Origin of the sequence: Pseudoalteromonas sp. DY56-GL22, from assembly GCF_041414715.1 — a bacterium.
GTDB lineage: Bacteria > Pseudomonadota > Gammaproteobacteria > Enterobacterales > Alteromonadaceae > Pseudoalteromonas > Pseudoalteromonas simplex.
The window spans coordinates 173,015-264,392 of the sequence record NZ_JANHZR010000007.1 but is presented as its reverse complement, the minus strand read 5'-3'; the positions used below and the strand labels follow the sequence as shown (position 1 = coordinate 264,392).

Genomic DNA, 91,378 nt, shown 5'->3' with positions numbered 1-91,378 from the left:
CTCGACTTGCATGTGTTAGGCCTGCCGCCAGCGTTCAATCTGAGCCATGATCAAACTCTTCAATTAAAAGTTTTTTGTTTGAAGTAAACTTCAAACCATGCTCAATGAATTCTGTATAAATTGACTATATAGTCACTCATAAGAAATTGAGACTCTAAATTTGTTTGCTCCACTTAGTAAACTAAGCTTCGCTGTTAGAACTCAATCTGTACGAGTGCCCACACAGATGATTGCTTTATATTGTTAAAGAACGTTGCGACGTTGTCGCTAGGGATGCGTATAATACATCCTTAAATTTTCGAGTCAACACTTAATTTTAAACTTTCTTTTTAGACCGTTTTAAACCGAAGTTTTACTTAACTCTCTGTCACTTTGTTCAGCGCTTTTCATTGCTGCCCGCCGTGTCAGTGGATGCGCATTATAGGGAGATGGATTTTTAACGCAAGCACTTTTTGTAGAAAACTAATAAAAACTTACCTTTCGCGCAAAAAACAAGCTAAAGGCAGTAAAAAACACAGTTTACTGTACGAAATACAGCCAACTTTTCTCGAGAGGATCTTAAGTATTATCGATAATAGGTAATACGCAAGTTTTTAAATAAAAAAAGCGCCACTATTTTTAATGGCGCTTTTATCAATCAACTCTTAATTAGTACAAGATACTATATAACTTACGACGGTACTTAGATGCCAAGGCATCGCCATCAGGTAAAGAAGCGATAATTTCTAGATAGGTTGGTTTTGCATCTGCGTAGTTAAGATCTTTTTTAAGTACATTAAATAACATCTCTAGTGCTTCTTCTTTACGACCCGCGCTATTAAGAGCATTACTTAGTTCTACTTTTATCTCTAAATCATTTGGGTATTTTTCAACTTTATCCTGCAGTGCTTTTATCTCTGGCGAATCAGTGGCAGCTAATGCTTGTTCACATTTTGCTTGAATATTTGTGAAATACGCATCACGTTCGTTTTCTGCAACCGAATCTAATAATGCTTGTGCATCTTCTAATTTATGAATTTGAATACAGATATCAGCTAAAACTAACTTTACACGTGTGTGATTTGGATCAAGTTCATAAGCCTGCTTTGCATAGTTAAAGGCATTATTTAGATCTTGATTAATTAACGCTTGCTTAGCTTGCTCTAATAATAACTCGTGTTGAGCTGGTAAATGTTTAGCTAGCGCATCGCGAATTTGCTGTTCTGTTTGAGCACCCGGTAACATATCGACAGGTGCTGAATCTTTTAACATCACAAGCGTTGGTAATGCTTGTAAACCAATTTGCTGCGCAAGTTGCCCTGCAAGAGCTTGCTCAACATCGCAATCTAATGTCGCTACTAATAAATGCTCACCATACTCATTTGCTATTTTCTCTAAAATTGCAGCTTGCTGATGGCACTCTGGGTTTTGTGCAGAGTAAAAAGTAAGTAGCACTAGCTTTTCAGCTGACGTTTCACCCAATGCTTGCTGCAAATTTTGTGGGGTAAGGTTTATCATATTATTCATTTGATTGATTGCACTATATAAGTATTTAGGTTTTTATATAGTGGCAAACATAACAATTACAAGCCCAACGGGTCGAGGTCATTATGAAATTATCTGCTATTTCTGCAGCTTTATTACTTCTTAGTCCATTCGCACAAGCAACAACGCTCGATTTAAACCTTCAAAAGACTATGCCTGAAATTGAAAAGCTCTATTTAGACTTACATCAATCTCCTGAGCTGTCTTACCATGAAAAAGAAACGGGCCAAAAGCTTGCAAAGCAATTAAAACAACTGGGCTTTACTGTTACAGATAATGTAGGTGGTTATGGCGTTGTTGGTATTTATGAAAACGGTGATGGCCCTACAGTAATGATCCGCACTGATACTGATGGACTACCAATTGTTGAGCAAACTGGAAAACCTTACGCTTCTAAAGTGACTGTAACAAATGATGCTGGTGCAACCGTTGGCGTAATGCATGGTTGTGGTCATGATATTCACATGAGCTCATTTATTGGCACAGCACAACAGTTAATGACACATAAAGATCAGTGGCAAGGTACGTTAATGATGGTCGCACAACCTGCAGAGGAAGTTGGCGGTGGTGCAAAAGCAATGCTTAAAGAAGGGCTTTTCACTAAGTACCCTACTCCAGATCATGTTATTGGTTTGCATGTAAGTGCAAGCGTTCCTGCTGGTAAAGTTAGCATGAAAACTGAATATACAATGGCAAGTGTTGACTCTGTTGATATTACAGTAAAGGGCAAAGGCGGTCACGGTGCCTATCCACACACAACGATAGACCCAGTTGTGATTGCTTCACGTATTGTATTGGCACTGCAAACTATTACTAGTCGCGAATTGTCACCACTCGAGCCGTCAGTGATCACCGTTGGCTCAATTCATGGAGGCTCTAAACACAATGTCATTTCAGATGAAGTAAAACTACAACTTACATTGCGTAGCTATAACCCTGAAGTTCGTTTACAACAAATCGCGGCAATTAAACGAATTACTAAAGGCATCGCATTAAGTGCTGGGCTTGACGAAAGCTTAGCACCAGAAGTCTATGTGCATGAAGATGAGTCAATTCCTTCAACTTATAACAATCCTGCACAAACCAATGTAGTGCGTTCAGCAATTGCTAACGCTATTGGTGAAGACAATGTACTTGAAACTGAAGCTGTAATGGCCGGTGAAGACTTTGGCCTTTATGGCCGTACAGAACAAAATGTGCCGATTACTTTGTTTTGGTTAGGCGGTGTTGAACCGAGTCAATATGACTCAGCAATGCAATCTGGCACAACATTACCTTCTTTACACTCAAGTAAGTTTGCACCTGATTACAAAAAAGCACTTCCTACTGGAATTACAGCAATGAGTAACGCCGCGGTTGCCCTATTCAACAAAAAGTAGTTTAGGCTGACTTAGCTCTGGACTTAGCCTTCCTTTTAAAACGTCGCTTTTGCGGCGTTTTTGGTAACTGGGCAAAGACTTGGCTATCGCATTGCTTGGCTTGCTCAACTAAAGCATTTAACTCTTCCAACAATGGTGTTAAAAATTGCTGATAACTCATATGCTGTTCAGCGATATTACCTAACGATGCTTCCCACTTAGCTGTTAAGTCAGGGCTAGCAAGCTGTTCTGGTAATGTACTTATGAGTGCTTTACCTGTTGCGGTAGCCAGAATGTTTTTACCCTGACGTTCTAAAAAACGGCGTTTAAATAAAAGCTCAAGAATACCGGCTCGCGTAGCTTCAGTACCAAGACCATCTGTTTCTTTAAGGATCTTTTTAATTTCTGGGTCTTTCACATACCGACTGATGCCTGTCATGGCACTTAATAAGGTCGCATCAGTAAAATGCGCTGGCGGTGTCGTCATTTTGTCTACTACTTCACCTTGATTGCAATGCAGCTGTTGACCTTTTTCAAGTGGCGGTAAGGTTTGCTCATCTTTTAACTCTGTTTTGCCCATTAATATTTTAAAGCCTAAGCTAACATCTTGCTTAGCTGCTGCTTTAAAAAGCCCACCCGCAATTTCGACCATTACTTTAGTTTCGTTAAAAACATAGTCTGGATAAAATTGGATTAAATAATGACGACAGATCAAGCGATAAATTTTTTGTTCATCACTATTTAATGACGCTGAGCGAAGTTGTTTTTCGGTAGGAACAATAGCGTGGTGAGCTGCCACTTTGCTGTCATTAAAACATTTACTCCGCTTACTGCTATCAGCTTGCTTACAAGCTTCAATTGCTTGACCTTCATTATTAGCGATGGCGGCAATGATACTCGCGGCATCTTTATGATGATCTTTTGGTAAATAGCGATTATCTGAACGAGGGTACGTAATTAACTTATGACGCTCATACAAGTTTTGGCAGGTATCTAGCACTTTTTGTGCAGGCATTGAAAACGCCTTTGCCGCATCAATCTGTAAAGCGGATAAATTATAAGGTAGCGGTGCCTGTTGTTTTTTTTGCTTTTGCTCAAGCTCAACCACTTTAGCTGGTTGATTAGTTATACGTGACACAACATTTTCAGCAAGCCCCCTATGCAATACTCGCCCTTCTTCATCTTGATAAGGTTCACATGCTTTACTTGGTTGCCACTTTGCAGCAAATGTTTGCTGCTGCTGAGTTTCAAGGTGAGCTAATACTTCATAAAAAGGTTTCGCTACAAAGTGAGTGATTTCATTATCACGATTAACGACTAAACCTAAAATAGGCGTTTGAACACGCCCAACAGATAGCACATTGCCAAATCCAGCTTTTTGCCCAGCAAGCGTATAGGCTCGAGTTAAATTCATGCCAAATAACCAATCGGCACGTGATCGAGCTAAGGCAGACACACTCAAAGGAATAAAATCGCGGTTCGATTTCAAATTATTTAGTGCTTTTTTAACTGCACTTAAGTTTAAGTCGCTGATCAAGAGTCGTTGAATTTGCTGTTTTTTGGCTTGGCTAAGTTTAACCTGTTCGATCACTTCATCAACCAATAGCTGGCCTTCCCTATCAGGGTCGCCAGCATGAATTATTGTACTTGCCTGCTTAATGAGCTTTTTTAGTACAGTAAGTTGTTTGCGTGTTTTTGCTTTAGGTTTTAATTGCCATTGTTCTGGCACGATAGGTAAATGCTCAAATCGCCATTTTTTAAAACTTGCATCGTAATCATCGGGCTCTGCTTGCTCAAGTAAATGACCAATACACCAAGAGACACAATCTCCATTACCAAGCTCTATATAACCATCATGTTTTTTTTGTGGTTTTGGTAGAGCATCTGCAATGGCTCGTGCCAAGGATGGTTTTTCGGCAATGTAAAGTTTCATAACGCAACACTAAATACTGTTTTTATAAACAGTAGTCTAGCACAGGATTTTTAACGAAGAAACGCCTTAAGCTTGCTGGCTTCGTCGAGTAAAAAGATAGATAAGTGGTAGGTAACATACGACCACAGTACCAATATTGATTAGCGGTAGCAGGGTCTTATACATGTAAGTGCTGTAAGACAAATCCCAAAGGTGGCGGTCAACTAAACGGAACAGTTGCAAAATAGGCGCCATTATCACAACCAACTGCCCTAAAACACTTTGCCATAAGTAGACTTTATCTTTAATACCTAAGTAAGCAATGATTGCCATCCAAGCAATATCATTAAAAGCCCAAACGACATAGCGCCAAATATAAATGTCATCAAATTCACGTAAGCCGCTATGAATTAAGGTACCGTATAAAAAGAAACATGCTGTTATTACGGTAAAGTGGAATGCCTGCCAATCTTTGCGGAGGTAGAAAACGAAAATAGCAGGGCTCAGAATGAACACCCAGCTATTATTCAAAATTGAGATGGTATATACAAACCAATCAGGCAAAATTAACTAACCTTAATCTGTTTTACCATCATCGTCGCCACTACCATTACCAGGCATGTAGCTATATTTATCAACTTTTTTCATTTTTATTCTCTATTACATTTGTTAATGAGGCTTAACTTTAATTGATTTACTGCCTTACATCAATAGGTTCAGATTCGTGTGCTTTACCTTGCATAATAGAGATTTCAACACGGCGATTTCGCTTGCGATCTTCGTCGGTTACATTCGGTACTAAAGGCCTCGTTTCTGCGTGGCCGACTACCATCATACGGGACTTATCAAACCCTGGCGCTTTTTCCATTTCACTGGCAACTGCCACCGCACGCTTTGATGATAAATCCCAATTATTGGTATAAAGCTCATTCGATACTTGGAAGTCATCAGTGTGCCCTGACACAGTTATTTCACCTGGCACATCTTTTAACAGCGTAGCAATATCACGAATGATAGGTTTAAACTTTGGCTGTAAAAAAGCACTACCTGATGGGAATGAACCATTCTCACGAATGCGAATAATAATTTGCTGGCCTAATGACTCAAGCTCAATTGCCCCATCCATAATTTGCTGTTCTAGTTGCTGGGCAATTTTCTTCACAAGCTCATTGGTTTGTTCTTGATCAGCTGCAGAAATTGACTGCTCCAAGGCTTGTTGCTGAGCCGTACTTTGCGATTCTCCACCACGCTTATTACCGCGCTGTTCTTGACGACCACCGGCGGAGCTTTCGTCGCCAGCCTGAAACTCAAGCATTTGTTGCGTCATTTCTACGGTTTGTTGCTGAATCGTTTCAATAGGTGTTGGCTCAGGTTTGCCTGGAGTGAACTCCATGGCAATGACCGAGGTTCCCTTTGGAATATCTTTTACTTCAATTTTATTTTGTACACCAAAAGCAAACTTCATAGAGCCAGCAATTTGCTTAAACTTCAGTACGTCCATTTCTGAGAAAGCAAGCAAGAGTACAAAGAAGCACATTAATAATGACATTAAATCCGCGAAGGTACCCATCCATGCAGGCAAGCCTGGTGGAGGACATTTGCACTCTTCATCTGACATGCTCTACTCCTCGGTATCAACTTTACGTTTTGATTCGGCTAAGTAGTTTTTCAAAATACCTTCAATTACTTTCGGGTTCTGACCGTCTTGAATACCTAGCACCGCGTCAAGAATTAAGCGTTGATTAAGGGCTTCTTCGTCTTTACGCAGTTCTAGTTTTACCTGAATTGGAATAGCGACAACGTTTGCTAAGAAAGCACCATAAAGAGTTGTTAAAAGGGCAACTGCCATTGCTGGGCCGATTGCCTTTGGGTCATCCATGTTTGATAACATAGCAACCAGACCGATTAGCGTACCGATCATACCCATTGCAGGCGCAATATCGGCAAGTGATTTGAATAAACCAGCACCGAGTTCATGACGGTTAGCAGTAAGAGAAATATCTTTTTGCAGCGTGGCGCGAACGACATCAGCATCATGACCATCCACTAACATATCGACCCCTTTACGCATAAAACCGTTGGGGATTTCAGCTTCTTCTAATGCTAAGAAGCCACCTTTACGTGCAGAATCAGCTAATTCTACTGCTTTTTCAATTAATTCTTCCGGAGATTCGATTTTGAACATAAAAGCTTTTGCTGCCACTTTACCTATGCCCAAAAATTGCCCCATGGTGAAATTTGATAATACAATAAAAATCGAACCACCAAATACAATGACCACCGAAGGCGTGTTGTAAAACATTGCAACTTGGCCATCACTACTTAACACCATCGACATAGCAATTAAGCCTATGGCACCAAGAATACCTATTATGGTTGCTAAATCCACATACCCCTCCAGAGGAACAATTACACGATACACTCAAGTATCAAATTTTTATTATTAACTGCTTATCGGCAAGCAGTTGAAATACTTAAATCATTAAATGAATTAATTTTATTTTAATGTAAGATTTTTAAGCTACAAGTTTAAGCTGTATTTAAAATCGTAAAAATAGCATACTAAAAATGAATTATGCGTAAAAAAACACATCATTCTTTGACCTAGTTTAGCATTCCCCCTAAAATTGGCCTCACTTTCTAACAGCTACCGAGGCCACAATGGCAACAAAGAAACCAGAAAACTTAAGCTTTGAAGAAGCACTGGATGAATTATCTCAAATTGTTGCACAAATGGAGCAAGGTGAATTGTCACTGGAACAATCACTAAAACAATTTGAACGCGGCATTGCGCTAGCAAACGCTTCGTCTGGTAAGTTACAACAAGCCGAACAAAAAGTTGCCATTTTAATGGGTAACGATAGCCAAGCGCCTCTTAGCAATTTTGATTCAAACTTGGACTAATTAAGTGCAATTAAAAGAACAATTACAACGCGCTCGTGAAGACGTAGAAGCACACTTAAATCGCTATTTTGAACAGCCACTTAATACCGAAAAAAACATCAAAGAAGCCACCCACTACGGTGTTCTAAATGGTGGTAAACGCTTACGTCCTTACCTTGTATATGCAACGGGCCGGATGATGGGCGCGGACAAGGCCGATCTTGATATTCTTGCCGCCGCTATTGAGTGTATTCATAGCTATTCTTTAGTTCATGATGACTTACCAGCAATGGATGATGATGACTTAAGACGTGGCCGCCCTACCTGTCATATTGTCTATGGCGAAGCACAAGCCATACTCGCAGGTGATGCCTTACAAACACTGGCATTTGATTTAATTGCCAATCATCAATTTGCTGTTTCTGCGAGCCAGCAAGTAAAAATGATTGCCTCATTAAGCAAAGCCTCAGGTATTGAAGGTATGGTAGGTGGGCAAGCACTGGATATTGAAGCGACCGATAAAGAAATTACAGTTGCTCAGCTAGAGCGCATTCATCAGCTAAAAACGGGTGCCTTGCTTAATTGTGCAATTACACTCGGTGCATTGAGTGCAAAAAGCTGTGATGAACATACACTCGCGCAATTAAACCGATTCGGTCAAGCAATTGGGCTGGCCTTTCAGGTACAAGACGATATCCTTGATGTAGAAGCTGATACTGAAACATTAGGTAAGCCACAGGGTTCCGATGTTGCTGCAAACAAAGCAACCTACCCTGCTTTATTAGGGATGGCAGGCGCAAAGCACAAAGCACAAGATTTGCTGGCTCAAGCTCATCAAGCTCTTGAGGCTATTGATTACGACACCAGCGAATTGGCGAGTCTTGCAAGCTATATTGTTGAACGCAATTATTAATACCTAAAAAGAAAGACAAAATAACTAAAAAATCGGAGCGGCAATGGGCTATAATGCACTCTGGTTAGCGAAGGATGTATAAAAAATCATGACACTTGATAGTAGCAAGTATCCATTATTAAGTTTGGTTGACGAACCAGCACAACTGCGTGATTTAGCGCAAGACAAGTTACCTGCGTTTAGTAAAGAGTTACGCGAATACCTACTTAACTCAGTTTCGCAAAGTAGTGGTCATCTAGCATCAGGTTTAGGCACTGTTGAGTTAACAGTTGCACTGCATTATGTTTATAACACTCCTGAAGATCGTTTAGTTTGGGATGTGGGTCATCAAGCATACCCGCATAAAATCTTAACGGGTCGTCGTGACCAAATGCATACTATTCGTCAAAAAGACGGTTTGCACCCTTTCCCATTCCGTGAAGAAAGCCCTTACGATACATTTAGTGTTGGTCATTCGAGCACCTCAATTTCAGCAGCCTTAGGTATGGCCATTGCTGCAGAAAAAGAAGGTAAAGATCGTAAAACTGTTGCTGTTATTGGCGATGGTGCGATCACTGCTGGTATGGCATTTGAAGCAATGAATCACATGGGTGATGTTAACCCTAACGTGTTAATTATCTTAAACGACAATGAAATGTCGATTTCAGAAAACGTAGGTGCACTCAATAACCACTTTGCCCGAATTTTATCTGGCAGCTTCTACACCAATATTCGTGAAGGCAGTAAAAAGCTCCTTTCTGGTTTACCGCCTGTGAAAGAACTTGCTAGCCGCATGGAAGAGCACCTAAAAGGGATGGTCATTCCGGGCACGTTCTTTGAAGAGTTAGGCCTAAATTACATCGGCCCAATCGATGGTCATGATGTAAATATGTTGGTTGATACCTTACGTAATATGCGTAACCTTAAAGGCCCACAGTTACTACATATTAAAACGCAAAAAGGTAAAGGTTATAAGCCTGCTGAAGCGGATCCAATTGGCTACCACGGCGTACCAAAATTTGATCCGAGCATGTCGAAATTACCAAAATCAAAACCGGGTGCTGCCACATTCTCAAATGTGTTTGGTGACTGGTTATGCGATATGGCAGCCCAAGACGACAAGCTAATGGCAATTACCCCTGCGATGCGTGAAGGTTCAGGCATGGTGCGTTTTTCAAAAGAGTATCCTGCGCAATACTTTGATGTGGCGATTGCTGAACAACATGCTGTAACGCTTGCAGCAGGCCTTGCTTGTGAAGGGTTGAAGCCTGTTGTTGCTATTTATTCAAGCTTTTTACAACGCGCTTACGATCAACTTATCCACGATGTAGCATTACAAAACTTACCTGTTTTATTCGCTATTGACCGTGCAGGTATTGTTGGTGCTGATGGTGAAACTCACCAAGGCGCCTATGACTTAAGTTTTATGCGCTGTATTCCTAATATGATTATTATGGCGCCAAGCGACACTAACGAGTGCCGCCAAATGCTTTACACTGGCTACCAATGCAATCAACCTGTCGCTGTTCGTTACCCACGTGGTAGTGCCGGCAATTGTGATGTTGAATCAACAATGAGTGCGATTGAAATCGGTAAAGCGCGTAGTATCAAACAAGGTAGTAAAGTGGCCATCTTGTCGTTTGGTACGCTGTTAGAGAGCGCCAAAGTAGCCGCAGATGAGCTAAATGCAACAGTGATTGATATGCGCTTTATCAAACCACTTGATACTGAAGCTATTAATGAGTTACTTAGCAGCCATGATGTCATTGTTACTTTAGAAGACAATGCCATTGCAGGCGGTGCTGGTTCTGCTGTGAATGAATATTTGGCTGCAATCAAAGCCGATGTGACTATCTTAAATTTAGGTATTCCAGATGAGTTCATTAAGCATGGCACACAAGATGAAATGCACGCTGAGATGGGCCTAGATGCCAATGGCATCTTAACTCGCATTAAAGAGTTCATGGCTTAAAAACTATACGCAATTCATTAAAAAGGAGCCTCATGGCTCCTTTTTTATTATTTAAAACCATACACATAAAAAATAACTTACCTATTTTCTATTTTCTTGCATCCAATATCTTTAGCTAGCCGTTTATTCATTGAGGTTAACTCGTGAGCACGTATTTTGTCGTTAAACAATACAGGTTGTTTGTTCACATTTGATGGAATATTTAAAAGGTATAGACAAATGAATACGATTAAAAGTAAAGCTATTAAAGATCAACAACTCGCTAATTCAAAACTATCTAAGGTCATGTTTTCTGCCATTGCTCTTGCTGTGATGCTGGGTATTACAGGGTGTGATGGAGATGATGGTAAAGATGGTGCTATGGGAGCTCAAGGTGCAGCAGGGCTAGATGGTACTAATGGTGTCGATGGCCAAAATGGCGCTGATGGTCAAAATGGCGCTGATGGTATGAATGGCAACGATGGCGCTCCTGGCTTTGCATCAGCAACATTTATATTAGCGAACAATGGCTCAGATAATGCGGGCACTATCAACCTCATTGATCAAAATGCCGCTAAACTCACAACATTTAATACTGGTGCTAATGAAGGTGTTGTTTTCGATAGCTTAGGTAATTTAGTGCAAGCTGCTGATTCTGGAAATGGAGCACTGAGTACCGTATGCCAAGTGTTAAACCGTGCAGATGGCATGTACACCAATAATATTGATCGTACATTAACTGGCACAAACACCACACTTGTAAATCCGAAGGGCATACATATTTCTAATAAATATGGTCTTGTTTTTATTGCTGATTTCAATGCTATGCAAGTAACTGTATTTGGTAAAGAAGCTGCAGGCGATGTAGCACCATTAGCAACAACGGTAACTGATGCAACACCATGGGATCTTACGTACGATGAAAATAATGATCGTCTTTACGTCGCACTAACTAATGGTGATGTTGCTGTTTACGACAGTTATGTAATGGGTGGTTTTGCTGCAACACCAACTCGAACCATTACACCAAGTGATGAAACTGGTACAAAAATCTCAGTCAATATTCATGGTATTGCTTTAGATATGACTAGTAACAAGCTTGTGCTGTCTGATGTAGGTAGTGCATCTGATGCAACAGATGGTGCACTCTTTGTCATTTCAAATGCTGCTCAAGCAGATGGTATGGTAGCGGTTGACCGTCATATAGCAGGCCCAATGTCTATGCTCGGTAACCCTGTGGATATAAGTCTTACTGGCAGCGACTTGCGTGTGGCTGAAAAATCAAATGATGCAGTTTTAGTATTTAGTAATATATTTGCAGGCGAAAGTGGTGATGTATCACCAGATCTCATCACGCCAACAACAAAACCTGAATCAATAACAGAAACCGTTATGCATAATAATATGCAAGATAGCTCTGATAGTATTATGGTTAACATGCCCCTGCTCGGTGTAGCTGTAAGTAGTAACCCAGGAACAGTAGGTCCAACAACAGGTCAAATTAGTCGTTTAAACGCACCTTTAACAGCCGAACTGGCAACGTATAATGCAAGTCAAACAATTGAAAGTGTGGCTTTTGATAAGTCTGGCACTAGCTACGCAACATTTGATGATGCAGTTACATCGATGGGTGGTATCGTTATTTCAAACAAGGTTGCAACACAGCGTAACGGCGAAAGTTACGCAACCAACCAAGATAGAACAATCATGGGAGCAAGTACTGGTATTATCTCACCAAAAGGTATTGATATAGCTTCAGATACAGGCATGATTTTTGTTGCTGAATTTAATGCAACAACGCCTGGTGTTCTCATTTTCTCTAGCTGCGCAACAGGTGATGTAAGCCCATTAATGACCCTAACACCCAGTGCTAGTGCACGCCCTTGGGATGTAGACTATGATCCATCAACTGACAGGGCATTTGTTGCACTTACCAATGGCACAATTGCTGTTTTTGATGAAGTGAAAAGCAAGTGGATGTCAGGTATGACAACCATTACAGGTGAAGATCGTTTAATTACCCCTGCATCGGGCGGCACTGCATTTGCTGCACCAACCAATATTCATGGTATTGATTACGACCCATTAAGTGACTCACTAATAGTTTCTGATGTTGGCTCTGCAGCCGATGCCACCGACGGGAAAATTTATGTGATTAATAGTGCCGCTATGGCCAGTGGTTTAACCAATGTAAGTGTAAATATCGCAGGTCCTGCAAGCCAATTAGGTAACCCTGTCGATATTATGTATACGGGTAATGATTTATATGTTGCCGAAAAATCAAATGGCCTAGTTATGCGCTTTGATAATATTTTAAATAGCCCTAGCGGTGACATTGCAGCAACGGTGAGCTACTCCTTTACCGCCCCAGAGTCTGTGGCTGTTTTACCAGCTTGGCTTAAACACTAACCATCAAAAGGTGTTTAGGTAACGAACGCCTCTGTTGGCCTCCAATGCCTTATCTAGCCCTAGGTAAGGCATTTTTCTAATTACACATTGATCTAGGAACACGGAATACTATTGATTGACCAGTTCCATGTTGCTCAAAAAAGATCGTGCAAGTTTCACCACCACCACCACTACCGTTGATAATAGTGTTAGTAGCTCCAGATGAACCATTGAATCCTACAACACCTCCGTTCGAATTGGTAAACGCCCCTGTTTCATTCAATTCTGCTAACTTATCAAGAGTGCATTCATTATCAATGAGTGCAGGTCCTGTATCACTACCTTTTAGAGCAGACAAGGTCATTCCGGCAACTCTTGATGCTTCATCAATTACAGTGTAACGAGTACGTGGAGCACCATTAGAGTCATAAAGGTAGATTTCATAGTCAAAAACTAAACCATCTTTGAATGAGCTTTCTTTTTCACTTTGTTCAAACTCCCAAATCAAAACAGGCTTTTTCGTTTCTTCAGTGTATTTCACATTGTAACTGACACCATTTAAGTTGACTCCAACACTTGAAGGGCTAACTCGCCCTGAGTTGTTAATGCGGTTTACTACCTCTCCGGTCGGAGCACCTTCTAAGTTGAACATTAGAGATAAATTCATTAACTCTTTAAGATGATTCATTTTATTTGGATCAACTAACATCGATAGAGCTGTATTATCAGGGCAAGTATCTGATGATGAAGTCATTGGCACTGAATTAAAAACCATTGTATTTTGAATATTATTCGCCTCATAATTCTGAATATTACTTATCGCATAACTAAGAGCTTCATTATAATCAACAACAGCTTGATAGCCTTCAATTTGATCCTGAGTTAGTGTCCTATCTAATGCTTGAGCAGAAAATGTTGGAGCAACTTTGCTATGCCCTAATAAAAAGCTATAAACTGTTTTTGTGACAGGATTTACTAAAACTACATTTTTCTGAACAGAGCCACATATCATATTATCAATGCTCATTGGGCGATTAGGATCTTCTGGATAACATTTCTTAGGGTTAATGTACTCATTTTTGGCAATTGTCCTAGCAACCTCTTTACTAGTACATTGTTTGCAAAAAAAAGCCTCCGATTGAATATCAGCTACACCGTTTGATGAATAAAAACCCAATATGCTAATGAACATTACAATTATTTTTTTCATATCCTTCCCTTTTTATAAAAAACTTAATCACCAAAAAATTAACACCCCCCGAAACATCATGTCAACAACACTATATTTAACGCATCCAAATTTTAATATCGGCTAAACCATTGGCTTGCAGTGCGCTGAGTTGCTGATCAACATTGTTGCTTTGCTCGAACTCAAAGGCATCTAATTGCTCATCAAAGGTAATGTTTGCTACACCATCGCCACCGCGCTTTTTAACTTGATGCAGTGCGATATCGGCAAGGTTAACTGAGGTTTCCCAACCAATAACTTGGCCACCCAGTAAAGGTAACGGATAAAAAGACCAACCAATCGACGCAGTGATAGTGGTCGACTGCCCATTCGGTAATCTAAATGGGTTTGCTGCAATTGCTTCACATAAATCGGCCACATAATTGTCTATTGCTGTGCGTTTGAAATCACGTAGTAAGAGTAAAAACTCGTCACCACTCCAACGCGCAACATAGTCAGAACCTTGAGTACGGCTATTCAACAAAGTCGCCATTTGCTGTAAACAGCTATCGCCTGCAAGTGGGCCATACGCATCATTAATGCGGCTGAAGTTATCAAAGTTTATTATTAATAGCACTAGCGACTTACCCTGCGCTTGCAATGACTGTGAGTTACGCTGGAAGTGTTCGATATCTTTAGGGAGCTGATCAAACAAGAAGCGACGGCTACGTAAGCCTGTAAGCTCATCTGAGTGACTAACTAGCTTAAGCTGTGAGTTCACTTGGTTAAGCTTATCGTTAGCTTCTCGAAGCTCTACGGTACGTTCTGTTACTAAGCTTTCAAGGGCTAATTGCTTACGTTTCTCTTGAGCTCTAAATACCCAAAACACGAGGTAGAACAGTAAAATAAAGCTGCTGGTGATCAAGAGTCTAAAATAAATAGTCTCATCAAAACGACGCGGCACTACAAAGCTGTACTCGGTACGACGTGCTTTTTGCCAATCTTCACCACGACGCTTTGCTTCAAGTTGGAACAAAAACGACCCCGGCGGTAAGTTGGTATAGATTGCCTCACGACGAGTATTGGCATAACGCCAGTCACTGTCTAAGCCACTTAAACGGTAACGGAACTCGATACTTGAAGGGGCATAATAATCAATCGCGGTATATTTTAACGTTACATCGCGTTCATCAATTTGTAGCTCAGGCTTATTACCTAAAGTTGCAGTACTTAAATGACGAAGCGGCGTGATCAAGCTTTCAATGCGAGGCTTAAGTGCTTGTACACCAAACAGCTCAACGCTCTTTGGTATTTCTACCACACCTTGCAGACTTGGGTACCAAATAGAGTTGCCTGTGTCTGCTACAGCATCATGGCCAAGGCCAGCACAACATTGACTGGCTTTACCATCAAGTTGACGGTCAAACGATGAGATCACTTGTTCTACTTTTAAACTTTCGATATCAGTACCAAACTGCTCTACAGGCATACGGTATACGCCTTTCATAGTACTGACCCAAATACGTTTTAATTGCTTGTCGTAAACTAGACTGAAAATAGAGCCATACGGTAGACCATCGGTGGCATCTAACTGACGCCACTGCCCTTTGGTACTGCGATAAAATAAGCCATCGTTAAGTGAACCAATTAATATTCCCACTCCTTCGATATTCAAAATACTGGTGACGTAAGCACTTTCTAAACTAGTTTGGTCGCCAATTTTTTCAATCCCGCGGTCGGTAAAGTAATAAGCCCCTTTACTGGTACCTATTAAGCCAAAATTCTGCTCATCATGAACATAAGTAATAAATTTGCTGCTTAAGAAGGCATTGTATGCAAAAGGTGTTAAACCACCATAACTTAAGCGGTACATACCGCGGCCAGTACCGAGCCAAAATCCACCTTTGCTAGAACGGCTAATTGCAAATACTGGGTTATCGCGCAGCGCTCGCCCAGGCACCGTATACAGGTTTTGGTTTTCGTAATAAAACACACCGCGGCCTGTTGCGATGTACAAACGATCACCATCAAATTGTAAGTCGTGCACTGCTGCTCGACCAAACTGATTACTCGGAATTTGATTTACAAAATTCTTGTTGTAGTCGAAGTAGCCAACACCGCTACGGTTAGCCACCCATAATTTGCCATCAGGTGCTTGGCTAATCGCCATCACCGCTTCGGTCATATTTGAGATAGCTGAGTGACGTTCAATACGCCCTTCGTGAGCAAGCCATAAGCCTTCACTGAAGCTTGCCAGCCAAATGTTATTTTGATTGTCACGGAAAATATCGGCAAACCAAATGCTTTGATCGAGCTGGCTAGGTTCAACCCATTGCCAATCTCCTGAATTATTACGAAATAATAAGCGTCCATAAGTAGAGATCCATAGCGCGCCATCGGAGTCGCTCATAAACTTATAAACGGCAGAGTTACTGGCATTTGGCAGTGGGAATGGACGCAGCTCGTCATCTAAATCAAGAAAGTAGGCACCAAGCTCTGAGGCAAGATACAAGTTACCTTCAAGCCACGCCATGTCATGAATAATGGTTTGCGCTAATCGTTCAGGTAGTGAAACCTTGGCAGTCAGCTCTAATCGTAATTTCGCAAAATCAGAAGAGGTATTAGTTAAACGCAATAAGTGACGCTCATTAACCAGCCAAATGCCTTCTGGCGACAATGCCATTTGACTCACCGAACCAACAATTTGCGTAATAGCAGTGGCATTCGAGACCGGTACAATTAACGCGGAGTTTTGATTGAGTGTGACTTGATTTCGAGCAACATAATAAAGGCCATTCGCTGCAATCCAAATACTGCCTTTGGAATCTTCGAGAATATCGCGCACCGGACCTTTAACGTTAAAGGTTTGCGACATCATGGTTTTAGGATCAAGTGTTACTAAACCATTCTTGGTACCAACCCAAAGTAACCCTGTGCTATCGACTAGTAATTTATTGATACCATTACTTGGCAGGAAGTCGCTGTTTTGCGTATTGAAGTTAGTGAACGTATTACCATCAAAGCGGCTTAAGCCAAACTGAGTACCCAGCCACATATAGCCTTGCTCATCTTGAGCAATACTTTTTAATGATTGCGATGGCAAGCCATTTTGGATGTTCCACTGTTTGACGACATAGTCAGTAATAGATGCAAACGCAGGCATGCAGCAAAGCATCAACAAACAGACAACTAGAAATCGCATCATATACTTGCCACCAAGTAACACTTAACTCATCGTTTAAAAAGGCAAATAGCCTGCTTTAAACAAGGCTTGAACACAAATTAATGAAAAAATACCTGCTAAAATATCATCAGCCATGATGCCCAAGCCCCCGTGTAAACGTCTATCTAAAATTCTGATAGGACCTGGTTTAGCGATATCAAAAAAGCGGAACAATAAAAAACCAACCAACAGTGACTGCCAACTCAGTGCAGCACCAATCATGGTGATATAATAACCAGCAACTTCATCCCAAACAATGGCTGGATGATCATGCACCCCTAAGTCATCTGCTGTTTTACCACATGCCCAAATACCAAACACGCTGATCACGACAGCAAATACAATTTGTAACCAAAGCGGAAAATACATTGTGGTGAAAATAAATGGCAAGGCAGCAAAGGTACCAAAGGTGCCTGGCGCTTTAGGGGCAAGGCCTAAGCCAAAACCCAGACCAAAAAATTGGTGTGGGCGTTTTAAATTGAATAAACGGTTACTGCTCAAACCGGCTCCTTTGTAAAGTGCTGAAAGCCTTTTCCTTGGTAGTTAAACTTTTCGCCGTCAAGCAATAGCTCAATCTCACCTTCGCCACTTTTAATTTGACCTACACAGCTTGCTTCTACACCATATTGGCGCAGTTTCATATCAACCATGCTTTTATTGCTTTCTGGCACAGTAAACAGCAACTCATAGTCGTCACCGTAATTTAAGATATAGTCAAATTGCTCAGCACGTGGAATCGACGAATTTAATGCATCAGAAACAGGCACTTTATCAACATTGATCACCGCACTAACTTGCGATAGCGCTAAAATATGGCCTAAATCAGCTAATAAGCCATCGGAGATATCAATTGCTGAAGAGGCTGCGCCTCGCAAAACTTGCCCCGCTGCTACACGTGGCGTCGGATAATCAAAACGATTATTTAAATAGCTTAAGTGTTCAGGGGCGATATCGAGGCCTTGTTTACGGGCTTCAATGGCTACACCAGCATCTCCTAATGGACCTGTTACATAAATCCAATCGCCCACTTTAGCACCGCTACGGCGCAGTGCTTTGCCTTCAGGCACGATGCCTTTAGCACAAATCGTAATAGTTAAAGGACCTTGAGTGGTATCACCACCAATGATTTGCACATTGAAGTACTCTGCAATTTCATGCATGCCTTCAGTGAACTCTTCAAGCCACTCTATATTTGCTTCAGGCAAAGTTAGGCCTACCGAAATCCACGTAGGTTCAGCGCCCATTGCCGCAAGATCACTTAAGTTAACAGCTAAAGCTCGATGCCCAAGAGCACGGGCAGAGATGTCATCAAAAAAGTGTACGCCCGCAACTAAAGTATCTGTTGTTACCGCCAATTGACAGTTTTCAGGCACAGTTACTAAGGCACAATCGTCACCAATACCTAGGTTCACATCACGGCGAATAATGCCACGGCCCTTAAAATAACGATTGATTAATTCAAATTCCTTCATACACAAAAAAGCCGGCCCAAGCCGGCTCTCCTTTACGGGGTTACTTACTTACGCAGTTCTTTCACTGCTTTATCAAGTACACCGTTGACAAATTTATGGCTGTCTTCAGCACCAAACATCTTAGCAAGCTCAATGCCTTCATTGATTGCCACTTTGTAAGGTACGTCTTCACGGAATTTCAGCTCATAGCCAGACAGACGTAAAATTGCTTTTTCGACCATGTCTAACTCATCAGCTGGGCGTGCTAAATGTGGTGCAACGATTTCATCTAATTGCTTACAGTTAACAACAACACCGCGTGCTAGGTCTTTGAAATATTCGACGTCGATCTTAGTCACATCATTTTCAATTAACATTTGCTGTTCAATATCAGCAATTGGGTTGCCGCTTAACTGCCAAGAGTATACGGCTTGAAGTGCTAAGATACGTGCTTTACGTCTTGCTGCTGGTTTCACAGAGATTCCTTAAACTTAAATTTTGTCTAACACATTAACCATTTCAAGCGCACCTAAAGCAGCTTCGCCGCCTTTATTACCCATTTTGGTACCTGCGCGCTCAATTGCTTGCTCAATGCTTTCAGTGGTTAATACGCCAAATGCAACCGGGATATCGTACTCAAGAGATACTTGTGCAAGACCTTTGTTTGATTCGCCAGCGACTAAATCAAAGTGTGGCGTACCACCTCTGATCACGACACCTAGAGCGATGATTGCATCGTGTTCTTTCTTTGCTGCAACGCGTTTCGCTGCTAAAGGTAATTCAACGGCACCTGGTACGTAAACAACAGTAATGTCGTCTTCAGAAACACCACCTGTGCGCTTAAGCTCATCAACAGCACCTGCTAATAGGCTGCTACCAATAAAGTCATTAAAGCGAGAAATGACAATGGCAAATTTTTTGCCCGGTGCGTATTTGTTACCTTCAATAATTTTCATTTAATAACCCTAAAAAATAAGTTTAAGCGGTTGCGATTGCGCAAAAATTACGGCGCATAATACCACAAAAATATAAAAGTAGCCTAGTAAATCTATTTTCCCAAATTAAGAGCGAGGCTCAACATAGTCAACCACTTCTAAGTGGAAACCAGATAGCGCGTGGTACTTCTTAGGACGGCTCATTAAGCGCATCTTTTCAATACCTAAATCAGCCAAAATTTGCGAACCAACACCCACAGTACGCGAGGTACCTTGGAATTTACGATGACTGACATTTTCGCCCGCATCTTCAGCGGCAAAGGCTTTAACGGTTGCTTCTAGATCTTCTGTTGACTCTTGTTTACCTAAAATAACCAGCACGCCGTTATGCTCAGCGATATAAGCCATAGCATCTGATAAGCCCCAGCTACGATCAGCACTTCTATCTGATAATAGAATATCGTTAAAGGTGCTTTGTAAGTGAACTCGTACTAACGTTGGCTCATCTTTCGATACTTCACCTTTTTGTAAAACATAGTGAAGCTGACCATCAATTGTGTCTTTGTAGGTCACTAAATCAAACTCACCATGATCCGTTGGTAGTTTACATTTAGCAACACGCTCAATGGTGGTTTCGTTTAGGTTTCGGTATTCAATTAAATCTGCAATAGTGCCAATCTTTAAGTCATGCTCTTTAGCAAATACTTCAAGATCTGGGCGACGGGCCATAGTGCCATCTGCATTTAGAATTTCAACAATCACAGATGAAGGTTCAAGACCTGCTAAACGTGCTAAATCACAACCCGCTTCAGTATGACCAGCACGTGTTAACACGCCACCAGGCTGCGCCATAATTGGGAAAATATGCCCTGGCTGTACGATATCGCTCGGTACGGCACCTTTAGCGATTGCGGCTTGTACAGTACGTGCGCGGTCGGCTGCTGAAATACCTGTAGTTACGCCTTTCGCCGCTTCAATCGACATAGTGAAGTTAGTTGAAAAAGCTGCACCGTTATTTTTAACCATCAGTGGTAATTCTAACTGCTGACAACGCTCTTGTGTCATTGTTAAACAAATTAAACCACGGCCGTGTGTTGCCATAAAGTTGATGGCATCAGCACTGATATGTTCTGCCGCGATAATTAAATCGCCTTCATTTTCTCGGTCTTCATCGTCCATTAAAATAACCATTTTACCGGCTTTAATGTCATCGATAATTTCTTGCGCGCTGTGTAAATTCATAATGTGCCCATGAGAGTATGATTAATAGTGACGTATCTTTGCTTATTTAATAAAGCCAGCTTGTGCGAGCAAGCTCATTGATATGTCTGAACGGGAAGGTTGTTCAGCCCCTTTAATTAGGCGCTCTAAATAGCGAGCAATCTGGTCAACTTCTAAGTTCACCTGAGTACCCACCTGAAATTCTGCAATCGTTGTTTGCTCAGCAGTATGTGGAACAATCGTTAGCTTAAAGCGATTTTGCTCAACCTCGTTGACGGTTAGGCTAATGCCATCAATACACACCGAGCCTTTGTACGGAATGTACTTCATTAAATCATTGTCAGTACTTAACCAATACTCAGTTGCACGAGCATTAGGACTAATACTTTCGACAGTAGCAATACCATCAACATGGCCTGACACTAAGTGCCCACCTAGGCGAGAAACCGGTTGCATAGCTTTTTCGAGGTTAACTGTTTGCCCTTTTTTATAATGTGCAAACCCAGTTAAGCTAATTGTTTCGTTTGATAAGTCAGCACTAAAACCATCGCTATGTTTAGCGACAACCGTTAAACACACACCATTGGTGGCAATACTGTCACCGAGCTTGACGTCTTCCATATCCAAATTAGCGCTTTGAATACGAATAGCTAGATCGCCTTGCTTTTGTGTTAGTTCAACAATTTTACCTGTTGCTTCAATAATTCCAGTAAACATAGTGCTACTCTTTATTTTCAATTTTTGAGGCTTGCTTTGCTTTTGTCGCTGTTAAGCGAATATCGTCGCCAATCATCACTGTGTCAGTAAAGGTCAGCTCAGTGATATCACTCATCATGGTGACTTCTGCAAAGTTTAGTAAGCTTTTGCCCATATCACCTACTAACTTAGGGGCAATATAAACAATATATTCGTCAATTAAATCTTGCTCGGCAAACACCCCAGCAAGGGTTGCCCCCGCTTCGAGCCAAATATGATTAAATTGCAGTTCAGCAAGACGCTTTAAAACCGCCGATAAATCAACTTTATTGTTAACTGCTGGCACCACTTCGTGTTTAACAAAGTGAGGCCACTTGGTGTGATTATCAAGCGAAGTGGTAAAAATTATTACCGGGCTCTCGATGCTGAATAACGCAAGCTCAGGCGTTAACCTGTTTTGTGAGTCAATAATGATTCGGGTTGGTTGGCGCAAAGGCAACGAGGTTGGCATGGGAAATGGCAACTCATCAACACGGACATTAAGTTTTGCATTATCAGTAATAACGGTGTCTGCACCGGTTAAGATAGCGCAGCTTTGCGCACGAAATGCTTGCACATCTTGGCGCGCTTGAGGGCCTGTTATCCATTTACTTTGACCGTTATTTAGCGCAGTTTTACCATCTAAACTACACGCCATTTTACAGGTTACATATGGCAACCCAGTTTCCATACGCTTTAAAAAGCCTTTGTTTAAGTCGCGCGCTTGTTGCTCAAGTAAGCCAGATGCCACACTAATACCAGCGTCAGCTAATATCTGCAGGCCGCGACCACTTACCGCAGGGTTTGGGTCAACCATAGCAGCAATCACCTTGCTTACACCCGCAGCTTTTAAACCTTCGGCACAAGGCGGAGTGCGTCCATAATGACTACAAGGCTCTAAAGTGACATAGGCAGTGGCGCCCTTTGCTTTATCGCCAGCTACAGCCAACGCATTCACTTCAGCATGGCCCTGCCCTGCGATTTGATGAAACCCTTCGCCGACTATTTCGTCATCTTTAACCAGTACACAGCCAACATTCGGGTTTGGCGTGGTAGTAAAACGGCCGTGTTTAGCAAGCTCAATGGCACGCGCCATGTAAACAGTATCAAGTTCTGTAAACGACATGATTAATCACCTAAACGAGCGATTTCTTCTCCAAACTCGCGAATGTCTTCAAATGAACGATAAACCGATGCAAAGCGCACATAGGCTACTTTGTCGAGTTTTTTCAGCGACTCCATGATGCATTCGCCAATTAAATGGCTAGAGATTTCACGCTCACCGGTAGCACGAAGTTGAGATTTAATGATGTTAACGACTTCGTCGACCTGCTCAGTGCTCACTGGGCGTTTCTCTAAAGCGCGATGCAAGCCATTCAGTAACTTGTCTTCGTTAAATGGTTCGCGGCTACCGTCTTGCTTGATGACTCTTGGCATCACAAGTTCAGCGCCTTCAAAGGTGGTAAAGCGCTCATGGCATTCGTTACATTCACGTCGACGTCTCACTTGGTGACCACCGCCAACAAGTCGAGAATCAATTACTTTAGTATCTTTTGCGGTGCAAAAAGGGCAATGCATAGGGTTCTAGTTCCGTTTATAAAAAACAAAAAGGCCGCTTAGTAAGCGGCCTTTATGATAGCAAAAAACAACGCTATTGTTATCTTAATTACGGTTTAACCAGTAATTAAGCGTAAACTGGTAATTTTTTACAGATAGCTTTAACTTTCTCTTTTACTTCTGCTTGAACAGACTCATCGTTGATGTTGTCTAGTACGTCACAGATCCAGCCAGCAAGCTCTTTTGACTCAGCTTCTTTGAAACCACGGCGAGTAATAGCCGGAGAACCAATACGAAGACCAGACGTTACAAACGGTGAACGTGGGTCGTTTGGTACTGAGTTTTTATTTACAGTGATGTTAGCGTTACCCAGAGCAGCGTCAGCATCTTTACCTGTGATATCTTTATCGATTAGGTCTAGAAGGAATAAGTGGTTGTCTGTTTTACCAGAAACAACTTTGTAGCCACGCTCTTGCAGTACTTCAACCATAGCTTGAGCGTTCTTAACAACTTGTGCTTGGTACGCTTTGAATTCTGGTTGTAAAGCTTCTTTGAAAGCAACCGCTTTAGCAGCGATGATGTGGCATAAAGGACCACCTTGACCGCCAGGGAATACAGCGCTGTTTAGTTTTTTGTAGATCTCTTCATCACCACATGCAGAAACGATTAGACCGCCACGAGGACCCGCTAATGTTTTGTGAGTTGTTGTTGTAACAACGTGTGCGTGAGGGATTGGACTTGGGTATACACCCGCTGCGATAAGACCAGCAACGTGAGCCATATCTACGAATAAGTATGCGCCAACTTTATCAGCGATTTCACGGAATTTAGCCCAGTCAACAACGCCTGAGTATGCAGAGAAGCCAGCGATGATCATTTTTGGCTTGTGCTCTAATGCAAGAGCTTCAACTTGAGCATAATCAATTTCGCCTGTTTCGTCGTTTAGGCCGTATTGAATTGCATTGTACGTTTTACCAGAAAAGTTAACGTGTGAACCGTGAGTTAAGTGACCGCCATGAGCTAAGCTCATACCTAGTACTGTATCGTGCGGCTGAAGAAGTGCTTGGAAAACAGCTGCGTTTGCTTGTGAGCCCGCATGCGGTTGAACGTTAGCGTAATCTGTGCCGAATAATTCGTTTGCACGGTCAATTGCTAATTGCTCAACAACATCAACATGCTCACAACCGCCATAGTAACGTTTGCCTGGATAACCTTCAGCGTATTTGTTGGTAAGCTGAGAACCCTGCGCTTCAAGTACGCGTGGGCTACAATAGTTTTCAGACGCGATCAGTTCGATATGCTCTTCTTGACGAGCCGTCTCTTTAGTGATGGCTGCAAATAACTCTGGATCGAAATCCGAAATATTCATGCTACGTTCTAACATGGGGTCTCCTAAGGCAACGTGTATGGTGTTTTTTGAAGGCTGTATTGTACGCTTAAAACGCACTTTTGCCTATCTTGTAAAGATGAACATATTTAAACAGGGATTGAATTTATTTCACAGTGTTTTAATAATGATATTTTTTTATTGATACATAATAAAAATTTATAGATTTAAAATATTTCATAGATATTTAAAATGTTATTTCAACGAAAAACCGCCCGATTAAATTGCGTTTTTATAGGGACAAACTAAGCTTATAGGACTAGTCAATATCAAGGATGGTATAAGTACATGTTAGCTAAACCAATATACGAATTAGTCCCCTACGGATATTTTTTTCTTGGCATAAGCTGTATCGCATTGGCAAATAATTATGTGCCAACTCTCATCGGTGTAATCTTATTTTTATTAGGTGCTAATATTTGGCGGATGCGTTCAGAAGCCAGAAGAACCGATCATTCAAGCCAGCGTGTTAAACAAAAAAAACGTCGCTATTACTATGAATTTAAACCCTTTATCATTTTTATTTCGGCATTCACCTTGATGCAATGGACGCACAGTGAACTCGTCTCGATGATCAGTATTTTGCTGTGTATTTCGGCCGGGGTCATTCTTATCATGCGGGTTTTAAACCGACATAGTCATTCGTTACTTCATTAAAGGCTTCATTAAAAGACTGCATTAAAAAGAGCGGCTTAGCCGCTCTTTATACCTTTATTAAGCACTAAGCTAATTTATTAAACAGCTCAGTGCGAAGCAATTGATAATCAAACTTAATATCTTCAGCTAAACACTGTTTTGCTAATGCATCTGCTAGTGGTTTCGGCATAGGCAATTCGATGTCTAAAATTTGCTCTACGCTGTCTTTGAATTTAGCTGGGTGTGCAGTCGCTAAAAAGATACCTGCACTGCCATCAGCTAGATTTTCTTTCAAGCCCTGATAAGCAATTGCAGTATGAGGCTCTGCGATGTAACCGGTTTGATGAATTTTTTTCATCACTTCTTTTGTTTCTTCTTCACCAACACAGCTTGAATAAAAGTCATTATAACTAAACCATTCGTTATCCAACATAAACTGAACACGCGGCCAGTTATTCGGTTTACTTACATCCATCGCGTTCGATAGTGACTCAAGCGTATCATTCGGTGCCCACTCTTTATTTTGTAAGAAACGTGGCACCGTGTCGTTTTGGTTAGTTGTAGCGCTTAATTTCGCTACTGGCATACCAAGCACAGCACCGATCATCGCGGCACACACATTACCAAAGTTACCACTTGGAACTGAGATATGCGCTTTACTACGCTGCTCTTTTGGTAATTGAGCAATCGCTTCAAAGTAATAGCAAACCTGTGCAACTAAACGGCTGATATTAATTGAATTTGCTGAATTCAGACCAAGCTTTTGTTTCACTTCATCATCTAAAAACGCCTGTTTTACCATGCTTTGACAATCATCAAAGCTACCATCAACCGCATAGCAGTGAATGTTGTTGCCTAACGTTGTGAATAGCTTTTGCTGCGCTAATGAAATTTTACCTTTCGGGTATAAGATCACGACATCGATATTTGGCTTATTATAAAATGCATGGGCAACTGCAGCCCCTGTATCGCCTGATGTAGCCGTTAAAATCGTGACTTTTTCACCCTGATTAAATTGCGCAAGACACTCAGCCATAAAACGGCCACCAAAGTCTTTAAACGCAAGCGTTGGGCCATGAAATAATTCAAGGCAATAAATATCTTTTTCTACTTCAACTAACTTCACATCAAAGTTAAACGCATTTTGCACCATCTGTGCAACGGTATCGGCAGGAAGCTCGTCACCAATCAGGTGCGATAAAATCTTACTGCTACGGCTCACAAAGTCTAAATCAAGTAACTTATCAATGTCTTGAATTGGTGTAAGGCTATTAGGGAAGAATACACCTTGATTACGCCCTAAACCCGTTTTTACCGCTTCAACAAACGACACCTGTTGTGTTTCATCTTTTAAATTATGTAATTGCATGTTTATTCCTTAAATTCTTTAAAGCTGTCGTGTGCCAAGCTGATCAAGTTGGCAGATGTGGCAGAAGCCCTGCTCATTGATGTAATTATCATTCAGCCAAGCCGCACACTGCTTAGCAGCTTCCAGGCTCTTACACACGGTAAATAATGTTGGGCCCGCACCAGAAATGCTGACAATCTCTGCACCAAGCTCTGGCAAGGCACTCTTTGCTTCGGCAAAGCCTTGAATGAGCGGTGCGCGATGTGGCTCAGCGATTTCATCACTCATAATGGAAAGCGCTGCGTCAAAGCGACCTGTAAGCAATAAGCTGCTAAATGCAGAAAGTCGCTGTGCGAACTCAACACTGTCGTGCATTGATAATTGCGTTGGCAAGACCGAACGCGCTTTTGCGGTATTCAGTGAAAATCCCGGAAAAGCCGCTACGTAATACCATTGATTATCAACAGGTAACGAAATTGACTTGTTGGGAATGAGTTCACCAGTTAATTGCAAGCCACCTAAATAACAGGGTGTGATGTTATCGTAATGACGACCGCCACTAACAATGGCTTCAAAATCAGCCATCAACTCGATAAGTTGCTCTTGAGATAAGTTGGTTTCAGCGAACTTATCAAGGGCTGCAAACGCAGCCACCACAGAACAGGCACTCGAACCTAAACCTGAACCAATTGGTAGGTTCTTTTTAAGCTCAAGTTTTACCGCTGGCATAGTCGGTGCAACGTGTTCTTTAAAATGAATTAAGCATTGATAAGCCAAGTTTTCTTCAGCATTAGCAGGCAGTTTATGGGCATAGTCGCCAGAGCAGACAAAAGTATCTTGCTCAGCGGCACTCACCTCTACAACATCGCCTAATAAGGTGCCATCGATTGGTGCTAGCGCAGCACCTAACGCATCAAAGCCTACAGCAAAATTCCCGATTGAAGCGGGTGCATATACACGGATCATGACCAGCTCCTAACGTGTTAACGTTTTTAAAATGTCGGCAAATACACCTGCAGCCGTTACTTCAGCACCTGCGCCATAACCACGGATAACAAACGGACGAGGTTGATAATATTGACTTAAGATGGCCAGTGCATTTTCACCGTCACGGATATCATAAAGAGCATGGTTACTATCTACGGCTTCAATGCCTACTTTACATTGACCGTTTTCAATAGTACCCACATAACGAAGTACTTTACCTTCGCTTGCAGCACTTTGTATACGGTCGTTAAACTGTGCATCAAGTGATGGTAGTTTTGCCATGAAATCTGCTACAGAATCACCTTCTGCAAACCCTTTTGGTAAAACAGATTCAACTTCGATATCGCTTAGTTCTAACTCAAGACCCGATTCACGAGCAATGATCAGTAGTTTTCGAGCAACATCAGTGCCTGATAAATCATCACGCGGATCTGGTTCTGTAAAACCACTTTCTTTTGCTTTTAACGTGGCTTCGCTAAGTGATAAACCATCTTGTAGCGCACCAAACATATACGATAATGAACCCGACAAGATACCGCTGAACTTAATAAGTTCATCACCGGCACCAAAGAGTGATTTCAGGTTATCAAGTACTGGTAAGCCTGCACCTACGTTTGTTTCGTATAAAAACTTACGATTATTCTTCTGTGTCGCTGCAACTAAATCTTGGTAGTAAGCATACGAGCTAGTATTGGCCTTTTTGTTTGCCGCAACAACGTGGAAACCGGCATTCAAGAAATCAACATATTGCCCAGCAAGCTTATCGGCTGAGCTACAATCTACGATCACAGGGTTAATTAAATGGTTTTGTTTAACAAATTGCTCGACCAAATTTAAATCAAATGCCTGCTCTGACACGGCTAATTTGTCTTGCCAACCATCAAAAGCAATGCCTTCGCTATCTAGATAAAGCTGCCTTGAATTAGCAACACCGTACAAGTTCAGTTTAATATTACGTTTTTCAAGCCATGCTTGTTGACGCTTTAACTGCTGGATAAGTTCTTGACCTACTAAGCCACAGCCAAGTAAAAACACATCGATTGAAGGAATGTGAGTAAAGAAGTTCTCATGGCACACTTTCACTGCGTCGTTGCATAGTTCACCATCGATAACCGCTGAAATAGCACTCTCAGTCGAGTCTTGTGCAATAGCAACAATGTTAACCTGCGCTTGAGCTAATGAAGCAAAGAACTTAGCTGCTAAGCCTTTGTGCGCACGCATGTTATCACCAACTAGGGTTACAATCGCAAGGTTACGCTGTACTTGAACTGGTTCGATTAAACCGGCTTGTGATTCTAATTCGAAAGCAGTTTGTAATGCTTCTAGAGCAAGTGATAGGTCGCTCTCATGCACACAGAAACTGATACTAAATTCACACGAAGATTGTGTGATTAGTACAATTGACACATTGTCATGCGCCAATGCATTAAATACTTTTGATGCCATACCCACTTTGCCTTTCATACCTGGGCCAGACACCGTTAACATAGCGAGGTTTTGTAAACTTGATAGCGCTTTAACAGGCTCGTTCGACACACTGTCGTTACTAATCACTGAACCTTCTGCACGTGGGTTATGAGTATTTTTGATCTCGCACGGCACGCCTGCTTTAGCACAAGGTAAAATCGTTTTCGGGTGTAATACTTTCGCACCAAAGTAAGACAGCTCCATTGCTTCTTTATAAGATAACGAATCAACCTTAGATGCTTTTTTGATATAACGCGGGTCAGCATTGTAAACACCGTCAACATCAGTCCAGATCTGGCATACATCAGCTTCTAGGCATGCTGCCGCAATAGCTGCTGAGTAATCTGAACCATTGCGACCAAGTGTTGTTAGTTCCCCCTGCTCATTGGCAGCAGTGAAACCCGGCATGATATAAATTGTGCTCGGTGCCGCTTTTAATGCAGCTTGAAAACGTAACTTACTTGCGGTCAAGTCAGCTTCAGCATCAATGTAGCCACCCACTGAAGCTATACAGTCTGTTGCTTCTAAATAACGAGCATTACTTTCGTTAAGCATACACTCCATCAAGGCAACACTAACGCGCTCACCAAAACTAATTGCATAAGCACGTACTTGGTCTGGGCAACACTTCAAAAGTGCAACACCATCCAGTTTATTCTTAAGTTCGTTTAAATCAGGCCAATTCACTACCTGACCAAAGTCAGCTTCAACAGCAGCTTTTAATTGTTCACAGCGCGCAACCAATGCTTGCCATAACTCACTAAAATCTTGCCCCTGCTCTGCAGCGCTTGCTAATGCTACTAATGAATCTGTCATGCCACCTGGTGCTGACAGCACTAACAGCATTTCATCGCGTAATTCTTCTTTGACTAACTGAGCTACCTGTTGCAAACATGCGTAGTCGGCCAAGGACGACCCACCAAATTTTAATACTCGCATTATTTATGTTTCCTCATTCCATAAACGAAAAAGGCCTGTGTTCTAGTGAACACAGGCCTATAAATTTGTTGCACCGACCTATGCCACTATCCCGTAAGGATGATGGTTGTAATAATAATGGTCGTTGCGTGATTAAATGTTTTCATAGCCTTTAGACTGCCTTAAATGTAGCCAAGCTGTCAACCCTTAAAGAAAAGATAAATTATGCACTTTTGTTATACAAAAGATTAATGAATACCAAATTTATGCAAAGTTGCTTTCAGTCGAACAATATCTATTGGCTTATCGATGAAATCAATGGCTCCCAAACTAACTACTTTTTGCTTCATTTGCGCTTGAATATCAGCTGAAATCACTATAACAAAGCACTCTATTTTCTCTGCTTTGATCGTTTCAAGTACAGCAACACCATCTAGCTCTGGCATAGTTAAATCCAAACACAATAGATCAAAGTTTTGCTCGCGTAGTAAAGCAAGTGCTTCTCGACCATTGGTTGCTTGTTGAATATCAGCGCTTAAACAGTTACCTAAGCACCGAACTACTTGTTTGCGAGCTATACTTGAATCATCACAAACCAGTATTGAAAAATTAGGGTTATTCATGAATATAAAAATCTTCGCTGTAGCAAATACAACATCTAAAAAGGCTAAAGTAAAAGACGAGCGAAATTTATAACACACTTTTATTGGTGCAGTAAGGTTAAGTTTTTTTAAAAAATAGTAACAATTTATAAATACTCCAGTAAAAAAGGATTTATTTATTTATTTTTAACCGTTTATTAGCTAACTTTAGAACTAATTGAATGTATTACAAATGTAACCAAGGAGCTATGGGTATTCTATGTTACAGAAAAGCCTATCAAAAGAATTGTTAACAAATGTGCTCTCGGTCTACTTCTTACTCACTTTTGTAGTGACCTGTGGGCAGGTTATTGCTGAATATGTAAACACTAAAGATTACATTCGTGACGAATTAACCACTTTACAAAAAACATTTAGCCGTAGTTTAACCCGTGCAATTTGGGAACTTAACGATAAACAAACCATCACAACAGCTGAAGGCTTACTCGCAATCCCTATGATCGAAGGCATTATTGTGCGCGATGATAGTGGCGAGGTACTCTCACAATTAGGTCGCTCATTAGATATTCACGAGCTATATAGCCAGCAGTTAGTGCAAGAAGAAGCGATAATTGAAGATACACCATCCGGTTTATTCGGCTATACATTTCCGCTTATTTTTGAGTTTTCGGGTAAAACAACTCAAGTAGGCGATGTAACCTTATTCTCAAGCCGAGAAGTGGTATTTAGCCGCATCATGATCTCTATTTATTTTCTAATCGGTAACGCAATGATCAAAACCACCTTTTTGATCATACTTTTCTTATTAGCATTTAGAAAACGCTTAACTGAACCACTTGCGCAATTTACAGAACAAATTGAAGATCTTGAACTAAACGATTTAGAAGGCCGCCATATCGAGATCCACACAACTGAACACAACGAATTAAAAGTAATGGAAGAATCTTTTAACCGTTTAATAGATAAAGTTGTTCTCTACCGAGAAGAACTGGAACATACTCAGAAAGAGCTTGTACTTAGTAATGAAAAACTCGACCAACATAATTTACAGTTAGAGCAAGAAGTCGCGCGCAAAACATCTAACCTTAGCCAAGCGATGATGGATTTGCAGCAACAGAAATATGAATTAGAAAAACAAAAGCTAACACTGACTGAAGAGATAGACCTTCGTAAACAAACTGAACAAGAACTCATAACCAAGCAAACTGAGTTACAGCGCTATGTTGATGAGTTGAACTTAGCACAGGAGCGCCTAGTCGGCTCCGAGAAAATGGCTGCTTTAGGCGGCTTAGTTGCAGGTATTACCCATGATGTAAATACACCAATCGGGATTGGTGTGACTGCGACTTCATTTTTACAAGAACGTTTAGATCAGATTGAAGCGGCATACAAAGAAAAAACCCTATCACCAAAAGCGCTTGAAGAGTTTATTAATGACGCCAAGCAAAGCACTAGCTTACTTACTAGTAATTTAGACCGTGCATCAGAGTTGGTTGCAAGCTTCAAACAAATTGCAGTCGATCAAGCCAGTGAAGCGGTACGTACTATTAATTTCAAAGAGTATTTAGGTGAAGTGATCCGCTCTTTACATCCAAAACTAAAGAAAACATCTCATCATATCAATTTAGATTGCCCTGAAGATTTAACGCTCAACCTGCCTGCAGGCGCTATTAGCCAAATTTTTACAAACTTGATCATGAACGCGCTTATTCATGGCTTTGAAGGCATTGAAAGTGGCATCATAGATATCATAATTAAAGACGAAGAAGATGAAGTCGTTATCGACTTTAAAGATAATGGTAATGGTGTATCCGAACATCAGCTAGAAAAACTGTTTGACCCGTTCTTCACAACCAAGCGTGATCAGGGTGGCAGTGGGTTAGGTACTCATATCACTTTAAACTTAGTGAAGCAAACCCTTGGCGGTGATATAGAAGTAACAAGCGAAGTTGGAAAAGGCTTGCATTACCATATTAGTTTCCCAAAAAACATGCCTAAACCGCTCTCAATGTTTAACTCATAAGCATTTCGTACTGATGGCGAAATGATTCATTTCGGCATCAGTTTTTTATTGTTATGATTGGGCAAATTTATTGAAAGGATTAGCCTAATTATGTGGTTTAGTAACCTTATCTGCTACCGTTTTAAACAAGACGTTTCATACTCTCAAGAAGACTTCGACAAAGCCCTAGAACAAGATCTGTTCCGCTCATGTACAGGCCAAGAGCTTTCAACATTTGGTTGGACAAAAGCCTTTGGTAAGCATGGTCAAACTCTATCTCACTTCTCTCAAGACAGCATTTTAGTATGCGCTAAGCGTGAAGAAAAAGTACTGCCTGCGGCCGTTATCAACGAATTGGTTGCAGAGAAAGTTGAGCAAATCGAAGCGGAAGAAAACCGTCCGGTAAAGAAAAAAGAAAAAGACGAACTAAAAGAAAATATTCTGCACACTTTACTGCCTCAAGCATTTAAAAAGTCGAGCCTACAGTTTGCGTTTATTGACCAAAAAAATGGCTGGGTTGTCGTTAACAGCGCAAGCTTTAATAAAGCAGAAGAGCTTTTAGCCCTACTTCGTAAATCACTTGGCACGCTACCTGTCGTACCTGCATTTGCTAATTATGATTTAGATGTATTTTTAACAGATTGGTTAACTAATTTCAGCACTCCTGAAGGCTTCTCTATCGGTAACGATGCAGAGCTTGAAGAAGCCGATGACAGTGGTGCTCAGGTTAAATTGAAAGGCCATGACTTATCATGTGACGAAGTAAAGTCACACCTAGAAAATGGTAAGCGCGTAACTAAACTGGCTCTTGATTGGCAAGAACGCGTTAAGTTCATGCTACAAAACGATGGTTCGATTAAGCGTCTAAGCTATTCAGAAACATTAAAAGAAGAAAACGCCGACATTCCAAAAGAAGATATGGCGGTAAAACTTGATGCTGACTTCATCTTAGCGTCAGAAGAAATTAAACAGTTGCTAGAAGAGCTGACCCAAGGCTTAGGCGACGCTGAAGATTTATAAAATTAACCTAAATGTTAATTAACACAAAGCGCGACTTGGTCGCGCTTTGTGTTTTTAGCTATTCAGTAAAAATGGCTTTGACCTCATCAAGCATATCGTGATATTCATCTTCATTAAATAACTCAAGCGATTCTATTACGCCTTTATCTACGTATGTTTGCAATGCTGCCGATTTGTCAGAAACCTGCAAGATGCCTTCTAAAATCGCGCCAATACGAATAAAGTCAACATAGCATATATGCTCTGGACGATAGTTTGGATTTGCCCAGCTTTCAGCAACTTCGACGAACTCATCAGTAAAGCCCCAAGCACGCATAATTGCGCCACCTACTTTGCCTCCTAACTTTTGGATAGCGTGTGCCAAAAAACTTGGATTTGCAAAAACTTCAGGGTGCTTTTCAGCCTCAGTCAAAATTGGCAACACGCCTATGTTATAGACTAATGAAGCTAGCGTAATGGTATCTCGGTTCAGTGATGTTTGCTTATTTCGACGTAAGAAAAAGTCCATTAGAGTAATTGAGTGACATGCAACTTTAAGGGTTTTTTGCCATGCTTTATCCATATACCCTTTTATCAGCTCATTATGCGATACAAACAATTGTTCCATCGCCATTGCGGTGGCAATATTTTTGATTTGACGTAGACCAATTCGTGTGACGGCTTGATGAAGATTGGTGACTTTAACTGAGCGCCCCATAAATGCACTGTTGGCCACTTTAATCATTCGTGCCGATAACGCTGGATCATGGGAGATAACATCTGCCATATCCATCAAGTTTACTTCTGGGTTATCTGCTGCTTGCCTCACTTTTACTGCAACTTCAGGTAATGTCGGTAACACTAAAGTGTCATTATTTATTCTGTCGACCAATATGGTCAGTAATGCATTCTCTGTTGACATATGCGTGCCATCCTCTTGGGTTAGTTTGCCAAAATAAAGACAAACTAATGACTGACATTATTAGATTAGTTCTTGTTTTAGTATTGTCTAACTTAACGCTAAAGTTAAGAAAATCACAGAAATTATCTCTTTTTATGCTTTTTAATCATGTAACTGATAAATAAATATCGCTTCTAGCGCTGTATACTTGCCATGTATATGGCAGGTTTGCTTTAATGCATACACTTTTTGTTTTAATAACAATGACTCTCACTAAAATCGGGAACGGGCAAAATGACATTAAATAAAATTAGCCAAGCACTTATCTTATCAGGTGCTGTTTTTCTTGGTGCATGTTCTGATCAGCAAGCAACCACTTCTCAAGCTCAGCCTGCTGCAGAGCAAACAAAGCAAAGTATTGAACAGAACAACCCACAACTTATCAATGCAGATGAAAACCGTTTAGACATTTACACAGACTTCACACTTACTTCTGATCTTAGCCACCTGAGTGATAACCAAAAGCAAATGGTTGGTAAGTTGATCGATGCCTCAAAAATTATGGATGAGCTATTCTGGCGCCAAGCATTTGGTGAGAACAAAGACGCTTTCTTAGCAAAAATCAATGATGAAAAAGTTCAGAAGTTTGCAGATATCAACTACGGCCCTTGGGATCGCTTAAACGGCGACCAAGTTTTCTTATCAGGTTATGAAGAAAAGCCTCTAGGCGCTGAATTTTACCCAAGCGATATCACTAAAGAAGAATTAAACAACGCAATCGTTGATGACAAAACAGGTCTTTACTCAGTGATCAAACGTGACGAGAAAGGCCTTCTTTACAGTGTGGCTTACTCTGTTGAGTACGCACAAGAGTTAGAAAAAGCAGCTAATTTATTACGTGAAGCAAGCAAGCTAGCTGATGATAAAGAATTCGCTAACTACTTAAGCATGCGCGCAGACGCACTAGTAAGTGATGACTTCCAACCATCTGATTTTGCGTGGATGGATATGAAAAATAACCCAATTGACGTGGTTATTGGCCCTATCGAAACCTATGAAGATCAATTATTTGGTTACCGTGCGGCGTATGAATCTTATGTACTAATCAAAGACTTGGCATGGAGCGAGCGTTTAGCTAAATTCGCTGCTTTCTTACCTGAGCTACAAAAAGGTTTACCTGTAGACGAAAAATATAAGCAAGAAGTCCCAGGTTCAGACGCTGACCTAAATGCTTATGATGTCGTTTATTACGCAGGCCACTCAAATGCGGGTAGTAAAACAATTGCTATCAACTTGCCAAATGATGAGCAAGTACAGCTAGAAAAAGGCACACGTCGTTTACAGCTTAAAAACGCCATGCGTGCTAAGTTCGATAAAATCTTAGTGCCTATTTCAGAACAGCTAATTGTTCCTGAGCAACGTAAACACATTACCTTTGACGCTTTCTTCGCAAACACGATGTTCCACGAAGTAGCGCACGGTTTAGGCATTAAAAACACCATTACGGGTAAGGGTACTGTTCGCCAATCATTGCAAGAGCATGCAAGTGCCCTTGAAGAAGGTAAAGCGGATATCTTAGGTCTTTACATGGTTGAGCAATTACTTAAGAAAGGCGAGATCACTGACGGTACATTAGAAGATTACTACATCACCTTTATGGCTGGTATCTTCCGTTCAGTGCGTTTTGGTGCTTCAAGCGCACATGGTAAAGCGAATATGATCCGCTTTAACTTCTTCGCTGAAGAAGGCGCATTTTCTAAAAATGCTGACGGCTTATACAGCGTTAACATGGAGAAAATGAGCCAAGCAATGGAAAAACTATCGCGCTTAATCTTAACGATTCAAGGTGACGGTGATTACCAAAAAGTTGATCAGCTAATCGCAACTCATGGTGAGATCAAAGCAGAGCTAGCGAAAGATTTAGAAAAATTAAGCCAAGCTAATATCCCAGTTGATGTTACTTTCAAACAAGGCAAAGAAGTATTAGGCCTTTAATACCAGCCTTGTCTGATATAAAAAACGCTGCAATTGCAGCGTTTTTTATTATTCTCGTGCGACAAAACTTAATCCATATTTGCTATTCAGCTGGACTATATCACCACTAATCAACATCTTATTAAACTCTGAATTAAAATCATCTATAAACTCATTAAGCTCCCGTTGCTTAGTGAAACCATAATAGCCTTGATTCACCGTAATGATTGGCGACAGCATGATAACCTTACTAGAAATTGATAAATCATCAATAATCGGAAGAGCAGCTCGCGGGTGAGTCATCACTAAATCAACTCGATTGTGCATTAACTGTAAAAAACTAGCTTTAACACTCGCCACTTCTGACAAAGTTAGACTTGATTTATTGCGTTTAAATTCTGAACCATAATTCCAACCCCGAGTAATACCAATCACGTCTTTACGTAAGCTTGCGAAATTACCAGCCCAAGTTACATCGCTATTTTCTTTGGTAAAAAAGACAATAGGATCTTCATAAAATGGTAAGGCACTAAATTGCATATATTGTTGACGTTGAAGAGACTTATAAGGACCGATAATGGCATCTGCATGGCCTTGCTCAACCATTTTTAAAGCACGCTTTAGTGGCATGATATCGATGACGAGTTCATGCCCAAGGCGTCGACAAATTTCATGAGCAATATCAGCACCTAAACCAATCACTGTACCTTGTTGATCTTGTTCTAAGATTGCGGGGAAATGGCTCCCAACAAAGTAATAACTTTTTGCTGTTACGGAAAATGAACATAGAAAAGCCAATACGGCTATTACTGTGCTTTTCACTTTTATTAGTCTCTTATTTTTCGCATCTACTTAGCTTAGCGCAATTTAATATGATTGATTAAAAATGTGCTCTTAGTTGCTCTATTTGTTCATCGCTATATGGAACTGCCGGTAATTTACCCCAAATAGGCGCTGGCCAAGCCGGATCGGTAGTGAAGCGTGCAATATGATGAACATGTAATTGCGGCACCATATTACCCAATGCTGCTATATTGAGTTTGTCTGGGCTGAATACCTGTTGTAACAACTTACTCAGTTTGCCCGACTCTTGTAATAAGGTAATTTGTAGCTCTTCAGACAGATCGATAATCTCTTTAACGTCTGCAACTCTTGGCACTAAGATAAACCAAGGGTATTGGCTATCATTCATCAGCAATACTTTACACAGTGGCCAATCCGCAAGTTCAATGCAGTCGCGTTGTAGTTCTGGGGCCAGAGAAAACGACGTATCAGTATTTTTCATCAATAAATCCTTTGATATTGGGTAATCAAATCCTACTTTATAGCATTTTGTTGCAGTTGCCTAAGCTTACCATTAACATCATGGCAGTTTTTATTCGAGCGAAGGTACTCCTGTGCTAAAAAAAATTAAATCTCTCTCACTTGCTCTGCCAGTGGTGGCCACTGCATTTAGTGTGACTGCTGAACCACTCACACTTGAGCGTATTTTTGACGATCCAAGCTTAGCAGGCAAAGCGCCTGTACAACTTAAATTCTCTCCAGACGGCAGTCGTGTCACTTACCTGCAAGGTAAAACCGATGATTACAACCGCTACGATCTATGGGAATACAACTTAAAAGATAACAAAAACCGCTTATTAGTTGACTCTGCTGCGCTATTTTCTGGTCCAGAAAACTTATCTGATGAAGAAAAAGCACGCCGTGAGCGCCAACGTATTTTTGGTAAAGGGATCTTAGAATATAAATGGTCTAAAGATGGTAAAGCGCTTTTATTCCCACTTAATGGCGACCTTTACTATTACGAGCTTGCCTCAGCTAAAAGCCGCAAATTAACCGAGACAGACGCATTTGAAACCGATGCACGCTTCTCACCTAAAGGGCACTTCGTATCGTTTATTCGTGAGCAAAACCTATACGCACTTAACTTAAAAACGGGTCAAGAAATCCAATTAAGTAAAGATGGTGGCGGTGTTATTAAAAACGGTATGGCCGAGTTTGTTGCGCAAGAAGAAATGGGCCGTATGACTGGCTACTGGTGGTCTGGTGATGAGTCTAAAATCGCTTATACCCGTGTTGATGAAAGCCCAGTAAAAGAAGCGATCCGTAATGAAATTTACGCCGATGAAGTAAAGCTTTTTAACCAACGCTACCCGTTTACAGGTACCGACAACGTTAAAATTCAGTTAGGTGTTGTAAGCATCAACAATCAAAAAACTGACTGGGTTGATTTAGGCGACGATCAAGATATCTATATCGCTCGCGCAAAATGGTTAAAAGATAACAAAACGCTTTCTTATCAGTGGCAAGACCGCTCGCAACATAACTTAGAGTTACGTTTTTATAATAGCGACACTAAAAAACAAACGGTTGCCCTAACAGAAACCAGTGATACTTGGATTAACCTACACTTTGATTTGCAATTCTTAAACGATAAAAAGCATTTCGTTTGGGCATCTGAGCGCGACGGTTTTAAACACCTTTATTTATACCGCACAAACGGTGAAATGATCCGTCAAATCACCCAAGGTGAATGGGTTGTTGATAGCTTAAAAGGTATCGATGAGAAAAAAGGCATCGTGTATTTTGCAGGTCGTAAAGATACAGCACTTGAGAGCCACCTTTACAGCGTACCGCTATTCAAAAAAGGCGAAATTAAGCGCGTAACTGAGCTAGGTGCTTACCATAATGTGGTAATTGCTAAAGATAACAAAACCTTTATCGATAACAGCTCATCAGTGAATAAGCCTGGCTCTGCGGCATTACGTAAAATTAATGGCGAATTTATCACTTGGCTTGAAGAAAACAAGTTAGATAAGTCACACCCATTAACTCCTTACCTAGCTGATTTGATCACCCCAGAATACGGCACACTAACGGCTGAAGACGGGCAAATCATGCATTACCGTTTATTCAAGCCAACTAATTACCAAGACGGTAAAAAGCACCCAGTTATTGTTAACGTGTATGGCGGCCCTCATGCTCAGCGTGTAACGAACAGCTGGCGTAGTAAAAACTTATACTTCCAGTACATGGCACAACAAGGCTATGTTATTTTCCAACTTGATAACCGTGGTTCATACAACCGTGGTAAAAAATTTGAAGACGTGATTTATAAGCACTTAGGTGTGGCTGAAGTGGCAGACCAAATCAAAGGTGTCGAGTTCTTACGCACCCTTGATTACGTTGATCCTGAGCGTATTGGTATTTATGGCCACAGCTATGGTGGTTATATGGCGCTTATGACTATGTTTAAAGCGGGCGACTACTTCAAAGCCGGTGTTTCTGGTGCGCCAGTTACTGATTGGGCACTTTACGACACTCACTACACTGAGCGTTATGTAGGTCACCCTGCAACTAACGCGAAAGGTTACGAAGCAAGTGCAGTTTTCCCGTATGCTGAAGGCTTAAAAGGCCCGCTGATGATTTATCACGGTATGGCTGATGATAACGTGTTATTCACTCACGCCACTAAGTTATTCAAACAACTGCAAGATCAAGAAAAACAGTTCGAAATGATGACTTACCCGGGCTCAAAACACAGTTTACGTGGCAAGAGCGTACAAACGCACTTACACCAAACCATCACAAGTTTCTTCAACCGACACTTTAACGTTGAGTAATAACGTTTAATTTCGGTAACTTAGACTAAAGGCTGATTGTTAAATCAGCCTTTTTTTTGTCTCAATGTATTCTACTATTTAACTAGATTTTCGACCTATTTTGGCTACGCTTAATACATTGCTCTTATGAGCATGACGAAGGAACACACATGAATTACTTACGCCGTTTTACAATTTTTCAGCGCCTCGCCATGTTAGTGAGTGTGGTCGTGATAGGGCTGATATTTTTGAGCGTCTCGAGTTTAACGCAGCAATACAGCTCGCTAAAGCAAGAGCAATACATAAAAACCCAAAACCTTGTTGAGTCAGCCTACTCTATTATCGAGCATAACTATGCGTTGTTTGAGCAAGGTAAGCTGAGTGAGCAACAAGCCAAGCAAGCAGCCCTCGAAACAATTTCTGCACTACGTTATGACAATAACAATTACTTTTGGATCAACGATTATGAACCCGTTATGGTCATGCACCCGTTTAAGCCAGAATTAAATGGTAAATCGCTAGCGGGCAGTAAAGATCCAGATGGTGTGTTGTTATTTGTCGATATGGTTAATATCGTCAAAAAACAAGGAGAGGGTTTTATTCCCTATAAGTGGCCAAAGCCAGGTAAAGATCAGCCCGTTGATAAAATCGCCTACGTAAAAGGGTTTGCAAAGTGGCAATGGATTGTTGGCTCTGGTGTCTACATTGATACCATTGAAGAGGCGTTCTCGTCACTTCGTACCCATGTCATTATCACCGCGGTAGTGATTATTGCCTTACTGGTTGCGCTTAGCTACCTAATTGCCAATAGCATTCTTCGTCCGACACAACTTGCCGCAAATATGATGAAAGATATCTCACAAGGTGAAGGTGATTTAACTCAAAAGCTTGATGAAAACGGCAATGATGAAGTGTCTCGTTTGTCGCGCTACTTTAATTTGTACACGGCCAAAATGCGTGAGTCACTAAAACATGTTGCCGACAACGCAGAGCAAGTGAATCAGTTTGCCCACAGCGTTGATGATGCCAGCAAAACCAACCATTCATTTATAGAACTGCAAAACGATAGCTCAACTCAAGTGGCCACAGCGATGGAACAAATGACCCATCAAATTCATGATGTTAGTCAGAATGCTGAACAAGCTGAGCATGCCGCTAACGAAGCTGCACAAAATGCAGAAACGGGTAAGCAAGTTCTTAATAAGACAATAACAGCCATTGAAACCTTGTCGCGTAACATTGAACAAGTGAGTAAGGTTACTGCCGACCTTGCTGCAGAGAGTAACAACATAGGCTCAGTACTTGATGTTATCCGCAGCATTGCAGAGCAAACCAACTTACTGGCACTCAATGCAGCCATTGAAGCAGCACGTGCTGGTGAGCAAGGCCGAGGCTTTGCCGTTGTAGCTGACGAAGTACGTACATTAGCAAGTCGCACAGGTAAAAGTACTGACGAAATTCAAGCCATGATCAGTAAACTACAAACCGGCGCACAAGCTGCTGTTGATGCAGTTTCAGCAAGCCAACAGTTATCAAGTGAAACGGTTTCACAGGCAGGTGAAGCAAATAGCTCCCTTAGTGAAATTGAACGACTAGTCACCATTATCAAAGATATGAACAGCCAAATTGCCCGCGCTACCGAGCAACAAACCAGCGCCGCAGATGAAGTTAACTTGCGGATTAATGAGCTTTCACAATCAACCGAGCAATCACTGTCGAATACCCAAGGACTTTCCAACGCCAGTGATAATTTAAAGCATAGCTCACAAGCATTGAGCGATGTAGTTAACCGTTTCAAACTCGATTGATCACAGCAATTCAAAAGCCCTGCAATGGTTTGCGGGGTTTTTCTATAACCTTTCTTTTTTATCCCCTAGTAATTTTTGAAGCCACCAAAAACACAACCCACTGATTTAATTAGACCTTTATTAAATAGATAAAAAAAAGATGATAAATAGATATTAACGAGATTTACATAAATAAATTAAAAAGGAACTAATGGGGTGTGCTGAATTAAATTGCCATTGGCATTTAATCACTATTACAAAAATAATAAGGAGCGATACCAAAGTGCCTTCAAGAAACATACACCCCAAAAAGAACACACACTTAAAGCGTACTATGTTAGCTGCAATTTGCACTTACTCGCTACTCGGAGTAACTAATCAAGCGCTGGCAGATACAACTCAAACAAAACAAATTCCATTACACTTTATAGTTGCAGCAACCGATAAAGATGGCGCTAATGCCAAAGTTGACCAAGCCACTATTGAGCAATCAATTGAAAACTTAAATTCACATTATCAAGGTACAGGTTACTCATATCACTATAAATCTACTGACTTCGTAACCAACGAAGAGATGCCTGGTTTTTATGACGACGATTACTCACCAGACAATAGAGTGTTATTTATTGAGCCTTATTTTGATAAATCAGCTTTAAATGTCATGGTCGCAGACTTTGATGGCGTCAATGGTAATGCGTTTTTTCCTTACTTTGGCGTAGATGGTGTGTTAATTGATACAGAAGATCTTGTTACAACGACACTCGCACATGAAATCGGCCATAACCTCAGTTTATTGCATACCTTTGCCGATGGTGATGATGAACCTATTTCAGTGCAAATCGGTGAACGTGGCTACTTGTACGGTGACCAGATAATCGACACCCCTCCTTCTTTTGATGACTTAGATGATGATATTGAAAATTGCGAATACACAGGCTCTGCCGAAGATGAAGAAGGTACTCCCTACGCCCCTGATGCCAAAAACATAATGAGCCAAGGAAAAAATACTTGCCGTACGCACTTTTCTGCACAACAAATAGACCGTATGCAGTACGTTTTGCAAAGAGATAAATACCATCTTTTTAATCAATTTGGTGAAGGTAGAACCGTACCAAACTGCGAAAACTCAATTATAGTTACTCAATTCCCACATATAGATGGCTTTAATTTTAATCAAGAAATAGCGCAGCCATGGGTTCAAGATGTAGCTAATAACGGCTTCTTTTTTAGAACCTCACCTGATTCAAATTCGAGCAGAACAGGTGCTGATGAACCCTTTGAGGGGCACAGCTATTTACAAATTGATAGTAGCAAACGGGATGACACTGATTTTGATGACATTGTATATGCCAAAAAAGGTGACAAATTAAACTACTTAAGCCCTTGCTATGACTTGAGCTTCATCGAAAAACCGACATTGGAGTTTTACTTCAATATGCACGGCAAAGATATGGGAACTAGTATTATCGAGGTATCCGCCGATAATGCGCAAACGTGGGCTGAGTTATGGCGAAAAGAAGGCCAACAACACTCCGACGGCGACATTTGGGAAAAAGTGACGGTTGATCTATCTAACTACAGAACAACTCCCGCACAGCTGAGACTAAGTCATATCATAGAAGGTGAAAAAGGTGATGCGTCATTTGATCTTTTCACTGTTTCGGGCACTCAACCTCAGCAAGATTATGAATTTAATAGTAATACTCTCAATATAGCCGAAGACGAAAATGAAGTAACATTCAAGGTCATTAAAAACTCAGGCTTAGATAGTAGTTCGAAAATACGAATTTACACCGAAGACGTGGATGCTATTGCTGGAGAAGATTATACAGCACTTGATGAGACCCTTACTTTTTCGAGCCAAGAAACTGAAAAAGAACTAGCTATAAATATATTTGATAATAATGAAGTTGATGGTTCTCGCTCTTTTAATATCAAACTAGCATCTGATGAAAGTGACATAATCTTCAATGAATCAATTGTAACGATTGAAGACAACGATGTTGATTTCAGCTATGAATTAGACATTTCAGACACACAAATATCAGAAAATAGCGGCCAACTATTAGTTGGTATAATCAAATCTGATCCAACCGATTTTGAAACAAAAGTTCGTATAAAAACGACGGATGATAGCGCGGTCGGCGGCACTGATTTTACAGCTCTTGATGAAGTACTTACCTTTGCTCAAGGCGAAACACAAAAAGACATTACGATCGACATTATTGATAATTCAGAGGTAGATGGCTCAAGACGCTTCACTCTCGTATTAGAGTCTGAATCATTCAATGAAAAATACGCTGATGAAGTAATCACAATCACCAATGAAGATGGTATTCCAGAGCATGCAACCCCAGATGATAAAGCAAGCGGCAGTGTATCAGGTTACTTTACACTAATGCTCGGCGCACTGTGCTTTATTCGTAGAAACCGAAAGAAGAACATAAAAGACTAAACCTGACCAAGCATAGGCTTTAGAGCACAGGGTTGTGTCTAAAGCTTATGCTTTTTAAACTTACAACTTACAAACAATAACGAGCGAATAAGCTGCTTACTGTTGCGGCGGTAGGCTTGCCATGTTGCCAATCACCACCTTCTACACCACTGCCTGCGATATCCATATGAACATACGGTAATGGCTGCGCTGATTCAGTACCATGTTTATCTAAACCACCAACAATCGCTAAGAATGCCATCGGGAACTGATGACCACGTGCAGTTACAGCAGAAGCTGCATTGTTACTTGATAGTACGTCATCAGCTAATGTGCGAGGGCGAATGAAGTCATAATCTTCACGGCGGCTACGAGATACTTCTGCGGCATCTGCCCACAAATCGCCTAAGTCAGCAATTTGGCGCGAAATTTTCGCCGCGCGAGCTGGACCATTTTCAACATACGCACTGTAAGGACCCATAGCACGTGCTGCGTGGCCTGTTAGTGTTGCAACAGTGAATAGCTCTGGATTCACTTCGTTTAAAGCCCGATCTTTCATTTCGCTTAGTAAGTCGCCCATAGCTAAACGGCCTTCAGCATCTGTGTTACCGATACGAACACGTACACCTTCGCGGCTAGTAATGATTTCATCAGGAACAAAACAATCAGAACCAATTGAGTTACGAACTACGGCTAAGTAAGCAATCACTTTTACGCCTTTTGGTGCAAAGTCAGCCACTGATTTCATAAAGCCAGCAACCGAAGCAGCACCGCCTTTATCACGGCTCATACCTGCCATAAAGCCACCCACTTTAAGGTCTGCACCACCGGTATCGTAAACTAAACCTTTACCAACAAACATTAAGGTACGCTCAACATCGCCTTCAGGCACGTATTCTAGTTTTACAACACGTGGGTGATGACGCTCAACAGCATAAGATGCGCGCGCTACGGTGCTCATCATTGGGTAATCTTTATCGATAGTGTTGATATCTGAAATCACTTCAACAGACACCTTACTACCAGCAAATAACTCAACGCAGTAGTCTGCAAAACGAGGTGGTGCCATACGCTCAGGCTCTGTACCACATAAATCACGTGCAGCGTATTGACCTGCAGCAATAGCATTAAGCGCTTTGCTCATTGCCTCGTCTGCACCCACTAGGCTAATTTGGCTAACTGGTTCAATCGCTTGGCCGTGGAACTCACGTGCCTCAAGTGGTTGCCAAAGCGCTTGGCAAGCACCTAAATAAGCCACTTCAAGGGCATGCTTGTAACGGCTATCTTGATTTACGTTAGCAAGTAAAATTGCAGGCTGAGTGCTACCCGATGCTTTCGCTTCTAGTACACCTTGCTTTGCTGCATCAAAGTAACGACGTACATCATCATAATCACGGTTCAGAGGGCCTGTAGGCGCTAAAATAACGCGTTTAGAGTCAATTACAAGTAATGTCACTTGTTTGCCAATACGTGCGTCTACAGCTTGTTGAGCGCTAATAGCTTGACTTAAGCTTGCGTCTGCTAAAGAAGAAAAATCATCACCGATAATAATCAATGCATCGTGATTTGCATCCGCTAGTTGAGGGGCTGCAACTGCATGAGGGTATGCCATAAAAAAGGTCCTGCTGTTAAAAACATAGGACCTTATTATCATTGATTTAGGGCGCTATTGCCAGCCAAGTAAGATAGCTAACTATAAGGCTGGCAAGCTAAGTTTACTGCTCTGTAATGTGTGCTGAGTCTTTACGATGCTTAACAATCACAGACCAAGCTTCAAGCATAACCAGAACACTTACGACCAGTACTAATAAATCAAGCGTCACCAGTAACCAGTTACCTTGTTGGTAGTACTCGCCCAGTTTAATAACCCCAGCAAAGAACGCCATAACTAATACAAAACTCATTGGTATAAGCGTGTATTTAGCTGGGCGATTCGCTTTAATTAACATTACCGAAATCACCAGTAAGGTTAAGCTTGCTAAGATTTGGTTAGTCGAACCGAATAACGGCCAAATGATCATACCGCCGCTACCGTCAGCGCCACCAGCACCAAAAGCAAGCAGTAAACAACTTAGAACTGCAATGAGTGTAGCTACAATACCATTACGAATGATGCTGATATTATAAATATCACCCCACTCTTGAATGATATAACGCTGCAAGCGCACGCCAGAGTCCATGGTAGTCCCCGCAAACAAGACCACCATTACGGCAAGTAAGGTTGATGCTACCTCTTGCGAGATACCCCAACCACTTTCAATTAAGTTTGCGCCACCATTAATAAAGGCACTGACACTACCGGCGCCTAAGTGACTGTAAATTTCGTGCCATTCTTCAGGTGATACTGCAAGTGCAACACCACTTACTGCAACGAGTGTAATAAGCGCAAGCATACCTTCACCTACCGCACCTAAGTAACCCACAAAGCGACCATCGGTTTCTTTGTTCAGCTGCTTAGAGCTGGTACCTGAAGACACAATACCGTGGAAACCCGATACCGCACCACAAGCTATGGTCACAAATAGCAATGGAATAATACTTGGTGTATCTACCGCCGTTTGTGTATTAAACGCAGGCGCTGTGATATCTGGCATTGACACAAACACCGCACCGTAAAGAAGCACTAAGCCAACCAATAACTGCATACCGTTGATAAAGTCACGAGGCTGTAACAGCATCCATACTGGCAATAACGAAGCAATGGCTGCATAGATAAATAAGATAATGATCCAGTTCGCATTCGCACTTAGACCAAACATTTCATCAGGTAATGAAATTGGCATACCACTACCAAGGTAAATGGTGTAATAAAGAATTCCCACACCAACTAAACAAAGCGGAATTAACGACACTTTACGGCGTAGTAACTGGCCAATAACTAAGGCCACTACAATCGCTGACCAAGCGGGGAATACCGCGTTAGGTTGCGATACAAATGACTTGGCAATAACCACACCAAAAACGGCATTCACCATCAGCAGCACTAAGAACACCACAATCATAAATAGCGCACGGGTACGCTTACCAATTACGCTTTCAGATAAAGCGCCCATTGATTTGCCTTTGTTACGCGCGCTGGCCCAAAGAGCCCCCATGTCGTGAACACCAGCAAAAAAGATAGTACCAAATACCACCCAAAGTACCGCAGGCACCCAGCCCCAATATACGGCAATAGCAGGGCCAACAATTGGCGCAGCACCTGCAACAGAGGTGAAATGGTGGCCCCATAACACAACTTTGTTAGTTGGCACATAATCCACACCATCCTCAAGTTCATGAGCGGGTGTGACAAAATTATCATCCATTTTAAATATTTTTTCGGCGATGAATTTCGAATAAAAGAACCATCCGAACAACATACCGACTATTCCGAGCAGCACGATTACGACCGATTGCATAGTCATCTCTCTTATTAAGTTATAATGTTGTCTAAGGTGTTGAACTAGGCAGGCCTAGCACCCCAACTAGACACTAACAAACTTTCAAGCACCAAGGTGTTAACCTTTAGTCTAATATACTCAGCTGAAAATGCTCGTGAGCCTGACTCTTTATTCCGACACCTATCCCTAACAGGCGTACTGGCTGGTTATTACCTCGCTCATAGGCTTTGCTCATTAACTCAGCAAAAATGCGTTCGTCTAATTGATGGTGGCTTTGATCGGCACTGGTCACGACAAAATTGGCAAACTTGACCTTCACCGATAATTTATTGATGCGGTTGTTTAATTGTTGTTTACCAAGACGGCGGGTTAATTCATCCATCAAGCGGGGTAACTGGCTTAAACACTCGTCTAAATTATTTTTGTTGTATTCATAGGTGTGCTCAACACTGAGTGACTTTCGTACTCGCTCAGTTGACACTTTGCCAACGTACTCGCCTGCACACTTTTGATATAAAGAGACGCCAAAATTACCAATGTGCTGCTGCATCCAATTAACCCCTTTCGCACGCACATCAGCCCCTGTGTAAAGCCCTTTAAGTTGCAGCTTTTCTAAGGTCACCTTGCCAACGCCGGGAATTTTGCCAAGCGGTAAACTCGCCAAAAAGTCATCAACTTGATCGGGTAATACCACAAACTGACCATTAGGCTTATTTTCATCGCTGGCTATTTTGGCAATAAACTTTATTGGCGCAACGCCCGCTGAGGCTGTCAGCCCAGTGGTGTCATAGATTTCTTGGCGGATTTGCTGTGCCATGAGTGTTGCACTGCCTTTGCATGCGGTACTGTCGGTTACATCAAGGTAGGCTTCATCTAACGATAACGGCTCAATAAGGTCAGTGTACTTTGCAAAAATGGCGCGAATTTGCGTGGAGATTTCTTTATAAACCTGCATTCGTCCGGGCACGATAACCAGATCGGGGCACAGTTGTTTGGCATGATAGTTAGACATGGCCGAGCGCACACCATATTTACGGGCAATATAATTGGCTGTTGAAAGCACCCCGCGACGACTATTACCACCTATAGCCAGAGGCACATTGGCAAGCGCGGGGTTATCACGCATCTCTACAGCTGCATAAAAGCAGTCCATATCGATGTGAATGAATTTTTTCATCAGGAACACAACAACTGTTTATATATACAGTTATTATATTTAAACTTCCTGAGAGTGCAAGCTAAGAGGTTTGGCTTGTTTGTTGGTTTGGTTTTTTGCGACTGATAAGCCGTGCGCCAAATAACCAAAACGCGGCTTCGAATAACAAGCCCACGACAATTAAAGCGATAAATCCTGACATTGTGCCCATGCTATAACAGAGCAAAGCTAGAGCAAGTAAGATGAAAAGTGCAATCCACTTTATCACCCTCAAGGTTAGTTGCTGCATAATTAAGGTCCTTTAATGTGTGTTCATTTTACTCACACTTTACGTAAGCGTGAACTTATAAATCTAGCACGATTTACTGAGATTTCTAATTTCCTTGAGCTAAAAGCATCATATTGCTAACCTAAGTTTTCTCACAATCAATGAAGATTTACTATGCAATCGTTTATAGAACAACACCCTATCAGAACCAAAATAAATGTCGCATGGGGTGAAATGGATGCCCTACAACACGTTAATAATGTGGTGTACTTTCGCTATTTCGAAACAGCTCGTATCGATTTTTTCACTCAACTAGGCTTTCTTAAAGATTTACAAGTAACAGGTGTGGGTCCGGTGATCAGCGAAAACAATGCCCGCTATAAACGCCCTGTGACATTTCCTGATACTGTGCATGTTGGTGTAAAGATTAGTGACATTGAACACGATCGTTTTATGATGCATTACACTGTATTTAGTGAAAGCCAAGACGCAGTAACAACCATTGGCTCATCACAAGTGGTTATGTTTAATTTTAAAACGGGTAAAAAAGCTCAGTTAAATGATGAGTTATTAACTGCACTTAAAGCCCATTCTAGCGATTAACAAGGATCTATTATGCTTTATAGCCCACTTGGTCGAAGTGGTATTGATGTATCTCGTGTCTGCTTAGGTAGCATGACATGGGGTATGCAAAACAACCAAGCCGATGCCGATGAACAAATCGCCTATGCGTTAGATAAAGGCGTTAACTTTATTGATACCGCCGAAATGTATGCCGTTCCACCTTCTCCTGACACCTACGGTAAAACAGAAGAGATCATCGGTAATTGGTTAGCGCGAAATAAAGACAAACGCGATGATCTTGTCATTGCCACTAAAATTGCGGGTAACGGCTTACCTTGGGTCCGCGATGCAGGCGATATTACTCGCCAAGCAGTGGTTGAAGCCGTTGATGCATCTCTTAAACGCTTGCAAACTGAGGTTATCGATTTATACCAATTACATTGGCCTAACCGTACATCACCGCACTTTGGTAAACAGTGGCCAGGTAAAGTGTGCTTCTCAGAAGCTGACACTGATCAAAATATCGCGGGTATGTTAGATATTCTTGAAGGTCTAAATGACTGTATCAAGGCTGGTAAAATTAAGCACTGTGGTTTATCAGACGACACTCCTTGGGGCATTAGCCAGTACTTGCGTTTAAGTGAGCAGCATAACCTTCCGCGTATGGTTTCTATTCAAAACGAATTTAGTCTCCTGCACGCCAAAGATTGGCCGTATTTAATTGAACAATGTATTCATGAAGATATTGCTTACCTACCTTGGTCACCGCTAGGTGGCGGCATGTTAAGCGGTAAGTACTTAAATGGTGCTCGCCCTGAAGGTAGTCGTTGGACGCTAGTGCAACGTAATGGTTTATTTAGAGACACAGTACAATCTCGCGCTGCGATTGCTGAATATGTTGAAATTGCTAACGCCTTTAATTTAACCCCTTCACAACTTGCATTGGCTTGGTGTAATCAAGTGGATGGCGTAAGCTCAACAATCATAGGCGCTACATCTATGGCGCAGTTAAAAGAAAATATCGATGCTTTTTCTGTGCAATTAAGCGATGAAGCTAACGATAAAATCGCTGACGTATTTAACCGTTATCCAATGCCTTTTTGAGCATCTCCCTGCAATATTAATAAGTCTATTAAATGATAGGCTTATTAATACTTATTCATCATTTTTACCTTTCTCCTACAACTTCACCAATACTTTAGTGTATGGTAATTCACAGCATTTAACTTTTTTGGTTGTTAATGAGTAAATACGTAAAACATATATTATGCATGATAATGGTGATAGTGCTTGTTCCTATAACCTATGCTTCAGAGCGGCTTTCTATAACTTGGCTCGAAACAGATAACAAACCTTTCTTTGTTGATAAATCTGAGCAATATCCTTTAGGTGGCTTGTGCAACAACATAACCGACTTACTGATTGAAGCAATGCCAAATTTTAAGCATCAAAAGTCACTATTGCCACCTAAGCGATTAAGCAAATATCTCGATGATGGCCACTTAGCGTGTTACGCGTGCATGATCCATCGAGATAAAAAAACTAACCGTGCCACTTACTCTATTCCAACTGCAGTTTATCCATCCTTTAGCGTGTTAAGTACTGAAGAAAGAGCGCTAAAGATTAAGCAAAAACACGGTAATCCAGTGTCATTAATTTCATTATTGACTGATGCCAATTTTATTTATGGCCAAAATGATGCGCGAAAATTTGGCAGTAAACTGGACGCAATAGCTAAAAATACTAAGCTTTATGAGAGTGCTGCATTAAGTGGCACCGGCAGCCATGCAAACCAAGCGCTACTATCGCAGTTAGAGCATGGCTACATTGATTACACAATTGATTACCCATTTGTTGCTGATTATTACAATCAACAAAACCAACAGAATATTCAAAAGCTCAGCATTGCTAATCCAACTCAAAATGTGGTTTTTGGTGCCATTGGTTGCTCAACAAATGCGCCTAATAATTATGCCGAAAAAGTACTTGCAGAAATCAATGAGGCGCTGAAAAACAAAGTACTGCCGAGTGAAAAATACCAGCAAAGCCAACGAATTTGGCTCGAACAAAGCTTTCCTGAGTTTTCAACTTATTATCAGCGCTCTATTTTAGACCCGCTTAAAGAGCCTGCCACTGATGAGATAACAGCTCCTGTTGATCATCCATAAGTGTTACAGCAAAGCTCGAATTTGCGACAACCTTCCCTACCCCTTCAGGCGTGCCAGTCATAATGATGTCGCCATCTTCTAGGTCCATAAAATCACTAATTTCAGCTAAGATTTGCTCTGCGTTATGCAGCATTAACCTTGTATCGCCTAGTTGAGTGTCTATTCCATCAATCTTTAGACTAAATCGATAATGACAACTGGCATTAACCGCAACAAATTCAGTAAAAAGCGCTGAACCATTAAATGCTTTTGCGCGCTCCCAAGGCAGGCCTTTTTCTTTAAGTGTGCTTTGTAAGCCTCGTTTGGTTAAATCAAGCCCAAGCGCAACCGCTGCCAGCTGTTTATCTTTAACTAAAAAGCAAAGCTCAGTTTCGTAATGTAGAGCCTCACCTAAGTGTTCGCTATTAAGAGAATCAGTGATGGCGCTATTTGGTTTTGCAAACAGCACCATATTTGTTGGTGTTTCATTGTTAAGCTCTGCAATATGCGCAGCATAATTACGACCTACGCAAATAATTTTGCTTGGGGTGAATACTTCTTTATTCCATTTCACTGATTGCACGCAAATACCTCTCATTTTAACAAATGTAAAAGACTCAATTTTTTATTTTTAGCATTAACATGCCAACTTCGTACCTAAAACAAGTAAATTCATTGGTAGAATAATTCTCATAATAACATAAACATAGATATTACCTTTCACTATAAGCGTTATTTATGTTGACGATTGTTTTACTTTCTAATAACTTAATGTAAGCGGTTACATTTTAAAAATCGGGTTCGGCGATTTTTTTTGGAAAGAAAATGTAAGCGCTTACAAAAATAGACAACAACATAAAATAAAACCAAATCTGGAGATTTGCATGAACCACACACTTTTCAAGAAAAAGCAGCTTGCTATTAGCCTGTCTATGGCAATGGGTTTAAGCGCGCTAGTTCCTCACTCAGCTGTCGCCGAAGAACAGCCCGACAAAGCAAGTGATATTGAAGTAATACAAGTATCAGGTATTCGCGGAAGCCTAGTAAAATCAATGGATATCAAGCGTCAATCTGCGGGGGTTGTTGATGCAATTACCTCTGAAGACATTGGTAAATTCCCTGATACCAACCTAGCTGAATCTTTGCAACGTATTACCGGTGTGTCTATTGACCGTAGTAATGGTGAAGGTAGCAAAATTACGGTTCGTGGTTTTGGCCCTGAATTTAACTTAGTAACCCTTAACAATCGCCAAATGCCAACAACTGGCGGTCGTTCATTTGATTTTGGTGACATCGCAACAGAAAGTGTGAGCGGTGTTGAAGTATATAAAACAGCACGTTCTGATATCCCTAGCGGGGGTATTGGTGCAACAGTTAATATCACTACAGCTAAACCACTTTCTAATCCTGGTTTGCACGCTTCGATTGGTGCAAAAGCAGTTCACGACACATCAAACGAAACAGGTGATGATGTAACGCCTGAGCTTTCAGGTATCTACAGCAACACATTCAACGATGACAAATTCGGGATTTTAATTTCAGGCTCAGTTCAAGAACGTGATAACCGCGAACAGTCAATGGCAGTTGATAACTGGATCCCAGATGTTGATATTTCATCGTCTCCTGATTTAGCACTGACAGATAACAACCAGCGCGCAGATGGCGCAACCTGGTATCCGCAAAATGCAGGTTACGCGTTTTCAGACAATTCACGCAAACGTACCAATGGTCAACTTGTGCTGCAATACGCACCGAATGACCGCATTACTGCAACCGTTGATTACACTTACTCAAAACTCGAGTTTGAAAAAGATGGCCGTAGCTTTGGTGTATGGTTCAATAATGGTGGTAACGTCAGCGCAGCAACTATCAATGAAAAAGGTACTTACACGCAGGTAACTGAAATTGGTGGTGACTACTCTACAAACTTAAACCGTGGTGCAACAACCAACGAAAATAAATCGCTTGGTTTAAACATTGATTGGCAAGTAACAGACAATTTAAACATTGAGTTTGATGCGCATAACTCATCGGCTGAAAGTGCCGGTGTAGGTATTGGCCACGATGCGTTTATGATCATTGGTAACACATCATGTTCATGGTGTGAAAACCCAACGGTTAATATCGACGAAAAAATGGCTGACTTTAGCCAAGGCGAAATTCCGCTTATTGATATGACCTTAACCAATGGCCAAGCAGAAATTTTACCGAGCGATATGGGAACCCTTTTCGCCGGTGTAAACAAAGATACCAACACTAACGATCTTGACCAATACCAGTTAAAAGGTACGTGGTATAACGAAGACAGCGGTGCTCTATCGAGCATTAACTTTGGTGTATCACACACTAAAATCGATTTCCGTACGACAACTGCCTACTCAGGTCAGCTTGCTGCTGGTTGGTGGTTGAACTCTGCCGATTGGTACGATGACAGCATGTTCACTCGTGTCGACAGCTCAGGTTTACTTGATGGCTTCTCTGGTGGTGGTAGCGATAAGTTATTAAATTACTACTACGATGCTGATTTTGATGAGATTGTCGCGATTGCCGAAAGCATTGACTGTGATCACCCTGATGGCGGTATTGGCGCATGTAGCTGGCCTGCTGATGTAAACGGCATGGTGCAAGCGGGTCCAATCGATGACGACCACCGTGTAAGCGAAGAAACAACGGCGGTATACGCACAAGCTAACTTCGAAACAGAATTTAACGGTATGCCAGTGAACATCACTGCGGGTTTACGTTACGAATCAACAGATGTTACAGCAAACAGCTTAGAGCGCCCTGCTGTTGCAATGGAATGGGTTAACGGTAACGAATGGTCTTACATTTACGCTGATGAACGCTCATTCTCAAACGGTGAAGGTAGTAGCAAAGAGTTTCTACCTAGCATCGATATGAATATCGAAGTAGTTGAAGACGTTATTGCACGTTTCTCTTACAGCCGCAGCCTTGCTCGTCCTCCTGTAGGCGCGCTTCGCTCAACAACGTCATTCTTAGGTAACCCGAAAGTGGGTCAACGTAAAGTGGCTGTGGGTAACCCGAACTTAAAACCTTATACTTCAGATAATATCGACCTATCACTTGAATACTACTACGGTGAAGGCAGCTATATGTCTGCAGGTTACTATCGTAAGCAAGTTGATAACTTCCTTGTAAATATCACAACCGAAGAGACGATTGACGGTATTACAGACCCATTCATCGGTGATCGTGCTGAGCAAGCGCGTGACGATTTAGCGGCAGCGGGTGAGCAACCATCTGATCAAGCAATTCACGATAAGATCAACGAAAACCAAGGCACAGAAGAAGGCACACCTATCGTTGGTAACGATACAGATCCTCTAGCAAACTTCTTCGTATCGCGTGATAACAACGTTGAAACAGCAAATCTATGGGGCTGGGAACTAGCAGCGCAACATATGTTTGGTGATTCTGGCTTTGGTATTGCCGCTAACGCGACTTTCGTATTTGGTGATGTTGAAGCAGACCGAGATGCTATCGGCTATCAATTTGCCCTACCGGGTTTAAGTGATTCAGCTAACTTCTCTGCGATTTATGATTTAAATGGTTTATCGGCTCGTATTTCTTATAACTGGCGTGATGAGTTCTTAACAGGCTTTGACCAACATGCTTCACCTATCTTTACTGAGTCTTATGGCCAGTGGGATATCAACGTGAACTATTCAGTTAACGAGAACCTAACTGTGTTTGTTGAAGGCCTTAACCTGACAGATGAAACGCAACGTACTTACGTTCGTTACTCTGAGCAGCTGTTACGTGCAAACCAATACGGTGCGCGCTACAACATCGGCTTCCGCTACTCGTTCTAGCATTTTGTTGTCAAAAAAGCCGCTCAACAGCGGCTTTTTTTTTCATAATTATGCTAGTTTGTCTACATAGCATTTGAGATGGCCTTAAACATGCAAAAGAATGAAGTAAAAAAAGTCGTCATTTTAGGTGGTGGTACAGCAGGTTGGTTATCTGCAGGTTTAATTGCTGCCCAGCCTCATTTAACTCACAACGCACAAATTACCCTGATTGAGTCGCCCGATATTGCCACCATTGGTGTCGGTGAAGGTACTTGGCCGACCATGCGACAAACCTTAAAAACCATCGGCATCAGCGAAAGTGAATTTATTCAACGTTGTGATGCGGCTTTTAAACAAGGCTCACGTTTTGATGGCTGGTGCGACGATGAAGGCGATGCTCATTATTATCACCCATTCAGCTTACCTGTAGCGTATCAGCAATTAAATATTGCACCTTACTGGTTTGCCAACAAAGATGCCGTGAGTTTCAGCCACGCGGTGGCAAGCCAAACCTACTTATGCGATCACCATAAAGCACCGAAAAACCACTTACATAGTGCCTATCAAGGTGAAGCAAACTATGGCTATCATTTAGATGCTGGTAAGTTTGCCATGCTGCTACAACAACACTGCACTACCAAGCTAAACGTTGAGCATATCGTCAGTCATGTTGAATGCATCAATAGTGATGAAGATGGCTATATTAGTTCATTGCAAACTCGCGATCATGGCACTATTGCGGGTGATTTATTTATTGATTGCTCTGGCACCCACGCAAAGCTGTTACATCAACATTACGGGATAGAGCTAATCGAGCAACACGATGTGTTATTTAACGATAGAGCCGTTGCCGTACAGGTGCCCTATTCAAACCCGCAGCAAGAGATCCTTTCTTATACCAAAGCCACTGCGCAAGATGCTGGTTGGATTTGGGATATCGGCTTACAAAGCCGCCGTGGTCTAGGTATGGTGTACTCAAGTCGTTTTGCCAGCAGCGAAGATGCGAAACAGGCGCTTAGCCAGTACATTGCAAAAACCCAGCCTGGTACCGCGCAAAATGAACTGACATTTCGTGAAATCAGTTTTACGCCCGGCTATAGACGCCGTTTTTGGTATAAAAACTGTTTAGCTATTGGTATGTCTGCAGGCTTTATTGAGCCACTTGAAGCCTCAGCGTTAGTCATGGTGGAGCTTGGCCTTAATAACTTACTTGCTAATTTCCCAACACATCGTGCTGCAATGCCGACACTGGCAAAACGTTTTGATGAGCAGTGCCATTATCGCTGGCAACGTATCATTGAGTTTTTAAAGCTGCATTATGTGTTGTCAAAGCGCACAAGCCTTTATTGGCAAGCTCATAAAGAGGCAAACTCAATTCCTCTGCAACTTCAAGAAAACTTAGCACTTTGGCAATATCAAAGTCCGTGGTTAAACGACTTTGACCGTGCTCAAGAGGTCTTCTCTGCAGCCAGTTACCAGTATGTACTTTATGGCATGAAGCAATTGCCACAATTTCCTGTACTTGCAATGCCAACGGCTATTATTGAGCATTTTAGTGCTAACCAACAACAAGCCAAACGCGGATTGCAACAACTACCCACTAACCGCGAGCTGTTAAATCATATTCAGCAATTTGGTATACAACCTATTTAATCTCAGTATTAGGAGGCCCAATGGCCAATCATGTCTTACTTGATAACATCAGCCATAAAGACCTAAAAGTGATCACCACACGCGGTGCTAACTGGGGCGACAATATTAGCTGCACTACCGTGTTTCCTAGTGAGTTTGCTAAAGTTCAAGCAAATCAACCTATCGTATTTCGTAAGCACCCGCAAACAGGTCAATTCGAAGCCCTCGCTTTATTTGGTTTTGAAAATGGTGAGAACTTGCTGCTAAACGAGCAAGGCGAATTGCAACTGAGTTACTTACCGCTAAGTATGCAGCGCCAGCCATTTTTAATTGGTCAACAAACTCAGTATAACAATGGTATTCCTGAGCAATCACTGGTGGTACATATCGACTTAGACAGCCCACGCATAAGCACACGTGATGGCGAAGCCATTTTCCTTGAACATGGTGGAAATAGCGAATACTTAAATCATATAGCTCAAGTACTTAACGCGTTACATCAAGAACACCAAACGATTAATCAGTTTTTTGAGCGTTTGCTTAGCGTTAATTTACTCGAAGCTTTCAGTATTGAATATGCAGATAAAAATGGCGAAAAAGTCACAGTGAGCGGCTTTTATACTATTAACCAACAGGTACTCAATGGCTTAACCGCTGAACAGCTTAAGCAGTTACAACATCAAGGTGACCTACAAGCCGTTTATATGGTGCTGGCATCAATGGAGCACATTCCTCATTTGCTTAATAAAAAATGGGCTCAGTAGTAATGTTTGCGGCTGCGCCAATAAAAGAATGCCAGGCTTCAAGCATTGCTGATCTAAAAGTGTTTTTAGCTGAGCAAACTGAACCACTGGTCATCAGAGGTCTCTGCGTTGATTGGCCCCAAGTCATGGCAGCTAAACAAAGTTCTAAAAACGCCTTAGACTACCTTTTAGGGCTTGCCAATAACGCCCCTGTACGTAGCTTTAGTAGCCAAGCAATTCATCAGGGGCGCTATTTTTATAACGCTGATTTCTCAGGGCTTAATTTCTCACAGCACGCCGATAACTTAGTTTCTGTACTGCAAAAATTAGCACGTTCACTCACACAAACCGACAGTGATTCACTGTATATGGGCTCTACTGCTGTGGAGTATTGCGCTCCGGGCTTTAGTGTTGAAAACCCATTAACAGTAACCGATTATAACTGCCTAACCAGCCTCTGGGTGGGAAATCATAGTCAGATTGCGGCTCACTATGACAACGCCGATAACCTAGCTTGTGTTGCTGCGGGTAAGCGTACGTTTACTCTGTTGCCAACGGAACAGGTCAATAACCTTTACGTGGGTCCACTCGAATTTACACCCGCAGGGCAAGCGATTAGCTTGGTTGATTTTAATAACCCCGATTTCAGCCGCTTTCCACGTTTTAAAGAGGCTGTAGCAAAGGCGCAATCGGCAACTCTTGGCCCTGGCGATGCTATTTATATTCCAGCACTTTGGTGGCATCAGGTTAGCGCAACCAGTCCGTTTAATGTGTTGGTGAACTATTGGTGGCGACAAGCCCCAGAGTATTTAGCAAACCCATTTGATGCCATGCTGCACAGTATGCTGGCAATTAAAGACTTGCCAAACGAGCATAAACAAAAATGGCAGCAACTCTTTAATCATTATGTGTTTGCTAATGATGTGGATTTAGCAAGCCACGTTGCTGAGCCTGCGCAAGGGATATTAGCCGATATCGACGAACTAACGGCCAGAAAAATAAGACAACTATTACTACAAAAACTCAACCGATAGAATGAACCAAAAGCCAGCGGATGCAACGAGTTCGGCGAAGCATCTGCAGGCTCTTGGTTCATAATTCACTGACACCAATCCGCTTAATTAAGTACTATTGCGGATTGGTCTTACCCTTTATTTGTAATGCTGATGGCTGCTTTGTTGCACAGCCTATACCTGTTTCACTATTTTTACTACATTGAAAAACACGTACGTAATCCACCAGCATTTGCTTAGGATAACCGGCAAAATCAACACTTTGTCATCTTGCCAAACTAACTGCCAGCCTTCTCCTAGGCTGACTTTGAAGGCGCTGAGGTTTGCTGACAGGCACTAAGCGCACCTGTTAGCAAAATAACAGCATACAGTTTTACTGACATGAGACTGTTGCGTCCTCGGTGTGCGCGCTCGTTACTGATAGTTTAGCAATTGATACGTGCCATGCACCTTCAGTGGCTAATTGCCAAGGCGAGAATACTTGCCCAAGCTGCACACCTTGCTCTGCAAAGCAGCTCAAATCTACGGTTAGCGTTTGCCAATCATTTGCTGCTTTAAGCTGTTTGCTAATATCAAATTGGCCGTCACAGTTTTCACCACATTGCATACCCAGCATTAGCGGCGCATCAGCAGCTTGGTCTACCTTAATTTGCATTTGCAGTTGACCCGCTTTTTCAACGTATGAACGTAAATCCGATGGGAAAGCCGCCATTAAACGAACCGAAGCCGCTTCTTTACCATTAAAGCTGATTGAGCGCGCATCTTCTTGTACGTCTTTATCAAAGGTTTTTACGCTAACAGCGTTAAGGGCTGCACGGCTACTGGTCATGGCTTGTTGCTCAGAACCACTTTGTAGTTGCAGTGACCACGGTGCTTTTACGGCACGTTCAAATAATACTAAGTCTTCTAATTTAGCGGCAACTTGTGATTTTTCGCTAAGGTCATCTGCTAATGTGTTTTTATCTTGGTAAGTTAAACCAAAGCCATATGGCAGTAGTGGCGAGTAGTCTTTATCACCACGGTTTTGGTTACCTACCGGGTTATTTGGCCACGAGAACGATAACTTACCTTTAAAGTCATGATTGATAGAACCATCTTGCTTTTTAAAGATAACATCGCTGATTGCATCACCTTCACTCCCTGGTAACCATGTTGCGACAAACGCATCACTGGCATTCAGCTCTGCATTCACCCACATTGGGCGGCCACTAATAAATAGCGACACCACAGGAATATCGGCATCTTTTAGCTTTTTAAGCAGGGCTAAATCAGTTTTATTACCGCGTTGGTATTCAAGGTTATCTAAATCACCATTACCTTCTGCATATGGCTGCTCACCGAATACAACAATCGCGACATCTGGCTTAGATTCAAATTCGCCATTCACATTGTATTGAACCTGACCTCCTGCTTGCTCAACTGTATTTTTGATGCCATCAAAAATTGAAGAACCACCCGGGAAGTCACTATTTTCGTTACCTGTACCCTGCCATGTGATTGTCCAACCACCTGACTGCATACCAATGTTATCTGCGCCCTGGCCGGCAACTAATACATTTGCATTTGCTGATAGCGGTAACAACTGTTGTTTATTTTTCAGTAGTACTAGTGATTCACGGACTGCTTGTTTTGCAACTGCGCAATGTTCTGCACTACCAATGATCTCTGTTTTACCTGAAAGCGGACGCTTGGCAGGGCTTGGCTTATCAAACAAACCTGCGCGCATTTTTACACGTAAGATACGTGTTACTGCATCATCGATACGGCTTTGTGCAATTTCGCCACTTTTAACTTGCTTAATAAGGTTTTCGTAAAGTGGTTTCCATGCATCTGTCGGTACCATGTACACATCAAGACCGGCATTTGCTGCTTGCGCACAGTTGCCATTAGTACAACCCGGAATTTGACCGTGGCCGTTCCAGTCACCAACAACAAAACCATCAAAACCCATTTTATCTTTTAGCACGTCGGTAAGTAGGTATTTACTGCCATGAATTTTTTCACCATTCCAGCTGTTGAATGACGCCATTACGGTTTGCGCCCCCGCACCTAAGCCGCCTACATAACCTTGCGCATGAATATCAAATAACTCTTGCTCAGATGCCGTGTTATTACCTTGGTCATCACCGCCTTCTGTGCCGCCATCACCTAAAAAGTGTTTAACCGTACTGATCACACGTTTATCAGATAAAAAGTCGTCATCAACCGCACCTTGCAACCCCTTAACAATGGCTGCTGAATACGCTTTTACAATTTCAGGGTCTTCAGAATAGCCTTCATAAGTTCGGCCCCAACGGTCGTCACGAACAACAGCCACAGTTGGTGCAAATACCCAGTCGATACCAGTTACCATCACTTCTTGCGCGGTAGCGGCGGCAATTTTTTCGATTAACTCAGGGTTGTTTGTTGCACCTAAACCAATGTTGTGTGGAAATAATGTCGCACCAATTACGTTATTGTGACCATGCACGGCATCGGTACCCCACATAGTCGGAATTGAGCTGCCATCGAGCGAGTCATCAATTGAGGCTTGATACATTTTTTCAGCAAGATCAATCCAATCTGCAGCGCTGGCATGTTTATCATTATTAGGGAATGCGCCACCGCCATTGAGGTAAGAACCAAAGCCGTATTTACGCATATCTTCAACGGTTATATCGCGAATTTCTGGCTGGATCATTTGCGCAATTTTTTGCTCAAGGGTCATATTTGCCAACATTTTCGCAATTTGTGCTTCCATTTCTGGATTTGCTGCAATGCCCGTTTCGATATTTGGCCAAATTTCTTGCTCAGTGCTCACGTTGGTCACCTTATCTTGTCCAGTACAACCTAGCATGCTGACGCTTGCCATCATTAACGAACAGAGAGTGAATGTTTTTTTCAATTTCATTTTTTGCACCTATGAAGTCTGAGTTGATACTTTTGAGCCAACCAGCGCAAAGTAAGTAATATATAAGTAACAGGCGATTGGTAAGAATAACGCCATTTGCACGCCAATAGAATCTGCTAATACGCCTTGTAGTAATGGAATAATCGCCCCCCCTACAATCGCTAAACATAAAATGCCTGATCCTTTTGAGGTGTATTTTCCAAGGCCGTGTAAAGCAAGGCTAAAAATGGTTGGGAACATAATCGAGTTACATAATCCCACAAGCAAAATTGCCCACATAGCAAGGCTGCCCTCACCCGTCATAGCAATCAATACTAACAATACCGCCAACAAGCCATGGCATGCCAACACCTTGCCTGCATTAAATTTCTGCATTACAACTGCACCAATAAAACGGCCAACCATGGCTCCTGCAAAGTAGTAGCTAATATAATGCGCAGCTTCATTTTCTGGTAAACCAGCAATGTTATCTAGGGTCAAAAAGCCCACCAAAAAGCTACCAATCGCCACTTCTGCGCCCACATACACAAAAATACCTACAGCACCTAAAATGAGGTGGCGGTAACGCCAAACACTGCCTAAATCAACAAAATCTTCTAAATCTTGATGTGCCGCTTCGCTATCACTTTCTTTACCTAGTTTTGGCAGTTTTAAAAATGCAAAGATAACCGCAAGTACCAACAAGCTTAACGACAACATTAAATAAGGGAGTTTCACTTCTTCTGCGGTGGCTTGACTAACCTCAGATAGAATTAACCAACCACCAAAAATTGGTGCAACCGTGGTTCCTAACGAGTTAAATGCTTGTGTCATAGTCAAACGCGAAGATGCTGTTTTTTGCGGACCAAGTACACTTACATAAGGATTGGCAGATACTTGTAAAATCGTGATGCCCGAGGCAAGGACAAACAAGGCTAGTAAAAATAATTCGTACACATGGGCAACCGCAGCTGGGTAAAACAGCGCACACCCCACGGCTGCGACCACTAAGCCAACCACGATACCAAACTGGTAGCCAATACGACTGACCAACTTTCCAGCAGGGATCGACATCACAAAATACGCACCAAAGAAGCAAAATTGAATGAGCATAGCCTGCGTATAGTTAAGTGAAAACATACCTTTTAAATAAGGGATTAAAATGTCATTCAGACAGGTTATGAATCCCCACATAAAAAATAATGTGGTCAATGATGCCAGCGCAAAGTGCTGCTTAGGCATATCTGCTTGGCTTGCAGCAGCCGACACAGGGGTTGAAACATGAGCCATAATTTTCTTCTCTAGTTAATTATATTTATCAGTTTGTTACAGCAAGGTTTAATACTTAATCACTAACAGCAAATAGCGAAATATGTTGCAACATTAAATGTAAGCGCTTACATTTATAACATATAAATCATATTTAGCAATTTATTTGCAGAAAAATTGTAAGCGCTTACAACTGAGTCTAAGCTCTAATTTACCAAGCCTTACACTTAACCCGAAGGACGAGTATCTACTGTGTATAAATCAATTTCACTGTTACCAGATTCATCTTTACTCAAGCCCGAGTTCACGTTCGGTGTGGCAACAGCTTCATTCCAGATTGAAGGGGCACGCGATAAGCGCCTTGATTGTATCTGGGATACATTTTGCGAAAAGCCTGGCGCTATTGCTGACCAAAGCCATGGCGATGTAGCTTGTGACCATGTTGCACGTTGGCAGCAAGATGTCGAGATGATTGCAGATTTGGCTGTCGATGCTTACCGCTTATCTATTTCGTGGCCAAGGGTCATGCAGCAAGATGGCTCGGTTAACGAGCAAGGTATGGCGTTTTATGTTCAGTTATTAACGGCTTTAAAAGCGCGTAACATTAAAACCTATGTCACCTTATATCACTGGGATTTACCTCAATACCTTGAAGATAATGGCGGCTGGTTAAATCGCGAAACAGCCTATAAATTTAAAGACTATGCCGAACTTGTTACTCAACATTTAGGCCATTTGGTTGATTCATTCGCCACCTTGAACGAACCATTTTGTAGCGCTTATTTAGGCTATGAAGTGGGTGTACATGCACCTGGCATAAAATCACAACAAGCTGGCCGACAAGCAGCGCACCACTTACTACTCGCCCACGGCCTTGCTATGCAAGTATTACGTAAAAACTGCCCAAGCACAGAAGCAGGTATCGTATTAAACTTCAGCCCAACGTATCCTTTAACCGAAGATGATAAAAAAGCCGCAGAACTTGCCGATCAATATCATAATCAATGGTATATCAAAGCGGTTTTAGAGGGTGCTTACCCTTCTTTACTGAATGATTTAGCAGATGAAGTTAAACCAACTATTATTGCTGGCGATATGGCGATTATTAGTCAAGCCGTCGACTTTATTGGCGTTAACTATTATACCCGCATACACTACAAAAATACCGCTGATGGCTGGTTTGAAGAAGCAAGCCTTACGGATGTTCGTGTTACCGATATGGGCTGGGAAGTTTATCCACAAGGCTTAACTGAGCTTTTAGTATCATTGCATCAGCAATATGATTTACCAAAAATGTACATTACCGAAAATGGCGCAGCCATGGCCGATACATTAGAAAATGGTGAAGTGAACGACATAGAACGCGTAGATTATTATCACACTCATTTAAATGCAGTGTGTGATGCAATTCGCCAAGGCGTCGATATTCAAGGCTACTTTGCGTGGAGCTTAATGGACAACTTTGAGTGGGCCTATGGCTACGAAAAGCGCTTTGGGTTAGTTTATATTGACTACCAAAGCCAACAACGCATTTTAAAAGAAAGCGCAAAACAATATCGCGCGCTACTCAAACAGCGATAAAAATAACAACAATCGAGAACACACATGCTGACAAAAAGAGAAAAAATAGCCTACGGATTAGGCGACACAGCAAGTAATATCATCTTTCAAACGGTGATGTTATTTTTAACTTTTTTCTATACTGATATATTTGGTATTTCACCCGCGATTGTTGGCACCTTGTTTTTGGTGGTGAGAGTCGTTGATGCCATCACCGACCCATTAATGGGAGCCTTAACCGATTCAACTCGCACTAGGTGGGGAAGCTATCGCCCCTACTTACTTTGGCTCGCTTTACCATTTGGGGTGATCAGCATGATCACCTTCACCACACCAGATCTACCTGAGTCAGGCAAAGTCATTTACGCCTTTGTCACTTACACTTTGCTGATGCTGGTGTACACCGCGATTAACATTCCTTACTCAGCGTTAGGTGGGGTATTAAGTGGCGACCCTAAAGAGCGAGTATCCATTCAATCTTATCGCTTTGTGTTTGGTATGCTGGGCGGCTTAATTGTCAGTGCCTGTACCTTGCCTTTGGTAAACTGGCTTGGCAAAGGTGATAACGCCACGGGCTACCAACTCACTATGGCCCTGATGAGCGGCTTAGGTGTGATCTTATTCTTAATTTGTTTTCGCTTTACCAAAGAGCGCGTAGCAGCGCATAACAGCTCATCGTTGAGCTGGAAAACCCGCATGAATACGCTATGGCAAAATGGCCCATTTAAAGTATTGTGCTTTGCCGCATTTATGCTGTTAACCAGTATGGTACTGCGCACCACCCTTGCCATTTACTATGTAAAATATGTGCTTGGTGAAGCCGAGCTGGTCACCTACTTTGTTACCATTGGCATGATAGGTAATATTCTGGGCTGTGCCTGTGCAAACCCTCTTAGTAAACGCGTTGATAAGAAAACCGCCTATATTCGTTTGCAATACATCTCTGCGGCAATTAGTTGCGTGGCATTTTGGTTGCCAGGCGAACAACTTGCACTTGCCTTTGCGGTGTACTTTTTGTGGTGTTTTTTCACGCAAATGGCAACTCCGTTACTGTGGGCAAAAATGGCCGACACCATAGATTATGGGCAATGGAAAACCGGTGAAAGGCTAACAGGCCTAGTCTACGCAAGCGTGGTCTTTTTTATTAAGCTTGGCCTTGCTCTTGGCGGTGCCATTGCAGGTTGGTTATTGGCATTTTATGGCTATGAAGCCAATACCGAACTCAGTGAACACACGCTCTCGGGTATCTTAATTTCATTTACCCTTTACCCAGCAATAGGTAGTATGCTTGTCGCATTTATCATGAAAAGGTATATTCTTGATAATCAAACGGTTGAGCGGATCAGTGCCGATTTATCGTTAAAAAAGCATCCATAACTTTGTTTAAAAAGGAATAACATGGCCACCATTTACGAGGTGTCGAAACTTGCAGGCGTTTCTCTTGCAACCGTTTCGCGAGTAATGAACAACAATGCAAATGTCAGTGATGCAACACGTAAAAAGGTCACTGCCGCAATGGATGAGCTTGGCTATAGACCTAACTCAATTGCTCAGTCACTGGCATCAAATTGCTCGAACAGTGTTGGTCTACTGGTCTCTGAATTACAAGGTCCGTTTTACGGGCCTATGATGAGCGGCATTGAAAATACCTTTCGTAATCAAGGCAAACACCTGATTATTGCTGCAGGTCACAGTGATGAAGAACGAGAAAAACAAGGGATTGAATTTTTAATTAGCCGTAACTGCGATGCGCTTATTTTGCATGTTGAAGCAGTCAGCGACGACTACCTAATTAAACTTAGCAAAGGCCGTACTCCGTTTGTACTAATCAACCGCTATATTAGCGAACTCAGTGACCGCTGCATTTTGCTTAATAATATTAAAGGCGGTTATCTAGCGACTAAACATGTGTTAGAACAAGGTCATAAAGACATTGCCTACATCAGTGGACCAGCTTGGAAGCAAGATGCCAAAGACCGCCTAGAAGGCCACAAACAAGCGCTGGCTGAGTTTAACCTTGAGTTTGATGAAAACCTCTTATTTCAAGGTGATTTCATGGAAGCGAGCGGTTATGAGGGGTTAAAAGCGCTTCATCAACAAACGCATCCATTCACGGCGCTTATCTGTGCTAATGATGAAATGGCAGTGGGTGCCATGGCAAGCGCACGCGATTTAGGGCTAACGTTACCTAAGCAATTGTCGATTATGGGCTACGATAACGTGTTTTTCACCCGTCACGTTTACCCACAATTAACCACCATTAATTACCCCATAAATGAAATGGGCCGCATGGCTGCTGACTGGGTGTTAAACCAAGTTTATCAAAAACAAACACCGCCGTTACAAACGCTATTTGAACCTGAACTTGTAGTCAGGCATTCAATTAGTCAGCAATAAGCTCAGATAACAAGCCAAGATTAATCGGTTTTAACAGCACTTGTTCTATATCAAGTTGTTTAATTCTTTCTGCCTCTGGTTCGGCGCCACTTACAATGACTAATTTTAAGTCGGGGTGGCGCTGTTTAATTTCTTTTGCTAAATCTAGCCCTCCACCATCAGGCAAATGCATATCGAGTAATACTTTAGCAAAATTTTGGTCGTCACTCAGTGTCTCAAGACAAGCGGCACAACTTGGCGCTATGACAGTTTCAACACCTAAGCTTTCAAGCAATAATTGGGTAATCTGTGCCGCATCACTGTCGTCTTCAACCAATAAATAACGCGTGCTTTGGTTGGTCATTTCAGGGCTGTCGTCTTGCTCAACCACAGGTGCAGTATTGCCTTCGCAAATATAATGATTAAGCACTTGGTAAAGCAACCCAGAATCAACCGGCTTGGCAATCATATCGTTAAAACCAAGCGCGCTTAACTCAGTTTTCACCCCTTTCATGGTGGCTGCAGTAAGCGCGATAATTGGCCCTTGATAACCCATTTTACGAAGTTCAATAGTGGCTTCTTTACCGCCCATAACCGGCATATGCAAATCAATAAAAACAATATCAAAAGGCTCACCCGCTTGTTCTGCACTAGCGACTTTCTCAATAGCTTGTTTACCGTGTTCTGCGTATTCCACTTCAGCACCGGTCATAGTGATCATATGACCTACTAGGTTACGTAAATCTTTTAAGTCGTCGACCACTAATACCCGACCACTGGTTTCAAGGGTGGCTAATTTTTGTTGGCAATCTGGGTTTGAATCAAAACGCAGTACTTGGCGCTCAACATCACGAATGTTGCCCGGGTAGATAGAAAGGGTAAATTCTGAGCCCACGCCTTGCGTAGACTCAAGCTCAATTGAGCCTTGCATTCGACTAAGTAGCTCAGAACAAATGGCGAGGCCAAGCCCTGCTCCACCCACATCTCGGGATTCTACATCGGCAATTTGTTCAAATGGTTTAAAGATCAAAGCTTGTTTTTCGGCTGGGATTCCAAGACCTGTGTCTTTAATACTAAAAAACAGCATTTCGCGCTCATTAACCCAAGCAGTCCAAGCACGCACTGTGATCTCGCCTTGGTTAGTAAACTTAATTGCATTGTTGATGATGTTAATTAGGATTTGGCGTAACCGCGTCGCGTCTGTGTTGACAACTAAAGGTAAGGCTTGCTGAGATTCAAATTTAAGTGTTAAGCCTTTATCGACCGCTGAGACGCGCATTAAGGTATATACGTCCGCCATTAGGCTATCTAAATTGACATCACTGCAATTGAGCTCAAGTTTATCAGCAGCAATTTTTGATAGGTCGAGCACGTCATTAAGTAAGCTCAGTAGATGCTTACCATTTCGGTAAATCACACCCAGCTCGTTTTGAGCATGCTGGTTCTTACCACTTTGCATTAGTAACTCGGTATAACCCAAGATAGATGACAGAGGCGTACGTAACTCATGGCTTAAATGCGCCAAAAAACGGTCTTTAGAACGGTTTTCTGCTTCGGCTTTTAAGCGTTCAACACGCTCATCTTCAACATCTCGTCGTGCTAACGCATAACGAATAGCGCGGGCAAAGCGGCTAGAGTTCATCTCGTTTTTAACAAGGTAATCAACCGCACCGGCATCAAGCGCTGCAGAATCGAGTGCTTCATCTGATTGTCCGGTAAGCATGATAATCGGACCGCGAAAACCATTATCAACGGCCCGTTTTAGCACTTCGAGACCATCAGAGGCACCTAAACGATAATCTAACAAACAAATATCATGCTTGTTTTCGCTCAGCACACTGATGGCCTGTTCAGGGCAACTTAACCACTCAACATCGAATGTATGGGAACCTAATTGCTCTAGGTAGTCGCAAGTAAGAATATAATCGTCTTCGTCGTCTTCTACTAAGAGTAATCGGGTTACCTTATCTAACATTGTTATTCCTTATAGCAATTTGCTTAATAAAATATTATCGCAAGTTGGAATTAATCGTTCTGTGGTGTTGGCAGCTCTACAAACTCTACCCAGTATTTCCCTAATGTTTGCATTAACTCGACTAAACCTTCAAAAGTAACTGGCTTAGTAATGTATGATGCAGCCCCTAAGTCGTAGCCTTTAACCATATCTTCTTCTTGTTTTGATGTAGTTAAAATCACCACCGGAATACCCTTCAAGTTAGGGTTAGCTTTGATTGCTTGTAAAGCTTCTCGGCCGTCCATACGCGGCATATTCAAATCGAGTAAAATCAAGCCCGGGCGCGGTGAGCTTTCTTTTTCACTAAATTTGCCTTTACGCTCAAGGTATTCAAGCAGTTCTACACCGTCTTCAACAAAAAACAACTCGTTTAATACACGGCTTTCGGCCAATGCATCTTGGGTTAATAAACGATCATCTTCGTCGTCATCAGCCATTAAAATGGTTATTGGTTTAACTTTATTAAGTGGCATTACGCCTCTCCTTGTAGTGTGAAAAGCGATGTTTCCACGGGTAATTTAAGAGTGAAGCTTGCACCCTCACCAACGTGACTACTTGCTGTTATTTCTCCGCCATGGCGCTCCACAATACGGCGACAAACCGATAGTCCTATGCCTGTGCCTTTGTATTGCGAACGGCCATGTAACCGCTGGAACGGAACAAATATTTTTTCTAGGTATTCTTCTGAAAAGCCAATTCCGTTATCTGAAATTGTAATAACTTCCCACTCTACATCAGTGTGATGAACTTCGCTAAATTCTGAAATTCGCTGATATGCAATATCAATGACAGGCGCAACATTCTCACGTCTAAACTTTACTGCATTCGACAGAATGTTTAAGAACAACTGTAGCATTTGACTCGGGTCTGCTTGAATATGCGGTAAGGTATCGAGGTTAACCGTGGTCTCAGATTCTTTTATTGCGATTTCAAGATCATCAAGTACCTCTGCAACGACTTCATTCAAATCTGTATCAACAAAGTCCTTACCACGAGTGGTTACGCGTGAGAATTCAAGTAGGTCATTGATTAAATTAGACATACGCTGAGCGGCATTTTTCATACGATTAATATAATCAACCCCTTTTTCGCCGAGCTCATCTTTAAACATCTTTTCAAGGCGGTCACTGAAGGCTTGAATCTTACGCAGTGGTTCTTGTAAATCATGACTTGCAACAAAGGCAAAGTCTTCAAGCTCTCTATTTGAGCGACTTAGCTCATCTGAATAGATGGTTAACTCTTGCGTACGTTCTGCAACCTTTGCCGCCAAGTTTTCGTTTTGTTTTTCAAGGTCAGCTCGGTACTTAGCTTGATTGCGTATGTTGATACGGGTTAACACAAACATACCAATAAGCAGTAAAGCACTTGTCACTGCAGTAATCGCAAATGTTAACTTCGCTTCGTTTTTAATTTGTGAGAGCTTTGCAAACTGCTCTATTTTAAAATTAAGCTCACGCATTTGAATTTCATCAACTCCAGCGCGAATATCTTTATATAAATCACGACCTTGGTCTGTTAATAACAAGCGGCGAGCTTTCACGTCTTTATTTGCAAGAGCCAGATCGGTGGTTTTAGTCATCACTGCGACTTTATCGTTTACTAAATGAATTAAACGAGCAATGCGGTCTGCTTGACCGGGAATTTCTGAATGCAAGCTTTTCACAAGCATGATCTGCGCTTGCATTGAAGCGATAGCATCATTGTAAGGCAGTAAATAATCTTCTCGGTCACTAAGAAGATAACCTCGCTGACCTGACTCAGCCTGTACTACAGACAAATGTAGCCGCTCTATTGCAGTATTAAGTGAGTTAGTATTATCAAGACTACTTTGTGTTTCTGTTAGAGAGCGAATGCTATTGAGGGCTAAAAAAGCATTCGCCACCACGATACACAGCACCACGGCAATAAAGCCAGCCCAACTGACCGCTATTTTTCCTTTTTGTTTTTGCATTTGCTTCCCAATCAATGAGTGCTCAATCTGCTGCGTGAGTGTCACTTATTTCTTGTAAGTGTTCACTGCACTGCTGACAGTTGGTAATTATTTTATCTAATGCCTCGAGCGCTTTTTGCTTAGGCATATCATTTTCTAATACGAGCTTAACTAACTCTGCATTCATCGAAATACGGTTTAGCGGTGCACGAGCATCGTGCACCATTTTTCGTAAAGACTCGTTGTTACTCATAGCTATCCTTAGTTATTTGTATTCGCCAATGCCCCCATAAGCATTTAGACGGTTATAAAGTGTTTTCGTACTGATCCCCAGCATTTGCGCAGCAATCGTCTTATTACCTTGTACTTTATCTAAAGTCGCGTGGATCAATTCTTTTTCAACTTCTTCAATGGTTTGCCCTGCAACAACTTGGTTTGCTTGGCTCTCTTTATTCACTTTAGAAAACGGTGATTCTAACGAATCAGGTAAAGTAATAACGGAGCCTTTAGGGTCACTCATGATAAAGGCACGGTGTATAGCATGGCGAAGTTCACGCACGTTACCAGGCCAATCATGTGCCTCAAGTTCTTTGATTTGCGCTGCTTGCCATTTAAAGTCGGTGCCGTTTTCATCATTAAGCTGCTCTAAAAAAGCATTGGCAAGCAATGGAATATCTTCTTTGCGCTCACGAAGCGGTGGAATATCAATAGGGAATACCGCTAAACGAAAGTAAATGTCTTCACGAATAACATTATTTTGCGCAAGGTCGGTCAAGGTGCGGTTGGTTGCAGAAATAACGCGGCAATTTACCGCTTGCTCTTTGGTTCCACCCACTCGAGTTACTTTTTTACTTTCGAGTACACGTAGTAAGTTTGGCTGCATATCAATGGGCATTTCTGTCACTTCATCTAAAAACAAAGTACCACCAGCAGCTTGCTCAAACACTCCCTCTTTACGTGCAATAGCGCCTGTAAATGCGCCCTTTTCATGGCCGAAAAGTTCGCTACCAATCAGCTCTTTAGAAAATGCACCACAGTTAGTTGCTACTAAAGGGCCATCACACTCAGTGGCGTTGTGAATTGCCTGAGCAACCACTTCTTTACCAGCACCACTTTCACCCATCAACATTACATTGGCAGAAGTTGCTGCAACACGCTCAATCATAGTGTAAAGCTTTTGCATCACCTCAGATTCACCAATTAAGGTGCCAAAGTGGCGCTTTATAGCTGGCGTTGCTTTTTTCTTAGGGCTTGCTTTTTTCGGGTTGAGTACCCGTTCTATATCTTCTCGTTGTAGTGGTTTGACTAGGTGACCAACATTAGGCTCACACATTTCAGCCAACTTACCCTTTACTGAAGGGTGCCCTGAAATTAACGTAACACGAGGCGATTGACCGATTGCTTTTAAGTGCTCAAGCAAATGTAGACCGCTGCCATCTGGCAACATAAAATCTAAAAAAACATGGTCAAACGTGTTGTTTTCAAACCATTGCTCAGCTTCAGCAAGGTTCGCTGCGGTATTTATATTGTGCCCGAGGAACTCAACAATGTGACAAACTACATCACTAAACTCACTGTCATCATCAACTAAAAGTACGTTTAACATATTTATTCCATAAGCTTTTTTAATCATTCTACGCTTAGTTCCAATAAAAATAAAATAAAGCGCGTTAGATACTAATTGAATTCAAATTACGACCATATTACTGCATTTAGTTCCACTTTAGGGTAAAAAGTGAGAAAAATACTAGAAACGGGTTATTATTGCCTACTCAAAATTAAGCTGAGCTGTACTTATTTTAAGTTATTAAGTTGTAATCATATGAAGTTATTAAGAAAAGTTATTCACCCAAGTTTAGGAAACGACTACGGCACTGTATTTATTCGTAACACTGCCCGCGCCATTGTTTTAAAAGGTGAACAAATACTACTTTTATACACCGCTCGTTATGATGACTACAGTTTACCGGGTGGCGGGGTTGATAAAGGCGAAAGTATTGAGCAAGGGCTCCTGCGAGAACTTCATGAAGAAACAGGCGCACAACAAATTCAAATAAAGCATTCACTAGGCTTATACGAAGAAATCAGACCTTGGTACAAAGACGACTTTGACTGTGTTCATATCAAATCTTATTGCTACTTTTGTGAAATAAGCGATGAATTTGCTGACCCAAAAATGGAGCACTACGAAGTGCAAAATGGCATGCAACCTAAGTGGGTGAATATATTTGATGCCATCGCACACAACGAAACCACCATGGCAATGAGTGAAAAACAGGGCTTATCGATTCAGCGCGAGACCTTTTTATTAAAGCTGATTGCTGACACTCTTTAAGTTTTTTACATTACTTTACGCAACCCTCAGCCATTGGGGCAGTCTATACTTATAATTAAAGCCAATTATGAGAGTCAACCATGAGTAAAGTAGCTGCCCTTTCTAAGCCAACCATCCTTTTACATTGGACCGTTGCCATTTTGTTTATCGGCGTATTTGCGATGGGCATTTATGTTGCTGATTTTGCTGAGCCACCCGCTAAATTTACTTATATGGGATGGCATAAATCAATGGGCTTAGTAGTATTAGTTTTTGCCATCGCAAGGCTTATTTGGCGCATAAAAGAAGGCGCATTACCTGCAACATCTGACATGCCTAAATGGCAAACCGTAATTGCTCACCTCACTCATGGCTTATTATTACTTGCGACCCTAGCTATGCCGTTATCTGGATTTATCATGAGCTATGCGGGCGGTCGTGCAATTAGCTTCTTTGAGTTTGAGCTATTGAGCGCACCAGAAAAAACACCTTGGCTTGCAGATGCAGGCAGCTTTGTGCACCACAGTTCTGTGCTCATTATCGTGGTGATTTTAGCCTTACACGTTGCTGCTGCACTTAAACACCAGTTTGTTGACAAAGATGGCATGCTGAGCCGCATGCTAGGTAAGTCTTAAATAAAATTTAAGCGGGCTTAGGGTTAGCATAAAAGCGCCATAAGCCCACTAAATTACTTATTAAAAACACTATTTCCATTACCACTGCTAGTGGTGAAAACGCTAATAAATTGTGAACTATCCAGCACACAGTGCCGACAATCATCAACAGGCGTAAGGTAAAATCTTTGCCTTGGAATGAAGCATAGGTTTGCATTAACGTTGCTGCCAGTGCGATAAAGCTAACCCAGCTATGCAATGTTAATAGTACTGCGCTAATACTCAAAAGCATAAACGCTATCATCACCCAAGTTTTGCGCGCAAAAATACAATAGCCATAACGTAGTGCTGCAATCAACATTAAGCTTGCAGCACTGAAATTATCAAGCAGCATAAAATGCACTGATGTCAGTAATACCGAGCTAAACAAACAAGCTAAAATAGTTTGTCTTTGTTTAAACTGAAAAGAAGCCAAATCGAGTAATGTGGCAATGGCAACTAAGCACTGAGATAAAATAAACATAACGACTCCTGAAAAATCAGCAGTGTAATGTTCACTGTTTTGCTGCGCCTTAACTTAAGTTAAGACGTCGTCTAATTCGCGATAAAGAAATCGCTGAAATCCCTAAATACATAGCAACATCGTTTAAGCTTAATTGCTCAAGCCAGTGCGGTTTTTGATCTAATAAATATTGATAACGTTGCTCTGGCGTATTGAGTAATAAAAACGCTTCTTTTGCTTCTTTAAACAATAATTGCTGACTAATTAATTGATGTTTAATTGCTTGCCAGTCAGTACTATCAAATAAAACCAAAGGCACCTTAATAAGCTCAGCATCACGTATTACTTTGAGTTGATAGAGCGCAGGGGTTTTAGTCAACCAGTTCCCATAAAGCAGTGCAAACTCATCTTGAAAGTAAAACTCTTTACACTTTTGTGTGCCTTGCGATGATGCATGTAATGCACCAAGCACCCCTGATATAATTAAGTAACCCGCATCTTGCTCATCGCCTTGCTGTAATAAAGTATCACCTTTAGCGTACCGCTTTATAGCGCATTGCCCTGCAAGTTTGTTACGAAATTTACAAGCTAACTGATGGTAACTATCACCGAGCGGGAGTAACTGGGTATCTGTCAAGATTGCCAACCTTGCATTAGTAGTTCAGTAATTTGCTGAGCATTAATACCTTCTCTAACAATAAAGCGCTCACCACACCAAAGTGGTGAAAAACCACTATCGCCTTTGGCTTCAGCTTTTGCGCGTAATGCGGTCATCGCAATCGACGCATACGGAAAAGGCGGCGCTTGCTCTGGCATAGCTCCTAACTCTTGCATGACTCGATTGCTAATACCTCGTGCTGGACGACCAGAGAATAAGGTCGTCAATTCAGTTGAGTCTGGCGCAACTGTTTTTAATACTTCACGATGTAAAGCACTTGTTGTCGCTTCTTCACAAAGTAAGTAAGCGCTCCCCACCTGCACTGCTGCGACACCTAATGCTTGGTATTGGGCGACATCTTCTGCCGTGCAAATTCCACCTGCTGCAATAACAGGTATATCAAGCTCTACACATTCTCGCACTAATTGCGCAGTGGTTGGTTGCAGCGATAAATCCATTGATAAAAAATGGCCGCGGTGGCCGCCAGCTTCAATCCCTTGTGCAATAACCGCATCGGCTCCATTTGCTTGTAACCAACGCGCTTCATCTAACGTTGTGGCTGATGAAAGAACCGTTCCGCCCCACGCTTTTATTTGAGAAACAATCTCTCTACTTGGTAGACCAAAATGAAAGCTTACAACGGCAGGCGTGTAAGGCGCGATAATATCTATTATTTGTTGATTAATTGGCTGGCGCGAAGCATTACGGGTAAATTGTGAGACATCGACAGCAAACTCATCAAAATAAGGTGTAAGCAGATTATGCCAAGCCGTTTGCTGAGCCAGGGTATAGTCGGGTGTTTGATGACAAAAAAAGTTAAGATTGTAAGGCTTATCAGTATGCTGGCTAAGATAATCAAGTTCTGATTTTAGCAGCTCTGCTGAGAGCATAGCGCAAGGTAAAGAGCCAAGCCCTCCAGCTTCACACACAGCGACTGCCAGTTTGGCATTTTGCACACCCGCCATCGGCGCTTGAATAATCGCAAGTTCAGTTTTTAACACAGAATTTGTCATTACATATTCCTTGTAAGTTTTTCAACCTAATGCAGTTTTTACAAAGTTTAAGCTTCTCAAAGGCTAACTGAAAAATAAAAGTCTTCTAAAACAATAAGCTATAAAAAGCAAAAAATAGGTATTAGCTTTGCAGACTAGCTCCTACAACTTTGTAAGGAGATAATGATGACTGATACTGTTACTACAATCAATCCAACTAATGAACAAACGATCAAGACTTATAACTTATTGTCACTGCAACAAGCACAGAGTGAAGTTGACCAATGTCATCAAGCATTTTTAAAATGGCGCACTACATCCCATGAGCACCGCGCAAAATTACTTAATAAACTTGCACAAGTAATTGATTCTAATCAACAAGAATTAGCCCAACTAATGACCGATGAAATGGGTAAGATTTACCAACAGGGCCTTCAGGAGGTTGAGCTTTGTGCAGCAATTTGTCGTTATACCGCTGAGCAGGGACCAAAAGTGCTTGGCGATGAAAAGCGAGATATGCAAGACGGACATGCAATTATTAGTTACCAACCAATTGGTGTAATACTTGGTATTCAACCATGGAACTTCCCGCTATATCAAGTCATTCGCTATGCTTGCGCGAATGTTATGGCAGGTAACACCACAGTGCTAAAACATGCTGGTAATGTATTTGGCATGGCCGAAAAGATTGAACAGTTATTTAAACTGGCTGGTTTTGACGATTATTGCTTTAAGAACTTACTTATTGACGGTAAAACCGCAAGCGAACTAATAGATCACTCAGCGATTCGTGGTGTAACCTTTACTGGCAGCGATGGCACAGGCAAAAAAGTCGCAGAGCGAGCAGCTAAACAGGTTAAGAAAACCGTGCTCGAATTAGGCAGTAACGATGCATACATCGTACTTGATGACGCTGATTTAAATACGGCGATTACCGCATGTACGCAAGGTCGTTTGATAAACAACGGACAAACCTGTGTTGCGGCAAAACGCTTTATTGTGGTTGATGCTTTATATGATGATTTTAAAGCTCTAATCAAAGAGCAATTTGAGCAAGTTGTACTTGGCGATCCGAACGATGAAAAAACCACGCTTGGACCAATGGCTCGTAAAGATCTGCGCGATCAGCTTCATCAGCAAGTCACTGAATCTGTAAATGCAGGTGCTACTATTATCACGGGCGGTAAAGTTGCTGAACACACCGGCTTTTATTACACCCCGACCTTGCTTGAAAATATCAAACCGGGCATGCCCGCTTATGACGATGAATTATTTGGCCCTGTGGCATCACTTATTCGAGCCAAAGATAACGCTGAGGCAATGCAAATTGCTAATGATTCACGCTATGGTCTTGGCGGCGGTATTTTCTCAAAAGATGAACAAGCAGCCATTGAGCTTGCAAAGCTTCACTTTGACACCGGTATGGTAAATATCAATGGTTATGGTCTTGCGCAACCGAACTTACCATTTGGTGGTGTAAAAGACAGTGGCTATGGCCGTGAACATGGCGGTTTTGGACTACGAGAATTTGTTAATATCAAAACCATTATGGTCAACGACTAATCACTATTAAGGGCTCATTAGAGCCCTTTTTTATATCTGATTGTGCCGTCCTTAATAAGGTTATCGTTTTTCAAACATTGGCACTTGTTGCTTCGAGGCTGCTGGCATTTTTAACTCATCCACTGCTTTTTCTTTATCAATCTGCTCTTGTTGTTTTTGGTTGTCAGAATCGGGGTTATAAACAAGCTCTGTAAGAAGTGCAAAATGGTCTGAGCCATACTTTGCCAAACGCTCAATACGCTTAACACTAAACTCATTACTATGAAAAAGATGATCAAGTGGCCAGCGCATAAAGAAATAACTGGCATGAAAGGTATTAAAAAAGCCGCGGCCTTTACGTGGGTCTAACAAGCCACTAATACGCATAAACAAACGGGTACTTCGCGACCAAGCAACATCATTTAGATCTCCTGCAACAATACAAGGTCGCAGTCTGTTTTTAAGTGCTTTTGCTAAGATAATTAGTTCAGTATCACGCGGCCGTGAGCTGTCTTCTTCCGTGGGGCTCGGAGGTGCAGGATGAATAAAATGCCCTTGAACTTCTACGCCATCTGCATCTTCAAACAAAATATGGATTGAGGGGATATCGCTTTCTATAAGCTCACAAACTTGCTGTTGTTTAATTTTAAACTTGCTGTACAAGTGCATACCATAACGATTATCTTTTGGGCAGTACACTCGATACGGGTATTCTTGCTCTAAACTGCTCAGTTCATTCTGCCAAGTTTGATCAGACTCTAACGTAATGAGTAAGTCTGGTTGGTGCGTGTTAACTAAAGCAATGAGTTTGTCATATTCAGTGTTCGACATCAGTACATTTGCCGACATAATGCGAATACTGTGCTTATCGGTTTTATTGCTTGAAGCAACTTCTTTATTAGCGAGCCTTGTGTAAGGGTAAATCCAGCCAACTTGTAAAAGCAACACGACGATACTCGCCAGAGCACAACCAATATAAGGCGCGGAGCCCGTGCGACTGATTAAATAGCTTGCAGCAATTAAACTCGCACAAGCAAGGTAAACCACTTGCAAGCGTACAAAGTCACAACTGCGAATTAAATAATGTTGGGAATATGAAAATGGCAAGATTGAGACCACTAGCAGCATGGCCAATAGTGAACCCAATCCATAAGTCATGATCGATTCAAGCAAAACTAGCGGCTCAGAATAGAAATAATTTCTCGGGTGTCTTCCACTAAACGCACGACAGTATCGTCAACTTGAATTGAGATTAGACCATCTCTATCTCGAGATTTAATCACTTTACCGCGGCGGTAAATATCACGGTCAAGAATATCGCCTTTACGTAATTTCTTCTGCCAACCGGGTGGTAAATCGCCACCATTATCAAGTTTCTTTTCAAGGCCAGGTGGTAGACTTTTATCTTTGCCCTTATCCTTGTCTTTATCTTTTGCAAGTGCGCCAGCCGTCACTAGGCTTAAACCTATCACTGCAACTGTTAACAATGCTTTCATGCGAGTGCTCCTTCTATGAGTCCCAATTAAGCGTAGCAAGTTTTTCTGAACTGGGTATGAAACCAGCTAAAAAAAGCCGCTAAGCAGCTTTTGACAGGATTAACGATGGCGAGTAACGATTGATAAAATCTCTCGCGTATCGTGTACTAGATGAATAAGGCGGTCATCGATTTCGATGGCAATAATGCCATTTCGGTCGCGACGTTTAATCACTCGCCCATGACGATATATATCACGGTCAAGAATATCACCATGGCGATAACGCTCATACCAACCTGGTGGTAAGCCACCACCATACCCTACTTTTTTGTATAAACCGGGTGGTAAGTCACGGTAGCTGTAATGATCGTATCTATCGTAACGATCATGTCTGTCATGATGATGGTGATGTTTGTGGTGTTTTTTATGTTTTTTATGCTTTTTACGTTCGTGCTTATGTTCGTATCTATCGTGGTCACGATCATGTTTCGCGTTTGCTTCCATAGGTATCAAACTCAAACCTAAAACAGCAACTGAGATAGTAATTAATTTATTCATAATAGAGACCCTCAACGTTTGCTCTTGATAAAAAGCCTAACGTTTTAGCCTGAATCATAGATGAAGGGTTACAATTTAAAAACGCAACTGTTTACATATCAACACATTAGAAAGCTAATCTTTACATTTCTTTAAACTTCTTTGGCACTATTTACGAAAAATCGAGTCTGAGTTACAGTTTCGTTTGAGGCGTTTGTCGTTATATTTGCAACATAAACAAAGGCTTCCTCACAACATAATAAGGATAATTTATGAATGTTCTAAAATGGTGTTTGGTCATTAGTATTACTGCACTAACGGGCTGTAGTGCCATGATGAGCCAATATGGCAATCAAAAAACGCAATCAAGTTCATTGGTTGAGTACCTTTACCCAGACCAACAAGATAGAGCTGCACACCAAGCAACGATTCCAACTTTGAACTTACCAGCCACGGTAGGGATTGCCTTTATTCCTAACAAGTACAATGATGGCTTGCATCATGGTGATGAAGTCGCACTGCTAAATAAAGTTAAAAAGCAGTTTATGCAATATGACTACATAGACCGTATTGAAGTGATCCCAAGTACTTATTTAAAAGGCAGCGAAGGATTTACCGCATTAGAACAAGTATCACGATTATATGATGTGGATATTATGGCGCTTGTTTCATACGACCAAGTGTCGCAAAGCTTAGAAAATAACGCTGCATTTTTATATCTAACGATTGTTGGTTTATATGTGATTCCGGGCAATGAGAACTCAGTACAAACCTTTGTAGATACTGCCGTATTTGACGTGAAAAGCCGAAAAATGCTGTTTCGCGCGCCAGGTATACATAAAGCAGAGCAACGCAGCACAGCGATTGGCATCGATGAAGTTGCTAAAGAGCAATCGCTGGCAAGCTTTAATGGCGCTGTTGATGACATGATCACAAATCTAGATACTGAATTGGCGCAATTTAAAACCCGCGTAAAAGAAGAAAAAGTAGCTAATGTCACGCACAGAAATGGCAGTAGCGGCAGTAGCTTATTTTGGTTAGTGGCAGTACTGGCAGGTTTTGCCGTACATCGCCGTATTGCATAACAGACAAAGTTATTAAGCGCGAAAGCTTTTACCCATCCTAAAAAGCAGTTACCCTTTGGTTTTTGTTGTACCTAACCAAAGGGTTTTCATGAAGTTGTCGATACTCTCAGTGCTTGTGGGCACCTCATTATTTAACCAACAAGCCATTGCAAATAATGAACTAGAACATATTACAACGACCGCCTCGCGCAACGAAGTGTTGGCAGATCCATTGCCTGTTGTGGTCAGCAGTATTTCACAGAAGCAACTGGCGCTTATCGCTCCAACTCACATTGAACAAGCCCTTAAACAGGTTGCTGGTGCGAATCTTCAACACGGTAACGGCCAAGAGTATTTACCCGCTTTACGTTCGCCTGTACTTTCTGGCGCAGGTGCCTGCGGTGGCTTACTTACCGCCGAAGATGGTATTCCACTTCGCGCAGCTGGTTTTTGCAACATCAATGAATTATTCGAAGCCCACACTGAAATGGCTGAACGCATCGAAGTACTGAAAGGCCCGGGCTCTGCACTTTATGGTTCAAACGCTGTACATGGTGTAGTCAACGTGATCACCCCAGATACAACCTATAACCACAACCAACTTGGTTTTGATTACGGCTCGTTTGGCTACACCCGCTACAAACTAGGTGCGGGTCGTGATTTTGGCCAACAAGGTTTAGGTATTAATGCCACTATTACTCGAGATACGGGTTATCGTGATGACGAAGGTGTTGACCAAGAAAAGCTCTCGCTACGTCACCGTTTTGATGGCGAAAAACTAAGTGTAAGTACAGGCCTGACTTACACCCATTTAGATCAACAAACAGCTGGCTACATAGAGGGCTTTGAAAGCTACAAGGATAAGCAAATAGCTCAGTCTAATTTTGATCCTGATGCATTTCGTAAAGCCCGCTCTTTGCGTGTTTGGTCAAAGCTAAATTGGACACAAGATGAGGCTAACAGCTTTACCCTTACGCCTTATATCCGCGACCAAGACATGACCTTCTTTAAGCATTTTTTACCGGGTACTCCCCTTGAAGAAAATGCTCAGCAAGGTGTTGGTATACAATCAAGCTGGCAGCACAAGTTAACCGGCTCTAGCCTGTTAACTGTTGGTTTTGATGGTGAACTTACAGATGCTGACTTTTTACAATATCAAGACAGTCCCACTCAAGGCTCAGCATTTTTAGTCGCCACCGTGCCTCAAGGCAAACATTATGATTATCAAGTAACAAGCACCCTATTAGCACCGTTTGTGAACCTTGATTGGCAACTTGATGAGTTACTTATCAGCCTGGGTGGTCGATACGAGCGTATGCGTTATGACTACGACAACCATATGTTGGCTGGCCGCACTAAAGAAGATGGCACAGCATGCGCCATGGGTGGGTGTCGCTATTCTCGACCAGAAAGCGGCGAAAATCGCTTTACTAACTTTTCACCTAAGCTTGGTTTAAGCTATCAATATTCTGAAAACCAGTTTATCTACGCCAATGCTTCAGAAGGTTATCGAGCACCGCAAGCGGCAGAGCTTTATCAGTTGCAACGCGAACAAAATATCGCAGATCTGAAATCTGAAACAGCTAAAAACCTAGAGCTTGGTATAAAAGGTCAACAAGCACAGCTGCATTATGTAGTTAGCATTTATGCAATGAATAAAAAGAACACCATTTTCCGCGACAGTGATTTTTATTACGTCAATGATGGCCAAACTCAGCATCGTGGTATTGAGCTTGAGTTAGCCTATACCATAACGCCTAGCTTATCGATGCAGTTAGCCGCGAGCCACGCCAAACATACATACAGTTATGACCAAGTACTCAGCGGGATTAACATCAATGGTAATCTTATTGATACTGCTCCTCGTAACATCGCAAACTTGCAGCTACTTTGGCAAGCAAACGACATTACGCGTGTTGGTCTTGAGCTACATACCACCAGCAGCTACTTTACTGATCCTGAAAACCAGCATAGTTACCAAGGCCACTCATTAGTAAATTTACGAGCGGCGTGGCAGCTAACAGCTAACCTTAGTGTGACGGCACGAATAAACAATTTAACCGACGAGCGTTACGCAGAGCGTGCTGACTACACTACATTTAGTGGCGACCGATACTTTCCGGGTAGACCGCGCAATGCCATGTTATCAGCAAGTTATCAGTTTTAAATAACCGCATTTTTTGGTGAGCTATCTCATAGTTCACCCACGCTGTTTCGTGTTTTGGTATGATAAATGTACCTCTTGCTATTACTCCTAAACAGCGTGACATCTTCTCAAAATCTAATTCGTAACCTTCTTTTAGTGCTGGGCATTTTTCTTATTGCAGCCAGCTTACGAGCCCCGATCACTGGCATTGCACCGGTACTTGAACAGATCATTGAACAGTTTCAGTTAAATGCATCGCAAGCCGGCATGTTGACGACTTTACCTTTAATCGCGTTTGCCATTGCCTCACCTATGGCGGCAAGTCTTGCTAAAAAGTGTGGCCTTGAAATATCACTGTTTATTGCCCTTGTACTCATAGGTATAGGGGTTGTCTCTCGGGTTATTGATTCTGCCACCGTGCTTTTTATTGGTACCGCAGTAATTGGTGTCGGTATCGCGATTGGTAATGTGTTATTACCAAGCCTAATAAAGCGTGACTTTCCACACAAAGTGGCAGTAATGACGTCGAGTTATGTTTTGGCGATGGGCATATTTGGTGGCAGCTATTCAGCACTCATCATTCCGCTCGCTGAATACAAAGAACTTGGCTGGCAATTGGCGCTTGCCAGTTATGCTTTACTGGTTGTGCTGGCTATTATGGTGTGGTTACCACAACTTAAGCAACATACCATGCCAAAACAGGCATATGTGTCAAACAATACACAAAACAAAATTTGGCACTCTGCACTGGCTTGGCAAATCACCTTATTGCTCGGCTTTAACTCCTTTTTCACTTATATCATGCTTGGTTGGCTACCCAGTATTTTAATAGAAGGTGGCCATAGTGCGCAGCACGCGGGCGCTTTGCAAGGCGCCTTTCAAGTAGCCTCTGCGCTACCAGGTATTGTGCTTATTCCACTACTTGCCAAATTAAAAGATCAACGCATCTTAACGCTAAGCTTGGCATTACTTGGCGCGCTTTGTTCTGTTGGATTATTAGTTGCACCTAGTTTTGCGATGCTTTGGTCAGTCACCTTAGGTTTTTGCTCAGGTGCCTGTTTTATCTTAGGCTTATCATTTGTAAGCCTACGTACTCATGACTCAATGCAAGCCGCTGCGTTATCGGGTATGGCGCAATGTATCGGGTATTTATTGGCTGCCACAGGCCCTATTATTGCGGGCGCCTTACATAGTTATTTCAACAACTGGGCGGGAGCACTTTGGCTGTGTATGGCATCAAGCCTATTGTGTGCTTTATTTGGTTACTTAAGTGGTCGAAATATCACCATCGGCCAACAATAAATATGAAACCGCAGCTATTTAGGTGCGGTTTCAAAGGCGCTCATATTACTCAGGTTATCGAGCCAAGGTTTATGTGAGCGATACCAAATATGCGCTTTAGGGATGAGCTCATCAGCTTGCTCTATAGCGCCAATTCTTAAGCCATAAATGCGTTCACCTGCACCCACAGAAGTCGCGTACAAAGCTGTACCACAGTTACCACAAAACCCTTGCGCACGCTGGTTGCCACTTTCAGCTATTTTTATATATTCTTTTGGCTTAGCACCTGTAAAGGTAACTCCATCTGGCGCAGACACCACAACCGTACGAAAAGGCGCACCTGAGATAATTTGGCAATCAGTGCAATGACAGTTTATCACTTTATTTTCATCAACTTCTGCGTGGTAAGTGACCTCACCACAATGACAACGACCGGTAACCTTCATATTAAACTCCTTGTTGAGATGACAGCTCTTTTACAGGGTAATGATTAGCGTGTTTCAAGCTTTGTAAATCATTAAACTGTACCCCATGCTGGGCCAAAATAGGATGTATTTTTTTGCTTATCAATTGCCTGATATAAAAGGGCTGATTTGGCACAAAATGATGGATTGTGTGGGTACGACCAAAATCAAAACAAAATAGTTGAAACGGTAAAAACCAGCGGCTGGTGATCACATGCGTTTGCTCAAGCAAATTATTTACACCGCCATAATAATGCATTGAAGATGTCACTAAGTTAAGAGAACTCGAACGAATAATATTAGGCACGATAAGTACCACCATTAAAAACTCTGCCATCGCCAATAACTCAGCTCCCCACGGCGGCAATGTAAATGGCTGTACGAACTGCACTGCATAATAAGCAATTACCCCGTAAAGAATCGCAAAATACGCAGTAGCAATCGGAAAGCCCGCATTAAACACACGGAAGAACTTAAAACCACTAATTTCTTTTTTAAATCGCTTGGTATTGATTAACAAACCTAGCAAGGCATCAGTAATGACCAAAGCTCTCAACAAGGGCGACTTAATACCATTGCCTACTAAACGCTCTTCTAAATCTTGTGAGGTGCCGGATACTTTATGGTGATGTAAATGAATCTTTCTGCGATACCAAGGGTTCACCGTATTAGGCCGCATAAGCCACACGGTTAACATCATAAAGTTATGTATAAAAGGACGATTACTAAAATACTGCTTATGGATAAGGTCATGTTCAAGCTCATGCGATATTGAAGTAATAAAGGCAGCCAGAATGATGCAAAGCCACGAGGGAATAACCGCTAAGTAATAAAGTGTCGCAACACCGAATAGTGAACACAACGACACCAGCAGAATTACCATCGCAATTTTATTTTGTTGGTTAAGTATAGGGTAACGCGCTCTTAACGACTGCTCTTCGGCCTTAATGGCTGTAGCAATCGCCTTGATGTGTTGCTTTGCGGTTAATTTTGACATAGTAAGCTTTTGCTAACTGCTTGATACCAAAATCATACCGTAATTATCTACTGCTCTCGAGAAAATTGCGTTAAAAATGGTATTACATCATTTGCTGGTAATGGCTTAGAAAAGTAATAGCCTTGGATATAATCGCAGCCTGCTTCGGTAAGCACCGCCAATTGCTCGCGCTCTTCAACCCCTTCAGCAACGACCTTAATACCCAATACTCGACTCATTTGGATAATCGATTTAACCAGTGCTTCGTCACCTAAATCAACATGAACTTCATCTATGAAAGACTTATCAAGCTTGAGTACATCAACAGGGAAGCGGCGTAAATAACTAAGAGATGAATAACCGGTACCAAAATCATCCAATGAAATTAAGCAACCCGCCTCTTTTAATTGAGTAAGCACATCGAGATGGTTAGTATTTTCAGGAGCTAAAACACTTTCAGTTAATTCAAAAGAGATTTGTGACGGCTTAACCCCTTGGTTGTTAATAATTTCAAGCCATGCATTACGCTCAGGATTAAACTCAGTAAACTCAAATAAAGACCGATTTACGTTAAAAACAACATCGTTATAACCTTGCAGCTCTAACGCTTTTATTTGCTGACAAGTTTTAACCAACACCAGCTCACCAAGTGGAATAATCACTCGAGACTCTTCTGCTAACGGAATAAACTCCGCAGGTGATACCCATTGCCCTTGATTATTCCAACGCACTAAACTCTCGAATTTAGCAACCGTGTTATTTTCTATATCGATAATAGGTTGAAAATAAACTTCAATTTCGTCGTTTTTCACTGCCAAAGTTAGCTGATCTATTAGCAAGTTTTGTGTTTTTATTTTGTTATCCATTTCAGTGCAGAAAAATAAATACTCTGTACCAGCTTGCTTTGCATTGAGAGTTGCAAGCTCAGCTTGTCTTATCAAGCGGCGTGCTATTTTTTCGATTTTATGTTCAGAGGATGAAATATAACGTTGCTCAAAACAGCTGATCCCAAGAGTTACATATACTTGCTGGCTAATACCACCAATTGAAAAAGGCTCAACCAACAATGCTGTAATTTGCTTACAAACATGTTCTAGCTCACTAATATGTTGATAGGTTTGTAAAATAGCAAAGCTATCACCATCGATTCGTGAAAAGGCTGATTCTTTAAAACAGCTTTCAAGTCGCTCAGCTAGTTTACATAAAACTTTGTCACCAAATGTTAGGCCATATACCGTATTAATATTCTGAAATTTATCAACATCAAAATAAATTACTGCCAAGTTTGTACCTACTTCATCTTGATATGCAAGAGACGAAATTAAAGTACACAAGTACTCTTTAAAGTAAAAACGATTAGTTAACCCTGTAAGTTGGTCGTGGTTAGCGTGAAAATAAATTTTTCGCTCAGCTTCTTTTTTCTCGGTAATATCTAAAATAAACGCCACATAGCAATCCTCAGCATTATTTTGCATTTTGGTTATTGATAAAAATTGCGTATATAGCTTACCTTGCTTAGTTTTATTGGTAATTTCACCAGACCATTTGCCCTCAGTATTAATCTGATGCCACATAGCTTTATAAAAATGTGGATCATACTGGTTTGAACTTAAAATTTTAGGGTTTTCCCCTAAGACTTCGTCCAGCGAATAGCCCGTCATTTTAGTGAAGGCAGTATTTGCATAGGTAATTTCTACATTGTGGTCGCAGATAAAAATAGCTTCGTGGCTTTGTTCTATTAACTGATTAGAAAAATCTAGCTTAGCAATGAAACGGTCTTTTTCTATTTCACGCTGGATTAAACCTGTAAATAACGAAAAGAAAGATTCGATTGATAACGCATCACTTATTTCATGCTGAAAAAGCGCTACCAGAATGGTATTTGTCTTGCCAGAAATGCTTTGTAATGGCACACCCACATAAGCTTCAATATCCATATCAACAAGCAATTGATCATTAGGGAATAGCTGCTGAACACCTGAGTTGTAACTTGAAACACTGCCACAGCTGACATCATTGCATGGTGTACAGCGAATATCGTAGCTGATGTTTTCAACTATTTCGTCATGCGCAACTAAAGCGATGGTTGTCGCATATAAAGTTGACTCATCGACTTGAGCCAAAAAAACATGCGAAGCACCCAGCACTTCTGATAAAGATAGGCATATTGCATTATAAAAGTTCTCACTTTTAAGATTTGAAATACTTTCAACAATACGCTTTAAATCGTATGTACCCATGTTATGCCACCCAACCGTTTTTTCCGCTAAGAGTCTGACTTAACCTGAACTAAAGACGGTAAATTCTATTATATTAAGCACTTAAACACCATGGTACTCTAGTCGAAAGCGGTTAACTTTCAAACAAATAAGCATACATTTTTCATGGTTATTTCAAAAGTAAGCATAGTTTGAAGTTTACAGGTTATAAATAGAACAAAAGTTATTTTAATCTGGGGTGAATTAGTACTTACTTAGTAGCTACAGGTACGTATTTTCTAAGCAGAGTGACTCCCAGGAATAGAATTAGCCATGAATTATATAATTCAACATTGCTGATTTACATTCTCGGTTCGGCAGTAAACTACCTCCTACAATGCATTTACGAATTGAATTGCTAAGGCTGGTTTTAAACCCCGTGTCTACTTTATCGGGGTCAGATCACTCGACTAAAAACTGGTGGCTGGTAGCTTTTTCAGGCATAAAAAAACCCTAACCATTTGGCTAGGGTTCAAAAGTGGTACCAGTAGGCGGACTTGAACCGCCACGCCCGAAGGCAACGGATTTTGAATCCGTCATGTCTACCAATTCCATCATACTGGCTTCATTTTTCTTTAACCTTCTAAACACGAGAAGATAAAGAAAAACCACTTTAGAGCGAAAGCTTTTTTTACTGCTTTTGTCTCTATGCCAAGCATTATACAAAGAATGGGTAAGGCAGCAAGCGTTTTGTGCGGCGTCACTGATCAACCGCGCAATAAATAAACAAGTTGTTAACTTCAGAGTTTGTCAGTGCCCACTACCCTACTAGTTTTATAGGTATTGAAATTTTTAAAGCTTGGATGATTAAAGATATGGTGGGTTTCGCTTTAATAAATAGTGATGTTTGCATACTCATTTTGATTATGTAATTAAGGTTAGCAAAGCCAGTTCAGTTCCCAGCATACTAAAGAGCCGTTAAGTATTTCTTGTTTGCGAAGGACTTTGCTAAACTACTGCGCAATTTAATTGGATGAGATTGTTTATGTCAGCTGAGTTTCCACGTGCCGGTTTCTGGCGCCGCTTTGCCTCTTTAATTTACGATACCTTGGTTATCATTGCCTTTGCGATGCTGACAACAGTACTCTATTTATTAGCTATTCAAGGGCTTATTTCTTTAGAGTTACTTAGCATTGGTGACGCCGAAGATGTCTCTGCTTTCATTCAAAATTCACCCTTACTATACGGTATCCGTAGCGCATTATTAGTAATAGTGAGTATCAGTTTCTTTAGTTACTTTTGGGCTAAAAGCGGCCAAACAATTGGTATGCGCGCGTGGCGTTTGAAGGTGCAAACCCTCGATGGCCATTTAATTAGCTGGCATCAAGGTGCACTTAGAGCCATTACTGCACTATTAGGTTTAGGTAACTTAGTGGTGTTGGTCGATTTTAAAAATAAGCGTGCCTTACAAGATTACATCGCAAAAACAGAAGTAATCACCCTAACCAAAGAAGAAAACAAACGTATTTATCGCTCACTTGATTAAAGGCAAATCAAGTATAAAAAAAGCGTGGTTCAAACCACGCTTTTTTATGATTTAAAACGAATTTTACACCCGTTTATTCAACAGGTATGTTGCAAACCCAATAAACAACAGACTTGGTAACACAGCACCAACCACTGCAGGTATTTGGTAAACCATTACCACAGGACCAAATATCTCATTGGTTAAGTGGAAAGTAATACCAGTTATGACACCCATGATGATACGTGCGCCCATGGTTACTGTGCGAAGTGGTCCGAATATAAACGACAGAGCAACTAACAACATAACGGCGATAGATACTGGCTGCATGATTTTGCGCCATAGCGCCAACTCATAGGTGCTAGTATCTTGTTCATTTTGCTGTAAATAACCTAAATAAGACCAAAGCCCAGTAAACGACAACGCTTCGGGCTTAACTGATACAACGCCTAATTTTTCAGCAGTCAGTTGCGAGTCGTAGAACTCTTCTTTGTACTGCTCAGTCGTGATCTGCTCTGGCGTGATCATGACTTTATTTACATCACGAAGTAACCAGCCATCTTTACGATTTAATGCTTCTTCTGCCTTGGTAATTTGCGTAAGTTGCAACGATTTATCAAAGTGATACATATGCACGCCACGTAAAGTACCTTGCTGATCGACATCTTCAATATTAATAAAGTTACTACCATCTTTCGCCCACACACCTTGCTTAGCATTAAATACATCACCACCATAAATCGCTTGGTTACGTATTTCTTTTGCTTTGAGCTGTGCTTCTGGGGCGCCCCATTCACCTAGCGCCATCATACAAATAGCCATAAACATCGCGGTTTTCATGACTGATACAATAATTTGCAAACGTGACATACCCGCCGCTTGCATAACAACCAACTCACTATTTGATGCCAATGCGCCTAGACCTGTTAAGCCACCAATCAATGCTGCCATTGGGAAGAAGATAACTAAATCACCTGGCATGCTATACAGGGTGTAAATCAACGCTGTTGCAATATCGTAGCTACCACGGCCAACTGATTTTAACTGCTCAATAAACTTAATGAGGGTACTGATACCTACCAGCACCATTAAAGCAAAACCGGTTGTTTGAATTATGCTGCGACCTAAATACCAGTCGAGTGTTTTCATCATGCGCTTAACTCCCGCTGAGTCACAACTGCCTTTAACCATGCGCCGAGCGGACGACCTTTAATAATCAAGAAACCACCAATAAACAAGGCTGATAAATGGATCCACCATAAGCCAATTGAAGGCGGTATTTTTCCATCTTCAACAGCAAACTTAGCGGCATTCAACAAAATGAAATACCCTAAATACAAGCTAATTGCGGGCACTAATTTAGCGAATTTACCTTGGCGCGGATTCACCACACTCAGAGGCACCGCGAGTAAAGTTAATAATGGAATTGAAAGTGGAATAGCTAAACGCCACTGCCACTGTGCAATGGCTTCAGAGGTTTTCATTTTGAATAAATCAAGGGTTGGAATTGCTTCTAACTTACGGCGCTGGTGCTCTATTTCTTGATCTTGAATTTGTACACTGTAACCATCGAACTCAGTTAAGTTCAAAGCAGCAGACTCGCCGTCTGTTTCGTAACGCTTACCATCATTAAGAACAAGTTGCTGTTCACCGTTATCTTGTTCAATCACCACACCACGCTCTGCATACACTAAACGGGCTAAGTCACCTTTTTCACGATCAGGTAACTGCGCAACAAATACCTTGTGTAGCTCTTTACCACTGTTTTCAATGTTGTGAATAAAAACGACCGCTTTTTCGTTACCTGTTTGCTGGAAACGCCCAGCACGTAATGCCGATAAGCCAGCATCGGCTTTTGCTTGTTCTTTTAATTGATATTCTTGCTCACTGGCCCATGGTGCGACATAAAGAGTTAGGGCACCAGCTAAAATAGCCATGGCAGTACTTGAGATAAGCGTTACCCGAACTACGTACCACTCACTGACACCGCAGGCTCTGAAAACTGTCATTTCGCTGTCAGCATAAATGCGACTGTACGCCAAAATAATACCCAAGAAGATACTCAAAGGCAGGATAAGTGAAGCAAGTTGAGGAAGTTTTAGCGCAATCATCGAA

At 41.6% G+C, this 91,378-nt stretch carries 75 protein-coding genes, 1 tRNA gene and 1 rRNA gene (1 of these 77 only partly in view); 29 read left to right on the top strand and 48 right to left on the bottom strand.

The genetic code is table 11. From position 1 onward, the window contains the following. Together NO991_RS16270 and NO991_RS16265 are read right to left on the bottom strand one after the other, a co-directional pair. Positions 1-66: ribosomal RNA gene (locus NO991_RS16270) — 16S ribosomal RNA — on the bottom strand; the annotation flags it as partial. Between the two features lie 582 nt (positions 67-648). Further along, positions 649-1,506, bottom strand: a complete 858-nt coding sequence (locus tag NO991_RS16265; RefSeq protein ID WP_138615828.1) for a tetratricopeptide repeat protein — start codon at positions 1,504-1,506, stop codon at positions 649-651. Between the two features lie 83 nt (positions 1,507-1,589). Here NO991_RS16265 and NO991_RS16260 point away from each other — a divergent pair, with 83 nt between their 5' ends. Then, positions 1,590-2,903 (top strand): M20 family metallopeptidase, encoded by a 1,314-nt coding sequence (locus NO991_RS16260; RefSeq protein ID WP_371352195.1) that lies wholly within the window; start codon positions 1,590-1,592, stop codon positions 2,901-2,903. A gap of 1 nt (position 2,904) precedes the next feature. On the opposite strand, the gene NO991_RS16255 is transcribed toward NO991_RS16260, so the two are convergent. From NO991_RS16255 to pomA, 4 genes are all read right to left on the bottom strand, one after another. Beyond that, complete coding sequence (locus NO991_RS16255) at positions 2,905-4,815, bottom strand: DNA topoisomerase III (RefSeq protein WP_371352194.1); 1,911 nt, start codon at positions 4,813-4,815, stop codon at positions 2,905-2,907. A 66-nt stretch (positions 4,816-4,881) separates the two neighbouring features. Then, positions 4,882-5,358 carry a hypothetical protein gene (locus NO991_RS16250; RefSeq protein ID WP_138600416.1) on the bottom strand — a complete coding sequence of 159 codons (477 nt, stop codon included), beginning with the start codon at positions 5,356-5,358 and terminating at the stop codon, positions 4,882-4,884. A gap of 130 nt (positions 5,359-5,488) precedes the next feature. Further along, the gene (locus NO991_RS16245) at positions 5,489-6,412 is read right to left on the bottom strand and encodes a flagellar motor protein MotB (protein ID WP_054552563.1); all 924 of its coding nucleotides are present in this window, start codon (positions 6,410-6,412) and stop codon (positions 5,489-5,491) included. Between the two features lie 3 nt (positions 6,413-6,415). Then, the gene (gene pomA / locus NO991_RS16240; protein WP_054552564.1) at positions 6,416-7,183 is read right to left on the bottom strand and encodes a flagellar motor protein PomA; all 768 of its coding nucleotides are present in this window, start codon (positions 7,181-7,183) and stop codon (positions 6,416-6,418) included. Positions 7,184-7,455: 272 nt separating this feature from the next. Here pomA and xseB point away from each other — a divergent pair, with 272 nt between their 5' ends. From xseB to NO991_RS16220, 4 genes are all read left to right on the top strand, one after another. Next, entirely contained in the window at positions 7,456-7,698 is a 243-nt protein-coding gene (gene xseB, locus NO991_RS16235; RefSeq protein WP_054552565.1) for an exodeoxyribonuclease VII small subunit, read from the top strand. A gap of 4 nt (positions 7,699-7,702) precedes the next feature. Further along, the gene (gene ispA / locus NO991_RS16230; RefSeq protein ID WP_371352193.1) at positions 7,703-8,590 is read left to right on the top strand and encodes a (2E,6E)-farnesyl diphosphate synthase; all 888 of its coding nucleotides are present in this window, start codon (positions 7,703-7,705) and stop codon (positions 8,588-8,590) included. Positions 8,591-8,678: 88 nt separating this feature from the next. Further along, positions 8,679-10,541 (top strand): 1-deoxy-D-xylulose-5-phosphate synthase, encoded by a 1,863-nt coding sequence (gene dxs / locus NO991_RS16225; RefSeq protein ID WP_138615819.1) that lies wholly within the window; start codon positions 8,679-8,681, stop codon positions 10,539-10,541. 285 nt (positions 10,542-10,826) lie between these two features. Further along, positions 10,827-12,929 carry a hypothetical protein gene (locus NO991_RS16220; RefSeq protein WP_371352197.1) on the top strand — a complete coding sequence of 701 codons (2,103 nt, stop codon included), beginning with the start codon at positions 10,827-10,829 and terminating at the stop codon, positions 12,927-12,929. Between the two features lie 76 nt (positions 12,930-13,005). Here NO991_RS16220 and NO991_RS16215 read toward each other — a convergent pair whose 3' ends face one another. From NO991_RS16215 to glyA, 11 genes are all read right to left on the bottom strand, one after another. Then, positions 13,006-14,118, bottom strand: coding sequence for a hypothetical protein (locus tag NO991_RS16215; RefSeq protein ID WP_166338119.1), 1,113 nt, complete (start codon positions 14,116-14,118; stop codon positions 13,006-13,008). A gap of 76 nt (positions 14,119-14,194) precedes the next feature. Then, entirely contained in the window at positions 14,195-17,281 is a 3,087-nt protein-coding gene (locus NO991_RS16210) for a diguanylate cyclase domain-containing protein (protein ID WP_371352192.1), read from the bottom strand. A gap of 33 nt (positions 17,282-17,314) precedes the next feature. Next, the gene (locus NO991_RS16205; protein WP_062566077.1) at positions 17,315-17,800 is read right to left on the bottom strand and encodes a phosphatidylglycerophosphatase A; all 486 of its coding nucleotides are present in this window, start codon (positions 17,798-17,800) and stop codon (positions 17,315-17,317) included. After that, entirely contained in the window at positions 17,797-18,771 is a 975-nt protein-coding gene (gene thiL, locus NO991_RS16200) for a thiamine-phosphate kinase (RefSeq protein ID WP_054552570.1), read from the bottom strand. The genes NO991_RS16205 and thiL overlap by 4 nt, the downstream gene beginning before the upstream one ends. A 44-nt stretch (positions 18,772-18,815) precedes the next feature. Next, a complete protein-coding gene (nusB, locus tag NO991_RS16195; protein ID WP_054552571.1) occupies positions 18,816-19,226 on the bottom strand; it encodes a transcription antitermination factor NusB in 411 nt (136 codons plus the stop codon). A 15-nt stretch (positions 19,227-19,241) separates the two neighbouring features. Next, on the bottom strand, positions 19,242-19,706 hold the full coding sequence (gene ribE / locus NO991_RS16190; protein WP_054562661.1) for a 6,7-dimethyl-8-ribityllumazine synthase: 465 nt from the start codon (positions 19,704-19,706) through the stop codon (positions 19,242-19,244). 105 nt (positions 19,707-19,811) lie between these two features. Beyond that, complete coding sequence (ribBA, locus tag NO991_RS16185; RefSeq protein WP_138615817.1) at positions 19,812-20,927, bottom strand: bifunctional 3,4-dihydroxy-2-butanone-4-phosphate synthase/GTP cyclohydrolase II; 1,116 nt, start codon at positions 20,925-20,927, stop codon at positions 19,812-19,814. Positions 20,928-20,969: 42 nt separating this feature from the next. Further along, positions 20,970-21,623: a riboflavin synthase gene (locus NO991_RS16180; protein WP_054552574.1), complete on the bottom strand. Its 654-nt coding sequence runs from the start codon at positions 21,621-21,623 to the stop codon at positions 20,970-20,972. Positions 21,624-21,627: 4 nt separating this feature from the next. Then, entirely contained in the window at positions 21,628-22,767 is a 1,140-nt protein-coding gene (ribD, locus tag NO991_RS16175) for a bifunctional diaminohydroxyphosphoribosylaminopyrimidine deaminase/5-amino-6-(5-phosphoribosylamino)uracil reductase RibD (protein WP_371352191.1), read from the bottom strand. Between the two features lie 2 nt (positions 22,768-22,769). Then, the gene (gene nrdR, locus NO991_RS16170; protein WP_054552576.1) at positions 22,770-23,219 is read right to left on the bottom strand and encodes a transcriptional regulator NrdR; all 450 of its coding nucleotides are present in this window, start codon (positions 23,217-23,219) and stop codon (positions 22,770-22,772) included. Between the two features lie 106 nt (positions 23,220-23,325). Continuing rightward, positions 23,326-24,582, bottom strand: coding sequence for a serine hydroxymethyltransferase (glyA, locus tag NO991_RS16165; protein WP_054552577.1), 1,257 nt, complete (start codon positions 24,580-24,582; stop codon positions 23,326-23,328). Between the two features lie 291 nt (positions 24,583-24,873). Between glyA and NO991_RS16160 the strand changes: the two genes are divergently transcribed. Then, positions 24,874-25,242: a hypothetical protein gene (locus NO991_RS16160; RefSeq protein ID WP_371352190.1), complete on the top strand. Its 369-nt coding sequence runs from the start codon at positions 24,874-24,876 to the stop codon at positions 25,240-25,242. Between the two features lie 64 nt (positions 25,243-25,306). On the opposite strand, the gene thrC is transcribed toward NO991_RS16160, so the two are convergent. The 4 genes from thrC to NO991_RS16140 all read right to left on the bottom strand — a co-directional run bounded on the left by thrC (position 25,307) and on the right by NO991_RS16140 (position 30,564). Next, positions 25,307-26,590, bottom strand: coding sequence for a threonine synthase (gene thrC / locus NO991_RS16155; protein ID WP_371352189.1), 1,284 nt, complete (start codon positions 26,588-26,590; stop codon positions 25,307-25,309). Positions 26,591-26,608: 18 nt separating this feature from the next. Next, the gene (thrB, locus tag NO991_RS16150) at positions 26,609-27,535 is read right to left on the bottom strand and encodes a homoserine kinase (RefSeq protein WP_138615806.1); all 927 of its coding nucleotides are present in this window, start codon (positions 27,533-27,535) and stop codon (positions 26,609-26,611) included. Between the two features lie 9 nt (positions 27,536-27,544). Continuing rightward, positions 27,545-29,962 (bottom strand): bifunctional aspartate kinase/homoserine dehydrogenase I, encoded by a 2,418-nt coding sequence (gene thrA / locus NO991_RS16145; RefSeq protein WP_371352188.1) that lies wholly within the window; start codon positions 29,960-29,962, stop codon positions 27,545-27,547. Between the two features lie 227 nt (positions 29,963-30,189). Beyond that, positions 30,190-30,564, bottom strand: a complete 375-nt coding sequence (locus NO991_RS16140) for a response regulator (protein ID WP_138600400.1) — start codon at positions 30,562-30,564, stop codon at positions 30,190-30,192. Between the two features lie 238 nt (positions 30,565-30,802). Between NO991_RS16140 and NO991_RS16135 the strand changes: the two genes are divergently transcribed. Then, positions 30,803-32,566 (top strand): sensor histidine kinase, encoded by a 1,764-nt coding sequence (locus tag NO991_RS16135; RefSeq protein WP_054552582.1) that lies wholly within the window; start codon positions 30,803-30,805, stop codon positions 32,564-32,566. 90 nt (positions 32,567-32,656) lie between these two features. After that, positions 32,657-33,565, top strand: coding sequence for a recombination-associated protein RdgC (gene rdgC / locus NO991_RS16130; RefSeq protein ID WP_054552583.1), 909 nt, complete (start codon positions 32,657-32,659; stop codon positions 33,563-33,565). Between the two features lie 58 nt (positions 33,566-33,623). Here rdgC and NO991_RS16125 read toward each other — a convergent pair whose 3' ends face one another. Continuing rightward, positions 33,624-34,466 (bottom strand): HDOD domain-containing protein, encoded by an 843-nt coding sequence (locus tag NO991_RS16125; RefSeq protein ID WP_054552584.1) that lies wholly within the window; start codon positions 34,464-34,466, stop codon positions 33,624-33,626. Between the two features lie 273 nt (positions 34,467-34,739). On the opposite strand from NO991_RS16125, the gene NO991_RS16120 reads away from it, so the two are divergent. Further along, on the top strand, positions 34,740-36,440 hold the full coding sequence (locus tag NO991_RS16120; RefSeq protein WP_371352187.1) for a Zn-dependent hydrolase: 1,701 nt from the start codon (positions 34,740-34,742) through the stop codon (positions 36,438-36,440). 48 nt (positions 36,441-36,488) lie between these two features. Here NO991_RS16120 and NO991_RS16115 read toward each other — a convergent pair whose 3' ends face one another. Further along, positions 36,489-37,241, bottom strand: coding sequence for a substrate-binding periplasmic protein (locus NO991_RS16115; RefSeq protein ID WP_371352186.1), 753 nt, complete (start codon positions 37,239-37,241; stop codon positions 36,489-36,491). A 58-nt stretch (positions 37,242-37,299) separates the two neighbouring features. After that, positions 37,300-37,704 carry an HIT domain-containing protein gene (locus NO991_RS16110; protein ID WP_138600394.1) on the bottom strand — a complete coding sequence of 135 codons (405 nt, stop codon included), beginning with the start codon at positions 37,702-37,704 and terminating at the stop codon, positions 37,300-37,302. 112 nt (positions 37,705-37,816) lie between these two features. Here NO991_RS16110 and NO991_RS16105 point away from each other — a divergent pair, with 112 nt between their 5' ends. The 3 genes from NO991_RS16105 (at position 37,817) to NO991_RS16095 (ending at position 44,263) form a co-directional block, all read left to right on the top strand. After that, positions 37,817-40,042 carry a DPP IV N-terminal domain-containing protein gene (locus NO991_RS16105; protein ID WP_371352184.1) on the top strand — a complete coding sequence of 742 codons (2,226 nt, stop codon included), beginning with the start codon at positions 37,817-37,819 and terminating at the stop codon, positions 40,040-40,042. A gap of 149 nt (positions 40,043-40,191) precedes the next feature. Beyond that, positions 40,192-41,829 (top strand): methyl-accepting chemotaxis protein, encoded by a 1,638-nt coding sequence (locus tag NO991_RS16100; protein WP_054552589.1) that lies wholly within the window; start codon positions 40,192-40,194, stop codon positions 41,827-41,829. 313 nt (positions 41,830-42,142) lie between these two features. Then, positions 42,143-44,263 (top strand): Calx-beta domain-containing protein, encoded by a 2,121-nt coding sequence (locus NO991_RS16095; RefSeq protein WP_054552590.1) that lies wholly within the window; start codon positions 42,143-42,145, stop codon positions 44,261-44,263. A gap of 67 nt (positions 44,264-44,330) precedes the next feature. Here the strand turns inward: NO991_RS16095 and NO991_RS16090 are convergent, their stop codons facing one another. From NO991_RS16090 to NO991_RS16075, 4 genes are all read right to left on the bottom strand, one after another. After that, positions 44,331-45,854 carry a leucyl aminopeptidase family protein gene (locus NO991_RS16090; protein ID WP_138600386.1) on the bottom strand — a complete coding sequence of 508 codons (1,524 nt, stop codon included), beginning with the start codon at positions 45,852-45,854 and terminating at the stop codon, positions 44,331-44,333. 103 nt (positions 45,855-45,957) lie between these two features. Continuing rightward, positions 45,958-47,640: a carbon starvation protein A gene (locus tag NO991_RS16085; protein ID WP_054552592.1), complete on the bottom strand. Its 1,683-nt coding sequence runs from the start codon at positions 47,638-47,640 to the stop codon at positions 45,958-45,960. A gap of 106 nt (positions 47,641-47,746) precedes the next feature. After that, the gene (gene dinB, locus NO991_RS16080) at positions 47,747-48,799 is read right to left on the bottom strand and encodes a DNA polymerase IV (RefSeq protein WP_371352183.1); all 1,053 of its coding nucleotides are present in this window, start codon (positions 48,797-48,799) and stop codon (positions 47,747-47,749) included. A 61-nt stretch (positions 48,800-48,860) separates the two neighbouring features. Beyond that, the gene (locus tag NO991_RS16075) at positions 48,861-49,067 is read right to left on the bottom strand and encodes a hypothetical protein (RefSeq protein WP_054552594.1); all 207 of its coding nucleotides are present in this window, start codon (positions 49,065-49,067) and stop codon (positions 48,861-48,863) included. 153 nt (positions 49,068-49,220) lie between these two features. Here NO991_RS16075 and NO991_RS16070 point away from each other — a divergent pair, with 153 nt between their 5' ends. The 3 genes from NO991_RS16070 (at position 49,221) to NO991_RS16060 (ending at position 51,778) form a co-directional block, all read left to right on the top strand. Beyond that, entirely contained in the window at positions 49,221-49,649 is a 429-nt protein-coding gene (locus NO991_RS16070) for a thioesterase family protein (protein ID WP_054552595.1), read from the top strand. A gap of 12 nt (positions 49,650-49,661) precedes the next feature. Continuing rightward, positions 49,662-50,714: an aldo/keto reductase gene (locus tag NO991_RS16065; protein ID WP_138616062.1), complete on the top strand. Its 1,053-nt coding sequence runs from the start codon at positions 49,662-49,664 to the stop codon at positions 50,712-50,714. A 182-nt stretch (positions 50,715-50,896) separates the two neighbouring features. Continuing rightward, on the top strand, positions 50,897-51,778 hold the full coding sequence (locus NO991_RS16060; RefSeq protein ID WP_138600380.1) for an ABC transporter substrate-binding protein: 882 nt from the start codon (positions 50,897-50,899) through the stop codon (positions 51,776-51,778). On the opposite strand, the gene NO991_RS16055 is transcribed toward NO991_RS16060, so the two are convergent. Continuing rightward, positions 51,729-52,340, bottom strand: a complete 612-nt coding sequence (locus NO991_RS16055) for a fumarylacetoacetate hydrolase family protein (RefSeq protein WP_371352181.1) — start codon at positions 52,338-52,340, stop codon at positions 51,729-51,731. The two genes, NO991_RS16060 and NO991_RS16055, sit on opposite strands and share 50 nt — an antisense overlap. A gap of 301 nt (positions 52,341-52,641) precedes the next feature. Here NO991_RS16055 and NO991_RS16050 point away from each other — a divergent pair, with 301 nt between their 5' ends. The 4 genes from NO991_RS16050 (at position 52,642) to NO991_RS16035 (ending at position 58,978) form a co-directional block, all read left to right on the top strand. Continuing rightward, complete coding sequence (locus NO991_RS16050) at positions 52,642-55,590, top strand: TonB-dependent receptor (RefSeq protein WP_235377146.1); 2,949 nt, start codon at positions 52,642-52,644, stop codon at positions 55,588-55,590. Positions 55,591-55,680: 90 nt separating this feature from the next. Continuing rightward, the gene (locus NO991_RS16045) at positions 55,681-57,222 is read left to right on the top strand and encodes a tryptophan halogenase family protein (protein ID WP_371352180.1); all 1,542 of its coding nucleotides are present in this window, start codon (positions 55,681-55,683) and stop codon (positions 57,220-57,222) included. Between the two features lie 20 nt (positions 57,223-57,242). Next, positions 57,243-57,965, top strand: a complete 723-nt coding sequence (locus tag NO991_RS16040; protein WP_371352179.1) for a SapC family protein — start codon at positions 57,243-57,245, stop codon at positions 57,963-57,965. A gap of 2 nt (positions 57,966-57,967) precedes the next feature. After that, on the top strand, positions 57,968-58,978 hold the full coding sequence (locus NO991_RS16035) for a cupin-like domain-containing protein (protein WP_371352178.1): 1,011 nt from the start codon (positions 57,968-57,970) through the stop codon (positions 58,976-58,978). 352 nt (positions 58,979-59,330) lie between these two features. Here the strand turns inward: NO991_RS16035 and NO991_RS16030 are convergent, their stop codons facing one another. Together NO991_RS16030 and NO991_RS16025 are read right to left on the bottom strand one after the other, a co-directional pair. After that, the gene (locus NO991_RS16030; protein WP_371352196.1) at positions 59,331-61,808 is read right to left on the bottom strand and encodes an exo 1,3/1,4-beta-D-glucan glucohydrolase; all 2,478 of its coding nucleotides are present in this window, start codon (positions 61,806-61,808) and stop codon (positions 59,331-59,333) included. A 48-nt stretch (positions 61,809-61,856) separates the two neighbouring features. Then, positions 61,857-63,116 carry a sugar MFS transporter gene (locus NO991_RS16025; RefSeq protein ID WP_235377151.1) on the bottom strand — a complete coding sequence of 420 codons (1,260 nt, stop codon included), beginning with the start codon at positions 63,114-63,116 and terminating at the stop codon, positions 61,857-61,859. 231 nt (positions 63,117-63,347) lie between these two features. On the opposite strand from NO991_RS16025, the gene NO991_RS16020 reads away from it, so the two are divergent. From NO991_RS16020 to NO991_RS16010, 3 genes are read left to right on the top strand one after another with little or no spacing between them, the layout of a single operon-like run. Next, positions 63,348-64,676 (top strand): GH1 family beta-glucosidase, encoded by a 1,329-nt coding sequence (locus tag NO991_RS16020; protein ID WP_166338155.1) that lies wholly within the window; start codon positions 63,348-63,350, stop codon positions 64,674-64,676. Positions 64,677-64,700: 24 nt separating this feature from the next. Next, positions 64,701-66,032, top strand: a complete 1,332-nt coding sequence (locus NO991_RS16015; protein ID WP_209327364.1) for a glycoside-pentoside-hexuronide (GPH):cation symporter — start codon at positions 64,701-64,703, stop codon at positions 66,030-66,032. Positions 66,033-66,053: 21 nt separating this feature from the next. Next, positions 66,054-67,052, top strand: coding sequence for a LacI family DNA-binding transcriptional regulator (locus tag NO991_RS16010; RefSeq protein ID WP_138600360.1), 999 nt, complete (start codon positions 66,054-66,056; stop codon positions 67,050-67,052). Here NO991_RS16010 and NO991_RS16005 read toward each other — a convergent pair. Genes NO991_RS16005 through NO991_RS15985 form a run of 5 tightly spaced genes read right to left on the bottom strand, consistent with a single transcriptional unit; the run spans position 67,039 to position 72,581 of the window. Continuing rightward, positions 67,039-69,006 carry a response regulator gene (locus NO991_RS16005; RefSeq protein WP_294407259.1) on the bottom strand — a complete coding sequence of 656 codons (1,968 nt, stop codon included), beginning with the start codon at positions 69,004-69,006 and terminating at the stop codon, positions 67,039-67,041. The genes NO991_RS16010 and NO991_RS16005 overlap by 14 nt on opposite strands. A 50-nt stretch (positions 69,007-69,056) precedes the next feature. Continuing rightward, the gene (locus NO991_RS16000) at positions 69,057-69,518 is read right to left on the bottom strand and encodes a response regulator (RefSeq protein WP_054552609.1); all 462 of its coding nucleotides are present in this window, start codon (positions 69,516-69,518) and stop codon (positions 69,057-69,059) included. Then, positions 69,518-70,996, bottom strand: coding sequence for an ATP-binding protein (locus NO991_RS15995; protein ID WP_138600356.1), 1,479 nt, complete (start codon positions 70,994-70,996; stop codon positions 69,518-69,520). Before NO991_RS15995 ends, NO991_RS16000 begins: the two co-directional genes overlap by 1 nt. A gap of 22 nt (positions 70,997-71,018) precedes the next feature. Then, on the bottom strand, positions 71,019-71,228 hold the full coding sequence (locus NO991_RS15990) for a histidine kinase (protein ID WP_054552611.1): 210 nt from the start codon (positions 71,226-71,228) through the stop codon (positions 71,019-71,021). A 12-nt stretch (positions 71,229-71,240) separates the two neighbouring features. Next, entirely contained in the window at positions 71,241-72,581 is a 1,341-nt protein-coding gene (locus NO991_RS15985) for a sigma-54 dependent transcriptional regulator (RefSeq protein ID WP_054552612.1), read from the bottom strand. Positions 72,582-72,797: 216 nt separating this feature from the next. On the opposite strand from NO991_RS15985, the gene NO991_RS15980 reads away from it, so the two are divergent. Together NO991_RS15980 and NO991_RS15975 are read left to right on the top strand one after the other, a co-directional pair. Then, complete coding sequence (locus tag NO991_RS15980; protein ID WP_054552613.1) at positions 72,798-73,310, top strand: NUDIX hydrolase; 513 nt, start codon at positions 72,798-72,800, stop codon at positions 73,308-73,310. A gap of 80 nt (positions 73,311-73,390) precedes the next feature. Continuing rightward, positions 73,391-73,924: a cytochrome b gene (locus tag NO991_RS15975; RefSeq protein WP_054552614.1), complete on the top strand. Its 534-nt coding sequence runs from the start codon at positions 73,391-73,393 to the stop codon at positions 73,922-73,924. Between the two features lie 7 nt (positions 73,925-73,931). On the opposite strand, the gene NO991_RS15970 is transcribed toward NO991_RS15975, so the two are convergent. Genes NO991_RS15970 through NO991_RS15960 form a run of 3 tightly spaced genes read right to left on the bottom strand, consistent with a single transcriptional unit; the run spans position 73,932 to position 76,076 of the window. Beyond that, entirely contained in the window at positions 73,932-74,426 is a 495-nt protein-coding gene (locus tag NO991_RS15970; protein ID WP_371352177.1) for a YgjV family protein, read from the bottom strand. 49 nt (positions 74,427-74,475) lie between these two features. Continuing rightward, a complete protein-coding gene (locus NO991_RS15965) occupies positions 74,476-75,042 on the bottom strand; it encodes a Crp/Fnr family transcriptional regulator (protein WP_371352176.1) in 567 nt (188 codons plus the stop codon). After that, a complete protein-coding gene (locus tag NO991_RS15960; protein WP_166338161.1) occupies positions 75,039-76,076 on the bottom strand; it encodes a nitronate monooxygenase family protein in 1,038 nt (345 codons plus the stop codon). The genes NO991_RS15965 and NO991_RS15960 overlap by 4 nt, the downstream gene beginning before the upstream one ends. A 165-nt stretch (positions 76,077-76,241) precedes the next feature. On the opposite strand from NO991_RS15960, the gene NO991_RS15955 reads away from it, so the two are divergent. Beyond that, a complete protein-coding gene (locus tag NO991_RS15955) occupies positions 76,242-77,618 on the top strand; it encodes an NAD-dependent succinate-semialdehyde dehydrogenase (RefSeq protein ID WP_166338163.1) in 1,377 nt (458 codons plus the stop codon). Between the two features lie 60 nt (positions 77,619-77,678). Here NO991_RS15955 and NO991_RS15950 read toward each other — a convergent pair whose 3' ends face one another. The 3 genes from NO991_RS15950 to NO991_RS15940 form a co-directional block, all read right to left on the bottom strand. Beyond that, positions 77,679-78,755, bottom strand: a complete 1,077-nt coding sequence (locus tag NO991_RS15950) for an endonuclease/exonuclease/phosphatase family protein (RefSeq protein WP_300362618.1) — start codon at positions 78,753-78,755, stop codon at positions 77,679-77,681. Between the two features lie 17 nt (positions 78,756-78,772). Then, on the bottom strand, positions 78,773-79,093 hold the full coding sequence (locus tag NO991_RS15945; protein WP_054552620.1) for a hypothetical protein: 321 nt from the start codon (positions 79,091-79,093) through the stop codon (positions 78,773-78,775). 99 nt (positions 79,094-79,192) lie between these two features. Next, a complete protein-coding gene (locus NO991_RS15940) occupies positions 79,193-79,630 on the bottom strand; it encodes a hypothetical protein (protein WP_294407214.1) in 438 nt (145 codons plus the stop codon). Positions 79,631-79,881: 251 nt separating this feature from the next. Between NO991_RS15940 and rhlP the strand changes: the two genes are divergently transcribed. The 3 genes from rhlP (at position 79,882) to NO991_RS15925 (ending at position 84,121) form a co-directional block, all read left to right on the top strand. Then, on the top strand, positions 79,882-80,694 hold the full coding sequence (gene rhlP / locus NO991_RS15935; RefSeq protein ID WP_294407210.1) for a rhombotarget lipoprotein: 813 nt from the start codon (positions 79,882-79,884) through the stop codon (positions 80,692-80,694). An 88-nt stretch (positions 80,695-80,782) separates the two neighbouring features. After that, positions 80,783-82,840: a TonB-dependent receptor gene (locus tag NO991_RS15930; protein ID WP_300582442.1), complete on the top strand. Its 2,058-nt coding sequence runs from the start codon at positions 80,783-80,785 to the stop codon at positions 82,838-82,840. A gap of 66 nt (positions 82,841-82,906) precedes the next feature. Then, on the top strand, positions 82,907-84,121 hold the full coding sequence (locus tag NO991_RS15925; RefSeq protein ID WP_054552624.1) for an MFS transporter: 1,215 nt from the start codon (positions 82,907-82,909) through the stop codon (positions 84,119-84,121). Positions 84,122-84,135: 14 nt separating this feature from the next. Here NO991_RS15925 and NO991_RS15920 read toward each other — a convergent pair whose 3' ends face one another. The 4 genes from NO991_RS15920 to NO991_RS15905 form a co-directional block, all read right to left on the bottom strand. Beyond that, the gene (locus NO991_RS15920) at positions 84,136-84,546 is read right to left on the bottom strand and encodes a GFA family protein (protein ID WP_300362949.1); all 411 of its coding nucleotides are present in this window, start codon (positions 84,544-84,546) and stop codon (positions 84,136-84,138) included. A gap of 1 nt (position 84,547) precedes the next feature. Further along, positions 84,548-85,561: a fatty acid desaturase gene (locus tag NO991_RS15915; protein WP_300362951.1), complete on the bottom strand. Its 1,014-nt coding sequence runs from the start codon at positions 85,559-85,561 to the stop codon at positions 84,548-84,550. A gap of 47 nt (positions 85,562-85,608) precedes the next feature. Next, positions 85,609-87,780, bottom strand: coding sequence for a bifunctional diguanylate cyclase/phosphodiesterase (locus NO991_RS15910; RefSeq protein WP_194442909.1), 2,172 nt, complete (start codon positions 87,778-87,780; stop codon positions 85,609-85,611). Between the two features lie 497 nt (positions 87,781-88,277). Further along, positions 88,278-88,362, bottom strand: a tRNA-Leu gene (locus NO991_RS15905). 421 nt (positions 88,363-88,783) lie between these two features. On the opposite strand from NO991_RS15905, the gene NO991_RS15900 reads away from it, so the two are divergent. Beyond that, positions 88,784-89,284: an RDD family protein gene (locus NO991_RS15900; protein WP_054552635.1), complete on the top strand. Its 501-nt coding sequence runs from the start codon at positions 88,784-88,786 to the stop codon at positions 89,282-89,284. Between the two features lie 63 nt (positions 89,285-89,347). On the opposite strand, the gene lptG is transcribed toward NO991_RS15900, so the two are convergent. Continuing rightward, positions 89,348-90,415, bottom strand: coding sequence for an LPS export ABC transporter permease LptG (gene lptG / locus NO991_RS15895; RefSeq protein WP_300362525.1), 1,068 nt, complete (start codon positions 90,413-90,415; stop codon positions 89,348-89,350). After that, positions 90,412-91,378, bottom strand: the 3' portion of a protein-coding gene (gene lptF / locus NO991_RS15890; protein ID WP_300362528.1) for an LPS export ABC transporter permease LptF. Its footprint extends 146 nt past the window's final position; the window shows 967 of its 1,113 coding nt (coding positions 147-1,113); its start codon lies beyond the right edge, outside the window; its stop codon occupies positions 90,412-90,414. Before lptF ends, lptG begins: the two co-directional genes overlap by 4 nt.

Excerpts from the sequence above, each read along its gene's own strand:
- ribE (WP_054562661.1), bottom strand. The coding sequence starts at position 19,706 with ATGAAAATTATTGAAGGTAACAAATACGCACCGGGCAAAAAATTTGCC.
- NO991_RS16025 (WP_235377151.1), bottom strand. The coding sequence starts at position 63,116 with ATGGCTCATGTTTCAACCCCTGTGTCGGCTGCTGCAAGCCAAGCAGAT.
- NO991_RS16215 (WP_166338119.1), bottom strand. The coding sequence starts at position 14,118 with ATGAAAAAAATAATTGTAATGTTCATTAGCATATTGGGTTTTTATTCA.
- NO991_RS16085 (WP_054552592.1), bottom strand. The coding sequence starts at position 47,640 with ATGCAATCGGTCGTAATCGTGCTGCTCGGAATAGTCGGTATGTTGTTC.
- NO991_RS16015 (WP_209327364.1), top strand. The coding sequence starts at position 64,701 with ATGCTGACAAAAAGAGAAAAAATAGCCTACGGATTAGGCGACACAGCA.
- NO991_RS15990 (WP_054552611.1), bottom strand. The coding sequence starts at position 71,228 with ATGAGTAACAACGAGTCTTTACGAAAAATGGTGCACGATGCTCGTGCA.
- NO991_RS15955 (WP_166338163.1), top strand. The coding sequence starts at position 76,242 with ATGACTGATACTGTTACTACAATCAATCCAACTAATGAACAAACGATC.
- rdgC (WP_054552583.1), top strand. The coding sequence starts at position 32,657 with ATGTGGTTTAGTAACCTTATCTGCTACCGTTTTAAACAAGACGTTTCA.
- thrA (WP_371352188.1), bottom strand. The coding sequence starts at position 29,962 with ATGCGAGTATTAAAATTTGGTGGGTCGTCCTTGGCCGACTACGCATGT.
- NO991_RS16000 (WP_054552609.1), bottom strand. The coding sequence starts at position 69,518 with ATGCCACTTAATAAAGTTAAACCAATAACCATTTTAATGGCTGATGAC.
- NO991_RS16040 (WP_371352179.1), top strand. The coding sequence starts at position 57,243 with ATGGCCAATCATGTCTTACTTGATAACATCAGCCATAAAGACCTAAAA.
- NO991_RS16005 (WP_294407259.1), bottom strand. The coding sequence starts at position 69,006 with ATGTTAGATAAGGTAACCCGATTACTCTTAGTAGAAGACGACGAAGAC.
- dxs (WP_138615819.1), top strand. The coding sequence starts at position 8,679 with ATGACACTTGATAGTAGCAAGTATCCATTATTAAGTTTGGTTGACGAA.
- NO991_RS16070 (WP_054552595.1), top strand. The coding sequence starts at position 49,221 with ATGCAATCGTTTATAGAACAACACCCTATCAGAACCAAAATAAATGTC.
- NO991_RS16140 (WP_138600400.1), bottom strand. The coding sequence starts at position 30,564 with ATGAATAACCCTAATTTTTCAATACTGGTTTGTGATGATTCAAGTATA.
- NO991_RS15980 (WP_054552613.1), top strand. The coding sequence starts at position 72,798 with ATGAAGTTATTAAGAAAAGTTATTCACCCAAGTTTAGGAAACGACTAC.
- NO991_RS15900 (WP_054552635.1), top strand. The coding sequence starts at position 88,784 with ATGTCAGCTGAGTTTCCACGTGCCGGTTTCTGGCGCCGCTTTGCCTCT.
- rhlP (WP_294407210.1), top strand. The coding sequence starts at position 79,882 with ATGAATGTTCTAAAATGGTGTTTGGTCATTAGTATTACTGCACTAACG.
- NO991_RS16095 (WP_054552590.1), top strand. The coding sequence starts at position 42,143 with ATGTTAGCTGCAATTTGCACTTACTCGCTACTCGGAGTAACTAATCAA.
- NO991_RS15960 (WP_166338161.1), bottom strand. The coding sequence starts at position 76,076 with ATGACAAATTCTGTGTTAAAAACTGAACTTGCGATTATTCAAGCGCCG.
- NO991_RS16075 (WP_054552594.1), bottom strand. The coding sequence starts at position 49,067 with ATGCAGCAACTAACCTTGAGGGTGATAAAGTGGATTGCACTTTTCATC.
- NO991_RS16035 (WP_371352178.1), top strand. The coding sequence starts at position 57,968 with ATGTTTGCGGCTGCGCCAATAAAAGAATGCCAGGCTTCAAGCATTGCT.
- NO991_RS16220 (WP_371352197.1), top strand. The coding sequence starts at position 10,827 with ATGTTTTCTGCCATTGCTCTTGCTGTGATGCTGGGTATTACAGGGTGT.
- NO991_RS15925 (WP_054552624.1), top strand. The coding sequence starts at position 82,907 with ATGTACCTCTTGCTATTACTCCTAAACAGCGTGACATCTTCTCAAAAT.
- NO991_RS15920 (WP_300362949.1), bottom strand. The coding sequence starts at position 84,546 with ATGAAGGTTACCGGTCGTTGTCATTGTGGTGAGGTCACTTACCACGCA.
- NO991_RS16180 (WP_054552574.1), bottom strand. The coding sequence starts at position 21,623 with ATGTTTACTGGAATTATTGAAGCAACAGGTAAAATTGTTGAACTAACA.
- nrdR (WP_054552576.1), bottom strand. The coding sequence starts at position 23,219 with ATGCATTGCCCTTTTTGCACCGCAAAAGATACTAAAGTAATTGATTCT.
- NO991_RS16245 (WP_054552563.1), bottom strand. The coding sequence starts at position 6,412 with ATGTCAGATGAAGAGTGCAAATGTCCTCCACCAGGCTTGCCTGCATGG.
- NO991_RS16125 (WP_054552584.1), bottom strand. The coding sequence starts at position 34,466 with ATGTCAACAGAGAATGCATTACTGACCATATTGGTCGACAGAATAAAT.
- ribBA (WP_138615817.1), bottom strand. The coding sequence starts at position 20,927 with ATGAATTTACACAGCGCGCAAGAAATTATCGATGACATTAAAGCCGGT.
- xseB (WP_054552565.1), top strand. The coding sequence starts at position 7,456 with ATGGCAACAAAGAAACCAGAAAACTTAAGCTTTGAAGAAGCACTGGAT.
- thrC (WP_371352189.1), bottom strand. The coding sequence starts at position 26,590 with ATGCAATTACATAATTTAAAAGATGAAACACAACAGGTGTCGTTTGTT.
- NO991_RS15970 (WP_371352177.1), bottom strand. The coding sequence starts at position 74,426 with ATGTTTATTTTATCTCAGTGCTTAGTTGCCATTGCCACATTACTCGAT.
- glyA (WP_054552577.1), bottom strand. The coding sequence starts at position 24,582 with ATGTTAGAACGTAGCATGAATATTTCGGATTTCGATCCAGAGTTATTT.
- NO991_RS15940 (WP_294407214.1), bottom strand. The coding sequence starts at position 79,630 with ATGAATAAATTAATTACTATCTCAGTTGCTGTTTTAGGTTTGAGTTTG.
- NO991_RS16100 (WP_054552589.1), top strand. The coding sequence starts at position 40,192 with ATGAATTACTTACGCCGTTTTACAATTTTTCAGCGCCTCGCCATGTTA.
- NO991_RS16090 (WP_138600386.1), bottom strand. The coding sequence starts at position 45,854 with ATGGCATACCCTCATGCAGTTGCAGCCCCTCAACTAGCGGATGCAAAT.
- NO991_RS16045 (WP_371352180.1), top strand. The coding sequence starts at position 55,681 with ATGCAAAAGAATGAAGTAAAAAAAGTCGTCATTTTAGGTGGTGGTACA.
- dinB (WP_371352183.1), bottom strand. The coding sequence starts at position 48,799 with ATGAAAAAATTCATTCACATCGATATGGACTGCTTTTATGCAGCTGTA.
- NO991_RS15995 (WP_138600356.1), bottom strand. The coding sequence starts at position 70,996 with ATGCAAAAACAAAAAGGAAAAATAGCGGTCAGTTGGGCTGGCTTTATT.
- NO991_RS15945 (WP_054552620.1), bottom strand. The coding sequence starts at position 79,093 with ATGAAAGCATTGTTAACAGTTGCAGTGATAGGTTTAAGCCTAGTGACG.
- NO991_RS16260 (WP_371352195.1), top strand. The coding sequence starts at position 1,590 with ATGAAATTATCTGCTATTTCTGCAGCTTTATTACTTCTTAGTCCATTC.
- lptG (WP_300362525.1), bottom strand. The coding sequence starts at position 90,415 with ATGATGAAAACACTCGACTGGTATTTAGGTCGCAGCATAATTCAAACA.
- NO991_RS15915 (WP_300362951.1), bottom strand. The coding sequence starts at position 85,561 with ATGTCAAAATTAACCGCAAAGCAACACATCAAGGCGATTGCTACAGCC.
- thiL (WP_054552570.1), bottom strand. The coding sequence starts at position 18,771 with ATGAAGGAATTTGAATTAATCAATCGTTATTTTAAGGGCCGTGGCATT.
- NO991_RS16120 (WP_371352187.1), top strand. The coding sequence starts at position 34,740 with ATGACATTAAATAAAATTAGCCAAGCACTTATCTTATCAGGTGCTGTT.
- NO991_RS16210 (WP_371352192.1), bottom strand. The coding sequence starts at position 17,281 with ATGATGCGATTTCTAGTTGTCTGTTTGTTGATGCTTTGCTGCATGCCT.
- NO991_RS16030 (WP_371352196.1), bottom strand. The coding sequence starts at position 61,808 with ATGGCAAGCGTCAGCATGCTAGGTTGTACTGGACAAGATAAGGTGACC.
- NO991_RS15950 (WP_300362618.1), bottom strand. The coding sequence starts at position 78,755 with ATGACTTATGGATTGGGTTCACTATTGGCCATGCTGCTAGTGGTCTCA.
- NO991_RS16050 (WP_235377146.1), top strand. The coding sequence starts at position 52,642 with ATGAACCACACACTTTTCAAGAAAAAGCAGCTTGCTATTAGCCTGTCT.
- NO991_RS16255 (WP_371352194.1), bottom strand. The coding sequence starts at position 4,815 with ATGAAACTTTACATTGCCGAAAAACCATCCTTGGCACGAGCCATTGCA.
- ribD (WP_371352191.1), bottom strand. The coding sequence starts at position 22,767 with ATGTCGTTTACAGAACTTGATACTGTTTACATGGCGCGTGCCATTGAG.
- NO991_RS16135 (WP_054552582.1), top strand. The coding sequence starts at position 30,803 with ATGTTACAGAAAAGCCTATCAAAAGAATTGTTAACAAATGTGCTCTCG.
- NO991_RS15930 (WP_300582442.1), top strand. The coding sequence starts at position 80,783 with ATGAAGTTGTCGATACTCTCAGTGCTTGTGGGCACCTCATTATTTAAC.
- NO991_RS16010 (WP_138600360.1), top strand. The coding sequence starts at position 66,054 with ATGGCCACCATTTACGAGGTGTCGAAACTTGCAGGCGTTTCTCTTGCA.
- NO991_RS15985 (WP_054552612.1), bottom strand. The coding sequence starts at position 72,581 with ATGTTAAACGTACTTTTAGTTGATGATGACAGTGAGTTTAGTGATGTA.
- NO991_RS16160 (WP_371352190.1), top strand. The coding sequence starts at position 24,874 with ATGTTAGCTAAACCAATATACGAATTAGTCCCCTACGGATATTTTTTT.
- thrB (WP_138615806.1), bottom strand. The coding sequence starts at position 27,535 with ATGATCCGTGTATATGCACCCGCTTCAATCGGGAATTTTGCTGTAGGC.
- NO991_RS16265 (WP_138615828.1), bottom strand. The coding sequence starts at position 1,506 with ATGAATAATATGATAAACCTTACCCCACAAAATTTGCAGCAAGCATTG.
- NO991_RS15975 (WP_054552614.1), top strand. The coding sequence starts at position 73,391 with ATGAGTAAAGTAGCTGCCCTTTCTAAGCCAACCATCCTTTTACATTGG.
- NO991_RS16110 (WP_138600394.1), bottom strand. The coding sequence starts at position 37,704 with ATGAAAAATACTGATACGTCGTTTTCTCTGGCCCCAGAACTACAACGC.
- NO991_RS16065 (WP_138616062.1), top strand. The coding sequence starts at position 49,662 with ATGCTTTATAGCCCACTTGGTCGAAGTGGTATTGATGTATCTCGTGTC.
- NO991_RS15910 (WP_194442909.1), bottom strand. The coding sequence starts at position 87,780 with ATGGGTACATACGATTTAAAGCGTATTGTTGAAAGTATTTCAAATCTT.